Annotated in this window: 105 protein-coding genes, 1 other RNA gene and 1 pseudogene (1 of these 107 cut by a window edge); 35 read left to right on the forward strand and 72 right to left on the reverse strand. The window is 67.2% G+C overall.

Annotated features, from left to right (window positions below; genetic code table 11):
• The 4 genes from HWX76_RS14405 to HWX76_RS14420 all read right to left on the reverse strand — a co-directional run.
• The coding region (locus HWX76_RS14405) for an acetyl-CoA C-acyltransferase (protein ID WP_176015989.1) at positions 1-678 on the reverse strand (678 nt) is incomplete at its 3' end.
• 99 nt (positions 679-777) lie between these two features.
• Positions 778-2643 (reverse strand): class I poly(R)-hydroxyalkanoic acid synthase, encoded by a 1866-nt coding sequence (gene phaC, locus HWX76_RS14410; RefSeq protein WP_050013180.1) that lies wholly within the window; start codon positions 2641-2643, stop codon positions 778-780.
• Between the two features lie 361 nt (positions 2644-3004).
• On the reverse strand, positions 3005-3844 hold the full coding sequence (gene pgeF / locus HWX76_RS14415) for a peptidoglycan editing factor PgeF (protein WP_050013332.1): 840 nt from the start codon (positions 3842-3844) through the stop codon (positions 3005-3007).
• A gap of 6 nt (positions 3845-3850) precedes the next feature.
• Entirely contained in the window at positions 3851-5059 is a 1209-nt protein-coding gene (locus tag HWX76_RS14420) for an RluA family pseudouridine synthase (protein ID WP_050013181.1), read from the reverse strand.
• A gap of 41 nt (positions 5060-5100) precedes the next feature.
• Between HWX76_RS14420 and HWX76_RS14425 the strand changes: the two genes are divergently transcribed.
• The gene (locus HWX76_RS14425) at positions 5101-5925 is read left to right on the forward strand and encodes an outer membrane protein assembly factor BamD (protein WP_046545840.1); all 825 of its coding nucleotides are present in this window, start codon (positions 5101-5103) and stop codon (positions 5923-5925) included.
• 121 nt (positions 5926-6046) lie between these two features.
• Here HWX76_RS14425 and HWX76_RS14430 read toward each other — a convergent pair whose 3' ends face one another.
• From HWX76_RS14430 to HWX76_RS14440, 3 genes are all read right to left on the reverse strand, one after another.
• Entirely contained in the window at positions 6047-8302 is a 2256-nt protein-coding gene (locus HWX76_RS14430; protein ID WP_176015990.1) for an ATP-dependent DNA helicase, read from the reverse strand.
• A 55-nt stretch (positions 8303-8357) separates the two neighbouring features.
• On the reverse strand, positions 8358-8573 hold the full coding sequence (locus HWX76_RS14435) for a YdcH family protein (RefSeq protein WP_006478692.1): 216 nt from the start codon (positions 8571-8573) through the stop codon (positions 8358-8360).
• Between the two features lie 76 nt (positions 8574-8649).
• Entirely contained in the window at positions 8650-9393 is a 744-nt protein-coding gene (locus tag HWX76_RS14440) for a hypothetical protein (protein WP_176015991.1), read from the reverse strand.
• A 164-nt stretch (positions 9394-9557) separates the two neighbouring features.
• Between HWX76_RS14440 and HWX76_RS14445 the strand changes: the two genes are divergently transcribed.
• Positions 9558-11882 carry a Tex family protein gene (locus HWX76_RS14445; protein WP_050013184.1) on the forward strand — a complete coding sequence of 775 codons (2325 nt, stop codon included), beginning with the start codon at positions 9558-9560 and terminating at the stop codon, positions 11880-11882.
• A gap of 115 nt (positions 11883-11997) precedes the next feature.
• Here HWX76_RS14445 and HWX76_RS14450 read toward each other — a convergent pair whose 3' ends face one another.
• From HWX76_RS14450 to ndk, 17 genes are all read right to left on the reverse strand, one after another.
• Positions 11998-13914, reverse strand: a complete 1917-nt coding sequence (locus HWX76_RS14450; protein ID WP_050013185.1) for a potassium transporter Kup — start codon at positions 13912-13914, stop codon at positions 11998-12000.
• A gap of 275 nt (positions 13915-14189) precedes the next feature.
• Positions 14190-14786: a phosphoribosyltransferase gene (locus HWX76_RS14455; protein WP_006478688.1), complete on the reverse strand. Its 597-nt coding sequence runs from the start codon at positions 14784-14786 to the stop codon at positions 14190-14192.
• 7 nt (positions 14787-14793) lie between these two features.
• Complete coding sequence (locus HWX76_RS14460; RefSeq protein ID WP_050013186.1) at positions 14794-16140, reverse strand: adenylosuccinate synthase; 1347 nt, start codon at positions 16138-16140, stop codon at positions 14794-14796.
• A gap of 113 nt (positions 16141-16253) precedes the next feature.
• Positions 16254-17402, reverse strand: coding sequence for an ATP phosphoribosyltransferase regulatory subunit (locus HWX76_RS14465; protein ID WP_069620837.1), 1149 nt, complete (start codon positions 17400-17402; stop codon positions 16254-16256).
• 113 nt (positions 17403-17515) lie between these two features.
• On the reverse strand, positions 17516-17707 hold the full coding sequence (locus HWX76_RS14470) for a DUF2065 domain-containing protein (protein WP_012328623.1): 192 nt from the start codon (positions 17705-17707) through the stop codon (positions 17516-17518).
• A 36-nt stretch (positions 17708-17743) separates the two neighbouring features.
• Positions 17744-18643 carry a protease modulator HflC gene (hflC, locus tag HWX76_RS14475; RefSeq protein ID WP_050013188.1) on the reverse strand — a complete coding sequence of 300 codons (900 nt, stop codon included), beginning with the start codon at positions 18641-18643 and terminating at the stop codon, positions 17744-17746.
• Positions 18644-18658: 15 nt separating this feature from the next.
• The gene (hflK, locus tag HWX76_RS14480) at positions 18659-19999 is read right to left on the reverse strand and encodes an FtsH protease activity modulator HflK (protein ID WP_089488489.1); all 1341 of its coding nucleotides are present in this window, start codon (positions 19997-19999) and stop codon (positions 18659-18661) included.
• Positions 20000-20046: 47 nt separating this feature from the next.
• Positions 20047-21219 carry a GTPase HflX gene (hflX, locus tag HWX76_RS14485; RefSeq protein ID WP_175975584.1) on the reverse strand — a complete coding sequence of 391 codons (1173 nt, stop codon included), beginning with the start codon at positions 21217-21219 and terminating at the stop codon, positions 20047-20049.
• A 72-nt stretch (positions 21220-21291) separates the two neighbouring features.
• Positions 21292-21531 (reverse strand): RNA chaperone Hfq, encoded by a 240-nt coding sequence (gene hfq, locus HWX76_RS14490; RefSeq protein WP_006399927.1) that lies wholly within the window; start codon positions 21529-21531, stop codon positions 21292-21294.
• 141 nt (positions 21532-21672) lie between these two features.
• Positions 21673-23010: a ribosome biogenesis GTPase Der gene (gene der / locus HWX76_RS14495; RefSeq protein ID WP_050013191.1), complete on the reverse strand. Its 1338-nt coding sequence runs from the start codon at positions 23008-23010 to the stop codon at positions 21673-21675.
• Positions 23011-23257: 247 nt separating this feature from the next.
• The gene (gene bamB, locus HWX76_RS14500) at positions 23258-24403 is read right to left on the reverse strand and encodes an outer membrane protein assembly factor BamB (RefSeq protein ID WP_050013192.1); all 1146 of its coding nucleotides are present in this window, start codon (positions 24401-24403) and stop codon (positions 23258-23260) included.
• A 41-nt stretch (positions 24404-24444) separates the two neighbouring features.
• On the reverse strand, positions 24445-25074 hold the full coding sequence (locus tag HWX76_RS14505) for a tetratricopeptide repeat protein (RefSeq protein ID WP_006478678.1): 630 nt from the start codon (positions 25072-25074) through the stop codon (positions 24445-24447).
• A gap of 58 nt (positions 25075-25132) precedes the next feature.
• Positions 25133-26473 (reverse strand): histidine--tRNA ligase, encoded by a 1341-nt coding sequence (hisS, locus tag HWX76_RS14510; protein ID WP_089488490.1) that lies wholly within the window; start codon positions 26471-26473, stop codon positions 25133-25135.
• Between the two features lie 20 nt (positions 26474-26493).
• Positions 26494-27798, reverse strand: a complete 1305-nt coding sequence (ispG, locus tag HWX76_RS14515) for a flavodoxin-dependent (E)-4-hydroxy-3-methylbut-2-enyl-diphosphate synthase (RefSeq protein WP_027806072.1) — start codon at positions 27796-27798, stop codon at positions 26494-26496.
• Positions 27799-27910: 112 nt separating this feature from the next.
• On the reverse strand, positions 27911-28924 hold the full coding sequence (locus HWX76_RS14520) for a helix-turn-helix domain-containing protein (RefSeq protein WP_176015992.1): 1014 nt from the start codon (positions 28922-28924) through the stop codon (positions 27911-27913).
• 205 nt (positions 28925-29129) lie between these two features.
• Positions 29130-30269: a 23S rRNA (adenine(2503)-C(2))-methyltransferase RlmN gene (rlmN, locus tag HWX76_RS14525; RefSeq protein ID WP_050013195.1), complete on the reverse strand. Its 1140-nt coding sequence runs from the start codon at positions 30267-30269 to the stop codon at positions 29130-29132.
• Between the two features lie 55 nt (positions 30270-30324).
• On the reverse strand, positions 30325-30750 hold the full coding sequence (gene ndk, locus HWX76_RS14530) for a nucleoside-diphosphate kinase (protein WP_006478674.1): 426 nt from the start codon (positions 30748-30750) through the stop codon (positions 30325-30327).
• A gap of 249 nt (positions 30751-30999) precedes the next feature.
• Here ndk and HWX76_RS14535 point away from each other — a divergent pair, with 249 nt between their 5' ends.
• Positions 31000-31698: a Bax inhibitor-1/YccA family protein gene (locus HWX76_RS14535; protein WP_006484459.1), complete on the forward strand. Its 699-nt coding sequence runs from the start codon at positions 31000-31002 to the stop codon at positions 31696-31698.
• Between the two features lie 62 nt (positions 31699-31760).
• Here the strand turns inward: HWX76_RS14535 and rlmD are convergent, their stop codons facing one another.
• A complete protein-coding gene (rlmD, locus tag HWX76_RS14540; RefSeq protein WP_245170362.1) occupies positions 31761-33065 on the reverse strand; it encodes a 23S rRNA (uracil(1939)-C(5))-methyltransferase RlmD in 1305 nt (434 codons plus the stop codon).
• Positions 33066-33381: 316 nt separating this feature from the next.
• Here rlmD and HWX76_RS14545 point away from each other — a divergent pair, with 316 nt between their 5' ends.
• Entirely contained in the window at positions 33382-34236 is an 855-nt protein-coding gene (locus HWX76_RS14545; protein WP_124630761.1) for an endonuclease/exonuclease/phosphatase family protein, read from the forward strand.
• 30 nt (positions 34237-34266) lie between these two features.
• Here the strand turns inward: HWX76_RS14545 and HWX76_RS14550 are convergent, their stop codons facing one another.
• The 10 genes from HWX76_RS14550 to ffs form a co-directional block, all read right to left on the reverse strand.
• On the reverse strand, positions 34267-35043 hold the full coding sequence (locus HWX76_RS14550; protein WP_050013198.1) for a 3'-5' exonuclease: 777 nt from the start codon (positions 35041-35043) through the stop codon (positions 34267-34269).
• Between the two features lie 3 nt (positions 35044-35046).
• Positions 35047-36135: an RNA polymerase sigma factor RpoS gene (gene rpoS, locus HWX76_RS14555; RefSeq protein ID WP_050013199.1), complete on the reverse strand. Its 1089-nt coding sequence runs from the start codon at positions 36133-36135 to the stop codon at positions 35047-35049.
• 11 nt (positions 36136-36146) lie between these two features.
• Entirely contained in the window at positions 36147-37034 is an 888-nt protein-coding gene (locus HWX76_RS14560) for a peptidoglycan DD-metalloendopeptidase family protein (RefSeq protein WP_050013200.1), read from the reverse strand.
• Between the two features lie 5 nt (positions 37035-37039).
• Positions 37040-37972 carry a protein-L-isoaspartate(D-aspartate) O-methyltransferase gene (locus HWX76_RS14565; RefSeq protein ID WP_050013201.1) on the reverse strand — a complete coding sequence of 311 codons (933 nt, stop codon included), beginning with the start codon at positions 37970-37972 and terminating at the stop codon, positions 37040-37042.
• On the reverse strand, positions 37969-38730 hold the full coding sequence (surE, locus tag HWX76_RS14570) for a 5'/3'-nucleotidase SurE (protein WP_050013202.1): 762 nt from the start codon (positions 38728-38730) through the stop codon (positions 37969-37971). The genes HWX76_RS14565 and surE overlap by 4 nt, the downstream gene beginning before the upstream one ends.
• Before the next feature lie 217 nt (positions 38731-38947).
• The gene (locus HWX76_RS14575; protein ID WP_050013203.1) at positions 38948-40153 is read right to left on the reverse strand and encodes a CaiB/BaiF CoA-transferase family protein; all 1206 of its coding nucleotides are present in this window, start codon (positions 40151-40153) and stop codon (positions 38948-38950) included.
• 80 nt (positions 40154-40233) lie between these two features.
• Positions 40234-40830 (reverse strand): recombination mediator RecR, encoded by a 597-nt coding sequence (gene recR, locus HWX76_RS14580; RefSeq protein ID WP_006478665.1) that lies wholly within the window; start codon positions 40828-40830, stop codon positions 40234-40236.
• Between the two features lie 31 nt (positions 40831-40861).
• On the reverse strand, positions 40862-41188 hold the full coding sequence (locus HWX76_RS14585) for a YbaB/EbfC family nucleoid-associated protein (RefSeq protein WP_006482124.1): 327 nt from the start codon (positions 41186-41188) through the stop codon (positions 40862-40864).
• Between the two features lie 95 nt (positions 41189-41283).
• On the reverse strand, positions 41284-43650 hold the full coding sequence (locus HWX76_RS14590) for a DNA polymerase III subunit gamma/tau (RefSeq protein ID WP_176015993.1): 2367 nt from the start codon (positions 43648-43650) through the stop codon (positions 41284-41286).
• Positions 43651-43777: 127 nt separating this feature from the next.
• An RNA gene (gene ffs / locus HWX76_RS14595) (signal recognition particle sRNA small type) lies at positions 43778-43876 on the reverse strand.
• A gap of 389 nt (positions 43877-44265) precedes the next feature.
• On the opposite strand from ffs, the gene trxA reads away from it, so the two are divergent.
• The 8 genes from trxA to HWX76_RS14635 all read left to right on the forward strand — a co-directional run bounded on the left by trxA (position 44266) and on the right by HWX76_RS14635 (position 52865).
• Complete coding sequence (gene trxA, locus HWX76_RS14600; protein ID WP_006402348.1) at positions 44266-44592, forward strand: thioredoxin TrxA; 327 nt, start codon at positions 44266-44268, stop codon at positions 44590-44592.
• 195 nt (positions 44593-44787) lie between these two features.
• Positions 44788-46050, forward strand: a complete 1263-nt coding sequence (rho, locus tag HWX76_RS14605) for a transcription termination factor Rho (RefSeq protein ID WP_006478662.1) — start codon at positions 44788-44790, stop codon at positions 46048-46050.
• A 130-nt stretch (positions 46051-46180) separates the two neighbouring features.
• Complete coding sequence (locus HWX76_RS14610; protein WP_050013205.1) at positions 46181-46681, forward strand: MerR family transcriptional regulator; 501 nt, start codon at positions 46181-46183, stop codon at positions 46679-46681.
• Positions 46678-48231: an MFS transporter gene (locus HWX76_RS14615; RefSeq protein WP_124630763.1), complete on the forward strand. Its 1554-nt coding sequence runs from the start codon at positions 46678-46680 to the stop codon at positions 48229-48231. Before HWX76_RS14610 ends, HWX76_RS14615 begins: the two co-directional genes overlap by 4 nt.
• Before the next feature lie 38 nt (positions 48232-48269).
• A complete protein-coding gene (locus HWX76_RS14620) occupies positions 48270-49103 on the forward strand; it encodes a M90 family metallopeptidase (protein WP_124594394.1) in 834 nt (277 codons plus the stop codon).
• A 158-nt stretch (positions 49104-49261) separates the two neighbouring features.
• A complete protein-coding gene (locus HWX76_RS14625; protein WP_050013208.1) occupies positions 49262-49528 on the forward strand; it encodes a type B 50S ribosomal protein L31 in 267 nt (88 codons plus the stop codon).
• A 143-nt stretch (positions 49529-49671) separates the two neighbouring features.
• A complete protein-coding gene (locus tag HWX76_RS14630; RefSeq protein WP_089488498.1) occupies positions 49672-51504 on the forward strand; it encodes a UDP phosphate-alpha-4-amino-4-deoxy-L-arabinose arabinosyl transferase in 1833 nt (610 codons plus the stop codon).
• A 2-nt stretch (positions 51505-51506) separates the two neighbouring features.
• Positions 51507-52865, forward strand: coding sequence for an MATE family efflux transporter (locus tag HWX76_RS14635; RefSeq protein ID WP_124554569.1), 1359 nt, complete (start codon positions 51507-51509; stop codon positions 52863-52865).
• Positions 52866-52877: 12 nt separating this feature from the next.
• Here HWX76_RS14635 and lipA read toward each other — a convergent pair whose 3' ends face one another.
• The 6 genes from lipA to HWX76_RS14665 form a co-directional block, all read right to left on the reverse strand.
• Positions 52878-53843 (reverse strand): lipoyl synthase, encoded by a 966-nt coding sequence (gene lipA, locus HWX76_RS14640; protein ID WP_050013211.1) that lies wholly within the window; start codon positions 53841-53843, stop codon positions 52878-52880.
• A gap of 2 nt (positions 53844-53845) precedes the next feature.
• Complete coding sequence (locus HWX76_RS14645; RefSeq protein ID WP_176015994.1) at positions 53846-54961, reverse strand: acetoin dehydrogenase dihydrolipoyllysine-residue acetyltransferase subunit; 1116 nt, start codon at positions 54959-54961, stop codon at positions 53846-53848.
• Positions 54962-54965: 4 nt separating this feature from the next.
• Entirely contained in the window at positions 54966-55970 is a 1005-nt protein-coding gene (locus HWX76_RS14650; RefSeq protein WP_124554572.1) for an alpha-ketoacid dehydrogenase subunit beta, read from the reverse strand.
• 53 nt (positions 55971-56023) lie between these two features.
• Complete coding sequence (locus HWX76_RS14655; RefSeq protein WP_006478652.1) at positions 56024-57007, reverse strand: thiamine pyrophosphate-dependent dehydrogenase E1 component subunit alpha; 984 nt, start codon at positions 57005-57007, stop codon at positions 56024-56026.
• 78 nt (positions 57008-57085) lie between these two features.
• Complete coding sequence (locus HWX76_RS14660; protein WP_050013215.1) at positions 57086-57862, reverse strand: SDR family NAD(P)-dependent oxidoreductase; 777 nt, start codon at positions 57860-57862, stop codon at positions 57086-57088.
• A gap of 57 nt (positions 57863-57919) precedes the next feature.
• Positions 57920-58978: an NAD(+)/NADH kinase gene (locus HWX76_RS14665; RefSeq protein ID WP_124637700.1), complete on the reverse strand. Its 1059-nt coding sequence runs from the start codon at positions 58976-58978 to the stop codon at positions 57920-57922.
• A 533-nt stretch (positions 58979-59511) separates the two neighbouring features.
• On the opposite strand from HWX76_RS14665, the gene HWX76_RS14670 reads away from it, so the two are divergent.
• A complete protein-coding gene (locus tag HWX76_RS14670; protein WP_050013217.1) occupies positions 59512-61431 on the forward strand; it encodes a sigma-54-dependent Fis family transcriptional regulator in 1920 nt (639 codons plus the stop codon).
• Between the two features lie 19 nt (positions 61432-61450).
• On the opposite strand, the gene HWX76_RS14675 is transcribed toward HWX76_RS14670, so the two are convergent.
• Together HWX76_RS14675 and HWX76_RS14680 are read right to left on the reverse strand one after the other, a co-directional pair.
• Entirely contained in the window at positions 61451-61885 is a 435-nt protein-coding gene (locus HWX76_RS14675) for a carboxymuconolactone decarboxylase family protein (RefSeq protein WP_050013218.1), read from the reverse strand.
• Complete coding sequence (locus tag HWX76_RS14680; protein WP_124554574.1) at positions 61869-62330, reverse strand: MerR family transcriptional regulator; 462 nt, start codon at positions 62328-62330, stop codon at positions 61869-61871. Before HWX76_RS14680 ends, HWX76_RS14675 begins: the two co-directional genes overlap by 17 nt.
• Before the next feature lie 296 nt (positions 62331-62626).
• Between HWX76_RS14680 and HWX76_RS14685 the strand changes: the two genes are divergently transcribed.
• Both HWX76_RS14685 and HWX76_RS14690 read left to right on the forward strand, forming a co-directional pair.
• Positions 62627-63238 (forward strand): helix-hairpin-helix domain-containing protein, encoded by a 612-nt coding sequence (locus HWX76_RS14685; protein ID WP_124554575.1) that lies wholly within the window; start codon positions 62627-62629, stop codon positions 63236-63238.
• A gap of 90 nt (positions 63239-63328) precedes the next feature.
• Entirely contained in the window at positions 63329-63757 is a 429-nt protein-coding gene (locus tag HWX76_RS14690) for a YidB family protein (protein ID WP_050013221.1), read from the forward strand.
• Positions 63758-63891: 134 nt separating this feature from the next.
• On the opposite strand, the gene clpB is transcribed toward HWX76_RS14690, so the two are convergent.
• Complete coding sequence (gene clpB, locus HWX76_RS14695) at positions 63892-66489, reverse strand: ATP-dependent chaperone ClpB (protein WP_050013222.1); 2598 nt, start codon at positions 66487-66489, stop codon at positions 63892-63894.
• Positions 66490-66647: 158 nt separating this feature from the next.
• Positions 66648-67166 carry an Rrf2 family transcriptional regulator gene (locus HWX76_RS14700; protein ID WP_050013223.1) on the reverse strand — a complete coding sequence of 173 codons (519 nt, stop codon included), beginning with the start codon at positions 67164-67166 and terminating at the stop codon, positions 66648-66650.
• Between the two features lie 252 nt (positions 67167-67418).
• On the opposite strand from HWX76_RS14700, the gene HWX76_RS14705 reads away from it, so the two are divergent.
• A complete protein-coding gene (locus tag HWX76_RS14705; RefSeq protein ID WP_089488503.1) occupies positions 67419-67979 on the forward strand; it encodes a group III truncated hemoglobin in 561 nt (186 codons plus the stop codon).
• A gap of 62 nt (positions 67980-68041) precedes the next feature.
• Here the strand turns inward: HWX76_RS14705 and HWX76_RS14710 are convergent, their stop codons facing one another.
• The 6 genes from HWX76_RS14710 to HWX76_RS14735 form a co-directional block, all read right to left on the reverse strand.
• Positions 68042-68518, reverse strand: coding sequence for a molybdenum cofactor biosynthesis protein MoaE (locus tag HWX76_RS14710; RefSeq protein ID WP_050013333.1), 477 nt, complete (start codon positions 68516-68518; stop codon positions 68042-68044).
• Positions 68519-68537: 19 nt separating this feature from the next.
• A complete protein-coding gene (gene moaD / locus HWX76_RS14715; protein WP_050013225.1) occupies positions 68538-68795 on the reverse strand; it encodes a molybdopterin converting factor subunit 1 in 258 nt (85 codons plus the stop codon).
• Between the two features lie 18 nt (positions 68796-68813).
• Positions 68814-70061 (reverse strand): gephyrin-like molybdotransferase Glp, encoded by a 1248-nt coding sequence (glp, locus tag HWX76_RS14720; protein ID WP_124630765.1) that lies wholly within the window; start codon positions 70059-70061, stop codon positions 68814-68816.
• Between the two features lie 257 nt (positions 70062-70318).
• On the reverse strand, positions 70319-71770 hold the full coding sequence (gene thrC, locus HWX76_RS14725; protein WP_124554576.1) for a threonine synthase: 1452 nt from the start codon (positions 71768-71770) through the stop codon (positions 70319-70321).
• 10 nt (positions 71771-71780) lie between these two features.
• Positions 71781-73109, reverse strand: a complete 1329-nt coding sequence (locus tag HWX76_RS14730) for a homoserine dehydrogenase (RefSeq protein WP_089488504.1) — start codon at positions 73107-73109, stop codon at positions 71781-71783.
• 53 nt (positions 73110-73162) lie between these two features.
• Entirely contained in the window at positions 73163-74401 is a 1239-nt protein-coding gene (locus HWX76_RS14735; protein ID WP_050013229.1) for a pyridoxal phosphate-dependent aminotransferase, read from the reverse strand.
• Positions 74402-74716: 315 nt separating this feature from the next.
• Here HWX76_RS14735 and HWX76_RS14740 point away from each other — a divergent pair, with 315 nt between their 5' ends.
• The 9 genes from HWX76_RS14740 (at position 74717) to HWX76_RS14780 (ending at position 83103) form a co-directional block, all read left to right on the forward strand.
• Positions 74717-75091, forward strand: coding sequence for an Mth938-like domain-containing protein (locus tag HWX76_RS14740; RefSeq protein ID WP_012328660.1), 375 nt, complete (start codon positions 74717-74719; stop codon positions 75089-75091).
• A gap of 124 nt (positions 75092-75215) precedes the next feature.
• On the forward strand, positions 75216-76892 hold the full coding sequence (locus HWX76_RS14745; RefSeq protein WP_124630766.1) for a glycosyltransferase family 39 protein: 1677 nt from the start codon (positions 75216-75218) through the stop codon (positions 76890-76892).
• A 13-nt stretch (positions 76893-76905) separates the two neighbouring features.
• Positions 76906-77277: an EamA family transporter gene (locus HWX76_RS14750; protein ID WP_050013231.1), complete on the forward strand. Its 372-nt coding sequence runs from the start codon at positions 76906-76908 to the stop codon at positions 77275-77277.
• A gap of 140 nt (positions 77278-77417) precedes the next feature.
• Positions 77418-78569 (forward strand): DegT/DnrJ/EryC1/StrS aminotransferase family protein, encoded by a 1152-nt coding sequence (locus tag HWX76_RS14755; protein ID WP_176015995.1) that lies wholly within the window; start codon positions 77418-77420, stop codon positions 78567-78569.
• Between the two features lie 6 nt (positions 78570-78575).
• Positions 78576-79628: a glycosyltransferase gene (locus HWX76_RS14760; protein ID WP_050013233.1), complete on the forward strand. Its 1053-nt coding sequence runs from the start codon at positions 78576-78578 to the stop codon at positions 79626-79628.
• Positions 79625-80572, forward strand: coding sequence for a formyltransferase (locus HWX76_RS14765; RefSeq protein WP_124554579.1), 948 nt, complete (start codon positions 79625-79627; stop codon positions 80570-80572). The genes HWX76_RS14760 and HWX76_RS14765 overlap by 4 nt, the downstream gene beginning before the upstream one ends.
• Positions 80569-81624 (forward strand): bifunctional UDP-4-keto-pentose/UDP-xylose synthase, encoded by a 1056-nt coding sequence (locus HWX76_RS14770; RefSeq protein WP_060733329.1) that lies wholly within the window; start codon positions 80569-80571, stop codon positions 81622-81624. The genes HWX76_RS14765 and HWX76_RS14770 overlap by 4 nt, the downstream gene beginning before the upstream one ends.
• A 13-nt stretch (positions 81625-81637) precedes the next feature.
• The gene (locus tag HWX76_RS14775; RefSeq protein ID WP_050013236.1) at positions 81638-82534 is read left to right on the forward strand and encodes a polysaccharide deacetylase family protein; all 897 of its coding nucleotides are present in this window, start codon (positions 81638-81640) and stop codon (positions 82532-82534) included.
• Positions 82535-82641: 107 nt separating this feature from the next.
• Entirely contained in the window at positions 82642-83103 is a 462-nt protein-coding gene (locus HWX76_RS14780) for a peroxiredoxin (protein WP_050013237.1), read from the forward strand.
• A 213-nt stretch (positions 83104-83316) separates the two neighbouring features.
• Here the strand turns inward: HWX76_RS14780 and HWX76_RS36680 are convergent.
• Positions 83317-83543 (reverse strand): annotated as a pseudogene (locus HWX76_RS36680) (hypothetical protein); the annotation flags it as partial.
• Between HWX76_RS36680 and HWX76_RS14785 the strand changes: the two are divergent.
• The gene (locus HWX76_RS14785; RefSeq protein WP_050013238.1) at positions 83439-85241 is read left to right on the forward strand and encodes a PhoH family protein; all 1803 of its coding nucleotides are present in this window, start codon (positions 83439-83441) and stop codon (positions 85239-85241) included. The pseudogene HWX76_RS36680 and the gene HWX76_RS14785 sit on opposite strands and share 105 nt — an antisense overlap.
• A 239-nt stretch (positions 85242-85480) precedes the next feature.
• Positions 85481-86578, forward strand: a complete 1098-nt coding sequence (locus tag HWX76_RS14790; RefSeq protein ID WP_050013239.1) for a C40 family peptidase — start codon at positions 85481-85483, stop codon at positions 86576-86578.
• A gap of 149 nt (positions 86579-86727) precedes the next feature.
• On the opposite strand, the gene HWX76_RS14795 is transcribed toward HWX76_RS14790, so the two are convergent.
• The 10 genes from HWX76_RS14795 to HWX76_RS14840 form a co-directional block, all read right to left on the reverse strand.
• A complete protein-coding gene (locus HWX76_RS14795; RefSeq protein ID WP_050013240.1) occupies positions 86728-87738 on the reverse strand; it encodes an inorganic phosphate transporter in 1011 nt (336 codons plus the stop codon).
• A gap of 10 nt (positions 87739-87748) precedes the next feature.
• Entirely contained in the window at positions 87749-88375 is a 627-nt protein-coding gene (locus HWX76_RS14800) for a DUF47 domain-containing protein (RefSeq protein WP_006478627.1), read from the reverse strand.
• Positions 88376-88513: 138 nt separating this feature from the next.
• The gene (gene dnaB, locus HWX76_RS14805; RefSeq protein WP_124630768.1) at positions 88514-90937 is read right to left on the reverse strand and encodes a replicative DNA helicase; all 2424 of its coding nucleotides are present in this window, start codon (positions 90935-90937) and stop codon (positions 88514-88516) included.
• A gap of 142 nt (positions 90938-91079) precedes the next feature.
• Positions 91080-91532: a 50S ribosomal protein L9 gene (rplI, locus tag HWX76_RS14810; RefSeq protein ID WP_006486256.1), complete on the reverse strand. Its 453-nt coding sequence runs from the start codon at positions 91530-91532 to the stop codon at positions 91080-91082.
• A gap of 27 nt (positions 91533-91559) precedes the next feature.
• Positions 91560-91835 carry a 30S ribosomal protein S18 gene (rpsR, locus tag HWX76_RS14815; RefSeq protein ID WP_004193360.1) on the reverse strand — a complete coding sequence of 92 codons (276 nt, stop codon included), beginning with the start codon at positions 91833-91835 and terminating at the stop codon, positions 91560-91562.
• Positions 91836-91839: 4 nt separating this feature from the next.
• A complete protein-coding gene (gene priB, locus HWX76_RS14820) occupies positions 91840-92139 on the reverse strand; it encodes a primosomal replication protein N (RefSeq protein WP_011549649.1) in 300 nt (99 codons plus the stop codon).
• Positions 92140-92179: 40 nt separating this feature from the next.
• Complete coding sequence (gene rpsF / locus HWX76_RS14825) at positions 92180-92554, reverse strand: 30S ribosomal protein S6 (protein WP_006486255.1); 375 nt, start codon at positions 92552-92554, stop codon at positions 92180-92182.
• Between the two features lie 226 nt (positions 92555-92780).
• Positions 92781-93668 carry a zf-HC2 domain-containing protein gene (locus HWX76_RS14830; protein ID WP_176015996.1) on the reverse strand — a complete coding sequence of 296 codons (888 nt, stop codon included), beginning with the start codon at positions 93666-93668 and terminating at the stop codon, positions 92781-92783.
• The gene (locus HWX76_RS14835) at positions 93658-94299 is read right to left on the reverse strand and encodes an RNA polymerase sigma factor (protein ID WP_050013242.1); all 642 of its coding nucleotides are present in this window, start codon (positions 94297-94299) and stop codon (positions 93658-93660) included. The genes HWX76_RS14830 and HWX76_RS14835 overlap by 11 nt, the downstream gene beginning before the upstream one ends.
• A gap of 168 nt (positions 94300-94467) precedes the next feature.
• Positions 94468-95379, reverse strand: coding sequence for a LysR family transcriptional regulator (locus tag HWX76_RS14840; protein WP_050013243.1), 912 nt, complete (start codon positions 95377-95379; stop codon positions 94468-94470).
• 171 nt (positions 95380-95550) lie between these two features.
• On the opposite strand from HWX76_RS14840, the gene gcl reads away from it, so the two are divergent.
• The 4 genes from gcl (at position 95551) to lysM (ending at position 100041) form a co-directional block, all read left to right on the forward strand.
• A complete protein-coding gene (gene gcl, locus HWX76_RS14845; protein WP_176015997.1) occupies positions 95551-97326 on the forward strand; it encodes a glyoxylate carboligase in 1776 nt (591 codons plus the stop codon).
• A gap of 39 nt (positions 97327-97365) precedes the next feature.
• Positions 97366-98175: a hydroxypyruvate isomerase gene (hyi, locus tag HWX76_RS14850; protein WP_050013245.1), complete on the forward strand. Its 810-nt coding sequence runs from the start codon at positions 97366-97368 to the stop codon at positions 98173-98175.
• Positions 98176-98216: 41 nt separating this feature from the next.
• Complete coding sequence (locus HWX76_RS14855) at positions 98217-99110, forward strand: 2-hydroxy-3-oxopropionate reductase (protein WP_050013246.1); 894 nt, start codon at positions 98217-98219, stop codon at positions 99108-99110.
• 460 nt (positions 99111-99570) lie between these two features.
• Positions 99571-100041, forward strand: a complete 471-nt coding sequence (gene lysM / locus HWX76_RS14860; protein ID WP_050013247.1) for a peptidoglycan-binding protein LysM — start codon at positions 99571-99573, stop codon at positions 100039-100041.
• Positions 100042-100134: 93 nt separating this feature from the next.
• Here the strand turns inward: lysM and HWX76_RS14865 are convergent, their stop codons facing one another.
• Entirely contained in the window at positions 100135-101157 is a 1023-nt protein-coding gene (locus HWX76_RS14865) for an asparaginase (RefSeq protein WP_176015998.1), read from the reverse strand.
• A gap of 271 nt (positions 101158-101428) precedes the next feature.
• On the opposite strand from HWX76_RS14865, the gene HWX76_RS14870 reads away from it, so the two are divergent.
• From HWX76_RS14870 to HWX76_RS14880, 3 genes are all read left to right on the forward strand, one after another.
• A complete protein-coding gene (locus HWX76_RS14870; protein ID WP_176015999.1) occupies positions 101429-101719 on the forward strand; it encodes a PsiF family protein in 291 nt (96 codons plus the stop codon).
• Positions 101720-101977: 258 nt separating this feature from the next.
• Positions 101978-102427: a membrane protein gene (locus HWX76_RS14875; protein WP_012328676.1), complete on the forward strand. Its 450-nt coding sequence runs from the start codon at positions 101978-101980 to the stop codon at positions 102425-102427.
• Positions 102428-102676: 249 nt separating this feature from the next.
• Positions 102677-103264: a YSC84-related protein gene (locus HWX76_RS14880; protein ID WP_050013250.1), complete on the forward strand. Its 588-nt coding sequence runs from the start codon at positions 102677-102679 to the stop codon at positions 103262-103264.
• Positions 103265-103387: 123 nt separating this feature from the next.
• Here the strand turns inward: HWX76_RS14880 and HWX76_RS14885 are convergent, their stop codons facing one another.
• The 9 genes from HWX76_RS14885 to mltG all read right to left on the reverse strand — a co-directional run bounded on the left by HWX76_RS14885 (position 103388) and on the right by mltG (position 112048).
• Positions 103388-104452: a glycosyltransferase family 4 protein gene (locus tag HWX76_RS14885; protein WP_050013251.1), complete on the reverse strand. Its 1065-nt coding sequence runs from the start codon at positions 104450-104452 to the stop codon at positions 103388-103390.
• Positions 104453-104734: 282 nt separating this feature from the next.
• Positions 104735-105910 (reverse strand): AAA family ATPase, encoded by a 1176-nt coding sequence (locus HWX76_RS14890; protein WP_050013252.1) that lies wholly within the window; start codon positions 105908-105910, stop codon positions 104735-104737.
• A gap of 35 nt (positions 105911-105945) precedes the next feature.
• On the reverse strand, positions 105946-107118 hold the full coding sequence (locus tag HWX76_RS14895; RefSeq protein ID WP_176016000.1) for a mechanosensitive ion channel domain-containing protein: 1173 nt from the start codon (positions 107116-107118) through the stop codon (positions 105946-105948).
• An 89-nt stretch (positions 107119-107207) separates the two neighbouring features.
• Entirely contained in the window at positions 107208-107564 is a 357-nt protein-coding gene (locus HWX76_RS14900; RefSeq protein ID WP_006485939.1) for a Rap1a/Tai family immunity protein, read from the reverse strand.
• A gap of 122 nt (positions 107565-107686) precedes the next feature.
• On the reverse strand, positions 107687-108397 hold the full coding sequence (locus HWX76_RS14905) for an ankyrin repeat domain-containing protein (RefSeq protein ID WP_089488508.1): 711 nt from the start codon (positions 108395-108397) through the stop codon (positions 107687-107689).
• A gap of 43 nt (positions 108398-108440) precedes the next feature.
• Positions 108441-109220, reverse strand: coding sequence for a TatD family hydrolase (locus tag HWX76_RS14910; RefSeq protein ID WP_176016001.1), 780 nt, complete (start codon positions 109218-109220; stop codon positions 108441-108443).
• 141 nt (positions 109221-109361) lie between these two features.
• A complete protein-coding gene (locus tag HWX76_RS14915; protein WP_050013256.1) occupies positions 109362-110390 on the reverse strand; it encodes a DNA polymerase III subunit delta' in 1029 nt (342 codons plus the stop codon).
• A gap of 18 nt (positions 110391-110408) precedes the next feature.
• Complete coding sequence (gene tmk, locus HWX76_RS14920) at positions 110409-111029, reverse strand: dTMP kinase (protein WP_050013257.1); 621 nt, start codon at positions 111027-111029, stop codon at positions 110409-110411.
• On the reverse strand, positions 111029-112048 hold the full coding sequence (gene mltG, locus HWX76_RS14925; RefSeq protein WP_050013258.1) for an endolytic transglycosylase MltG: 1020 nt from the start codon (positions 112046-112048) through the stop codon (positions 111029-111031). Before mltG ends, tmk begins: the two co-directional genes overlap by 1 nt.
• A 77-nt stretch (positions 112049-112125) precedes the next feature.
• Between mltG and HWX76_RS14930 the strand changes: the two genes are divergently transcribed.
• Positions 112126-112897, forward strand: partial view of a folate-binding protein YgfZ gene (locus HWX76_RS14930; protein ID WP_176016002.1) — the 5' portion only. The gene runs 263 nt beyond the window's last position; only the first 772 of its 1035 coding nucleotides appear in the window; the start codon lies at positions 112126-112128; its stop codon lies off the right edge, out of view.

Here is a 112897-nt window from a genome sequence, read left to right on the forward strand (position 1 = left end):
CGCCGTCACGCCGTGACGCACGAACTCGTCGGTCGCGAACTGCAGCGGCTCGCCCTTGCGTTGCGGGATCGACACCGGCACGATCTCGTCGTCGAAGCGCCCGGCCTTCTGCGCAGCTTCCGCCTTGTTCTGCGACAGCGCCGCGAACGCATCCTGCTCTTCGCGCGTGATCCCGTATTCCTTCGCGACGTTCTCCGCCGTGATGCCCATGTGGTACTGGTTGTACACGTCCCACAGCCCGTCGACGATCATCGTGTCGACCAGCTTCGCGTCGCCCATCCGGAACCCGTCGCGCGAGCCCGGCAGCACGTGCGGCGCCGCGCTCATGTTCTCCTGGCCGCCCGCGATCACGATCTCCGCGTCGCCCGCGACGATCGCATTCGCCGCCAGCATCACGGCCTTCAGGCCCGAGCCGCACACCTTGTTGATCGTCATGCCCGGCACCGCGCTCGGCAGCCCCGCCTTGATCACCGACTGCCGCGCCGGGTTCTGCCCGGAGCCGGCCGTCAGCACCTGGCCCATGATCACTTCGCTGACCTGGTCGGGCTTCACGCCCGCACGCTCCAGCACCGCGCGGATCACCGTCGCGCCCAGTTCCGGCGCCGCAATCTTCGCGAGCGAGCCGCCGAATTTGCCGACCGCGGTCCGCGCGGCCGATACGATCACTACATCCGTCATTTCCCTTTCCTCCAGGCCCGCACGACACGGCGCATCGTTACCGGCCCTGTTAAAAAAACTGCGGTGCGCCGGACAGCGTGCGCCGCTGTCCGGTTTTCGTCAATCGCGCTGCAATACGTAGCGCCCGGGCGCCGGCTCGATCACCGGGAATTGCGCGGAACCCGGCTGGGCCGGCGGCGCGACCTTGCGGCCGCCGTACGCGTCGAGCCACTCGACCCACGTCGTCCACCAGCTTCCCGGCTGCTCGGTCGCCGCGGCGAACCAGTCGTCCGCGGATTCGGGCAGGTCGCCATCGTTGACCCAGTAGCTGCGCTTCTTCTTCGCCGGCGGATTGATCACGCCCGCGATGTGTCCCGACGCGCCGAGCACGAACTTCAGCGGCCCCGACAGGATCGACGTCGACGCGTAGGCCGTCTGCCACGGCACGATGTGATCCTCGCGCGAACCGTAGATGAAGGTCGGCACGTCGATCAGTGACAGGTCGACCGATTCGCCGCATACGGTCAGCGCGCCCGGTTCGCGCAGCTTGTTTTCGAGATAGGTATGGCGCAGGTACCACGCGTACATCGGGCCCGGCAGGCTCGTCGAGTCGCTGTTCCAGTACAGCAGGTCGAACGGCGCGGGCGTGCGGCCCTTCAGGTAGTTGTCGACGACGTAGTTCCACACGAGATCGTTCGGCCGCAGGAACGAGAACGTGTTCGCGAACTCGACGCCGCGCATCAGCCCCGGTTGCGCCCCGTTCTTGCCGCCGATGGTCTGCTCGCGCATCTGCACGTGCGCCTCGTCGACGAACACGTCGAGGATGCCCGTATCGGTGAAGTCGAGCATCGCGGTGAGCAGCGTCATCGATGCGGCCGGATGTTCGCCGCGCGCGGCGAGCACCGCGAGCGCGGTCGCGAGCATCGTGCCGCCGACGCAGAAGCCGAGCGTGTTGATCTGTTCGCGGCCGCTGACCTGCTGCACCGCGTCGATCGCCGCGAGCAGCCCTTCGTTCATGTAGTCGTCCCACGTCTTGTGCGCGACCGATGCGTCCGCATTGCGCCACGACACGAGGAACACCTGATGGCCGCTCGACAGCGCGTGCGCGACGAGCGAATTCTCGGGTTGCAGGTCGAGGATGTAGAACTTGTTGATGCACGGCGGGACGATCAGCAGCGGCCGCTCGAACACCTTGTCCGTCTTCGGCGTGTACTGGATCAGCTGGATCAGGTCGTTCTCGTACACGACCGCGCCTTCGGTACACCCGAGGTTCTTGCCGACCACGAACTGCGATTCGTCGGTCTGCGAAATCTTGCCGCGCTGCAAGTCGCCGAGCAGATTCATCATCCCCTGCCGCAGGCTTTCGCCGTGCGTTTCGAGGATCGATTTCTGTGCGTCGGGATTGAGTGCGAGGAAGTTGCTCGGCGCGGCGGCGGCCGTCCATTGCTGGACCGTGAAACGGATGCGCTCGCGCGTCTTCGGATCGGTCTGCAGCGCGTCGGCCAGTTCTTGCAGATAGCGCGCGTTGAGCAGATACCAGGCGGCCGCGAACGCATGCGCGGGCGACGCCTTCCACGCGTCGCCGCTGAAGCGGCGGTCTTTCAATTCCGGCGACTCGAGCTTCGCGGCGGCCGCCTGCTGCATCAGCGTCATGCAGTCGCGCGCGTAATCGGCCTGCAATGCCTGGAGCCGTTCGGGCGGAATCGCGGCCACCGGCAGCTTCAGCCCCGCGAACGGCGACGCCATCGCGCCGAAGTCGGGCATCGACGGCATCTGGAACGGAAACGACGTCGGAAACTGGAATGTCGCGAATGGATTGACCGAGGCCGATACCGTCGCGGCACGCGCCGGATCGGCAAAACCGCGCCACGCGTTCAACCACGACTCGAACATCTGCTGCATCGGCTGGGCGGCCGGATCGACACCGGCGCTGCCCGCGGAAGTGCCCGCATGCGCGGACGTCGACGAATTTTTCGATGCTGTCATTACCTGCCTTACCGGTGATTCGTGAGCGTCAATCGTGAAATCCTGCTCGCGCGCGGCGTGCCGGCTGCGAGCCGGGCCGTCATGCTCTGGAGAGGCGTCTCCAGATTCTGCCGCAGTGCGGTATTTTTATCATTATCGTTTTCCCCATGTGAAGCGCGAGATCAAACCACTGAACATTTCTGCACGGAGATAATCCACGCGCAACAGACGGGACAAGGGTTCCGGCGAAACATAAAACATTTTTTCCGGCTTGACCTCGGGATTTTTCATTCAGTCGCGCATGCAACGCCGCATTGCCGCCTCAATATCGAGATAAACCGATTTCGCGGCGCAACAAAACCACGCGCGCATGCGCATGCCGTCAATCGGCCAGCCAGATTGCCGCGGCCATGCGGCCCGTCACGCGGTCGCGCCGGTACGAATAGAAGCGCGCGCGTTCGGCGACCGTGCACGCCGTCCCGCCGCTCACGTGCGCCACGCCCGCACGCGCGAGGCGCAGGCGCGCAAGCGCGTAGAGGTCGGCCAGAAACTTGCCGGGCGCGCCGTCGATCGCGACGAACGCATGACGGGTTTCATCATGCTCCGACTGCGGAGCCGTGTCGAGAAACGCGTCGCGCACGTCGGCGCCAACCTCGAACGCCTGCGGGCCGATCGCCGGACCGAGATACGCATGCAGCGCGTCGATCGCGCCGCCCGCGAGCGCCGCGACGCGCGCGGCCGTCTGCTCGACGATGCCCGCCGCAAGCCCGCGCCAGCCTGCATGCGCGGCGCCGACCGCGCGGCCCTGCGCGTCGCACAGCAGCACGGGCAGGCAATCGGCCACCATCACCACGCAGACGGCGCCTGGTCGGTTCGTGACGCTCGCGTCGGCCCGCACCGGCGCCGTTGCAGCGGGCGCCGCGGCGATCACCTCGTCCGCCTGCACGATCTGCGCGCCGTGAACCTGCTCGAGCCACGCGGCGCCCGACTGGCCCGCGAGGGCGAGCACGCGCGCGCGATTGACGGCGACATGGTCGGGATCGTCACCGGTATGCAGGCCGAGATTCATTCCGCCCGGCAGCACGGCACCGTCCCGCCAACGCCCGTACGGGCCTTCGCTCACACCGCCGTCGCGCGTCGTGATCAGCGCGCGCACGCGCGGCGATACCCGCCAGTCGGGCCGCACGCAGTCCTGCCACGTCAACGGCGCCAGGTTCGTCATCGACACTCACTCCTCCTCATCGTCCAGGTACGGCTCGTCGTCGTGATACTCGCCACCGAAATCGTCATCGTCGTAGACACCGTCGTCGTCGTCGAATTCCTCGTCGCCCTGCCCGAAGCCGAGCGCCGCGACCAGTGCGTTCATGTCGTCCGGCAGCGGGCAGCGCCACTGCATCGCCTTGCCCGTGACCGGATGCACGAGGCCGAGCCGCCACGCATGCAGCGCCTGTCGCGCGAACCCGTCCGGCAGCGGCGCGACCGAGCGCTTGCCGCGCGCGCGCCCGTAGACGGGATCGCCGAGCAGCGGGTGCCCGGCGTGCGCGCAGTGCACGCGGATCTGGTGCGTGCGGCCGGTCTCGAGATCGCACTGAATCGCCGATACCGGCTGACGTTGCCACAGGCATGTGTCAACCGTTCGGAAATGCGTACGCGCGGGCTTGCCCGACGCGCCGGTGACGACAGCCATGCGCGTGCGCTCGCGCGGGTCGCGGCCGATCGGCGCGTCGATCGTGCCCTCCTCGGGCATCGTGCCCCACACCAGCGCGAAATAACGGCGCTTCACCGTGCGGGCCTGCAGTTGGCGCACGAGATCCGTCTGCGCGGCCAGCGTGCGGGCGACCACCATCAGGCCGGAGGTTTCCTTGTCGAGCCGGTGGACGATCCCCGCGCGCGGCAGGCCGGCCGCCGCGTCGCCGTAACGATGCAGCAGACCGTTGAGGATCGTGCCGCTCCAGTTGCCGGCGGCCGGATGGACGACGAGGCCGGCCGGCTTGTTGATGACGACGAGCGCGTCGTCCTCGTAGATCACGTCGAGCGGCACTGGCTCCGGCGTGAACGCGAGCTGCTCGGGCAGCAGATCGGGCACGAGCTGGATCTTCGCGCCCAGCGGCACCGGCTGGCGGATCTTCGCCGGCGCGCCGTCGACGAGCACGCGCTGCGCCTCGATCCAGCTCTGCAGGCGGCTGCGCGAGAATTCGGGGAACAGTTGGGCAAGCGCCTTGTCGAGGCGTTCGCCCGCGAGCGACAGCGGCACTTCGACGATACGCGGCGCGTCGTCGCGCGCCGCGGACGGCACCACGGGCGGCGGCAATGCGTCGCCGGCCAGATCGTCATCGAGGGAATCCCCCGACGCAGCGTCGGCGGGCCGATCGCTTGGGCTATAATCTTCGCGATTTGGTGTGCCCGGCTGGGCATTCTGCGAACTTGAACGGGTCATTTAGACTGGGTCACCGAGACTTGAAGCTAGGACATGCGAGCATGATGAATTCGACCAAACGCACGGCCAGAACCGTCGCCGCCCGGGCTGCGGCGGTAGCGGCCGCGGCCCTCATCGCCGGCTGCCACGGCTTGCCGCAGAAGCAGGACGAGACGGCTACCTGGTCGAACAACAAATTATACTCAGAGGCCCAGGACGCACTGTCCGGCGGCGACTGGGGCAAGTGCGCGAAGTATTTCGAATCGCTGCAAGGCCGCGATCCGTTCGGCCATTTCGCGCAACAGGCGCAGATCAACGTTGCATACTGCAACTGGAAGGACAACGAAGCGGCAGCCGCCGACCAGGCCGTCGATCGCTTCATCCAGCTCCACCCCGATCATCCGGACATCCCGTACGCGTACTACCTGAAGGGGATGATCCACTTCAACGACGATCTCGGCCTGTTCGGGCGCTTCTCCGGCCAGGACATGAGCGAGCGCGATCCGCAGGCGCTGCGCGAATCGTACGATGCGTTCAAGGTCGTCGTCGACCGCTTCCCGAAGAGCAAGTACGCGCCCGACGCGGCTGCACGGATGCGCTACATCGTCAACGCGCTCGCATCGCACGAAGTGCACGCGGCCGACTACTACTACCGGCGTGGCGCGTATGTCGCGGCCATCAACCGCGCGCAGCTCGCGATCAAGGACTACAAGGGCGCCCCGGCGATCGAGGATGCGCTGCACATCATGATCCTGTCGTACGGCAAGCTGAACCAGCCGGAACTCGCCGAGGACACCAAGCGCGTGCTCGCCGGCACGTTCCCCGACAGCCCGTACGTGACCGGCCATTCGCGCCCCGGTACGAAGAAGTCGTGGTGGCAGTTCTGACGCACGGCGCGATGTAACACCCGTTGCGCACGCAAAAAACCCGGCCATCGAGCCGGGTTTTTTATTGGCGCCGCATTCGGGCGGCGTCGGGGCGTTCACGCGGCATGCGCCGCGCGTGCGGTCACGCACCCGCACCCTTGTCGGAGCGGCGCTCGTCGAAGAAATCCTGCACGACCGCGATCTCGCGCGTGCGCTTGAACGGCGGCAGGCTTTGCCAGATCCGGCGCCCGTAAGGCTTGTCGACGAGCCGCGTGTCGCAGATCATCAGCACGCCGCGATCCGTCTCCGCACGAATCAGCCGGCCCGCGCCCTGCTTCAGCGTGATCACGGCCTGCGGCAACTGGTGCACGGCGAACGGGCTCAGCCCCTTCTTCGTCAATGCATCGAGCCGCGCGGCCAGCACCGGATCGTCCGGCGGCGCGAACGGCAGCTTGTCGATCACGACCAGCGACAACGCATCGCCGCGCACGTCGACGCCTTCCCAGAAACTCTGACTGCCGACCAGGATCGCATTGCCGTACGCGCGAAAGCGGTCGAGCAGCTCGGTGCGGCTGGCGTCGCCCTGCACGAGCAGCGGCGTGTTCCAGCCGCGCGATTCGATCACGTCGCGCAGCTTCGACGCGATCCGGTCGACCGCGCGCAGCGTCGTGCACAGCATGAACACGCCGCCGCCGGATGCCTCGATCGCCGGCAGCGCGGCATCGAAGACGGCATCGGTAAACGCCGGCGACGACGGCTGCGGCAGGTTGCGCGGCACATACAGCAGCCCCTGCGACTGGTAATCGAACGGGCTGGCGAGCGTCATCGAACGACGCGAACTGAGGCCCATCTGCGCCGCGTAGTGCGTGAAATCGCCGCGCACCGACAACGTGGCCGACGTAAACACCCATGCGCGCGGCACGCCCGCCCGCTGCTTCGCGAAAATCGGCGCGACCGACAGCGGCGTTTCGTGCAGCTGCACGGTATGCGCGAACACCTCGACCCAGCGCACCTTCTCGTTCGGATCGCCCTCGGCTGCCGCCTTGTCGCCGGCTGCCGCCGCATCGGCCTGCGCGGCTGCTTCCGTCGCGCCGGGCGCGACCCAGCCGGCCAGCAGGTCCTGCAGCTCGCGCGCGCGCCGCAGGCACGCACCGAGCGATTCCGCGCGCTCGGCCTGGCCCGCGAGCGCCGATGCGAGCGCATCGAGCGCAGCGTCGAGCGCGTCGAGCGCGCCGAACATCGGGTGATCGTCGCCGAGCTGCGCGAGCGACATGCGAACGATCTGGTCGTTCGCGAACGCGAGGCGCAAGTCGCGCGCCGCGCGCTCGAGATCGCCGCCGAGCTTCACCCATTCGACCGCGTCGCGCGCATGGCTCAGGCCTTCGGCCACCGTGTCGCGCGCGAGCTCGAGGATCTGCGTCGTCGACAGCGTCTCGCCGAAGAACAGCGTCGCCGTCTCCGGCAACTGGTGCGCTTCGTCGAAGATGATCGTGTTCGCGTTCGGCAGCAGTTCGGCCATCCCCGTGTCGCGCAGCATGATGTCCGCGAAGAACAGGTGATGGTTGACGACGACGACGTCGGCCTGCTGGGCCTCGCGCCGCGCCTGCATCACGAAGCATTCCTTGTAGTGCGGGCATTCCTGGCCAAGGCAGTTGTCGCGCGTCGACGTGACCATCGACCACACGGGCGCGTTTTCCGGCACGCTCGCGAGCTCGGCCTTGTCGCCGCTCTTCGTGATTTTCGCGAAGCGGACGATTTCCTGCAGATAAGCGGTGTCCTGCCGCGACGGCAGCCGGCCGTTGTCGGCCGTGCGCTGCAGGTAGTAGTGGCACAGGTAGTTGGCGCGGCCCTTGAGCATCGCGACCGTCACCGGCACCGCGAGCGCGTTGCGCACGGTGGGGATATCGCGCTGGAACAGCTGGTCCTGCAGGTGCTTCGTGCCGGTCGACACGATCACCTTGCCGCCCCACAGCATCGCGGGCACCAGATACGCATAGGTCTTGCCGGTACCCGTGCCGGCCTCGACGATCAGCGTGTTGTCGCCGGCGTCGCTGTCGGATTCGGTTGCCGCGGCATGCTCCGCGGCCGGCCCGCCCGGCTTGTCGGCGTCGCCCAGGCGGCGCGCCGGCCGCTTGCGGGTTTCGAAGATCTCGGGTTCGGGCATCCGGCGCGCCGACGCTTCCATCGCGGACGCGACCGCGCGCGCCATCTCGATCTGCGACGTACGCGGCCGATAGCCGTCGAGCGCGCGCGCCAGCAACCCGCCAACGCCAAAGATCGTGTCGAGTTCGTCGACGCGTTTGCGGCTCAGCTCGAAGGTGCCTTCGGGCGCACGAGCGCGCCCGGCGGACGTCGTGTCACGCCGGGCATCGGGGGTGGCTTCAAGCGGTGAATTCAAGGCAAGCGTTCCTGTGTCCAGCGCCCGGGCGGCGCCGGCGCTTGCCAGGCCGCGCTCAGGCGCGCTTATCCGGTTCGAGCTGCGATTGCAGCAAAATGATTTTGTCCTTGGCCGCCAGCTTTTCCTTCTTCAGCCGGTGCAGCGTGATGTCGTCGATGTCGGAGTGTCCTTCCTTCAGCTCGATCTCCCGAGCGAGCTGCTGGTGCTGCTCCTGCAATGCAGCCAAACGGTTGTGCAATTCCTGCTGCTGTTCCGTGTGACGGTTTTGCATACTTGCCTCCTCATCGAAGCAGCGCGACGACTGGCGTGCCGACGCGCCCGAGACTGATCCCGATCAATTCAACACGTTACTGCCCCTGCTGTTGCTGCTGCTTGGCCTTCTGGGCCGCTTCCTGCTGACGCCGCTCGACATCGGCCTTGTGCTGCGCGGCTTCCTTCTGCTTCTGCTCGTAACGCGTGGCGTTGTCCGCCCGCTCCTGCGCCTTCTGCGCGGCCTGCTGGTGCGCCTGGTCGAGCTTGCGCTGGAAATCCGCCTGCTTCTGGTCGTACGCCTGCTTGCTCGCCGCGCGTTGCGGCCCTTCCGCGCCGCGCTGCGCCTGCTTCAGTGCATTCTGCTCCTGCTTGTCGCGGAATGCAGCCGCGTTGGCCACGTCGTTCGCCGCCCGCTGCGGCGCTTCCGCCGCGTTCTGGGCCTGCTTCAGCGCCTGCTGCTGGTCGCGCTGCTGCGCCCGCACCGCGCGCTGCTCGTCGTTGAGCGCGAGCTGCTCCTGGCGGATGCTCGCGCGCTCCTCGCGCATCTGGTCACGCGCCTTGCCCAGACAGTGATTGACGAAGAATTTGTTGTAGCAATCGTGCTCCGCCACCGCATAACGATAATCGTTTTCCGCGGAGCGTTGATTGAGCACTTTTTGACGGGCGTCGAAATCCGGGGCGGCGGAGGCGGCAACGGGCGCGGACGCGGACGCGGCGGCGTCCGAGGCCTGCGCGAATGCGCCGGAAGGCCCGGCAGACAAAGCCGCGGCGAGCGCTGCGCCGAGCGCGACGAGAGAAATACGGGAAGTTGGCAACGTCGTAGGAAAGCTGCGGGACATGTGTCAAATTCTATCACCCCCGGCTGGACGCTCCGCCATTTATGGCAAAATGCCCCGCTTCATTCACCCGCGGCCTCTGGCCCGCCGGGCCCGCCGGGCAGCCCGCCGCTTCGGGCCTGCCGGCCCGCGCCGCGATTTCAGCAGGCAGACAGACCATCCACGACATGACGGAAACCGTAGCATTCAAGATCGTACAGCGCATCGCCACCGAACTGTCCGTCCAGCCGCGCCAGGTCGCGGCGGCCGTGCAACTCCTCGACGAAGGCTCGACCGTTCCGTTCATTGCCCGGTACCGCAAGGAAGTGACCGGCAACCTGGACGACACGCAGCTGCGCAACCTCGAGGAACGCCTCCTGTACCTGCGCGAACTCGAGGATCGCCGCGCCGCGATCCTGTCGAGCATCGACGAACAGGGCAAGCTGACCGACGAACTGCGTGCCGCGATCGACGCGGCCGACAGCAAACAGGTGCTCGAGGACCTTTATCTGCCGTACAAGCCGAAGCGCCGCACGCGTGCACAGATCGCCCGCGAAGCCGGCCTCGAGCCGCTCGCGCACGCGCTGCTCGCGAACCCGCTGCTCGACCCGCAGGCCGAGGCGGCCGCGTATGTCGACGCCGACAAGGGCGTCGCCGACGTGAAAGCGGCGCTCGACGGCGCGCGCGACATCCTGTCCGAGCAGTTCGGCGAGACGGCGGAGCTGCTCGGCAAGCTGCGCGACTACCTGCACAGCCAGGGCGTCGTGTCGTCGGCCGTCGTCGAGGGCAAGGAAAACGAGGAAGGCGAGAAATTCCGCGACTATTACGACTACGCGGAAACGATCAAGACCGTGCCGTCGCACCGCGCGCTCGCGCTGTTCCGCGGCCGCAACGCGGGCGTGCTGACGATCAAGCTCGGCCTCGGCGAGGAACTCGACGCGCAGGTGCCGCATCCGGGCGAGGCGATGATCGCGCGCCATTTCGGCATCGCGAACCAGAACCGTCCGGCCGACAAATGGCTGTCCGACGTCTGCCGCTGGTGCTGGCGCGTGAAGGTGCAGCCGCATATCGAAAACGAACTGCTCACGCAGCTGCGCGAGACGGCCGAAACCGAAGCGATCCGCGTGTTCGCACGCAACCTGAACGACCTGCTGCTGGCCGCGCCGGCCGGCCCGAAGGCCGTGATCGGCCTCGACCCGGGCCTGCGCACGGGCGTGAAGGTCGCGGTCGTCGACCGCACCGGGAAGGTGCTCGCGACCGATACGATCTACCCGCACGAGCCGCGCCGCGACTGGGACGGCTCGATCGCGAAACTCGCGCGCATCGCCGCGCAGACGCAGGCCGAACTGATCAGCATCGGCAACGGCACCGCATCGCGCGAAACCGACAAGCTCGCGAGCGAACTGATCGCGAAACACCCGGAGCTGCGGCTGCAGAAGATCGTCGTGTCCGAAGCCGGCGCGTCGGTCTACTCGGCGTCCGAGCTCGCCGCGAAGGAATTCCCGGACCTCGACGTGTCGCTGCGCGGCGCGGTGTCGATCGCCCGCCGCCTGCAGGACCCGCTCGCCGAGCTCGTGAAGATCGAACCGAAGGCGATCGGCGTCGGCCAGTACCAGCACGACGTGAACCAGCGCGAACTCGCCCGCTCGCTCGACGCGGTCGTCGAGGATTGCGTGAACGCGGTCGGCGTCGACGCGAACACCGCGTCGGCCCCGCTGCTCGCCCGCGTGTCGGGCCTGAACGCGACGCTCGCGCGCAACATCGTCGACTACCGCGATGCGAACGGCCCGTTCCCGTCGCGCGAGCATCTGCGCAAGGTGCCGCGCCTCGGCGACAAGACCTTCGAGCAGGCCGCCGGCTTCCTGCGCATCAACGGCGGCGAGAATCCGCTCGACCGCTCGTCGGTGCACCCGGAAGCGTATCCGGTCGTCGAACGGATGCTCGCGAAGATCAACAAGCGCATCGACGACGTGCTCGGCAACCGCGAAGCGCTGTCGGGCCTGTCCCCGACGGAATTTGTTGACGAACGTTTCGGCCTGCCGACCGTGCGCGACATCCTGGCCGAACTGGAGAAGCCGGGCCGCGATCCGCGCCCGGAATTCAAGACGGCCACGTTCCGCGAAGGCGTCGAGAAGGTATCGGATCTCGTGCCGGGCATGACGCTCGAAGGCGTCGTGACGAACGTCGCCGCGTTCGGCGCGTTCGTGGATATCGGCGTGCACCAGGACGGCCTCGTCCACGTGTCCGCGATGTCGACGAAGTTCGTCAAGGACCCGCACGAAGTCGTGAAGGCCGGCCAGGTCGTCAAGGTGAAGGTGATCGACGTCGACGTGAAGCGCCAGCGCATTGCGCTGACGATGCGCCTCGACGACGACGCGGCAGCGCCCGGCATGACGTCGCGCGGCGGCCAGGATCGCGGCAACGCGGGCCGCGGCGCCGCCCGCCCGCAGCGTTCGCGCGAGCCGGAACCGGCCGGCGCGATGGCCGCTGCATTCGCGAAGCTGAAGCGCTGAGCACGCGAAGCGTCGACGCACAAAAAACCCGCCGAAAGGCGGGTTTTTTATTGCTTCGGCGACACGCGCCGCCTGCTCGGCATGGTCCGCCGCATGGGCGGCCCCATCGCGCCCGTCAGATCTCGATCTTGGTGCCGAGCTCGACGACGCGGTTCGCCGGAATCGAGAAGAAGTCGGTCGGCTTCGCCGCGTTCTGATGCATCCACGCGAACACGCGCTCGCGCCAGATCGACATCCCCGGCAGATGCGTCGGCACCACCGTTTCGCGCGCGAGGAAGAACGACGTGTCCATCAGTTCGAACGTCATGTCGTGCGTGCGGCCGAATTCCTCGAGCACGGCCTTCACGTCCGGCGTCTCGTTGAAGCCGTACTCGGCCTTGACGATGTACAGCCCGCCGCTCGCATCGCGCGAACTCAGGCGCTTGTCGTCGCGCACGTACGGAATGTCGCGCGTGACGAACGTCAGGAAAATGGTCCGCTCGTGCAGCACCTTGTTGTGCTTCAGGTTGTGCAGCAGGCTGACGGGCACGAGCTTGTCGTTGCCGGTCAGGTAGATCGCGGTGCCCGACACGCGGTGCGGCGGATGCGCGAGCAGCCCCTGCAGGAACGGCTCGAGCGGGATACCGTCGGCCGCCGTGCGTTCCTTGACGATGTGACGCCCCTTGTACCAGGTCATCAACAGGAAGAACAGCAAGGCGCCGATGCCGAGCGGCAGCCAGCCGCCCTGCGCGACCTTCAGCAGGTTCGCGCCGAAAAAGCCGAGGTCGATCGCGAGGAACACGGTGATGATCGCACCGACCAGCAGCCGGTTCCAGTTCCACACCTTGACCATCACGACGCACGCGAGCACGGTCGTGATCACCATCGTCGCCGTCACCGCGATGCCGTACGCGGCCGCGAGGTTGTCGGAGCTCTTGAAGCCGACGACGATACAGAGGATCACGGCCAGCAGCAGCCAGTTCACGACCGGCACGTAGATCTGGCCGATCGCGAGCTCGGACGTATGCAGTACCTTCATGCGCGGCACGTAGCCGAGCTGGATCGCCTGCGACGTCAGCGAATACGCGCCCGAGATCACCGCTTGCGACGCGATCACGGTCGCGACCGTCGACAGCACGACGAGCGGCAGCAGCCCCCATTCGGGCGCCAGCAGGAAGAACGGGTTTTCGATCGCCTTCGGATTCTGGATCAGCAGCGCGCCCTGACCGAAGTAGTTCAGCACGAGCGACGGCATCACGAGCCCGTACGCGGCGTACCGGATCGGCTTTGCGCCGAAGTGCCCCATGTCCGCGTAGAGCGCTTCCGCGCCGGTCAGCACCAGCACGACCGAGCCGAGCACGACGTACGCCTGCAGCAGGTGGTCGGCCATGAACGACGCCGCGTAATACGGATTGATTGCCGCGATGATGCCCGGCACGCGCACGATGTGGTACACGCCGAGCGCCGCGATCACGACGAACCACAGCACCATGATCGGGCCGAACAGCTTGCCGACCAGCGCGGTGCCGTGCCGCTGGATCCAGAACAGCGCGATCAGGATCACGATCGTGATCGGCAGCACGAGATGGGACAGGTGCGGCGTCGCGATCTCCAGACCTTCGACGGCCGACATCACCGAGATCGCCGGCGTGATCACCGCGTCCCCGTAGAACATGCACGCGCCGAATATCCCGAGCGCCATCAGCGCGCCCGCGACCCGGGTTTTGGAATCGAGCGGCCGCAGCGACAGCGCCATCAGCGCGAGCACGCCACCTTCGCCGTTGTTGTCCGCCCGCATCACGAATAGCAGGTACTTGACGCCGACCACCAGCACGATCGCCCAGAACAGCAGCGAGATCACGCCGAGAATCGACCCTTCGGTCAGCGGGATGCCGTGCGCGGGGCTGAACGCCTCCTTGAGCGAATACAACGGGCTGGTGCCGATGTCGCCGAACACGACGCCGATGGCTGCTATCGCTAGCGCCCGCATCGAGTGTTGTTGCGTCGAATGCGGCGCGTGTGCGGCGTCGGTCGCGTGAGTCGTGTCGTTCATATGAAGCGTAATAATCGGGTCCGGGTCGGACAAAACGAGCGCTATTCTACTCGCGCCCCCGTGAAACACCGCCCTGCCGTGTTGCCGTGGAACCACGCGATCCACGCTGCGCATGCAATCCGGCGCGAGCTGTGGCAGGGCTGCCATCATAGCCGGGGCCGCGCCGCCTGCCTATCGGGTACGCAACGCGCACCGCGTGACGCACCGCGCGCGCCAACGAAAAAACGGCGCCGCAAGCGGCGCCGTACAAGGCTTTCCTTCGATCGGCCGGCCGCTTACGCGCCCGAACCGTCGCGCTGCGCGCGACCGCGCTTGATCCACGCCTCGAGGTTGTGCGGACGCACCGTGTCCCACTCCTCGAACGGCTGATGAATCCACGGATTCGTCGGCAGGAACTGCGTGTGATAGTCCGGCTTGACCTTCGAGCAACCCTTGTACCAGAGCACAGCCGAACGCACGGCCGTGACCGCCGGATAGCGCTCCTTCAGGTGCTCCTGCACGCGCGCGAGCGTGACGCCCGAATCGACGAGGTCGTCGACCAGCAGCACGTTGCCCGCGAGATGGCCGCGCGTCATCGTGATGTACTGCGCGATGTCGAGCTCGCCCTGCTCGGTGCCGGCCGCTTCCCGGTACGAGCTCGTCGCGAGGATCGCGAGCGGCACGTCATAGATACGCGACAGCTGGTCGCCGACGCGCAGGCCGCCGCGCGCGAGGCACAGGATCTGGTCGAACTTCCAGCCCGACGCATGCACCTGGAGCGCGAGCAGCTCGATCAGACGGTGATACTCGTCCCAGCCTACCCACAGATTCTTGTCGTCGTTGCGCGGATCGGTCATCAAGTCTGCCGCCGTCATCGTGATTTGCTGCGTCATCTGGCAATTACACCTTGAACGGATGGCGGAGCAGGATCGTTTCGTCGCGGTCCGGGCCCGTCGACACCATGTCGACCGGCACGCCAGCCACTTCCTGGACGCGGGCGAGGTAGGCCTGCGCATTCGCCGGGAGCGCGTCCCACGTATTGATCCCGACGGTGCTTTCCTTCCAGCCGGGGAACGTCTCGTACACCGGCTCGCAACGCGCGACGTCAACCGCGCCGCGCGGCAGGATGTCCACGTCCTTGCCGTCGACCCGGTAGCCGACGCACAGCTTCACTTCGTCGAGGCCGTCGAGCACGTCGAGCTTCGTCATGCACAGGCCCGACACGCCGTTGATCTGGATCGAGCGACGCAGTGCAGCCGCATCGAGCCAGCCGGTGCGGCGCGGACGGCCGGTGACTGACCCGAATTCCTTGCCGACGTTCGCGAGCGTGACGCCGATCTGGTCCTGACGCTGCGGGTTGTCCGCATCGTACAGCTCGCTCGGGAACGGGCCCGAGCCGACGCGCGTGCAATACGCCTTCGTGATGCCGAGGATGTAGTTGAGCTTCTGCGGACCGACGCCCGCGCCGGCCGACGCCGCACCCGCGACGCAGTTGCTCGACGTGACGAACGGATAGGTGCCGTGGTCGATGTCGAGCAGCGTGCCTTGCGCGCCTTCGAACAGCAGGTTCTGGCCCGCGTTGTTCGCGTCGTACAGACGGCGCGACACATCGGCCACCATCGGCTTCAGGCGGTCGGCATAGCCGAGCATCGTGTCGAGCGTGGCCTGAAAATCGACGGCCGCGCCGCCCAGATACTGGGTCAGCACGAAATTGTGGAAATCGAGATTTTCGCGCAGGCGATCGGCGAACGTCTTCGCGTCGAACAGGTCCTGCACGCGCAATGCGCGGCGGCCGACCTTGTCTTCGTACGCGGGGCCGATGCCGCGGCCGGTCGTGCCGATCTTGCCCGCGCCCTTGCGCGCTTCGCGCGCCTGGTCGATCGCGATGTGGTACGGCAGGATCAGCGTCGTGGCTTCGGAGATGAACAGACGGTCGCGCACGTTCACGCCGGCTTCTTCAAGCTCGCCGATTTCCTTGAACAGTGCTTCGGGGGACAGCACGACGCCGTTGCCGATGTAGCAGGCGACGCCTTCACGCATGATGCCCGACGGAATGAGGCGCAAGATCGTTTTCTTGCCGCCGATGATGAGGGTGTGGCCGGCGTTGTGACCGCCCTGGAAACGCACGACGCCCTGAGCGTGGTCCGTCAGCCAGTCGACGATCTTGCCCTTGCCTTCATCACCCCATTGCGTTCCCACGACGACGACATTGCGCCCGGGAGTCACGTTCACTGCGCTGGCAGACATGTTGATTCGTTAGCTGGTTAAAAACGTATTCTACCTATGTTCGCGGGCGTTTCCGAATTTTTCCGTTTCGCTTCAACGATATGCACGCCGAAGCACGGCCCGCGAACACCTCTTTATCGGGGTTCGACCACCCATGCGCCGTTACGCTCGACGAGCGAGCGATCGCACGCGAACTCGTCGAGTACGTGGTCATGGCCCGGCAGCGCCTGGATCACGACCTCGCCCGCATCGCGCAGCGCCGCGACGGCCGCGCCCAGCGCGTCGTCCTGCGCCCACGGCGCGAGAATCGCGGTGCCGCGCGCCTCGACCGGCGAGATCCGCGCGAGCTCGCGCAGGTCCAGCGAGAAGCCGGTCGCCGGACGGGCACGACCATAGGCCTGCCCCACGTGGTCGTAACGGCCGCCGCGCGCGATCGCGTTCGGCACGCCGTCGACGTAGGCGCTGAACATCGCGCCGCTGTGGTACGCGTAGCCGCGCAGGTCGGCGAGATCGATCGCGACTTCGACGCCCTTCGCCTGCGACGCAAGCTGCGCGAGATCGTCGAGCGCCCGCGTGATTTCGGGCAGCACCGGCAGGCGCGTGCGCGCCTCGGCGAGCACGCTCGCGTCGCCGTACAGATTCGGCAGCGCGCGCAGCGCGGCGCGCGTATCGGCGCCGAGATCGTCGGTGAGTTCGTTCAGCAGCGGCACGTCCTTGCCCGACAGCGCGTCGTACAGCGACTCGCCGCGCTCGGCAGCCTGCGCGTCGCGCGCCAGCAGCGCCGCGAGCACGCCCGCGTGACCGAGGTCGAGACGGATGCGCGACAGGCCCGCCAGATGCAGCGCATCGAGCATCAGTTGCTGGATCTCGAGATCGGCTTCGAGCCCGGCGTGCCCGTAGATTTCGGCGCCGATCTGGATCTGCTCGCGCGTCGCGTGCAGACCGCGCGGACGCGTATGCATCACGTGGCCCGCGTAGCAGAGGCGCGTCACGCCCTGACGGTTCAACAGGTGCGCGTCGATCCGCGCGACCTGCGGCGTGATGTCCGCGCGCAGGCCGAGCGTGCGGCCCGACAGCTGATCGACCAGCTTGAAGGTGCGCAGGCGCAGATCGGCGCCGCCGCTCGTCAGCAGCGACTCGAGATATTCGAGCAGCGGCGGCATCACCATTTCGTAGCCGTACGAACGGAAGCGGTCGAGCAGCCTGCGGCGCAGCTCCTCGATCTTGCGCGCTTCCGACGGCAGTACGTCGGCGATATTCTCGGGAAGTAACCAGGTCGACATCGGTACGGTCCTACGACGGGAAATGGCGCGCGTCACGCGCGCCGCGAGTTGAATCGGAACTTCGAAATCGGGCGGAACGAACGGCGGATGCGCCGTCCGGATCAGGGTGCCGGTCAGGTCGCGAGCAACAGCAGCACGAGCCCGAGCACCATCACGATCAGCCCGCCGATCCGGATATGATGCGGCGGTCGCTCCGCTATTCTACGAAACGTGTCGCGCCATGCGGACGGAAACACGAAGGGGAATGCACCCTCGATAATCAGCATCAGCGCTACTGCGAGCAACAACGAGCCAGCCAGGTCCATGCGAGCGACGGCGCCGCTCGACGCGGCGCCCCAAGGTCAATGTTTGCGGGGAGCAGGCGCCGCCGGTGCGGCACCGCCCGTCGGGCTGCGCATGAAGCGGAAGAACTCGCTGTCGGGATCGACGACGATGATGTCGTTGCGCTTGAACGTGTTCCGGTACGCCTGCAGGCTCGCGTAGAACTGATAGAACTGCGGATCGCGGCCGAACGCGTCGGCGGCGATCGTCGCGGCCTTCGCATCGCCCTCGCCCTTGATCGTCTGCGCGGACTTGTACGCGTTCGCGAGCACGGCCTGCTGCTCGCGTTCGGCGTCGGCCTTGATCTGCTCGACGTCGGCCGCGCCTTGCGCACGCACCTGGGCCGCCTGATCGCGCAACGCGCCGATCATCCGCTGATAGACGGCGTCCGTCTGCGCAGCCGGCAGGTCGACACGTGTCAGTTGCACGTCGACCACGTCGACGCCGAAACCGGACGCTTGCGCCTTCGCCGCATCGCGCGCCGCATCGGCGATCGCGCGCTGACCGCCGAGGGCGTCGTCGAGCGCGCGCTTGCCGAATGCGTCGCCGAGCGCGCCCTTCAGCGCGCCGGACAGCCGGTCGGCCGCCGCCGCCGGATCGCCGCCCGTCGCGGTGAAATATTTCATCGGATCGCTGATCCGGTACTTCACCGCATACGCGACGAGCAGGTCGTGCTTGTCCTCGGTCGCCAGCTGCAGCGGATCGGACGACTCGAGCGACTGCACGCGCGTGTCGATCAGCGTGGCCGTCTGCAACGGCGGCGGCAGCTTGAAATGGACGCCGGGGCCCGCGAGCTCCGGCTGCGCGCCGTCGCGCCCCGACAGCACGGCCGCATGGCGCGGATCGACGGTGAGGACCGTCGACGACGCCGCGAAGGCAACGATCACGATTGCGACGACGAGCGCAATGATTCGGTTCATGTTCTGCGCTCCCCGTTACTTCGTATCGTCTTCACGCGACCGGCTGCGAAACGCTTCACGCGATCGCAGCACGTCGACACCCGACGCCGTGGCGGCCGGTGCGGCGCTCGCCGGCGCGGCTGCGGCCGGCGCCGTGGCCGCCGGTGCCGACGCCGCATCGGGCGCGGACGCGCCGGTCGACGCCGCGGCGTTTTGCCGCCCCTGCTCGACGAGCTTGTCGAGCGGCAGGTACACGACGCTGTTGCCGCCCTTGTTGCCGACGAACACCTTCGTCGCGTTCGAATAGATTTCCTGCATCGTCTCGAGGTACATCCGCTCGCGGATGACCGCGGGCGCCTTCGAGTACTGCGCATAGACCTGCTTGAAGCGGTCCGCGTCGCCCTCGGCTTCCGTGACCACGCGATCGGCATACGCCTTCGCTTCGTCGACGAGCTTCGCCGCATCGCCCTGCGCCTTCGGCAGCAGGTCGCTCGCATACGCCTGCGCGGCGCGCTTCGCGGCCTCGCGCTCGTCGCGCGCCTTCGCGACTTCGGCGTACGCGGCCTGGGTCTGCTCGGGCGCCGCGACGCTCTGCATCGTGACGGCCGTCACCTCGAGCCCCGACTGGTAGCGGTCGAGATCGCGCTGGATCGCGGTGGAAAGCTGCTCGCGCAGCGCATCGCGATCCTGATTCAGCATGTCGGCCGCGCTGCGCGTGCCGACGATCGCACGCACCGCGGCCTGCGCGGCCTGCGACACGCTGCGCTCGGGATCGACGCTGCGGAACAGGTAATCGGTGGCGGAACGGATCCGGTACTGGACGATGAAGCGCACGTCGACGATATCGGCATCGCGCGTCAGCATCGCGGCCTCCTTCACGTTCGCGAGGCGCACGACGTTGTTGCGGCCGATCTCGATCGAGCGGACCTGCGACGTGTCGACGATCTCATGCGACGCGAACGGATACGGCGCGCGCCAGTGCACGCCCTGGCCGACCGTGCCCGACAGCTTGCCGAACTGCAGCACGACGCCCGTCTGGCCGTCCTGCACGACGAACAGCCCGCTGCCCGCATACACCGCGACCAGCACGCCGATCACGATGCCGACGCCGACCCGGGCGGCCCGGCCGTTGTCGGGACGGAAGCCGTTGCCGCCCTTGCCGCCGAACAGGCCGCTCAGGCGCCGGTTGAAGTTGCGCCACATCTCGTCGAGATCGGGCGGACCGTCGCCGTCGCCGCCTTGCGGACGCTTCGATTCGTTCGCGCGGGGGCGGGATCCGTCCTTGCCATTGCCTTCGCCGCGTCCCCAGCGGGGATCGTTGATCGACAGCAAGGCGCGCATCCGCCGCCAGGTACTCCGCTCGTTGTATTCGTTCACCAGAGTTTGTTCACCAGATTGGACGCCGGCGAACCGGCCGGGACCGGTTAGCGCCCGTGTTCGGAAATCGTGTGGTCTTCGTGCGGTTCAGCGGACGTGCCATCGAGCGCGTCGGACAACGTCGCGCTGGAGAGATGTTCCGCGGAGGCGATTTCGGCGATGGCGGCACGCAACGTATCGAGACCCTGACCGGTGCGCGCGCTCAAAAAGACGCGCGAAATATTACCATACTCGTCCCGCTCGACCGCGTCGCCGCGGGCCGCCAGCTCGGGCACGGCGTCGATCTTGTTGAACACCAGCACCTGGCGGATCGTGTCCGCGCCGATCTCGTGCAGCACGCCGTTGACCTGCTCGATCTGCTCGAGCCGGACCGCGCTCGACGCATCGACCACATGCAGCAGCAGATCCGCGTGGATCGTTTCCTCGAGGGTCGCGCGGAACGCCGCGACGAGCTGGTGAGGCAGCTCACGAATGAACCCGACCGTATCGGACACGACGATCTGGCCGACCTCGTCGCCGAGGTACACGCGCCGCGACGTCGTATCGAGCGTCGCGAACAGTTGGTCGGCCGCGTACGCCTGCGCTTTCGTCAGCGCATTGAACAGCGTCGACTTGCCCGCGTTCGTATAGCCGACGAGCGACACCGACATCGTGCCGCTGCGCGCGCGCTGCCGGCGCTGCGTGCTGTGCTGGCGACGCAGCCGGTCGAGCCGCGACTTCAGCATCTTGATGCGTTCGCCGATCAGCCGGCGGTCGGTTTCGAGCTGGGTTTCGCCGGGGCCGCGCAGGCCGATACCGCCCTTTTGCCGCTCGAGGTGGGTCCACGCGCGAATGAGCCGGGTCGACAGGTATTGAAGCTGCGCGAGCTCGACCTGCAGCTTGCCTTCGTGGCTGCGGGCGCGCTGCGCGAAGATGTCGAGGATGAGGCTCGTGCGATCGACCACGCGCCTGTTAAGTGCCTGCTCCAGATTACGTTGCTGGGCGGGCGCCAACGCGTGGTTGAAGATGACGATTTCGACGTTGTGCGCGTCGCAGGCCAGCCGCAGTTCTTCGGCTTTGCCGCTGCCGATGAACATCTTGGCATCGGGACTGGCGCGACGACCGGTGAGGGTGACGGCGGGACGGGCCCCCGCACTGGAGGCGAGAAGACTGAGTTCTTCGAGACTGGCTTCGAAATCGGTCTTGCCGAAATCGATGCCGACGAGCGCTGCGTTGATCAAATTATCGGGTGTCAAGATAAGGCGGCTGGCATCGGTCGCTCGCGGCGACCGGATGCCGGCCGCTGCGATAGGTTAGGACGAGGCTTCCGCGTCCGGGTGGAAATTCACCGGGCGCGCCGGCACGACCGTCGAGATGGCGTGCTTGTAAACCATCTGGGTCACCGTATTACGGAGCAACACGACGTACTGGTCGAACGATTCAATGTTCCCTTGAAGCTTGATGCCGTTGACGAGGTAGATCGAAACGGGAACGTGCTCTTTGCGCAGTGCGTTCAAAAACGGGTCTTGTAACAATTGCCCTTTGTTGCTCATGGCGTACTCCATCTTTTTTTGCAGGTTGATCTGGATTGGCGGCGAAGAAAAAGAGATCCGGCGCCAATCGCTACACTATAGCTGATTTTGCCTGCCCCGCCCGGCCACTGGCCATGCGGCCGATGCCTTGCGCGGCGTGCTTCAGCCCTTGTCCGCGTACGGGTTGTTCGACGAACGGAACTCTATGCGCAATGGAGTCCCGGTCAGCGAGAAAGTTTCGCGGAATCGGTTTTCGAGGTAACGCTTGTAGGTTTCCGTCACCGCGTCGAGCGCGTTGCCGTGGATCACGATGATCGGCGGATTCTGGCCGCCCTGGTGCGCATAGCGCAGCTTCGGACGCACCGGGCCGCGACGGCGCGGCTGCTGGAATTCGACGGCGTCGATCAGCGCGCGCGTGAGCTTCGGCGTCGGCAGCTTCGCCATCGCCGCCGCGTACGCGTCGTCGACCGAGCGCATCAGCGTGCCGATACCCGTTTTCTTCGCGGCCGAAATGAAGTGCGATTTCGCGAAGTCGAGGAATTTCAGCTTGCGGGTCAAATCCGCTTTCGCACGGTCGCGCGCGTGATCGTCGAGGCCGTCCCACTTGTTGACGCCGATCACGAGCGCGCGGCCCTGCTCGACGACGAAGCCGGCGATGTGCGCGTCCTGGTCGGAAATGTCCTGCTGCGCATCCAGCAGAAGAATGACGACGTTCGCGTCGGAGATCGACTGCAGCGTCTTCACGACCGAGAACTTCTCGATCGCCTCGAACACCTTGCCGCGGCGTCGCAGGCCGGCCGTGTCGATCAGCGTGTATTTCTTGCCGTTACGCTCGAAGTCGACGTAGATCGAGTCGCGCGTCGTGCCCGGCATGTCGAACGCGATCACGCGGTCCTCGCCGATCAGCGCGTTGACGAGCGTCGACTTGCCGACGTTCGGGCGGCCGACAATCGCGATCTTGATGCCGCGCGACGGATCGTCCTCGTCCGCTTCCTCGGGCTGGCCCGCATACGCGACTTCCAGCGCCTCGTTGATCATGTCGGTCACGCCGTCGCCGTGCGCGGCCGAGATCGCGCGCGGGTCGCCGAGCCCGAGCTCGTAGAAGTCCGTCGCGACCGCGGTGTACTTCATCCCCTCGGCCTTGTTGACGACGAGGAAGATCGGCCGGCCGGTCTTGCGCAGGTAGTCGGCGATCGACTTGTCCTGCGGCGCGAGTCCGTTACGGCCGTCGACGATGAACACGACGACGTCGGCTTCCTCGACGGCCTGCCGCGTCTGGCGCGCCATTTCGTGCAGGATGCCGTCCTTCGCGACGGGCTCGAAGCCGCCGGTATCGACGACCAGGTACGGTCGTTCGCCGACGCGCCCTTCGCCGTAATGGCGATCGCGCGTGAGGCCCGGCAAGTCGGCGACCAGCGCATCGCGCGAGCGCGTGAGCCGGTTGAACAGCGTGGATTTCCCCACATTGGGGCGCCCAACGAGGGCAATGACCGGTTTCATCTGTGTTTTCTACGGTGATGCGCAGCAGCGGGAGGCCCGCTGCTGCGGGCGGCTGCGCTGAATGAAAATATCACGAATTCGCGCCGCGCCGGATGCGCGCGCCCGGCGCGCGTTGCGCGCCGTCGTCTTTCGTCTCGAACTGCCTTTCAAATACCGAGCGGCCGGGAACGCCGGCCGCCTTCAAGTCGCGCGGCCGCGGCGCGCGGGACCTGCCCGCCGCGCCACGGCCGCACCGGTTTCCTGCGTGTCAGCGCGGGCGGAACCCGTACAGGCCGCCGTCCTTCGTCTGCACGACGAGCGTATTGCCCGCGAGGACCGGCGCCGCCGTGATCGCGCTGCCGTCGGTCTTCATCCGCGCGATGAAGCTGCCGTCTTCGCGCGACAGGAAGTGCACGAAGCCCTGGTAATCGCCCATCACGACCGCGTGCCCGAGCAGGTACGGCACGCCGACGTCACGGCTCTTCAGCTTGTCGTTGCGCCAGAGCTGGTTGCCCGTGGCCGCGTCGTACGCGGTGACGACCGACCAGTCGTCACCGCCGGCGACCACCGAATCGTCCTGCGCGAGGCCGCTGCGGCTCGAGAACGGCTTTTCCCACAGCGGCCGGCCCGAGTTCGCATCGAAGCAGCCGAGCTGACCCTGGAACGTCACCGCGCAGGCTTGCGCGCCCACGAGCGTCGGCGGACCGCTGACGTCGTTGATGCGCTCGACTTCGGTCACGCCCTTCGGGAACGACACCGGGGTCTGCCAGAACGGCTCGCCCGTCTGCAGGTTGATCGCGACCAGACCGCCGCCCGGGAAGCCCGCGAGCACGGCCGCGTCGCCCGCGAACGTCATGCCGGCCGACACGCGCAGGTTCAGCGGCACCGCACGGTTGCGGTAGTTCCACTTCTGCTCGCCCGTCTGCGCGTTGAACGCGATCACCTGGCCGTCGATCGTGCGGACGACCACGAGGCCGTTGCCGACGAGCGGCGGCGAGAAGATCTCGCCCTGCACGCTGGTCTTCCACAGCTGCTTGCCGTCCGGGCCCAGCACGAACACGCCGCCCTTCAGCGCACCGACCGCGGTCAGGTTGCCGTCGCTGCCGACACCGGCCGACAGGTCGGAACCGACCTTCGAACGCCACAGCGTCTGGCCCGTCTTCGCGTCGATCTTCTCGACCGAACCGTTTTCGCCCGCCGCATAGACGGCGTCGCCCACGGCCACCGGCGAGAACAGGTAGCGTCCGCCCTTGCCGACGCTCGCCTTCCAGACCTGTTGCACGTCCATGACGGGCTTGAACTCGGTGAGCGGCGTCGGCACGCGGCGCGCGTCCTTCGACGACGAGCAAGCCGCCAAAGCGAGGACAGCCGCCGCGCAGGCAACGGGCACAGCGTAACGTTTCAGCAAATTCATCGGTTAGCGAAGCAGAGTTAAGAGGTTGAGGGGACCGGGATTCAGCCGCCGAGCGCGTCCAGCTTGAACTGCACGAGCTGGCGCGCGGACTGGTCGTCCTTCGACAGGCCGTCGAGCGCGAGCTTGTAAGCCGCGCGCGCATCGTCGGTCTTGCCTTGCGCGGCAAGCAGATCGCCGCGACGATCGGCCACGAGGCCCTTGAATGCATCGACCGGCGTACCCGACAGCAGCGCGAGGCCCGCATCGTACGCCTTCTCGTCGAGCAGCAGCGACGCGAGACGCAGCTTCGCGATCTGCTTGTACTCGTCGTCCTTGGCGTGATCGACGGCCCATTGCAGCTGCGCCTTCGCGCCTGCCGCGTCGCCGGCCGCGTACAGCGTCTTCGCGGCCGCGAGCGCCGTCATCTGCGCATACGGCGTGCTGCCGAACTTGTCTTCCATGTCGGCGGCCGCGCGGGCCATCGTCGCCTTGTCGTTCGCGGCGGCGGCCTTCTGGACCTGCTCGTACAGCCCGGACGCCTCGGCAGCCTGACGGCGCTGCCAGTAGTTCCAGCCGTTGAAACCGGCCGCGACGACAAGCGCCGCGAGCACGATCCACGTGGTGAGGTTACCCCAGCGGGCCCACCACGCCTTGAGACTTTCAATCGATTCTTGTTCGTCGTGATAACTCATCGGCGAGCGATTCCTTCTTCCTGTTCAGGCTTTTCTTGTCGAGCGGATGCCAGCGCGATCAGTCGTCGCCGTCTTCGGCGGATGCAACCATCGCATTGATTAGGAATTCGGTCAAGCTTTCGACCGGTACGGTCTGCTGAACGTTCTTTTCCCCTTCCGCACCCACGCCGCGCAACGCTTTCACGCCCACCGTGCCGTTCGCGACCTCTTCTTCGCCGAAGATCACCGCGAACGCGGCGCCGCTCGCATCGGCCCGCTTCATCTGCGACTTGAAGCTCGCCGGCGCGCCGTCGGCGCTGCAGTGGAAGATCACGTCGAGGCCCGTGTCGCGCAGGCGCTCGGCCGCGATGAACGCCTGTTCGCGCGCGGTCTCGCCCTGGTGCACGACGTACACGTCGACGCCTTCCTGCTCGGGCGCGAGATCTTCTTCCTTCAGCAGCTCGAGGATCCGCTCGATGCCCATCGCCCAGCCGCACGCGGCGGTCGGCTTGCCGCCGAGCTGCTCGATCAGCGGATCGTAGCGGCCGCCGGCCGCGACCGTGCCCTGCGCGCCGAGCTTGTCGGTCACCCACTCGAACACGGTCAGGTTGTAGTAATCGAGGCCGCGCACGAGACGCGGATTGATCTTGAACGGAATGTTGTTCGCGAGCAGCAGGCGCTGCAGCCCTTCGAAGTGCGCGCGCGATTCGTCGCCGAGGAAGTCGATCAGCTTCGGTGCGTTCTGCGCGATGTCCTGCAGCGCGGGATTCTTCGTGTCGAGCACGCGCAGCGGGTTCGTATACAGGCGGCGCTTCGCGTCCTCGTCGAGCACGTCGGCGAACTGCTCGAGGTACTTGATCAACTCGACGCGGTGCGCGGCGCGCTCCTCGGCGAGGCCGAGCGAGTTGATCTCGAGCTTGATGCCGGTCAGGCCGAGGTCGTCCCACAGGCGCTGGCACATCATGATGATCTCGGCATCCGCATCGGGGCCCGCGAAGCCGAGCGCCTCGACGCCGACCTGGTGGAACTGGCGATAGCGGCCGCGCTGCGGACGCTCGTGACGGAACATCGGGCCGATGTACCACAGGCGCTTCGGGCCGTCGTACAGCATGTTGTGCTCGATCGACGCACGCACGACGGCCGCGGTGTTTTCCGGACGCATCGTCAGGTTCTCGCCGTTCAGCGCGTCGGTGAAGCTGTACATCTCCTTCTCGACGATGTCCGTGACTTCGCCGATGCCGCGCGTGAACAGCTGCGTGTGTTCGACGATCGGCGTGCGGATGTTCTGGTAGCCGTACGCGCGCAGCAGCGATTTCACGGTAGCTTCGAAGAATTCCCACAGGCCGGCATCCTGCGGAAGGATGTCGTTCATGCCTTTGACGCCGGTGAGCTTCTCGATCTTGCGTTTCTGTTCAGTCATCGTTCGTGTGTGTGGACGAATTAGTTCAGGGCCTCGGTGCGGCCGTAATTGCGTGCGACGTAGTCGCTGACGATCTGCTGGAATTCCTCGGCGATCCGCTCGCCGCGCAGCGTCTTGACCTTCTCGCCGTCGATGAAGACGGGCGCGGCCGGGTTCTCGCCCGAACCCGGCAGGCTGATGCCGATGTTCGCGTGCTTCGATTCGCCCGGGCCGTTGACGATGCAGCCCATCACCGCGACGTTCATCTTCTCGACGCCCGGATATTCCTTGCGCCACGCCGGCATCTGCTCGCGCAGATACGTCTGGATCTGCATCGCGAGTTCCTGGAACAGCGTGCTCGTCGTGCGGCCGCAGCCCGGGCACGCGATCACCATCGGCGCGAACGAGCGCAGGCCCATCGTCTGCAGGATTTCCTGGCCGACGATCACCTCGCCCGTGCGCGACGCGCCCGGTTCCGGCGTCAGCGAGATGCGGATCGTGTCGCCGATCCCTTCCTGCAGCAGCACGCCAAGCGCCGCCGTCGACGCGACGATGCCCTTCGAGCCCATGCCGGCCTCGGTCAGCCCGAGGTGCAGCGCGAAGCCGCAGCGGCGGCCGAGTTCGCGATACACGGCGATCAGGTCCTGCACGCCGCTGACCTTGCACGACAGCACGATGCGGTCGCGGCCGAGGCCGAGCTCGACCGCGCGTTCCGCCGAGCCGATCGCCGACTGGATCAGCGCCTCGTACATCACGCTCTGCGCGTCCCACGGCTGCGCACGCGCGCCGTTCTCGTCCATCATGCGCGCGAGCAGGTCCTGGTCGAGGCTGCCCCAGTTCACGCCGATCCGCACCGGCTTGTCGTACTTCGCCGCGGCCTCGATCATCTGCGCGAACTGCGTGTCGCGCTTCGCGCCCTGGCCGACGTTACCGGGGTTGATCCGGTACTTCGACAGCGACTCCGCGCAGCCCGGGTAGTCGCGCAGCAGCAGGTGGCCGTTGTAGTGGAAATCGCCGACGAGCGGCACGGTCACGCCCATCCGGTCGAGCTGCTCGCGAATCGCCGGCACGGCGGCCGCGGCTTCGGGCGTGTTGACCGTGATGCGCACCAGTTCGGAGCCCGCGTTCGCGAGTTCCTTGATCTGGATCGCCGTGCCGATCGCATCGGCCGTATCGGTATTCGTCATCGACTGCACGCGCACCGGCGCGTCGCCGCCGATCGTCACGAGTTGCCCGCCCCAGCGGACATCCACCGCATGCGATACGCGGCGCGGCTGATGCCCGCCGAACACCGGCTCGGTTGAACAAATCTGACTGCTGCGTGGGGATTGAGCTTCGGATTGCATCGATAGATCCATTTACGCGGAATGCGCCGCGACGCGGCGCATGAATTGAAAAAGCGCCGTGCCCTCACGGCCTGCCGGTATCGACGGCAAGCCTTCGCCACGGCGCTTGACGTCAGGGCAACGTGAACCGCGCCACGTTACCCCGCGCTGCCGAATATTTTGCCGGATCGACCGGTTTTCCGTCGAACGCAACCGCGTCGAGGCCGGCCTTGTTGCCGATCGTGACCTTGAACGGCCCGTCGCCGGCCACCTGCTTCGTTTCGCCGGCGCGCACCAGCGCCGAGAACAGCTCCTTGCCGTTCTTGTCGCGCACGCTGAACCAGCAATCCTGCTTGACCTTCAGTTCGACCATCGACTGGCCTGCCGCCACCACGACGCTCGCCGGCTGGGCCGGCGCCGCCGTGCTTGCCGCCGCCGTTGCCGCAACGGGCTGCGACGCAGCCGCCGTCGCGACCGGGGCCGCCGGCGCCAGAACGGCCGATGCGATTGTCTGCGCCGGCGCAGCCGATGCAGCGGCCGGGGCCGGAACCTCATTCGCGACCGCCGTCGACGCGCCGTTCGTCGCCGCTTCTTCGGCGGACGACGATGCCGCCGCGCTCGCCGCCGACGCATGTTCGGCGTCGCCGCCCTTGAAGCGCGCGAGCAGGCTCGACGAATCGCCGCCAGTGTGCCACATCAGTACGGCGACCACCGCGACGATGACGATCCCCGTTCCCCACAGCCACGGATGGTGGCGCGACGAACCGCCGAGCGGAATCGACACGCGGCCGCGCGGCAGATCCGTGCCCGACGACGCCGGCATCGACAGGTCGACTTCCGGCACCCCGCGCTCGCGGCGCAGCGCCTGCGCGAACGGTTCCGGATCGACGCCGAGCATCTTCGCGTAGCTGCGCACGACACCGAGCGCGAACGTCACGCCGGGCAAATGGCTGATGTCGCCGGCCTCGAGCGCCCGGAGCTTTTGCGGTGCGACCTTGAGTCGCGCCGACACGTCGTCGACCGACCAGCCCTTCGTCTCCCGAAGCTGCGCCAGGCGGCTGCCGACCGCGGCCAGCGTTTCCAGTCCCGCCGGTGCCGGCTTCGCGGCATTCGTCTCTGCGCCGTTAGACGGCTGCGGCTCACTCATCCTTGTCCTCGCGTCGATTCTTCTTCACTGGCGGCTGCCGCCGGCTCCTGCCGGCCGGCACCCGCTACGGTTCATACCATGCGCGGCGCCGAGGCGCCGCGACCGATCGCTATTCGCGTGTTGCACCGCCAAAGGGTTCGGGCACCCCGGCCAACTGCCCCCGACTTGGCGTCCCCGACTCGGCGTCCCCGACTCGGCGTCCCCGTCAAACTGCCCGAACTTCGATGATTTTTCCTGCTGCGCCCGTCCGCTCCGCGAGGCGCGTGCGATCCTTCACCGCGCCGGCCAGCTGTCCGCACGCGGCATCGATGTCGTCGCCGCGCGTCTTGCGCACGGTCGTGACGACACCCGCATCGATGAGGATCTGCGCGAAGCGCTTGATCTGCTCTGGCTTCGAGCGGATGAGGCCCGACTCCGGAAACGGATTGAACGGGATCAGGTTGAACTTGCACGGCACGTCGCGCGTGACGGCCAGCAGTTCGCGCGCATGCGCTTCGGTGTCGTTGACGCCGTCGAGCATGCAGTATTCGAATGTAATGAAGTCGCGCGGCGCCACTTTCAGATAACGCTGGCACGCGGCCATCAGCTCGCGCAGCGGATACTTCTTGTTGAGCGGCACCAGCTCGTCGCGCAGCGCATCGTTCGGCGCGTGCAGCGAAACGGCCAGCGCGACAGGCAACTCGGCGCCGAGGCGGTCCATCATCGGCACCACGCCGGACGTCGACAGCGTGACGCGACGGCGCGACAGGCCGTATGCGTTGTCGTCGAGCATCAGCCGCATCGCGGGCACGACCGCGCTGTAATTCAGCAGCGGCTCGCCCATGCCCATCATCACCACGTTGGTGACGACCCGTTCGGCCTTGCCGTTCGGTCCGGGCGCCCGGCCCAGCGACGCTCGCAATGCAAATTCAGCCATCCGGAGCTGGCCGATGATTTCGGCTGTCGACAGGTTGCGGGAGAAGCCCTGCTTGCCCGTCGAACAGAAGCGGCAGTTCACCGCACACCCGGCCTGCGACGACACGCACAGCGTGCCGCGCGTCTCTTCCGGGATGAACACGGTTTCGACCGCATTGCCGTTTCCGACGTCGATCAGCCACTTGCGCGTGCCGTCGGCGGAAACGTGATCGCTGGCGATGTCCGGCATCACGATCGATGCGCGGCCCTTGAGTTTTTCCCTCAGGGACTTCGCGAGATCGGTCATGCCGTCGAAATCGCCGGCGTTGTATTGGTGGATCCAGCGCTGCAACTGCTTGGCGCGGAACGGCTTCTCGCCCAGGCTGCCGCAGTACGCGACAAGACCCTCGGCGTCGAAGTCGAGAAGATTGACGGAAGTTTCGCTCGTCATGATGTGCTGCCTTGCCGCGTGCGCTGAATCCTGCCTACTTGCTGTCAGCCAGGGCTTAACGCGAGTAAACGTTCATTTCCGGGAAGAAGAACGCGATTTCGACCGCTGCCGTTTCCGCAGCGTCCGAGCCGTGCACGGCGTTCGCGTCGATGCTGTCGGCGAAGTCGGCGCGGATCGTGCCCTTTTCCGCCTTCTTCGGATCCGTCGCGCCCATCAGGTCGCGGTTCTTCAGGATCGCGCCTTCGCCTTCCAGAACCTGGATCATCACCGGGCCCGAGATCATGAAATCGACGAGATCCTTGAAGAACGGACGCGCTGCGTGAACTGCGTAGAACTTCTCTGCGTCAGCACGCGACAGGTGCGCCATGCGCGATGCGACGATCTTCAGGCCGGCGCCTTCGAAACGGCTGTAGATCTGGCCGATCACGTTCTTTGCCACCGCATCCGGCTTGATGATCGACAGGGTGCGCTCGATTGCCATAAAAACTCCAAAAAATTAAGAAGTTACAGGTTCAAATGAATCCGCTATTGTAGCACGATCCCGTGTATCATTGCGATTGAACCCTTACACGCATGAAAGGTTCAGAATCCGTATGTTTTGTTCCGCCGGGCCATTGAAACCTCCGGGCACGGAACGTATCTTAGCCATAGCTGCCCCGGTTTGCTGCGCCGCACATCGCGTGCGCCGAACCGGCCCCGGACGCCCACGCGTTCAATGTTAGGAGAAACCATGAACGACTATCCGTACAATTTCGGCCGCGGCGGTTCCGTCAGCACCGCCGAGGTTCGCAACCGCGTGCTGCGGAACACGTACTGGCTGCTCGCGCTGTCGATGGTGCCGACCGTGCTGGGCGCCTGGGTCGGCGTCGCGACGGGCTTCTCGCTGTTCGCGGCCACGAGCCCGATGATGAGCCTGCTCGCGTTCTTCGCGATCGCGTTCGGCTTCATGTTCGCGATCGAGCGGACCAAGAACAGCGCGGCCGGCGTGTTCGTGCTGCTCGGCTTCACGTTCTTCATGGGCCTGATGCTGTCGCGGCTGCTGAGCTTCATCCTCGGCTTCTCGAACGGCCCGTCGCTGATCATGCTCGCGTTCGGCGGCACCGGCATCATCTTCGCCACGATGGCGACGATCGCCACCGTCAGCAAGCGCGACTTTTCCGGGCTCGGCAAGTGGCTGTTCATGGGCGTGATCGTGATCCTGCTCGCGTCGGTCGCGAACATCTTCCTGCAACTGCCGGCGCTGATGCTCACCGTGTCGGTGCTCGCGATCGCGATCTTCTCGGCCTACATGCTGTTCGACGTCCAGCGCGTCGTGAACGGCGGCGAGACGAACTACATCTCGGCCACGCTCGCGATCTACCTCGACCTGTACAACGTGTTCACGAACCTGCTCGCGCTGCTCGGCATCTTCGGCGGCAACCGCAACTGACGTTCGGCACGCACCATGAAAAACCGGCCCGCGGGCCGGTTTTTTTACGTCCGCCGCCCGGCTCAGTCGCGCTCGAACAGCGCGATCGATTCGACGTGCGACGTATTCGGGAACATGTTCACGACCCCGGCGCCCTTCAGCCGATAGCCGGCTTCGTGCACGAGCAGCCCCGCATCGCGCGCGAGCGTCGACGGGTTGCACGACACGTAGACGATGCGCTTCGGCAGCGGACCTTCACCGCTCTGCGCGATCTCGGCCAGCGCCTTCGACACCGCGAGCGCGCCTTCGCGCGGCGGGTCGATCAGGAACTTGTCGAATGCGCCGAGCGCGCGCAGATCGTCGCCCGTCACCTCGAACAGGTTCCGGCACGCGAACGTCGTGTGGCCGTCGACACCGTTCTCGCGGGCGTTCGCGAGCGCACGCGTGGTCAGCGTGTCGCTGCCCTCGATGCCCATCACTTCGCGCGACAGCCGCGCGAGCGGCAGCGTGAAGTTGCCGATCCCGCAGAACAGGTCGAGCACGCGATCGTCGCGCGACGGCGCGAGCAGACGCAGCGCACGACCCACCAGCACACGGTTGATCTGGTGATTGACCTGCGTGAAGTCGGTCGGCTTGAACGGCATGCGGATGCCGAATTCCGGCAGCGTGTAATCGAGCGATACGTCGAGCGGGTAGAACGGCGTCACCGTGTCCGGCCCCTTCGGCTGCAGCCAGAACTGCACGTTGTGCTCGTCCGCGAACGCGCGCAGCAGCGCTTCGTCGTCCGCGTTGATCGGCTCCAGCACGCGCAGCACGAGCGCGGTGACGGCCGAGCCGACCGCGAGTTCGATCTGCGGCATCCGGTCGCGAATCGACAGCCCTTCGACGAGCCGGCGCAGCGGCACGAGCATCGCCGACACGTGCGGCGGCAGCACTTCGCAGCTCGTCATGTCGGCGACGTAGCTGCTCTTCTTCTCATGGAAGCCGACGAGCACGCCGCCTTTCTTCGCGACGTTGCGCACAGTCAGGCGCGCGCGGTAGCGATAGCCCCACGACGGGCCGTGGATCGGCGCGAACATCGTTTCCGCGCGCAGCTTCGCCAGGTGCCACAGATTGTCTTCCAGCACGCGTTGCTTGACCGCCACCTGCGCACGCATGTCGAGATGCTGCATCGAGCAGCCGCCGCAGGTGCCGAAGAATGCGCACTTCGGCTGCGTGCGCATCACGCTCGGGCGCAGAATGTCGACAACCGTCGCCTGCTCGTAGCTCGGCTTGCGGCGATAGCTCGAATAGGTCACGCGCTCGCCCGGCAGCGCGCCTTCGACGAAGATCACCTTGCCCGGCTGACCGTCCTCGGTCATCGTGCGGCCGACACCGCGCGCTTCCATGTCGAGCGATTCGATCTCGAGAACCGGGGCGGGCCCGGGCGCGACGGGCGCGTTTTTCGATTTGCGCGCAGAAGTGGGGACGGCTTCGGACACCAGCTTTTCCTGACAAACGTTGAAGAAGGCGAGATTGTAGACGACGAAGGCTCCCGTCGCGCGCTTTCGTCACGCAAGCGCCGATGCACGTGGCGCGATGCGTGGCGCGTGAGTGGCTGACAACCGCGCGCCCGTTGCGCGCCGACCTGCCGCGCGCAATGCGTGGCGCGGCCCCACCGCGGCACGGGTTCTGCTCGCAGCACCGAGCCAAGGAGACTCGACCATGCGATTGATCGACTGGAACATCCAATGGGGTCGGGATGCGGACGGCATCGTCGACCTCCCGCGCACGATCGCCGCCGCCCGGCAGTTGAGCGATTTCGACGTGCTGTGCGTGCAGGAAGTCACGCGCGGCTTCGACGCACTGCCCGGCCGGCCAGGGCCGGACCAGTTCGCCGAACTCGCGGCGCTACTGCCTGGCTATACGATCGTCGACGCCATCGGCGCCGATCTGCCGGCCATCCGGCCGGGCGCACCGCGCCGCCAGTTCGGCAACGCGATCGCGACGCGGCTGCCGGTCGGGCGCGTGCTGCGCCAATCGCTGCCGTGGCCAGCCGACGCCGGCGCGCCGTCGATGCCGCGCGTCGCGCTCGATATCGCGTTGCGGACGCCCCTCGGGTGGTTGCGCGTGGTCACCACGCATCTGGAGTATTACTCGGCGCGCCAGCGGCTGGCGCAGGTCGATGCGCTACGCGACCGGCATCGCGAAGCCTGCGCGCATGCTGACCATCCCGCTCCCGCCGAAACCGCCGACGGGCCGTTCAGCGCGACCGGACAACCGCGCGGTGCGATCGTCTGCGGCGATTTCAACAGTGCATTCGGCGCCGATGCGTACCGGCGCTTCCTGGAGCCGATTGCCGACGCACCGGGTTTCGTCGACGCGTGGGTCGCACGGCATCCCGGTCGTACGCCGCCGCCGACCGCTGGCGTCTACGACACTGTGCAATGGTCGGACGGCCCGCTCGCGTGCGACTTCGTGTTCGTGACCGACACGCTGTTGCCGCGCGTCATCCGCTGCGAGATCGACGGCGACGTACGCGCGTCCGATCACCAGCCGGTGCTGCTCGAACTCGGCTGATCGCGCCGGCTACGGCGCGGCCTGCCCGCACTACGCGTCGAAGCCGGCCAGGTATTCGGCCCAGTGCGGCGCCGGCTCCAGCGCGAGCGCGTTCTTCACGAGCAGGATCTCGTCCGCGTACTCGCTCGGCGTCAGGCCGCCGCGCATCAACTGGAACCGGCAATACAGCAGGTACGTATTGACGACGTCGGTTTCGCAATAGTTGCGGATTTCGTCGATCCGGCCGTCGCGGAACGCCGGCCATACCTGGCTGCCGTCCATCCCGAGCTTGCCCGGGAAACCGCACAGCTTCGCCAGCGCGTCGAGCGGCGCGTTCGCGCGCGCCTGATACATCGCGAGCACGTCCATCAGGTCGGTATGCCGCGAGTGATAGCGCGCGATGTAGTTGTTCCACTTGAATTCGCGGTCGTCCTCGCCGAGATCCCAGTAGCGGGTGGCGGGAATGCCGTGCACGAGCGCGCGGTAATGGAGGACCGGCAGATCGAAACCGCCGCCGTTCCACGACACGAGCTGCGGCGTGTATTTCTCGATCACGCGGTAGAACGACTGGATCAACGTCGCTTCGTTGTCCTGCGGCGTCCCGAGCGAGCGCACGCGAAAACCGTTGTTGTCGCGAAACACGCACGAGATCGCCGCGATTCGCTGCAGATGATGCGGCAGGAAATCGCCGCCGGTCTTCTCGCGGCGTGCGGCAAACGCATGTTCGGCCACCGCCGCATCGTCGAGCGTCGCGGGCAGGTCTTCCAGACGGCGAATGCCGTCGACATCGGGAATCGTCTCGATGTCAAAAACAAGGATTGGGGTCATCGGTTACAGAACGGCGTCCTTGCGCACGCCGTTGGAGGCGAAGAACCGCTTGAGGCGCACCAGCGCCTCCTGCTGGATCTGCCGCACGCGCTCGCGCGTGAGCCCCATCTCGTCGGCGAGCTCCTCGAGCGTCGCCGGTTCGATGTGGTTCAGGCCGAAGCGGCGCTCGATCACATGCCGGTGCTTGTCGGACAGCCGCGACAGCCACGCGCGCGTCAGCGTTTCGAGCTCGCGGTGCTGCACTTCGGCGTCGGGCGACTGGCTCTGGTCGTCGGGCAGCAGGTCGAGCAGGCTGCTCGCGGGATCAAGATCGAGCGGCGCGTCGAGCGACGCCGTGTGTTCGTTGAGCGCGAGGATATCGGTGACTTCCTCGGCGGTCTTGCCGGTGAGATAGGCGATGTCGTCGATGCTGGCTTCGCGGCGCTCGGCCGCCTCGCCCGTCGACATCGAATTCTTTTCGAGATGGCGCTTCGCGCGCAGCACCTGGTTCAGTTCGCGGATCACGTGCACGGGCAGGCGCACCGTGCGGGCCTGGTTCATGATCGCCCGCTCGATGCTCTGCCGGATCCACCACGTCGCGTAGGTCGAGAAGCGGAAACCGCGCGTCGGGTCGAATTTCTCGATCGCGTGCATCAGGCCGAGATTGCCTTCCTCGATCAGGTCGAGCAGCGGCACGCCGCGGTTCAGGTACCCCTTCGCGATACTGACGACGAGACGCAGATTGCGCTCGATCATCACCTGCCGCGCCTCGAATTCGCCGGCCTTCGCCAGACGAGAATAGCGCTGCTCTTCCTCGACGGTCAGCAGCGGCTTCACGCTGATGCGGTTCAGGTAATGCTGGATCGTGTCGGCCGTGAGCTCGGCCTGCAGCAGCGTGCGGAAATCGTCGACGTCGGGCGCGGCTTCCTGGCGGCCTTCGCGCTCGTCGTCGCCGCCGTCCGTGTCGGCGTCGCGCGCCTCGAGATCGCGTTCGTTTTCCGCGACGTCGTCCTCGTCGTCCGTCGAAGCACCTACTCGCCCCACCGATGCTTGCGTGGCACGACTGATCTTCTCAGACTCGGCTTGCGGCTCGTGGCGCTTCGATTTCGGCATGGTCGTCTCGGTTATTGAGGCGGCAAATACTTCAGCGGATCGACAGGCTTACCCTGCCGGCGAACCTCGAAATGCAGCATCACGCGGTCGGCATCGCTGTTACCCATCTCGGCGATCTTCTGCCCCTTCGTTACCGCGTCCCCCTCTTTTACCATCAAAGCGCGATTGTGTGCATACGCCGTGAGGTAAGTTGCATCGTGTTTGATGATAATGAGGTTGCCGTAGCCACGCAGACCGTTGCCGGAGTAAACGACGCGGCCGTCCGCCGCCGCCTTCACGGCCTCGCCGGCCGTCCCGCCGATATTGACACCCTTGTTCTTCGCATCGTCGAACCCGTTCAGCACGGGGCCGCGCGCGGGCCACGCGAACGTCACGGGGCCGCTCGGAGCAGCCGCCGTATCGCTCGACGCGGCTGCCGCGGCAGGCGCCGTCGCGCTCGACGACGACGTACCGGCAGCCGGCGTCGCGGGGCCGCTGCTGAGCGGCGCGGTCGCAACGGCGGCGCCTCCGATCGGCGCGGCGACCTGCGTACCCGCGACCGCGGCACCGGCCTGCGGCGACACGCGCAGCAGTTGGTCGACTTCGATCTGATTCGGGTTCGCCAGATTGTTCCACGCCGCGATGTCGCGATAGTTCTGCCCGTTTTCGAGTGCGATCCGGTACAGCGTGTCGCCCGGCTTCACCCGGTAGTAACCCGGCGGCGCCGGCGGAAGCGGCGCCGCGGGCTGCGCGGCGGCGGTCGTACCGAGCGACCCGGAGCGGTCGACGACGGGCGCGTTGTCGAGCCGCGTCGCACAGGCGGCCAGTAGCGTAGAGAACGCAGCCACACAGATCGCGCGCTGGGCGAGCGTGAGCGGTTCCCTGGATCGGTTGTTTTGCATCGCGCGCAACATACTCATCGGTTTCAAATCACTCCGGATTTTAAAGGGACAAAGAAAACGCGATCAAGCCGGGACTCTCGCCATTGCGCGTGCGCGACGCGCTCGACGAGCGTGAGCACCTGGTGCTGTCCGCTCTGCGCGCCGACCGGCGCGACGAGCCGCCCGCCGATCGCGAGCTGCTCGAGCAGCGCCTGCGGCACGTCGAGCCCGGCCGCTGCGATCACGATCGCGTCGAACGGGGCCGCGGACGGCAGGCCGACACGCCCGTCGCCGTAATGCAGACGGATGTTCGGCACGCGCAGCGGCCGCAGGTTCAGCTTCGCGCGCTCGTAGAGCGGCTTGATGCGTTCAATCGAATACACGTCGCGTGCCACGTGGCTCAGCACGGCGGCCTGATAGCCGCAACCCGTGCCGATCTCGAGCACGCGCTCGAGCGTGCGGCCGGCCATCGCGAGCTCGATCATGCGCGCGACGACCGACGGCTTTGAAATGGTCTGCTGGTGGCCGATCGGCAACGCCGAATCCTCGTAGGCCTGCGTCGCGAGCCCGGGATCCACGAACAGGTGGCGCGGCACCGCGGCCATCGCGTCCAGCACGCGCGCATCGGTCACGCCGTTCGCGCGCAGCCGTTCGACCATCCGCTCGCGCACACGTTCCGACGTGAGCGCGAACGCGCCGGCCGGCGCGATGCTCGGCGCAGCCGGCTTCGGCAGCGCTGGTTTCAGCGCGGTCGGCTTCGGTGCGGTCGCCGGCTTCGCGGCGGCGATACCCGGCAGCGGCGCCCGCGCGGCGGCCGGCTTCACCGCAACCGGTTTCAGTACGGCTGCGGGTTTGTCGGCGGCCTTCGGCACCGCACCCGCCGCTTGGCGTTCGCCGGGCCGACCTTCCGATTTGCGTGGCGCTCGTTTGAGATCTTCGAGCGCGAGCGGGAACCGCTTCGCGCGCTCGCCGCTCATGAAGCCCGCCCTCCGGCGCGCGCCCATTCGCGCGTCGCGGGCAGCATCTGCGTATGCGTGAGATCGAGCTGCAGCGGCGTGATCGATACGAAACCGTTTGCGACGGCGTGAAAATCGGTGCCTTCGCTGGCGTCCAGCGCGTCGCCCGCGGCGCCGATCCAGTAGATCGGCTCGCCGCGCGGGTCGGTCTGGCGAATCACCGGCTGCGACGGATGACGCTTGCCGAGGCGCGTGACCTGCCAGCCCTTCAGTTGGTCGTACGGCAGGTTCGGAATATTGACGTTCAGCAACGGGTTGCCCGGCAGCGGATGCGCGAGGTAGTGCTCGACGATTTCCGCGGCGACGCGCGCGGCGTCGGCCAGATGGGCCCAGCCCTTGTCGACCAGCGAGAACGCGATGGCCGGCACGCCGAACATGATGCCTTCGGTGGCGGCCGCAACTGTCCCCGAATAGAGCGTGTCTTCACCCATGTTCTGGCCATTGTTGATGCCGGACACGACGATGTCCGGCCGCGCGTCGGCCATCCCCGTCAGCGCGACGTGCACCGAATCGGTCGGCGTGCCGTTCACGTAGAAGAAACCCGTACCCGCTGCGCGCTGCACCGACAGCGGCCGCGACAACGTGAGGGAATTCGACGCGCCGCTGCAGTTCTGCTCGGGCGCGATCACCGTAAGCTCGGCCAGCGGCTGCAGCGCTTCGCTGAGCGCGGCGAGACCGGGGGCGAGATAGCCGTCGTCGTTGCTGAGTAGGATTCGCATCCGGCGATTGTAACCGAGGAAAGATGGCGCGAGAGCGACAGTCCGGCCGCCGTGGACGGGCGGGTATACGCATGGGCACGCGATGCGCCGCCGCACTGCGCGGCGGCGTTCCGCGCGTTGGGGAAAACACCGGGCCGCCGGGTTTTCCGCCCGCCGAAAATCTCGTCGGGGAACCCTTCGTCGAGCGGCCCGGCGCAAAGCGCTACGCCGGCTGCGCTCAGATCGCGCCCGCCTCGCGCAGCGCGGCAATCGCGTGCGCGTCGTAGCCGAGGCCGCGCAGCACCTCGTCGGTATGCTCGCCCAGCTCGGGACCGAGCCAGCGCGTTTCGCCCGGCGTGTCCGACAGCTTCGGCGTGATGTTCGGCAGCGGAATGTCCGTACCGTCGGCCAGCTTGAAACGCTGGATCATCTGGCGCGCGACGAACTGCGGATCGGTGAACATGTCGGCCGCGCTGTAGATGCGCCCGGCCGGCACGTCGGCCGCATTGAGCACGACGAGCGCCTCGTCGATCGTGCGCGGCGCGAGCCACGCGGCGATCGCGTCGTCGATTTCCTGCGTGCGCGGCACCCGCCCGTCGTTTTGCGCGAGCGCGGGATCGTCGGCGAGGTCGTCGCGCTCGATCGCCTTCATCAGCCGCTTGAAGATCGGATCGCTGTTGCCGCCGATCACGATGCTGCCGTCGCGGCACGCGTACGTATTCGACGGCACGATGCCCGGCAGCGACGCGCCGGTGCGCTCGCGCACCATCCCGTACACGCCGTACTCGGGCACCACGCTTTCCATCATGTTGAAGACGGCTTCATAGAGTGCAACGTCGACCACCTGCCCCGCGCCGCCGTTGACCTTGCGGTGATGGAGCGCCATCAGCGCGCCGATCACGCCGTGCAGCGCGGCGATCGAATCGCCGATCGAGATTCCGATGCGCGGCGGCGGCAGATCCGGATAGCCGGTGATGTGGCGCAGCCCGCCCATCGATTCGGCTATCGCGCCGAAGCCGGGGCGGTCGCGGTACGGGCCCGTCTGCCCGTAGCCGGACAGGCGCACCATCACGAGGCCCGGATTGTCGGCCGACAGCACGTCGTAGCCGAGCCCGAGCTTTTCGAGCAGGCCCGGACGGAAATTCTCGATCACGATGTCGGCCTCGCTCGCGAGCTGCCGCGCGATCGCCTTGCCGGCGTCGGCTTTCAGATTGAGCGTGACCGATTTCTTGTTGCGCGCCTGCACCGACCACCACAGCGACGTGCCGCCCTGCTCCGGATGGAGCTTGCGCCACTTGCGCAGCGGGTCGCCGCCGTTCGGATCCTCGATCTTGATCACTTCCGCGCCGAATTCGGCGAACAGCCGCGACGCGAACGGTCCCGCGATCAGCGTTCCGAATTCGAGCACTTTGACGCCCGCGAGCGGGCCCTGGCTGGTGCTCATGTGTCTCCTAGGGTCTGTTTACATATGGCACATGCATGCGTTGCCACGAGAAATGGCGCCGCCGGCAGGCGGCGCCCGGTTTACATCGTGCGGCGGTCGAGCATCGCGCGGGCGATGGTGCCCGCGTCGACGTACTCGAGCTCGCCGCCCACCGGCACGCCGCGCGCAAGGCGCGTGACGGCCAGCCCGCGCGCCTTGAGCGTCTGGCCGAGGTAGTGGGCGGTGGCTTCGCCTTCGTTCGTGAAGTTGGTCGCGAGCACGACTTCCTTGACGACGCCGTCGGATGCGCGCCGCACGAGGCGGTCGAAATGGATTTCCTTCGGGCCGATTCCGTCGAGCGGGCTCAGTCGCCCCATCAGCACGAAATACAGCCCGCGGTAGGTCATCGTCTGCTCGAGCATGATCTGGTCGGCAGGCGTCTCGACGACGCACAGCAGCGTCGGATCACGCTCCTCGTCGCTGCAGACCTCGCAGATCTGCGCTTCGGTGAACGTGTTGCACTTCTCGCAGTGCTGCAGGTGCTCGGTTGCGAACAGCAGTGACCGGCCGAGCCGCTCCGCGCCCTCGCGGTCGTGCTGCATCAGGTGAACCGCCATGCGCTGCGCGGATTTCGGCCCGACGCCGGGCAGCACGCGCAACGCTTCGACGAGAGCGGACAAGGCGGACGGCTGTTTCATACGGCGGCAAACGGTGGCAAGGACGCGGCGCTCAGAACGGCAGCTTGAAGCCCGGGGGCAGCGGCAGGCCCGACGTCATGCCGCTCATCTTTTCCTGCGACGTGGCTTCGGCCTTGCGCACCGCGTCGTTGAACGCAGCGGCGACGAGATCCTCGAGCATGTCCTTGTCGTCCGCGAGCAGGCTCGGGTCGATCGACACGCGGCGCACTTCGTTGCGGCACGTCATCGTCACCTTGACGAGGCCGGCGCCCGACTGCCCTTCGACCTCGATCAGCGCAAGCTGCTCCTGCATCTTCTTCATGTTTTCCTGCATTTGCTGCGCTTGCTTCATCAGTCCGGCGAGGTTGCCTTTCAACATGGGAATACTCCTTCTTGATCGTGTGAAAACCGGCACGCGGCGCGTGCCGGCCAATGTGTGCGGGGCGTGATTGTGCCTGTCGCGGGGCGGTCAGTTCAATGCAGCGTAGGCGGCGCGCCGTCCGGCGCCGAATCGGCGAGCGGGCGCACCGAGCCCTCGACGATGCGCGCACCGAAGTCGCGCACGAGCTGCTGGACGAACGGATCGCCGTGAATCTCCTGCTCGGCTTCGCGCTGGCGTGCCGCGCGCGCGGCCGCATCGAGCGCCGCCGCGGTGCGCCGGGCGGGCCCGACCTCGACGCTCACCTCGACCGGCTTGCCGAGCGCATCGGCCAGTGCGGCCTTCAGCTTCGCCACCTGCGCGGCGTCCGCATACTGCGGCACCGGCACCGACAATTTCAATGCGCTCGCATCGACGGCCGTCAGTTCGCTGTTGAACGCAAGCTGGTACGCGACGCCCTTCAGCGGCAGCCGCGCGGCGAGCGCCGGCCATTCGCCGTCGAAGCCGATCGCATCGAGCGCGATCGCCGGCGGCAACGGGCGCGTGTCGATCGGCGCGGCCGGACGGGCTTCCGCCTGCTTCGGCGTCACGCGCACATCGTCGGGACCGCTGTCGAACACCGGCACGAAGCCGTCGTCGGAACCGCCGAACATCTCGTCGGCGCTGAGCGGTACGTAGTCGTCCGGCGGGATGTCTTCCCACGGCGGCGACGGCTGGCGCGAATCGGCTGCTTGCGGCGCACGCGCAGCGGCACGCGGCGTCGGCACCTGAACGGCGGGACGCGGCGCGGCCGGTTTTTCGGCGGCCGGCTGGGCCGCCGCCGGCTTCGCTGCCGCGCCTGCGCGCCCGCGGTCCGACGACACGCGCATCCCTGCATTGCGCAGCACGTCGAGCGCGGCGGCGGCACCGCCCGCGCGCGCCGCCGGACGGGCGGCGGCCGGCTCGGGCGACGCGGCGCGCGGCGCCGGTGCGGGCTGCGGCACCGGTTCGTCGTTTCGCTGCGCGGCGGCAACGGCAGGCGGCTCGGGTTCCTTGCGGGCGGGAGGCGGCGCGTCGCCGGCGGGCGCAGCCTTCTCCTCCGGCTGCGGCGGCTCGATCGCTTGAACGTCGGCCGCGACCGGTGCCGGTGCTGCCTTTTCGGGCGCCGAAACGGGTGCTTCCGCCGGTGCCGAAACGACCGCCGGCTTGGCGACCGGCCGGGCGGCTTCATCACTGGACTGCGCCGGCGCCGAACGCGCGACCGGCGCAACAGGCGCAGCCGGCGCCGCGGCTTGCGGCCGTGCTGCGGCAGCTACCGGCTTCGCCGCAGCAGCGCGCGGAGCCGGCACCGCACGAGGCGGCACGGACGGCTGACCGGCCGGCGCACTGCCGGCGCCAGCGGCCGGCTCGAACGCGAGCATCCGCAGCAGCGTCATCGTGAAGCCGGCGTATTCGTCCGGCGCCAGGCCGAGCTCGGCGCGCCCGACCGTCGCGATCTGATAGAACAATTGCACCTGCTCGGGGCTCAGCGTCTCCGCGAAACGGCGCAGGTCGGCCGCTTCCGGCCATTCGTCGAGCACCGAGCCCGGCGCTAACTGCGCCCACGCGATCCGGTGCAGCAGGCTCGCGAGATCCTGCAGCGCGGTCGAGAACGACAGGCTGCGCAGCGACATCTCGTCGGCAATCGCGAGGATTTCCGGGCCGTTGCCGGCCGCGAGCGCGTCGAGCAGGCGCACCATGTAAGTCTGGTCGAGCGCGCCAAGCATGCCCGACACCGCCGACTCGGTCACCTCGTTCGCCGAATAGGCGATCGCCTGGTCGGTCAGCGACAGCGCGTCGCGCATGCTGCCCTGCGCGGCGCGCGCGAGCAGGCGCAGCGCCTGCAGCTCGAACGTGATCTGCTCTTCGCCGAGGATCCGCTCGAGATGCGACACGATGTGCCCGGCCGGCATCTGCTTCAGGTTGAACTGCAGGCAGCGCGACAGCACGGTGACGGGGATTTTCTGCGGATCGGTCGTCGCGAGGATGAACTTGACGTGCGGCGGCGGCTCTTCGAGCGTCTTCAGCATCGCGTTGAACGCGTGGTTCGTCAGCATGTGCACTTCGTCGATCATGTAGACCTTGAAGCGCGCATCGACGGGCGCGTACACCGCGCGCTCGAGCAGCGCGGCCATCTCGTCGACGCCGCGGTTGCTCGCCGCGTCCATCTCGACGTAATCGACGAAACGGCCCTCGTCGATCTCGCGACAGGCGCGACACACGCCGCACGGCTGCGACGTGACGCCGGTTTCACAGTTGAGCGCCTTCGCGAAGATCCGCGACAGCGTCGTCTTGCCGACACCGCGGGTTCCGGTAAACAGATAGGCGTGATGGAGACGCCCGCCGTCGAGCGCGTGCGTAAGCGCCCTGACGACGTGCTCCTGGCCGACGAGCGAAGCGAAATCCTTCGGACGCCACTTGCGTGCGAGAACTTGATAGGTCATCGGGAAATTGTATCAGTAACGCTGCGTCGCGCCGACACGCGAAACGGTGCGGAACACGGGCAAGGCGCAGGTCGAACGGAGTGTGATGCAGAAATAAAAAACGCCCTGCGAACGGGGCGAGAAGGAAGGTGACGAGCCCAACCCTCGGCACTGGCGGAAAACGATTGTGGCTGCTTCGTTCCCGACCTGACCAGGTTCACCGCCCCACCATGCGAGGAGGCCCGTCACGGCATATTCTATCACCGCTTCCGGACGAATGCGACCGTTTGTTCGCATCAATGCGAATCTCGCCGGGCAAACCGGCGCGTCGTCCATTCGGACACGCCGCATGCGGCCCGCCCCTTGTAATTGGCGGACCGGCCTCCACCTGCATGGCACAACGGTCGAACGTCGCGTCGTACCCCTACTCGCGTAGCGGCTACTATCGCCGCCCGCAGCAGATAGCAATTTAGGCTAATATGACGCCCGAACGACCCGCGAGCCGCGGATGCAGCGCTTACGCCCCTCCTTTCCGGAAAGGCGGAGTGACCTGCCGCAGCGGCCGGCAGCCTACGGCGGCCGGTACGCCGCAACGCGCAAGCAGGCAGTCCCCGAACCGTAAGAGGTATTGACCCAATGAGCGAACAGATCAAACACATCAGCGACGCATCGTTCGAACAGGACGTCGTCAAGTCCGACAAGCCCGTGCTCGTCGATTTCTGGGCCGAATGGTGCGGCCCGTGCAAGATGATCGCCCCGATCCTCGACGAAGTCGCGAAGGACTACGGCGACAAGCTGCAGATCGCGAAGATCAACGTCGACGACAACCAGGCCACGCCCGCGAAATTCGGCGTGCGCGGCATCCCGACGCTGATCCTGTTCAAGAACGGCGCGGCCGCCGCACAGAAGGTCGGCGCGCTGTCGAAGTCGCAGCTCACCGCGTTCCTGGACAGCCACCTGTAATACCGGCAGTTCCGCGGACGTGTTGTCAGTCGGCAACACGTCCGTTGTCAAGCCGCCGATCGCTCGCTCAAGCGCGAATCGGGCTATGCTAGAATTAAAAAACGTCGACAAGACGCATTTAAGTCTCTGAGCGCTTCCGCTCGCCCTCCTCCCTTATTTTCTTTCGTCGCATCTCCTCCCTGGCGGGTTCTCCGTATGCATTTATCCGAGCTCAAGTCTCTGCACGTCTCCGAACTGATCGAAATGGCCAATGGCCTGGAGATCGAAAACGCGAACCGCCTGCGCAAGCAGGAGCTGATGTTCGCCATTCTCAAAAAGCGCGCCAAGACGGGAGAGACGATCTTCGGCGACGGTACGCTCGAAGTGCTGCCGGACGGCTTCGGCTTCCTGCGCTCGCCGGAAATGTCGTACCTCGCGAGCACCGACGACATCTATATCAGCCCGTCGCAGATCCGCCGCTTCAACCTGCACACCGGCGACACCATCGAAGGTGAAGTCCGCACGCCGAAGGACGGCGAGCGCTACTTCGCGCTGGTGAAGGTCGACAAAGTCAACGGGCAGCCGCCCGAGGCCTCGAAACACAAGATCATGTTCGAGAACCTCACGCCGCTGCACCCGAACAAGCCGCTGTCGCTCGAACGCGAAATGCGCGGCGAGGAAAACGTCACGGGCCGCATCATCGACATGATCGCGCCGATCGGCAAGGGCCAGCGCGGCCTGCTCGTCGCGTCGCCGAAGTCGGGCAAGACCGTGATGCTCCAGCACATCGCGCACGCGATCAAGCAGAACCACCCGGACGTGATCCTGTTCGTGCTGCTGATCGACGAGCGTCCGGAAGAAGTGACCGAAATGCAGCGCTCGGTCGCCGGCGAAGTGATCGCGTCGACGTTCGACGAACCGGCCACGCGCCACGTCCAGGTCGCCGAAATGGTGATCGAGAAGGCGAAGCGCCTCGTCGAAATGAAGCACGACGTCGTGATTCTGCTCGACTCGATCACGCGTCTCGCGCGTGCGTACAACACCGTGATCCCGGCGTCGGGCAAGGTGCTGACGGGCGGTGTCGACGCGAACGCGCTGCAGCGTCCGAAGCGCTTCTTCGGCGCGGCGCGCAACATCGAGGAAGGCGGCTCGCTGACGATCATCGGCACCGCGCTGATCGAAACCGGCAGCCGCATGGACGACGTGATCTACGAAGAGTTCAAGGGCACCGGCAACATGGAAGTGCACCTCGAACGCCGTCTCGCGGAAAAGCGCGTGTACCCGTCGATCAACCTGAACAAATCGGGCACGCGTCGCGAGGAAATGCTGATCAAGCCCGAGATCCTTCAGAAGATCTGGGTGCTGCGCAAGTTCATCCACGACATGGACGAAGTCGAGGCGATGGAATTCCTGCTCGACAAGATCCGCCAGACGAAGAGCAATTCCGAGTTCTTCGACCTGATGCGCCGCGGCGGCTGATCGCCGTCCCGCTCCGCAACACGGCCGCCCGCGCATCCTGCCCAGCGGCCGTTTTTCGATCCCAACCTGAACGTGAACGTACAGGTTGATCTATAATCGCGTCATTGTCCCGCCGAATTCCCCACCTCCGATGCCGAACGACGCCGCCACCCCGCTATTGACCGTCGGCGACGCCGCGTCGCGGCTCGGCGTGACGCCACGCACGCTCAAATACTACGAAGAGCGCGGGCTCGTCACGCCATCGCGCAGCGAAGGCCGCTACCGCCTCTACGACGAAGCCGACCTCGAGCGCTTCGCGCGAATCCTGCGGCTGCGCGCGCTCGGCTTCTCGCTGCACGGCATCACCGAAATGCTCAAGCGCCCGCTGGAAGAAACCGGCGACGGCCGGCGCCGCTATTCGGATGCGTCGCTGCGCGACATCCGCGCCGGCCTCGCCGAGCAGATCGACACGCTCGATCGGCGGATCGCGGCCGTCCAGCGCGAGCTGAAGGAAGCCGTTTCGCTGCGCAAGGAACTGCAGCACGACATCGACTACGTCGAGCGGCGCCTCGCCGGCGAGAACGCCGATGCGCTGATCGCGCAGCGGCGGGCCGAGGCCGGCACGCGGCGCGCACGCAAGGATCGCGAATGAACACGGTGCCGGGCCGGCCGCTGTGGAGCCGCGCGAACCTGCGTGCGGACCTGTTTCCATGGGCGCTCGCGCTCGTCACCGGCATCGACTACTTCGACAACGCCGTCTTCTCGTTCTTCGCGAGCTACATCGCGGGCGGCATCAACGCGTCGCCCGACGAACTCGTGTGGTCGTCGAGCGCCTACGCGGTCACGGCCGTGCTCGGCATCCTGCAGCAGCAATGGTGGGTCGACCGGCTCGGCCATCGCCGCTACGTCGCGGGCTGCATGCTGATGTTCTCGTTCGGCGCGATCGCGGCGGCACTGGCCGACACGTCGCTGACGCTGGCGTTCGCGCGCGGCTTCCAGGGCTATTTCATCGGCCCGATGATGGGCGCGTGCCGGATCCTGATCCAGATCAGCTTCAAGCCGCAGGCACGGCCGCCCGCGACGCGCGCGTTCCTGATCATGATCCTGCTCGGCAGCGCACTCGCGCCGATCGTCGGCGGGCTGCTGGTCGCGCATTCGACGTGGCGCGCACTGTTCGCGTGCACGGCGCCGGCCGGCATCGCGTTCGCGATCCTCGCGTTGCTCACGCTGCCCGATTCGGGCCGCACGCCGGACGACGAACGCGGCTCCGGCCATTTCTGGCCGTACGTCGTGTTCGCACTCGCGCAAGGCGCGCTGCAGATCGTGCTGCAGCAGGTGCATTACCAGCTCTACAGCGGCTCGCCGATGCTGATCGTGCTGACGATCGCGGGGCTCGGCGCGCTCGCATGGTTCGCGTATCACCAATGGCATCATCCGACGCCGCTCGTGCGGCTGCATGCGTTTCGCGAGCGGACGTTCCAGGTCGGGCTGCTGCTCTACATGTTCTATTACTACGAGACGACGGGCTTCAGCTACCTGACGGCGCGGTTGCTCGAGGGCGGCCTCGGCTATCCGGTCGAGAATGCCGGGCGCCTGGTCGGCACGACGTCGCTGCTTTCGGCCACCGCGCTGTTCGCCTACCTGCGCTACGCGAAATTCGTCACGCACAAGAAGTGGTTCGTCGTACCGGGGTTCGCGATCGCCGTCACGGCCGCGCTATCGATGACGCGGATGACGCCGCAGGTCGGCGAAGCGGCGCTGGTCGTCCCGCTGCTGCTGCGCGGATTGTTGCTGCTGTTCATCGTGCTGCCGGTCGCGAACCTCACGTTCCGGATCTTCGCGATCGACGAATACTCGCATGGCTATCGGGTGAAGAACATCGTGCGGCAACTGACGATCTCGTTCGCGACGTCCTCGGTGATCATCGTCGAGCAGCACCGGCTGGCCATGCATCAGACGCGGCTCGTCGAGCGCGCGAACGTGTTCGATCCGCTGTTCCAGCAGACCGCCGACGCACTGACGCGCGGCTATGCGGCTGCGGGCCACGCGCTGAACGACGCGCATGGCCTCGCGATCGCGTCGATCGCGCGGATGGTCGCGCAACAGGCGTCGTTCCTCGCATCGCTCGACGGTTTTTACTTCCTCGCGGGCGTCGCGCTCGTCGGCGGCCTCTTCGCGGCATGGCAAAAACAGATCGATTGAGTTAAAAGACAGGCTTTGGATTTTCGTCCGAAGCCTCCATGCTCTCGAAACTGACCCGCTGGTTCGACGACCGCCGCCGCGACCGCGCGCTGCGCAGCCATCCGATTCCGGACGCGCTGTGGCAAGAAACCGTCGAGCGCCTGCCGTTCCTCGCCGCCCTGCCGCCCGACGCGCTCGGCCGGCTGCGCGAACTGACGAGCCTGTTCGTCGCGAAAAAATCGTTTTCGACCGCGCACGGGCTCGAGCTGACCGACGCGATGATCGTCGCGATCGCCGCGCAGGCCTGCCTGCCCGTGCTGAATCTCGACCTGTCGCTGTACGACGGCTGGGTCGGCGTCGTCGTGTATCCGGGCGAATTCTTGATCCGCAAGACCGTGCAGGACGAGGACGGCGTCGTCCACGAAGTCGAGCAGGACGCGAGCGGCGAGGCATGGGAAGGCGGCCCGGTGATCCTGTCGTGGGAAGACGCGCAGATGACGGACGGCCGCGACGCGTACAACGTCGTGATCCACGAGTTCGCGCACAAGATCGACATGGTCAACGGCGCGGCCGACGGCTATCCCCCCCTTTTTCGCCGCTGGCATGCGCCGCACCTGGACGCACAGGCGTGGGCCGACGTGTTCGAACCCGCCTACGACCAGTTCTGCGCGCGCGTCGACGCGGTGCCGGACCGCGCGTGGGCGCGCTTCGAGCGGGATTCGCTGATCGATCCCTATGCGGCCGACCACCCGTCGGAATTCTTCGCGGTGTGCAGCGAGGCGCTGTTCGTGCGGCCGAAGGCGTTCGAGTCCGAATTTCCGGAGCTGTACCGGCTGCTCGCGCGCTACTATCGGCAGGATCCGGCCGGCACCGGCGCGCTCGACGCACCGTGAAAATTATTCGTCAACCGTCTGATTTTCTGGCATAATCGCCGTTTTTCGACCTTAGGCAAGTGGCTCGCGCCGGGCTTGGCGTCGTCTGGTGATACGCAAATGGGCGTACCCGGCACGGCAAGCGGCGGGTTGGCTACCGCTCTCACCAAGGAAAGACCATGAAAGAAGGCATCCACCCGAATTACCGCGAAGTCGTCTTCCAAGACATGTCGAACGGCTTCAAGTTCATCACGCGCTCGACGATCCAGACGCGCGAAAACATCGAACTCGACGGCAAGACCTACCCGCTCGCCAAGATCGAAGTGTCGTCGGAATCGCACTCGTTCTACACGGGTCAGCAAAAGATCATGGACACGGCAGGCCGTGTCGAGAAGTTCAAGAACAAGTTCGGCGCACGCGCCAACGGCAAGGCTGCAGCAAAGTAAGCCTTGCACCGATCCGGCGGCGGCAACGCACCGGTACCGCACGAAAGGGCAGCCCAGGCTGCCCTTTTTTGTCTCTGCTCGCCCGGAAGACACCGGCCGGCGCCCGGGAAACGACCTGACGCACAACAGCGGGCGCGACTACAATGCCGGATGCTCGAAACCGGCTCGGCCGCGCGCGATCGCGCCGGCTGCCCGCCCATAACAAATCGCTCATCTGCATGAAGCCTGTCGTCCGTCTCACCGCCTCCGCCACGCGCGCGCTGCCGCGCTGGCTGCTGCTCACGCTCTGCTTCGTCTACGCGGCGTTCGGCCTGTTCGGCCGCGACCCGTGGAAAAACGAGGACGCGGCGGGCTTCGGCGTGATGTGGACGATGGCCAAGGGCGGCTGGCACGACTGGCTGCTGCCGAACCTGGTCGGCAAGTTCATCACGACCGACGGGCCGCTCGGCTACTGGCTCGGCGCGCTGTCGATCCGCGGCCTCGGCCCGTGGGTCGACGCGAGCAACGCGTCGCGCGTCGATACCGGCGTGCTGTTCTGCGTCGCGTGCGCGTTCGTCTGGTACGCGGCCTACCTGCTCGGCCGGCGCGCCGAGGTTCAACCGTTCAAATACGCATTCGGCGGCGAACCCGAGCCGCGCGACTACGGCCGCACGCTCGCGGACGGCGCGCTGCTGGTGCTCGTCGCCTGCTTCGGTCTCGCGGAACGCGGGCACGAAACGACGCCGCAGCTCGCGCAGTTCGCGTGGATCGCGATGCTCGTGTACGGGATCGTGCGCGGCATCGACAAGCCGCTGCAGGGCGCACTGTGGTGGGGCCTCGCGATGGGCCTCGTCGCGCTGTCCGGCAATCCGGTGCTGGTCGTCGCGCTGCTCGCCGGCACGGCCGCGCTGTGGCTCGTCACGCCCGAGATGCGCAACCTGCGCCTGCCGCTGGTCGGCCTGCCGCTCGCGGCCGCGATCTCCGCGCTGTGGCCGCTCGCCGCGTACGTCGCGGCGCCCGACGACGCCGCGTGGTTCTTCAACCAGTGGATCCACGGCAGCCTGATGCGCTTTTCGGGCCCGCCGACGGCCGTGCTCGGCTATGCGGCGAAGAACCTGCCGCTGTTTACGTGGCCCGCGTGGCCGCTCGCGATCTGGGCGTGGTGGAGCTGGGCCGGCATGCGCCGCCGTGCGCACATCGCGATTCCGCTGTCGGTCGCCGTGCCGCTCGTCGCGCTCGTGATCCTGCAAAGCCAGCAGTCGAACCGTATGTACATGCTGCTGCTGCCGCCGCTCGCGGTGCTCGCGACGTTCGCGCTGCCGACCCTCAAGCGCGGCGCGATCAACGCGATCGACTGGTTCGCGGTGCTGAGCTTCACGATCCTCGGCACCTTCGTGTGGCTGGTGTGGCTCGCGTCGCTCACCGGCTTCCCGCATCCGCTCGCGCGCAACCTCGCGCGCCTCGTGCCCGGCTACGAGCCGCATTTCAAGATCCTGTCGTTCATCTGCGCGGTGATCGTCACCGTGTGCTGGTGCTTCATCGTGCGCTGGCGCGTGTCGCGACAGCCGAAGGTGCTGTGGCGCAGCGTCGTGCTGTCGGGCGCGGGCACCACGCTGATGTGGGTGCTGCTGATGACGCTGTGGCTGCCGATCGTCAACTACGGCCGGACCTATCGCGACGTCGCGCAACAGATCGCCGTGCACCTGCCGTCCGACTACGAGTGCATCTCGCCGGTGCGGCTCGGCGACGCGCAGATCGCGACCTTCGCATACTTCGGCAACATGCACTTCGATTTCTCCGGCGACTGCGACGTGATCCTGCGTCAGGACCGCGCGGACTTCGGCGAGCCGAGTTCGATGTCGCAATACGTGTGGCGTCTCGTCTGGGAAGGCCGCCGCGTCGCCGACCGCGACGAGCGCTTCCGCCTGTACGAGCGCATCGAACGGCCGAAGACGCCCGTCAAGCGACGTCCGCCGCGCCGCCAGGCGGCCGATTGACGATGTTCGGCGACATCCGCCGGATCGTCGGTCTCGCGTGGCCGGTGCTGGTCGGCCAGCTCGCGATCATCGCGTTCGGCGTGATCGACACCGCGATGGTCGGCCGCTACTCGGCCGTCGATCTCGCCGCGCTCGGGCTCGGCTCGTCGATCTACGTATCGATCTATATCGGCCTGACCGGCATCCTGTCCGCGCTGCAGCCGATCACCGGGCAACTGTACGGCGCGCGGCGCTATGCGGAGATCGGCGAGGAAGTGCGCCAGGCGCTGTGGCTTGCGCTGCTGCTCTCGATTCCGGGCTTCCTGCTGCTGCATTTTCCGGAACCGCTGCTGCGCGTCGCGCACGCACCCGCCGCGCTGCACGAGCGCACCGTCGACTACCTGCGCATCCTGTCGTACGGGCTGCCCGCCAGCCTCGTATTCCGGATCTACAACGCGCTGACCAACGCGGCCGGCAAGCCGCGGCTCGCGATGATCCTCCAGATCGGCGCGCTGCTGCTCAAGTTTCCGCTGAACGTGTGGTTCATCTTCGGCGGCTTCGGCGTACCGGCGCTCGGCGGCCCCGGCTGCGGGCTCGCGAGCACGCTGATCAACTGGGCGCTCGCGCTGATCGGCTACACGCTGCTCGCGAAGCTCGACGTATTCGCGCCGCTCGCGATCTTCTCGCGCTTCTGCTGGCCCGTGTGGGAACGGCAGAAGGCCATCCTGAAGCTCGGCGTGCCGATGGGCCTGTCGTACCTGATCGAGGTCACGTCGTACACGTGCATGGCGCTGTTCATCGCGCAGTTCGGCACGACGACGCTCGCCGGCCACCAGATCGCCGGCAACATCGGCGCGGTGCTGTACATGACGCCGCTGTCGATCGGCGTAGCGGCGTCGACGCTGGTCGCACGCGCGCTCGGCGCCGGACGCGCGGACGAAGCCCGGCTGCTCGGCCGGCACAGCGTGATGTTCGCGTGCGGGGTTGCCGCCGCGTACGGCGTGCTCGTGTTCGCGCTGCGCCCGCTGATCATCGGCGGCTATACGCCGAACCCGGCCGTCGCCGCGGCCGCGATGCCGCTCGTCGCGATCGTCGCGTGCTACCACGTGTTCGATGCGCTGCAGGTCACGTCGGCGTTCGTGCTGCGCGCGTACAAGGTGGCGGTCGTGCCGACCGTGATCTACGCGGTCGCGCTGTGGGGCGTCGGCCTCAGCGGCGGCTACGTGCTCGGCTTCGACGTCGGCGGCATCGCGCCCGCGTGGCTGACCGGCGCGCGCGGCTTCTGGTTCGCGAACACGGTCAGCCTGATGCTGGCGGGCGCGGGGCTCGTACTGTACCTGCGCCGCATCAGTCGCGCGCACGCCGCCGTGGCCGCCGCCTGACGCGCGGGTGCGCTACGCGTCCTCCAGCACGTCGGCTGCGTGATATGACGACCGCACGAGCGGGCCGGCGACGACTTCCCTGAAACCGAGCGCGAGCGCCTCGTCGCGCCACGCGGCGAACGCGTCCGGGCTCACGTAGCGCCGCACCGGCAAATGGTGCGCCGACGGCGCGAGATACTGGCCGAGCGTCAGCACGTCGACCTCGTGCGCGCGCAGGTCGCGCAACGTGTCGCGCACCTCGTCGTCGCGTTCGCCGAGCCCAAGCATCAATCCCGATTTCGTCACGAGCGTCGGCCGCGCGGCCTTCGCCTGCGCGAGCAGTTCAAGCGAGCCGCGATAGTCGGCGCCCGGCCGCGCCGCCCGGTACAGCGACGGCACCGTCTCGATGTTGTGGTTGAACACGTCGGGCCACGCCGACGACAGCGCGTCGAGTGCACGCGCCGCGCGGCCGCGGAAGTCCGGCGTCAGCACCTCGACGCCGATGCCCGGCACGCTCGCGCGCACCGCCGCGATGCAAGCGGCGAAATGCGCGGCGCCGCCGTCGCGCAGATCGTCGCGGTCGACCGACGTGATCACGACGTAGCGCAATCCGAGCGCCGCCGCCGCGTCGGCCAGCCGCGCGGGCTCGGCGGGATCGAGCGGCTCGGGACGGCCGTGCGCGACGTCGCAGAACGGACAGCGCCGCGTACACAGCCCGCCCATGATCATGAAGGTCGCGGTGCGCTGCGCGAAGCATTCGCCGATGTTCGGACACATCGCCTCCTCGCAGACGGAATGCAGCCGATGCTCGCGCAGCACGGCGGCCATGTCGGCCACCGCCGCGCTCATCATCGGCCGCGCGCGCAGCCACGGCGGCTTCGGCAACGCCGCGGCGGCCGCGGGCTCGATGCGCACCGGAATGCGCGCAAGCTTGTCGCGACTTCTCGCGCCGGGCTGGCCGAGCGCCGTGAGGCTGGGTCGTTCGAGCGCGGCGGCCATCGTCAGTCTCCGAGGAATGCGACGATCAGGCGGTTCACGTCGGCGGCCGACTCCATCTGCACCATGTGCCCGCTGCCGGCGATCACCTCGGCGCGCACGCCGCCCGGCAAGTCCTGCGCATGCTGCGCCGGAATCACCTGGTCGCGCTCGCCCCAGATCACGAGCGTGCGCGGCGCCAGCGACGCGAGCCGGTCGCGGAACACGCGCCGCTGCGCGGCGCCGTCGAACGCGGCATGCGCGATCTTCTCCAGCGCGGCCTGCACGCCTTCGAGCCGCTTGTACTTGACGAGATCCTCGACCAGTTGCCGCGTGACCAGCGCGTCGTCCGCGAACAGCGCGCCGAGGTGCGGCTTCAGCGTGTTGCGGCTGTTGCCGGCGACGAAGCCGTCGATGTACGCGCGGTTGATGTCGGCGCCGAGCCCGGCGCTCGCGATCAGCGTGAGCGACGCCACGCGCGCCGGCGCGCTGTCGGCCAACGTCATCGCCACTGCGCCGCCCATCGAATGGCCGATCAGGTGCGCGCGCTCGATGTGCTGCGCATCGAGCAGCGCGAGCACCGCGTCGGCCAGTTCGTCGAGGCTGCCGGTCTCGACCGCCTTGCCCGATTCGCCGTGGCCGGGCAGGTCGAGCGCCCACACCGGCCGGTGCGCGGCGAGTTCCGCGTGATTGAACAGCCAGTTGTTCAGGTCGCCGCCGAAGCCGTGGATCAGCACGGCCGGCGTGCCCGAACCGTCGCCCAGCTTCAGGAAACGGATCGTGCGTCCGCCGATCTGCGCCTTCTCCGGCTGCGGGCCGGCCGCCTCGTCGGACGCCGCGCTCGGCACGAAATCGCGCTGGAACTCGGCGATCGCCGCATCGATGTCGGCATCGCTCGCGTCGGCCGCCGCGACGACGCCGAGCAGCGCGCCGACGGGCAGCGTCTCGCCCTCCTGCGCGACCTGCCGGCGCAGCGTGCCGTCGAACGCGCATTCGACGCCCGACGAGATCTTGTCGGTCTCGACGTCGAGCACCTCGTCGCCCTTCGCCACGCGTTCGCCGATCGCCTTCAGCCAGCCGTTGACCTGCCCCTGCTCCATCGACAGCCCCCACTTGGGCATCGTGATCATGTGAATCGACATCGTGTCAGCTCCTCGTCTTGAGTACCGCCTGCGCGATCGCATCGGCGGACGGGATATACAGGTCTTCCAATACGCCGGCGAACGGCGCGGGCGTATGCGGCGCGGTCACGAGCTCGATCGGCGCCTTCAGCGAATGGAACGCACGCTGCGCGACGAGCGCGGCGATGTCGGTCGCGATCGAGCAGCGCGGGTTCGCTTCGTCGACGACCACCAGGCGCCCGGTGCGTTCCGCGCTTTCGAGGATCGTTTCCTCGTCGAGCGGCGACGTCGTGCGCAGGTCGATCACGTCGCACTGGATGCCGTCCTTCGCGAGCGTCGCGGCCGCGTCCATCGCGAGATGCACCATCCGGCCGTACGTGACGATCGTCGCGTCGTCGCCGTCGCGCAGCACGCTCGCCTCGCCGAACGGAATCGCATAGGACTCCTCCGGTACGTCGCCCTCGCGCGTATAGAGCAGCTTGTGTTCGAGAAAGATCACAGGATCGTTGTCGCGAATCGCCTGGATCAGGAGCCCCTTCGCGTCGTACGGCGTCGACGGGCACACGACCTTCAGCCCCGGGATGTGCGTGAACAGCGACGTGAGCATCTGCGAGTGCTGCGCAGCCGCGCGCAGGCCCGCGCCGTACATCGCGCGAATCACGACCGGCGTCACGGCCTTGCCGCCGAACATGTAGCGGAATTTCGCGGCCTGGTTGAAGATCTGGTCGAAACACACGCCCATGAAATCGATGAACATCAGTTCCGCGACGGGCCGCATCCCGCACGCGGCCGCGCCGACCGCCGCACCGATGTAGCCGCCCTCCGACAGCGGCGTATCGAGCACGCGGCCCGGAAACTTGTGGAACAGCCCCTTCGTCACGCCGAGCACGCCGCCCCATGCGTCGTCCTCGCCCGGCGCACCCGCGCCGCCCGCGTTGTCCTCGCCCATCACGATCACGCTGTCGTCGCGCGCCATTTCCTGCGCGAGCGCCTCGTTGATCGCCTGCGAATAAGTGATCTTCCTTGCCATGTCTGTCTCCTGGAATGTTGGGTTGCCGTGCCGGCTGCCGGGTCAGCCCGCGCTCACGGATACGACACGTAGACGTCGGCCAGCAGGTCGGCGGCATCCGGCAGCGGCGCGGCCTTCGCCTGCGCGACCGCGTCGTCGATCAACGCCTTCACTTGCGCGTCGACCGCGCGCAGGTCGTCGGTCGTCAGCGCCTCGGCGCGCACGACACGCGTTTCGAAATGCTTCAGGCAGTCCTTCTCGTCGCGCAGCTTCTGCACCTCGCCCGGCGCGCGGTAGGTTTGCGCATCGCCCTCGAAGTGGCCGAAATAGCGCGTGAACTTCACCTCGACGAGCGTCGGGCCGCCGCCGTTGCGCGCGCGTTCGACGGCCTCGCCGAGCGCCTCGTGCACCGCGAAGAAGTCGAAGCCGTCGACGATCACGCCCGGCATCCCGAACCCGTTCGCGCGATCGGCGATGTTGTCGGTCGCGACCGACCAGCTCGACGACGTCGCTTCCGCATAGCCGTTGTTTTCGGCGACAAAGATCGCGGGCAGCCGCCACACCGACGCGAGGTTCATCGATTCGAAGATCACGCCCTGGTTCGACGCGCCGTCGCCGAAGAAGCACACGCCGACGCCGCCCGTCTTCTTGTGCTTGGCCGCGAGCGCCGCGCCGCACACGAGCGGGCCGCCCGCGCCGACGATCCCGTTCGCGCCGAGCATCCCCATCGACAGGTCGGCGATGTGCATCGAGCCGCCCTTGCCGCGGCAGACGCCCGTCTTCTTGCCGTAGATCTCGGCCATCATGCCGTGCACGTCGACGCCCTTCGCAATGCAGTGGCCGTGGCCGCGGTGCGTGGTGGCCACGTAGTCGTCGAGGCCGAGGTGCAGGATCGTGCCGACGGCGGACGCCTCCTCGCCCGCGTACAGGTGAACGAAGCCGGGAATCTCGCCGGTCGCGAATTCGACGTGCAGGCGTTCCTCGAATTCGCGGATCGTGCGCATCAGCCGATAGGCGTCCAGCAGCTTGTCCCTGCCGAGCTGTGTCGAAGCGGTCATGTGTGTCTCCTGGTTAGGTCTGACTGCGAATGCCGCCCCGGCCGTGCCGTGGCGGCGGATTGCACGGCCTCGCGGCCGTCAGTGGAACGTGAAGCCGCCGTCGACGTTCACGGCCTGGCCCGTCACGTTGTCCATCGTCGCGAAGAACAGCGCGAGCCGGCCCATGTCTTCCGGCGTCTGCGCGCGGCCCTGCGGAATCAGCGTCAACTGGTGCCGCTGCCACGATTGCTCGACCGATTCGCCGTCGGTCTTCCATTCGTCGGACAGCCGGTCCCACATGTAAGTGCGGACGATGCCGGGACAGATCGCGTTGACGGTTACGCCGTCGCGCGCGAGTTCCTTCGCCAGCGCATTGGTGAAGCCGACGACCGCGAATTTCGATGCGCTGTAATGCGCGAGATTCGGAAAGCCTTCCTTGCCCGCGATCGACGCGACGTTGATGATCCGGCCGCGGCCCTGCGCCTTCAGGTGGGCCAGTGCCGCCCGGCAGCCGAGGAACGTGCCCTTCGCGTTCACGTCCATCACGAAATCCCAGTCGCGCTCGGTCAGTTCGGCGACCGGATGAATGCTGATCACGCCCGCGCAATTCACGAGGATGTCGAGCCGGCCGAGTTCGGCGAGCGCCTGCGCGACCATCGCGTCGACCTGCGCGGCCTGCGTGACGTCGACCTTCGCGATCGCGGCCCGGCGGCCGAGCGCGCGGACCTCGCGCGCGGTGGCGTCGAGCGCGTCGTCGAGCAGGTCGGCCAGCAGGATGTCCGCGCCGGCGCCGGCAAGCGTCAGCGCGATGCCGCGGCCGATGCCGCGCGCGCCGCCCGTGACGATGGCGACCTGTCCTTCGAGAGGGGCTGTCATGCGATGTCTCCTTGATGATCGTTATGGATGGCGAAGCGTCTTCGTCAAACCGGTGTATCAGTCGTGCCACGCGCCGGCGTCGCGCAGCAGCTGCCGCGACGATGCGTAGCGCAGCGTGCGACCGACGTCGACCGTCAACGGCCCGCGCCAGTCGAGCGCGATCTCGTAGCGATCGCCGCGCGCGACCTCGATCTCGCGCTCGCCGTCGAACGCGAGCGTGCCGCGCTCGAACGGAATCGCGTGCCACGTGCCGGGTTCGAGCCGCTCGCAACTGCGCATCACGACACGATCGACGCGCCCCGGCGCGATCGGCGCGACGAGCGGCGTGCCGGCCGCGTTGCCGGCTTGCGCGAAGCGCATCGAGAGCCCGTGCGGCGCGCTGCGCTCGAGCGGCGCCCACGCGCCGCCGAGCGCGGACAGGCCGATGCCGTCCGGTTCCGCGAACGTCAGGTAGAGCGAGTCGATGTCGTCGGAGCCGGAAATCGCGCGCGCGCCGATGAAGCGCTGCCGCGCGGCGCACACGTCGACGAGCGCAATCTCCTCGCGCCCCGGCTGCGCGCCCGCGACGCAGCGCACGACGAGCCGCTTGTTGCGCACGAACGCGACCTCGGCCGGCACGGCGCCGGTCGCGGCGAGCCCTGCGGCGACGCCGGCGACGGTTGCCTCGCGATGTTCGGGAAACGCGTTGTTGGTGCCGGTGGACAACGCGACGAGCGGCGTCGCGCCGCAATGCGCGGCAACCGCGCGATGGGTGCCATCGCCGCCGAGCACGACGATCAGCGACACTTCCATCCGATGCAGATAGGCAGCGCCCGCCTGCGTGTCGGCGACGCTGTCGGTGATCGGCAGGTCGACGAATTCGACGTGGGGCCAGCGCTCGTGCGGCGCGACCGCGCGATGCGTGTCGATCGCGCGCAGCAGCAGCGTCGCGATGCCCGTGCGGTCGCGCAGCGTCAGCACGCGCTCGACGCCCATCGCGCCGAGGCCGGCCAGCAGGCGCACGATCATGTTCGCCTTCTCCGCGGTCGGAAACACGGATGCATGCGTCGTGAGGCGGCGGATGTCGCGCCCCGATGCGGGGTTCGCGATCACGCCGACGGTAACGGGCGTCGTCACAGGTTTGTCTCCATCCAGTCGACGGAGCCGGCGCATTGACGCGCGGCGGCTCCGCCTGTTTCGTCCGCAGCCATCGACGGGCGGCGGATCGTCGTCGCCGACGCGATCGCGGCGGCTTGCCCGTCATTACTGCAAGCGGCGTGCCATCGTGCGTGCGATCGCCGCGAAACCCGCGTGGACGCTGGCGCGGCGGGCATGCGCGGGTTCCGGATGCGCGGCCGTGACGACGCAGCGCGCGTCGAATTCGCGCAGACGTCTCACGTCGCCGATACGGCGACGCGATTGCCGCGGCGCCCGTGCATGCGCGGCGTACCGCCCGCAAACCCTGCGTTCGCGCCGCGCCGCGCACGCGACGCCCCGCCGCACGGCCGCCGCGCGCCGCGCATGCGGCCGTCTCAACTGCGCGAGACACGGCGCGATACCGGTGAGACGACCGTCTCATGCGCGCCGCGTGCTGCGATGCAATGTGATTCGCCGAACCGGATGTGCTACAAGAACAGCGACATCCCCGCCGTACGGAACCGGAGCCGACCATGCCCTACGCCGTCCCCCAGGCCCAGCACGCCGACCGTGTACTCGGCGCGCTCGCCGGACGCCTGCCCGCGCCGGCGGATTCCGCGCGCCTCGTGTCGTCGTGGCAACGGTCGCTGGAGCGCTACCGTCTCGACCCCGCTTCGTCGATCGGCCCGCGCGTGCTGACCGCGGCGGAGCTGCGCGAGGTGCGCGACAAGGAGGAAGCCTTCCTGCGCGCGTCGGGCCAGTGCCTGACGCGGCTGCACGACATGATTCGCGTCGCCGACTACTGCGTGATGCTGACCGACGCGCACGGCGTGACGATCGACTACCGGATCGACCGCGAACGCCGCAACGACTTCCGCCATGCGGGGCTGCACATCGGCTCGTGCTGGTCGGAAAGCGAGGAAGGAACGTGCGGCGTCGCGAGCGTGCTGACCGATCTCGCGCCGATCACCGTGCACAAGACCGATCACTTTCGCGCGGCGTTCACGACGCTCACGTGCAGCGCGGCGCCGATCTTCTCGCCGGGCGGCGAACTGATCGGCGTGCTCGACGCGTCGGCCGTGCATTCGCCCGACGGCCGCGACAGCCAGCGTCTCGTCTACCAGCTCGTGCGGCAGAGCGCGGCGCTGATCGAGGACGGCTACTTCGTGCACAGCACCGCGCAGCACTGGATATTGTTCGGGCATCCGAACCGTCACTACGTCGAGGCGCAGCCCGAGTGGCTGATCGCATTCGACGAATGCGGCAACATCGTCGCCGCGAACCGGCAGGCGCGCGACGCGCTGCCGGCGCTGCGCGAGCCGCGCCATATCGACGAGATCTTCGATGCGACCGAGATGCCGCTGCGCGACGCCGCGCGGCTCGACACGATCGTCGCGCTGCGCGTGCGCGCGACCGGCGCCCCGCTCTACGCGCGGCTGCGTGCGCCGCTACGACGCGCCGGCCGCGACCCCGGCGCGGCGTCGCGCCGCCCGGGCACCGCTGCGCCGCGTCACGTCGGCGCGCTGACGCCGTTCCTGCACAGCAGCGATGCGCGCATCGCGCAACAAGCGGAACTCGCGCTGCGCGTCGCGAGCAAACGGCTGCCGATCCTCGTGCTCGGCGAAACCGGCGCAGGCAAGGAAGTGTTCGCCCGCGCGATCCACGACGCCGGCGCGCGGCGCGCGCGGCCGTTCGTCGCCGTCAACTGCGGCGCGCTGCCGGAAGCGCTGATCGAGAGCGAACTGTTCGGTTATGCGGCCGGCGCGTTCACCGGCGCACGCAAGCACGGCGCGCGCGGCAAGATCGCGCTCGCCGACGGCGGCACGCTGTTTCTCGATGAAATCGGTGACATGCCGCTCGCGCTACAGACGCGCCTGTTGCGCGTGCTCGCCGACGGCGAGGTCGTGCCGCTCGGCAGCGATACGCCCGTGCGCGTCGATCTCGACGTGATCTGCGCAACGCACCGCGATCTCGCGCGGATGGTCGCCGACGGCACGTTCCGCGAGGATCTGTACTACCGGTTGAGCGGCGCGACGTTCGACCTGCCGCCGCTGCGCGAACGCGCGGACGTGCGCGACGTGATCGCCGCCGTGTTCGCCGAGGAAGCGCAGGCGACCGGCCACGTGCTCACGCTCGACGCGACGCTCGCCGAACAGCTCGCCGCGTATGCATGGCCGGGCAACGTGCGGCAACTGCGCAACGTGCTGCGCTATGCGTGCGCGGTGTGCGACGCCGCGCGCGTGACGCGCCGCGACCTGCCGGCCGACCTCGCCGCGCAACTCGGCGGCGCGCCGCCGGGCGCGCTGCCCGACGACGAACGCGGCCGCATCGTCGCCGCGCTCACCGCGCATCGCTGGCGGCCCGACGCGACCGCCCGGGCGCTCGGCATGTCGCGCGCGACGCTGTACCGGCGCATCACGAAGTACCGGATCGTCGCGCCGCACCGCGCGTGACGCACGGGCGCACGCCCCGTCATGCGGGCTGTCCGGCCGCTTCGTTCGCGTCGTCCGTCACGCCGGCCGCCTCGTCGCGCCGCGCGAACACCTCGCGCGCGGCGAACAGCGCGTTCAGCGCGGCCGGCATCCCCGCATACACGGCCATCTGCATGAACACCTCGACGATCTCGTCGCGCGTGCAGCCGACGTTCAGCGCGGCCTCGATATGCACCTTCAGTTGCGGCTGCGCGTTGCCGAGCGCGGCCAGCGCCGCGATCGTCGCGATTTCGCGCGCCTTCAGGTCGAGCTGCGGCCGGCTGTAGATGTCGCCGAAGCTGAATTCGACCAGGAGCCGCGCGAAGTCCGGCGCGATCGGCGCAAGCGCCGCGATCACGCGTTCGCCCGCTTCGCCGTCGATTTCCTTCAGTTTGTTCCAGCCGCGCGTGTAGCGATCCTCAACGAGTCGTTCCATCGTGTCCGTCCTGTTCCGATAAAGAGTGTGAAGGTTTCGCCCGTCGTTCCGTTTCCCGTTCCTGCGCCTCGTAGTACGCGATCTTGTCGCCAATCGCGTCGAGGCTCGCCTGCAACTCCGCGATATGCGCGCGCACCGCGTCGCGATGCGCGACCAGCAAGTCGCGCCGCGCGCCGAACGTCGACGCGCCCTGCTCGCGCAGCACCGCGAACGCCTGCATCTGCGCGATCGGCATGCCGGTCGCCTTCAGGCGCATCACAAAGGCCAGCCAGTCAAGGTCGGCCGGCGCATAGAGCCGGTGCCCGGCCGCCGTGCGCGAAATCGCGCGCAGCAGGCCGGCCTGCTCGTAATACCGCAGCGTGTGCGTCGACACGCCCGTCAGTTCGGCGACTTGCCCGATCGTCAGCGGACCGGCGGCGGAGGGTTGGGATACGGTTTTCGACATGGCAGGAACAAGGTTAGGAGTTAGAGTTCACTCTAAGTCAAGCATTGTCTGACGGCCAGTGGGGCGTTCACCCGCGATACGCTCGCGATACCCGGCGACACCGTAAAGAATGGTCAAAATCGGCGCCCCGCAGCGGTTTCGGCCTTTACAGCGCCGCAAGCCTTCAGCAAGATTCGGTCAGCCTGTCTCAAAAAGGGCACGCATTTGTCCTATGCTTAACGGCGACGCCCGGCGAGCTCGCGCGTCGTCGTCCGTTGCAACAGCCATTCATCCGTCAGAACCAGGGAGCCCTTGCCATGCTGAAAAAGCTGCTGATGCTGTTTGTCGCGCTGTCGCTGTCGCTCGCCGCCGGCCTTGCCGCGGCCGTCGAAGTCAACACGGCCGACCAAGCCGCGCTCGAATCCGTGAAGGGGCTCGGGCCCGTGAAGTCGAAGGCGATCATCGACGAACGCACCAAGAACGGCCCGTTCAAGGACGCCGACGATCTCGCGAACCGCGTGAAGGGCCTCGGCACGAAGTCGGTCGGGCATCTCGAGGAAAACGGCCTGACGATCGGCGGCGCGTCGACGCCGCCGAAGGGCGTGAAGCTGTCGAAGCCGGCCGCGACGACGTCGGCGGGCACGTCGACCACGACGTCGGCGGGCACCGCCTCGACGTCCACGACCGCGACGGCCGGCACGACGACCGCGGTGCCCGCGCCGTCGGCGAGCGCACCGGAAGCGGCGAGCAAGCCGGCCAAGACCAAGCGCGCGTCGAAGAAGGAAAAAGCGGCAGCCGCTGCCGCGGCATCCGCCGACGCCGGCGCGAGCGCACCGGCCGCCGCGTCGTCCGCGAAGGCGACGAAGGGTTCGAAGAAGAAGAGCAAGAAGGACAAGGCCGCCTCCGCCGCCGCGGCGTCGGGCGCCTGATGTGCGCCGCGCGCGCGCGACGGCGTGCGCGCGGCATTCGTTCAACGGGCGCCGTCGTCACGGCGCCCTTTTCAGTGAAGGTGAAGAACCATGGGTCTCCTCGACATCGTTGGCGGTCTGATCGGCGGCCAGGCCGGCGGCAACTCGCAAAGCGCGCTCATCGCGACCGCGCTCGAATTCATCAACAACCAGCCGGGCGGCCTGAACGGGCTGATCGAGAAGTTCAAGGCCGGCGGCGCCGGCGAGATCATCGGTTCGTGGGTCGGCACCGGCGAAAACCAGCCGATCTCGCCGGATACGCTGCAAAACGTGCTCGGCTCGGACGTCGTCGGCTCGCTCGCGAGCAAGGTCGGCATCGATCCGTCGCAAGCGTCGTCGATCCTCGCGCAGGTGCTGCCGCACGTCGTCAACGGCGCGACGCCGAACGGCGAAGTGCCGGCCAGCGGCCAGCTCGACACGTCGAACGTGCTCGGCACGCTCACGCAGCTCGCCGGCATGTTCGGCGGCAACAAGGCCTGAGCCCGCACGCCTGACAGCCCGGGCGGCCGCTTCGAACGTTTCGGCCGCTCCATAAGCAAACACCCCGCCTGAGCGGGGTGTTTGTTTTTGCGCGCCCGGCGGTGCGAACCGGGCGCACCGCCGATTACCGGCGATCAGTGCACGACGCGGTCGAACACGAACTGGCCGTCGTTGACGTCGACCGGGATCACGTCCTTTGGACCGAAGCGGCCGGCGAGGATCAGCTTCGCGACCGGGTTCTCGATCTCCTGCTGGATCGCGCGCTTCAGCGGCCGCGCGCCGAACACCGGATCGTAGCCGACCTTCGCGATCTGCTCGAGCGCCGACGGCGACACGTCGAGCGCCATGTCGAGTTTCGCGAGCCGGTCGTGCAGGCGGGCGAGCTGGATCTTCGCGATCGACTCGATGTTGCTGCGGTCGAGCGCATGGAACACGACGACGTCGTCGATCCGGTTCAGGAACTCCGGGCGGAAATGCTGCTTCACCTCGAGCCACACCGCGTCCTTGATCTCGTCCTGCGGCGCGCCCGTCATCGCCTGGATCACCTGCGAGCCGAGGTTCGACGTCATCACGATCACCGTGTTCTTGAAGTCGACCGTGCGCCCCTGCCCGTCGGTCATGCGGCCGTCGTCGAGCACCTGCAGCAGCACGTTGAATACGTCCGGATGCGCCTTCTCGATCTCGTCGAGCAGGATCACGCTGTACGGCTTGCGGCGCACGGCTTCCGTCAGATAACCGCCTTCCTCGTAGCCGACATAGCCCGGCGGCGCGCCGATCAGCCGCGCGACGCTGTGCTTCTCCATGAACTCGCTCATGTCGATGCGGATCAGATGCTCTTCCGAATCGAACAGGAACGACGCCAGCGCCTTGCACAGCTCGGTCTTGCCGACCCCCGTCGGGCCGAGGAACAGGAACGAGCCGTACGGACGGTTCGGATCGGCGAGACCCGCGCGCGAACGACGGATCGCGTCGGCCACCGCACTGATCGCCTCATCCTGGCCGACCACGCGCTCGTGCAGCTTTTCCTCGATGTGCAGCAGCTTCTCGCGTTCGCCCTGCATCATCCGCGACACCGGAATCCCGGTCGAACGCGACACGACTTCCGCGATTTCCTCGGCGCCGACCTGCGTGCGCAGCAGGCGCGGGCGCGTCGGGTTGTGCTGCTCCTGCTCTTCGGCCTGCGTGACCTGCTTGAGCTGTGACTCGAGCTGCGGCAGCTTGCCGTACTGCAGCTCGGCGACCTTCTCGAGCTTGCCTTCACGCTGCAGGCGCGCGATATCCGCCCGCACCTTCTCGATCTCTTCCTTCAGTTGCGCGCTGCCCTGCACCGCGGCCTTCTCGGCGGTCCAGATCTCTTCCAGGTCCGCATATTCGCGGCCGAGGCGGTCGATCTCTTCCTCGATCAGCTGCAGGCGCTTCTGCGACGCTTCGTCCTGCTCCTTCTTCACGGCTTCGCGCTCGATCTTCAGCTGGATCAGACGACGGTCGAGCTTGTCCATCTCTTCGGGCTTCGAATCGATTTCCATCTTGATCTTCGAAGCGGCTTCGTCGATCAGGTCGATCGCCTTGTCGGGCAGGAAGCGGTCGGTGATGTAGCGATGCGACAGCTCGGCCGCGGCGACGATCGCCGGGTCGGTGATGTCGACACCGTGGTGCAGTTCGTACTTCTCCTGCAGCCCGCGCAGGATCGCGATCGTCGCCTCGACGCTCGGCTCGTCGACGAGCACCTTCTGGAAGCGGCGTTCGAGCGCGGCATCCTTCTCGATGTACTTGCGGTATTCGTCGAGCGTGGTCGCGCCGATGCAGTGCAGCTCGCCGCGCGACAGCGCCGGCTTCAGCATGTTGCCCGCATCCATCGCGCCTTCGGCCTTGCCCGCGCCGACCATCGTGTGGATCTCGTCGATGAAGACGATCGTCCGGCCTTCGTCCTTCGCGATGTCGTTAAGCACCGCCTTCAGGCGTTCCTCGAACTCGCCGCGATACTTCGCGCCGGCGAGCAGCGCGGCCATGTCGAGCGACAGCACGCGCTTGCCCTTCAGCGTCTCGGGCACCTCGCCGTTGACGATCCGCTGCGCGAGCCCTTCGACGATCGCGGTCTTGCCGACGCCCGGCTCGCCGATCAGCACCGGGTTGTTCTTGGTGCGGCGCTGCAGGATCTGGATCGAACGGCGGATTTCGTCGTCGCGGCCGATCACCGGATCGAGCTTGCCCGCACGGGCGCGCTCGGTCAGGTCGACCGTGTATTTCTTCAGTGCCTCGCGCTGGCTTTCCGCGTCCTGGCTGTGCACCTGCGAGCCGCCGCGCACCGCGGCGATCGCGGCTTCGAGCGCCTTGCGCGTGAGGCCGTGCTGACGCGCGAGCTTGCCGGCGTCGCCCTTGTCGTCGGACACGGCGAGCAGGAACATCTCGCTCGCGATGAACGTGTCGTTGAGCTTCTGCGCTTCCTTGTCGGCCTGGTTCAGCAGCCCGGCCAACTCACGGCCGATCTGGATGTCGCCGCCCGTGCCCGTCACTTGCGGCAGGCGCGAAATGGCTTCGTTCAGCGCGCCTTGCAGCGCCTGCACGTGCACGCCCGCACGCGACATCAGCGAGCGGGCCGATCCGTCCTGCTGCGCGACCAGTGCCGCGAGCACGTGAACGGGTTCGATGTATTGATTGTCGCGGCCGGCCGCGAGGCTTTGCGCGTCCGCGAGTGCTTCCTGGAACTTGGTGGTGAGCTTGTCGATTCTCATTTGGTTGAGACCTCCAATTTTCGATTAACACCAAGATGAGGATGGTTATGCGGCTTTCAAGCGAAATTCGGGTTGATTCAGCGCAAAAAATGCCGGACACCCTTAAAACGGCCCGGCGGTGTGATCGGATGGACGCAGGGGCCCGCGGCGCCCGCGTGTCAGTGGGCGTTGGACGACGGCTCGGCGGCCGTCGGCGCTTCGTCCGGCGTCGGCGCGGCGCGCACGAGCGCGACCGGACGGATGCCGAGCAGCGCCGCGAGCGGCGACGCGGGCTCGGCCAGTTCGCCGAGCGTGTGACGATCGAGTTCCGCGAAGAACGCATCGCGTGCGGCCGCCAGCACGCCCTTCAGCCGGCACTGCGGCTCGATCGCGCAGCCGCGCGACTCGCCGCCATCCGACGAAAAGCAGCCGACCAGCGCGAAGTCGTTTTCGGTCGCCCGCACGACCTGGCCGACCGTCAGTTGCAGCGAATCGGCGAACAGCCGCAGCCCGCCGTTGCGGCCGCGAACGGTGTCGACCCAGCCCAGCTCGCCGAGCTGCTGGACGACTTTCATCAGATGGTTCTTCGAGATGCCGTAGGCGTCCGAGATCTCCTGGATCGTCGCGAGTCCCTCGCCGCGCACGGCGAGGTACAGCATCACGCGCAGCGAATAGTCGGTGTAGTCGGTGAGTCTCATGAGCGAATACGGAAAAGATCGATCGTGCCCCAACGACGTGAGCCGGGCCGATCGCGACGCGTGCAAGGCCGATCGAGGATCCCGCGGCGCGGCCCCGGGTTGCCGGGATCGCGTGCGCGCAATAAGATGCGTGATATCTGCACGTTTTCCAGGGGTTACAGGACGCTATTTTGCGTCAAAATCCGGCCGGCGTCCTGCTCGTTGCCTGCGCCGGCGCCCTGTCGCTGCCCTGCTCCACCGGCCCTTTTTGTCATGACTGCCCTGCCTGCCTCGCCCGAACCCGTACCGGCCCGCCCCCGCGACGCCGAGCCGACCGAAGACAACATCCGCGCTCTCGTCTACGCGTTTTACGACCGCGTGCGCGCCGATCCGCTGCTCGGGCCCGTGTTCGACGCGAAGCTCGCCGGCCGCTGGGACGATCATCTGCCGAAGATGGTGATGTTCTGGTCGAGCCTCGTGCTCGGCACCAAGGGCTATCGCGGCAACGTGCAGCAGGCGCACCAGCCGCTCGACGGCATCGAGCCGGCCCATTTCAGCCGCTGGCTGTCGCTGTTCCTGAACACCGTCGAAGCGCGTTACGCGCCGGCCGCGGCGATCCGTTTCATGGAGCCCGCGCTGCGGATCGCGCAGAGCCTGCAGTTGAGCCGGTTCGGCTGGGACTACCGGATTCCGCCCGAACAGCAGGCGCTGCTCGACGCGGTCGCGCCGCGCCGTCGCGACACGGGCGACGATCCGCACGCGTTGCCGTCGCGCGCTCGCGGCGAGCCGTTTCCGACGAAGATCATCGGGCGCGGCGTCGACCCGGACGCGTAACACCCGTCACGCGCGACGACGCCGCACCTGCGGTACATCGCCGCATCGTCCGCGCGCCGCACTCAGCGCCGCGTATTGCCCGACTCGACGCCCCAGCGCGCGAGCGCCGCGTCGTCGGTACTGCGCGCATCGACCCAACGCTCGCCGTCCGGCGTCGTTTCCTTCTTCCAGAACGGCGCTTCGGTCTTCAGATAGTCCATCACGAACTCGCATGACGCGAACGCATCGCCGCGGTGCGACGCGACCGTCGCGACCATCACGATCTGGTCGAGCGGAAGCAGCCTGCCGACGCGATGCACAATCGCGACGTCGATGCCCGGCCAGCGCCGGCCGGCCTCCGCCGCGATCTTCTCGAGCGCCTTCTCGGTCATGCCCGGATAGTGCTCGAGCTCCAGCGCGGCGACCGCATCGCCTTCGTTCAGGTCGCGCACCGTGCCGACGAAGCACGCGAGCGCGCCGATCTTCGGGTTGCGCGCGCGCAATGCCGCCACTTCGGCGTTCAGGTCGAAATCGTCGGTCTGGATTCGTATCGTTGCCATCACCGGTCCCATGCAAAGCTCAGCCGCCCGTCACCGGCGGGAAGAACGCGACCTCGCAGCCTTCGGTGAGCCGCGTGTCGGGATCGGTCATCTCGTGGTTGCAGGCCATGCGCAACGCGCGCCCTTCGGCGAGCGTGTCGGCCCACGCGCCGCCGCGCACGCGCAGCCACGCACGCACGTCGCCGACGGTCGTCACGCTGTCCGGCACGTCGGCTTCTTCGTCGGCCACGCCCAATGCTTCACGCACGCTTGCAAAAAATTTAAGCTGAATCTTCATGGTTCGGAAGCCGCCGCGTTACGACAGCAATTCGGAAAACGGAATGAAACGCACGGTCTCGCCCGCGCTGATCGCGTGCTGCGGCGGATTGTCGATCAGGCCGTCGCCCCAGACCGTCGACGTGAGCACGGCCGAGCTCTGGTTCGGGAACAGGTCGAGGCCGCCGGCCGCATTGACGCGCGCGCGCAGGAATTCGTTGCGCCGGTCGCCCTTGCTCTGCGAAAAATCGGCACGCAGCGACAACGCGCGCGGCGCGACGTCGCGCACGCCGGACAGGCGCAGCAGGAATGGCCGCACGAACAGCAGGAACGTGACGAAGCTCGAGACGGGGTTGCCGGGCAGCCCGATGAAGTGCGCGTCGGCGCGCGCGTCGCCACGGCGCACCGCGCCGTACGCGAGCGGCTTGCCGGGCTTCATCGCGATCTGCCACAGCGCGAGCCGCCCTTCGGCCTCGACGGCCGGCTTCACGTGGTCCTCGTCGCCGACCGACACGCCGCCGCTCGTCAGGATCACGTCGTGATCGCGGGCGGCCTCGCGCAGCGTGTCGCGCGTCGCGGCCAGCGAGTCGGGCACGATTCCGTAGTCGGTCACGTGGCAGCCGAGCCGCTCGAGCAGCCCGCGCAGCGTGAAGCGATTCGAGTTGTAGATCGCGCCGGGCTTCAGCGGCTCGCCGGGCATCGTCAGTTCGTCGCCGGTGAAGAACACCGCCACGCGAATCCGCCGCGCGACCGACAATTGCGCGCAGCCGACCGATGCGGCGAGGCCGAGCGCCTGCGGCGTGAGCCGCGTGCCGGCCGACAGGATCACCGAACCCTGATGAATGTCCGCGCCCTGCGCGGTGATCCATTCGCCGGCCTTCGGCGTGTGCAGGATCTCGACCGCGTCGCCGTCGGCCGACGTCTGCTCCTGCATCACGACGGCGTCGGCGCCGGGCGGCACCGTCGCACCGGTGAAGATCCGCGCGGCCGTGCCGGCCGCGAGCGGCGCGGCCGGATACCCGGCCGGAATGCGCTGCGACACCGGCAAGCGCCGATCGCCGTGCAGCAGGTCGGCGACGCGCACCGCATAGCCGTCCATCGCGCTCGTATGCATCGGCGGCACGTCGAGCGGCGAGCTGACGTCGGCCGCCAGCACGCGGCCGAGCGCGTCGAGCGTGGCGACGGTTTCGGCGCCGGGCAGCGGCTTCGCGGCATCGAGCAGCGCGGCGAGCGCCTCGGCGGTCGACAGCATCGGCGCGCGCGGCGCCGCGGGATTCGGGTTCGACATCGATGGAATCGGGGATCGTTGGAATCAATACGTCATTGTAGCGACGCCGCCGTACGCACGCGCGATATGGCGAACATGCGAAGATTGTGATCGGCGCGAACCCGCAGGTCTGACACTTGTTTCGCGCATTTCGCGCCACATGCGATGTCCGCGTACCCAACCTGCGGGCCAAACGAAACGGCCGGAACCCCGATCCATTCGACGAATCGGCATTCCGGCCGTCCTGCCTGCACGCCGGGCTCGCGCCCGGCGGCACATCATGCGCCCGTATGGGCGGCGATGAAGTCCTTCACCTGCTGCGCGTCGGCCTTCACGACCTCGAAGCGCTGCGGCAGCGCCTCGAGCCCGTCGAATGCGGCCGGCCGCTCGGCTTCGCGATCGAGCGCTTCGCGGATCGTCTCGCCGAACTTGATCGGCTGCGCCGTCTCGAGCACGACCATCGGCACGCCGGCCTCCAGATGCTCGCGCGCGACCTTCACGCCGTCGGCCGTATGCGTATCGATCATCGTGTCGTAGCGCGAGAACACGTCGCGGATCGTCGCGATGCGGTCGGCGTGGCTGCTGCGGCCCGACACGAAACCGAATTCGGCGACGCGCGCGAAATCGCCGCTGGCCGCGAGATCGAAGCCGCCCTTCTCCTCGACGTCGCGGAACAGTTGCATCACGCGGGCCGGATCGCGGCCGAGCAGGTCGAACACGAAGCGCTCGAAGTTCGAGGCCTTCGAGATGTCCATGCTCGGGCTGCTCGTGTGATAGGTGTGCTCGGCGCTGCGCACGCGGTATGCGCCGGTGCGGAAGAACTCGTCGAGCACGTCGTTCTCGTTGGTCGCGACCACCAGCTTCGCGATCGGCAGCCCCATCATCCGCGCGATGTGGCCCGCGCAGACGTTGCCGAAGTTGCCCGACGGCACCGTGAACGACACGCGCTCGTCGTTCGACTGCGTCGCCGCGAAATAGCCCTTGAAGTAGTACACGACCTGCGCGACGACGCGCGCCCAGTTGATCGAGTTGACGGTGCCGATCTTCTGCTGCGCCTTGAATGCGTGATCGTTCGATACGGCCTTCACGATGTCCTGGCAGTCGTCGAACACGCCTTCGACCGCGAGGTTGAAGATGTTCGGATCCTGCAGGCTGAACATCTGCGCGGTCTGGAACGCGCTCATCTTCTTGTGCGGCGACAGCATGAACACGCGCACGCCGGCCTTGCCGCGCATCGCGTATTCGGCCGCGCTGCCGGTATCGCCCGACGTCGCGCCGAGGATGTTCAGCGCTTCGCCGTGCTTCGCGAGCGTGTACTCGAACAGGTTGCCGAGCAGCTGCATCGCCATGTCCTTGAACGCGAGCGTCGGGCCGTTCGACAGTTCGAGCAGCGACAGCGCCGTGCCGTGCTCGGTGCCGAGCGTCTTCAGCGGCGTGATGTCGGATGCGTTCTCGCCGTGGCGCGTGTTGCTGTACACGGCAGCCGTGTACGTGCGGCGCGTGATCGCGCGCAGGTCGTCGGCCGGCACGTCGTCGCAGAACTTCGACAGGATCTCGAACGCGAGATCCGCGTACGGCAGCGTGCGCCAGCGCGCGAGCTCGTCGGCGGACACCTTCGGATACTCGGCCGGCAGGTAGAGCCCGCCGTCCTTCGCGAGACCGCCGAGCAGGATGTCGGAGAACGTATGGCGCTCGCCGATGCCGGCGCCGCGCGTGGAGATGTAGTTCATGTCGTCAGCCTCAGTTCAGCGCTTCCATGCGCAGCTTCGTCACCTTCGACACGACGGTCGCGAGGCTCTCGATTTGCGCGATCGCCGCGTTGACGTTCTTCTCGACCGTCTCGTGCGTGATCAGGATGATGTCGGTTTCGCCGTTCGCGCCGTCGATCTGCTCCGATTCCTTCTGCAGCAGCGCGTCGATCGAGATGCCCGATTCGGCGAGGATGCGCGTGATCGCGGCGAGCACGCCGGTCTGATCGGCGACGCGCAGGCGCAGGTAGTAGCCGCTCGTCACTTCCTCGATCGGCAGAATCGGCGTGTTCGACAGGCTGTCCGGCTGGAACGCGAGGTGCGGCACACGATGCTCGGGATCGGCCGTATGCAGGCGCGTGACGTCGACGAGATCCGCGACGACGGCCGAAGCGGTCGGCTCCGCGCCCGCGCCCTTGCCGTAGTACAGCGTCGTGCCGACTGCGTCGCCGTGCACGACGACCGCGTTCATCGCACCCTCGACGTTCGCGAGCAAGCGCTTTTCCGGGATCAGCGTCGGGTGCACACGCAGCTCGATGCCGTTTGCGGCGCGGCGCGCGATGCCGAGCAGCTTGATCCGGTAACCGAGCTCTTCCGCGTAGCGGATGTCGGTCGCGTCGAGCTTGCTGATGCCTTCGACATACGCGCGGTCGAACTGCACCGGCACGCCGAACGCGATCGCGCTCATGATCGTCGCCTTGTGCGCGGCGTCGACGCCCTCGATGTCGAAGGTCGGATCGGCTTCCGCGTAGCCGAGCGCCTGCGCGGCCTTCAGCGCGGTCGCGAAGTCGAGCCCGCGGTCGCGCATTTCGGACAGGATGTAGTTCGTCGTGCCGTTGATGATGCCGGCGATGTACTGGATGCGGTTCGCGGTCAGGCCTTCGCGCAGCGCCTTGATGATCGGGATGCCGCCGGCGACGGCCGCCTCGAACGCGACCATCACGCCCTTCTCGCGCGCGGCTTCGAAGATCTCGGTGCCGTGCACCGCGAGCAGCGCCTTGTTTGCCGTCACGACGTGCTTGCCGTTCGCGATCGCGCGCAGCACGAGCTCGCGCGCGATGCCCGTGCCGCCGATCATCTCGGCGATGATCGAAATCGACGGATCGTCGACGACCGCGTTGAAGTCGTCGGTGATCTGCGCGGTGCCGGCGTGGGCGCCGAGCGCCGCCTGAGCCTTGGCCGGGTTGCGCACGGCAATGCGCGCGACCTCGATGCCGCGCCCCGCGCGTCGTTTGATTTCTTCCTGGTTGCGGTGCAACACCGTGAAGGTGCCGCTGCCGACGGTGCCGAAGCCCAACAGGCCAACTTTGATCGGTTCCATGCTGCGTGTGATCGATGAGTAAGAAGTAGTGAGTTCCGTGAGACGCTGCCCGCTCAGACCGAATGGCGCTTGCGGTAGCCGTCGAGGAAGCGTGCGATCCGGTTGATCGAATCGGTCAGGTCGTCGAGGTTCGGCAGGAAGACCACGCGGAAATGGTCCGGCGTCGCCCAGTTGAAACCCGTGCCCTGCACCAGCAGCACGCGCTCCTCGAGCAACAGGTCGAGGATGAACTGCTGGTCGTTCTGGATCGGGTAGAGCTTCGGGTCGAGGCGCGGAAACATGTACAGCGCGGCCTGCGGCTTCACGCAGGTCACGCCCGGGATCGACGTCAGCATGTCATACGCGAGTTCGCGCTGCTTGTACAGGCGCCCGCTCGGCACGATCAGCTCGTTGATGCTCTGGTAGCCGCCGAGCGCCGTCTGGATCGCGAACTGGCCGGGCACGTTCGCGCACAGGCGCATCGACGACAGGATGCCGAGCCCTTCGAGGTAATCCTTCGCGCGCCGGCGGTTGTCGCCGCCGAGGCCCGACACGGCCATCCAGCCCGCGCGATAGCCGCACGACCGATAGCTCTTCGACAAACTGTTGAACGTGACGGTGATCACGTCCTCCGACAGCGCGCCGAGCGCCGTGTGCTCGAGGCCGTCGTAGACGATCTTGTCGTAGACCTCGTCCGCGAACACGATCAGCCCGTGCTGGCGCGCGATCGCGAGCAGCTCGAGCAGCAATTCGTCGGAATAAAGCGCGCCGGTCGGGTTGTTCGGGTTGATCACGACGATCGCCTTCGTGTTCGGCGTGATCTTGCTGCGGATGTCGTCGAGATCGGGCATCCACGCGTTCTGCTCGTCGCACACGTAGTGCACGGGCGTGCCGCCCGACAGGCTCACGGCCGCCGTCCACAGCGGGTAGTCGGGCGCGGGCAGCAGCACTTCGTCGCCGTCGTTCAGGAGCGCCTGGGTCGCCATCACGATCAGCTCGGACGCGCCGTTGCCGATGTAGATGTCGTCGAGACCGACGCCGACGACGCCCTTTTCCTGCGTGTAGTGCATCACGGCCTTGCGCGCCGAGAACACGCCCTTCGAATCCGAATAGCCGGACGACGCCGGCAGGTTGCGGATCATGTCCTGGATGATTTCGTCCGGCGCGTCGAAACCGAACGGCGCGAGGTTGCCGATGTTCAGCTTGATGATGCGGTGGCCTTCTTCCTCGAGGCGCTTCGCGTGCTCGAGCACCGGGCCACGGATGTCGTAGCAGACGTTGAGCAGCTTGTTCGACTTCTGAATCGGTTTCACGACGACACGGTTCCTGGGTTGGCCTTGCGGCCGGGGGACGGGATCAAAACTGGAAAGCGGCCGGTCTGTGCGCGCTGTCTAGACTGGGAAAAAGCGGCGGCCGGACGCGGCTTGTGGCGACGCACGACGCAAGTGGCGCCCGCAGGCGACCAAAAAGTTATAATTTAGCGGATTTTGGCCGACTTTCGCAATGCACCATAGCCGCGCCGGGCCCGCGCCGTCGGGCGTCCGCGCGTGGCCGGGCGCGCGAAACCGGCCTGCCGGGCCCTTGCGGCCCGGCCAACCCATTCCCCTACGGAACCGCGGAATACCGATTTGAAACTGCACCAGGACACGAGCGGCGCGCTCAACACCGTCACCGGCTACGGCCCCGATTATGTCGACGTCAATCTCGAACGCCATGAAACGAGCGTCATCGTGCTGCCCGGCGCGCCGGTCCAGGCCTGGCCCGTGTCGTCGTTCGACGCGCTCGCGCCCGAGCATTTCGCGATGCTGCTCGATCCGACGCCCGAACTCGTGATCTTCGGCAGCGGCGCGCGGCTGCGCTTCCCGCACCCGCGGCTCGTCGCGGCGCTCACCGCGAAGCGGATCGGCGTCGAGACGATGGATTTCCAGGCCGCCTGCCGCACCTACAACATCCTGATGGCCGAAGGCCGCAAAGTCGCCGCCGCGCTCTTAATTGAACGTTAATCCCGGTTGCGGTAAAACTCGGGCCGGCGCAGCGGGTCGATCCCCCGGATCGGCCCGGCCAGGCCGCCCGCCCCCGGCGCAACCCGCCGGCGGCCCGTCACAATAACCAACAGGCTGAAAACCCATGAACGATACGCCGTCGAGGCTACCGCTCAATCGCATCACGCTCGTCCTCCTGCTCGTCGCGTTCGCGATCGTCTGGTTCGCGCCGCTCGGGCTGCGCCACCTGATCCCGAGCGACGAAGGCCGCTATGCGGAAATGGCGCGCGAGATGTTCGTCACCGGCGACTGGATCACGCCGCGCTACAACGGCTACAAGTACTTCGAGAAGCCGCCGCTGCAAACCTGGCTGAACGCGCTGACGTTCGCATGGTTCGGCATCGGCGAATGGCAGGCGCGCCTGTATACCGCCGTCGCGAGCTTCGCCGGCGTACTGCTCGTCGGCTACACCGGCGCGCGCCTGTTCAATCCGCTGTCGGGCTTCCTCGCGGCCGTCGTGCTGGCCAGCGCGCCTTACTGGAACCTGATGGGTCACTTCAACGCGCTCGACATGGGGCTCGCGTTCTGGATGGCGCTGTCGCTGTGCTCGCTGCTGCTCGCGCAGCGGCCCGGGCTGCGCCCGGCCGCGGTGCGCGGCTGGATGTGGGCGTGCTGGGCCGCGATGGCGTTCGCGGTGCTGTCCAAGGGCCTCGTCGGGCTGATCCTGCCGGGCGCCGTGCTCGTGCTGTATACGGTGATCGCGCGCGACTGGGCGCTGTGGAAGCGCCTGTATCTGGTCAGCGGCCTCGTGATCTTCTTCGCGATCGTCACGCCGTGGTTCGTGCTCGTCCAGCAGCGCAACCCCGAATTCTTCAACTTCTTCTTCGTCGTCCAGCAGTTCCGCCGGTACCTGACCCCGGAACAGAACCGCCCGGGCCCGCTGTACTACTTCGTGCCGGTGCTGCTGGTCGGCTTCCTGCCGTGGCTGTCCGTCGCGTGGCAGAGCATCCGCCATGCGTTGCGCATGCCGCGCCAGCCGAACGGCTTCTCGCCGATGCTCGTGCTACTGATCTGGAGCGCGTTCATCTTCCTGTTCTTCAGCGCGTCGCATTCGAAGCTGATCTCGTACGTGCTGCCGGTCGCGCCGGCGCTCGCGCTGATCATCGGCGCGTACCTGCCGCTAATGACGGCCGAGCGCTTCCGCCGCCACCTGCTCGGCTATCTCGTGTTCTTCGTCGCCGCGGCGTTCGGGATCATCTTCCTCGCGTACCAGGGCGACGCCCGCACGCCGAACGCGCTGTACCGCGCGTTCCAGATGTGGCTGTACGCCGGTCTCGCGGTCTCGGCCGCGCTGACGCTCGCGGCCGCGTGGCTGAACCGCCGCGCGGGCGTAGCCGCCGCGCTCGCCGCGTTCGGCGCCGCATGGCTCGCGTTCGGCACGATCGGCGGCACCGGGCACGACGAGTTCGGCCGCTACAGCTCGGGCGCGCTGCTCGCGCCGGCCGTGCGCGCCGAACTGGCGAAGCTGCCGCCCGACACGCCGTTCTACTCGATCGAAATGCTCGATCACACGTTCCCGTTCTACATGGGCCACACGACGATCATGGTCCAGCGCCAGGACGAGCTCGCGTTCGGGATCTCGGTCGAGCCGAACAAGTGGATCCCGACCGTCGGCGAATGGGTCACGCGCTGGAAGCAGGACACCCATGCGCTCGCGATCATGCCGCCCGGCCAGTACGACGCGCTGGCCAAGGAAGGCGTGCCGATGCGCGTGGTCGCGCGCGACAACCGCCGCGTGATCGTCGAGAAACCGAAATCGTAAGGACGTCCTTCGCATGAATCCCGTTTCGTTCGTCTGCATCATCACCGGCGTGATGCTCAACGCCTGTGCGCAACTTCTGCTGAAAGCCGGCGTCAACGCCGTTGGACACTTCGAATTCAGCCGTGCGAACATCATCCCGGTCGGGTTCAAGATCGCTACCCAGTTGCCGATCATTGGCGGGCTCGGCTGCTACGTGCTGAGCGTCGTCGTGTGGATCGTCGGGCTGTCGCGGGTCGACGTGTCGATCGCGTACCCGATGCTGTCGCTCGGCTACGTCGTCAACGCGTTCGCGGCGTGGTACCTGTTCGGCGAGGTGCTGTCGATCCAGAAGTTCGTCGGCATCGGCATCATCCTGATCGGCGTGCTCGTGCTCGCGCGCAGTTGAGCGCGGCCCGCGGCCCCGGCGTTCGTTAAGCGTCCGCCTACAAAAAATCACGGTGCGAATCGGCCAACCGGTGTTTAATGCCGGTTTCGGACGGATCGCCCGACCCTTTTATTACACGCCATTACAGGCCCAACGCGTTCATGAGCCAGACTACCGCTCCGTTTCTGCCGTTCACCCGCCCCGAGATCGATGAGGAAACCATCCAGGGCGTCGTCGACGTGCTCCGCTCGGGCTGGATCACGACCGGCCCGCAGTGCCAGAAATTCGAAGCCGCGCTGTCCGAGTACTGCGGCGGCCGTCCGGTCCGCGCATTCAATTCGGGCACCTGCACGCTCGAGATCGGCCTGCGCATCGCGGGCGTCGGCCCCGGTGACGAGGTGATCACGACGCCGGCGTCGTGGGTCTCGACCAGCAACGTGATCATCGAAACCGGCGCGACGCCCGTGTTCGCGGACATCGATCCCGTCACGCGCAACATCGACCTCGACAAGCTCGAGCAGGCGATCACGCCGCGCACGAAGGCGATCATCCCCGTGTTCCTGTCCGGCCTGCCGGTCGACCTGGACCGCCTGTACGCGATCGCCCGCGCGCACAAACTGCGCGTGATCGAGGATGCCGCGCAGGCGTTCGGCTCGACGTGGCACGGCAAGCGCATCGGCGCGATCGGCGACATCGTGTCGTTCAGCTTCCACGCGAACAAGAACCTGACGACGATCGAAGGCGGCGCGCTCGTGCTGAACGACGAGGACGAAGCCGTGCTCGCGCAGAAGTACCGGCTGCAGGGCATCACGCGCACCGGCTTCGACGGGATGGACTGCGACGTGCTCGGCGGCAAGTACAACCTGACCGACGTCGCCGCGCGCGTCGGCCTCGGCCAGCTGCCGCACATCGAGCGCTTCACCGCGCAGCGCCGCGCGCTCGCCCGCGCGTATTTCGCCGCGTTCGACGGCGGCGCGGCCGTGAAGCTGGGCCTCGGCCTGCCGGTCGCCGAATTCGAGAACGGCAACTGGCACATGTTCCTGGTCACGCTGCCGCTCGAGCGGCTGACGATCACGCGCGCCGAATTCATGGCGCGGATGAAGGAACGCGGGATCGGCACCGGCATCCACTACCCGGCGATCCATCTTTTCACGCTGTACCGTGCGCGCGGTTTCAAGGAGGGCATGTTCCCCCACGCCGAACGGTACGGCGCGTCGACCGTCACGCTGCCGCTGTTTACGCAGATGACGGAAGGCGACGTGCGTCGCGTGGCCGACGCCGTCAATCAGATTTGCGAACAATACGGAAAATAAGCGTACATGAGTCACCTTGAAGCACGCGCCGGGCATTCGGGCGCCGGGCACCCGGGCGCCGCGCATCTGGACACCGACCGGCCCGAAGTATCGGTCATCATCCCCGTATACAACGAGGAAGACGGCCTCGCCGCGCTGTTCGCGCGCCTGTATCCGGCGCTCGACGCACTCGACGCGTCGTACGAAGTGATCCTGATCAACGACGGCAGCCGCGACCGCTCGGCCGCGATGCTCGCCGATCAGTTCCACGTCCGGCCCGACACGACGCGCGTCGTGCTGCTCAACGGCAACTACGGCCAGCACATGGCGATCCTCGCGGGCTTCGCGCAGTCGCGCGGCGAGATCGTCATCACGCTCGACGCCGACCTGCAGAACCCGCCCGAGGAAATCGGCAAGCTGATCGCGAAGATGCGCGAGGGCTACGACTACGTCGGCTCGATCCGCAAGCAGCGCCAGGACAGCCTGTGGCGGCGCAAGGCGTCGCAGATGATGAACCGGCTGCGCGAGCGCATCACGCGCATCAAGATGACCGACCAGGGCTGCATGCTGCGCGCGTACAGCCGCCGCATCATCGACACGATCAACGTGTGCGGCGAAGTCAACACGTTCATCCCCGCGCTCGCGTACACGTTCGCGCAGAACCCGACCGAGATCGAAGTCGCGCACGAGGAACGCTTCGCGGGCGAATCGAAGTATTCGCTGTACAGCCTGATCCGGCTGAACTTCGACCTCGTGACGGGCTTCTCGGTCGTGCCGCTGCAGTGGCTGTCGTTCATCGGCGTGATCCTGTCGCTCGGCTCCGCCGCGCTGTTCGTGCTGCTGCTCGTGCGCCGCTTCATCGTCGGCGCGGAAGTGCAAGGCGTGTTCACGCTGTTCGCGATCACGTTCTTCCTGCTCGGCGTGATCATCTTCGCGCTCGGCCTGCTCGGCGAATACGTCGGCCGCATCTACCAGCAGGTGCGCGCGCGTCCCCGCTACCTGATCCAGGCCGTGCTCGAGCAGCACGACGGCATGCCGCCGGTGCCGGCCGCCGCGAACCGCCCGGGAGCCGCGCAATGAAGCCGCGCGCGGTCGTCTTCGCGTATCACAACGTCGGCGTGCGGTGCCTGCAGGTGCTGCTCGCGCGCGGCGTCGACGTCGCGCTGGTCGTCACGCACGAGGACAATCCGAACGAGAACATCTGGTTCGGCAGCGTCGCGTCCGTCGCGGCCGAGCACGGCATTCCGGTGCTCACGCCGGCCGACCCCGCCGATCCGGCGCTGCGCCGCGCGGTGTCCGACGCGCGGCCCGATTTCATCTTCTCGTTCTACTACCGGCACATGCTGCCGGTGGACCTGCTTGCGATCGCACCGCGCGGCGCGTACAACATGCATGGTTCGCTGCTGCCGAAATACCGGGGTCGGGTACCGACCAACTGGGCCGTGCTGAACGGCGAGACCGAGACCGGCGCGACGCTGCACGAGATGGCCGCGAAGCCCGACGCGGGCGCGATCATCGGCCAGACGGCGGTGCCGATCCTGCCGGACGACACGGCCGCGCAGGTGTTCGACAAGGTCACGGTGGCCGCCGAGCAGACGCTGTGGCGCGTGCTGCCCGCGCTGCTCGCGGGCGAGGCGCCGCACCTGCCGAACGATCTCGCGACCGGCAGCTACTACGGCGGGCGCAAGCCCGAGGACGGCCGCGTCGACTGGTCGAAGCCGGCCGCGCAGGTCTACAACCTGGTGCGCGCGGTCGCGCCCCCGTATCCGGGCGCGTTCACGGACGTCGACGGCGCGCGCTTCGTGATCGCGCGTGCGCGCCTTGCAGCGCCCGGCAGCGCGGCAGCGGCCGCCGCGGCGGATTTGCCGCCCGGCCTGCACGTAAGCGATAATGCGCTATTCGGCGTCTGCGGCGACAGCCGCGCCCTATCCATTCTCGAGCTCTGGCAGCAGCGCGACGGCAGCGAAACCGTCGTGACGCCCGCGGAATTCGCGCAGTTCATTCATTCTTCCCGTCATTCATGAAAGCAAAAAAAGTCCTGATCCTGGGTGTGAACGGCTTCATCGGCCATCACCTGTCGAAGCGCATTCTTGAAACCACCGATTGGGAAGTGTTCGGCATGGACATGCAGACCGACCGGCTGGGCGACCTCGTCAACCACGAGCGGATGCATTTCTTCGAAGGCGACATCACGATCAACAAGGAGTGGGTCGAGTATCACGTGAAGAAGTGCGACGTGATCCTGCCGCTCGTCGCGATCGCGACGCCGGCGACCTACGTCCAGCAGCCACTGCGCGTGTTCGAGCTCGACTTCGAGGCGAACCTGCCGATCGTGCGCTCGGCCGTCAAGTACGGCAAGCACCTCGTGTTCCCGTCGACCTCCGAGGTCTACGGCATGTGCTCGGACGAGCAGTTCGACCCGGACGCGTCGGCGCTCACCTACGGCCCGATCAACAAGCCGCGCTGGATCTACGCGTGTTCGAAGCAGCTGATGGACCGCGTGATCTGGGGCTACGGGATGGAGGGCCTGAACTTCACGCTGTTCCGTCCGTTCAACTGGATCGGCCCGGGCCTCGACTCGATCTACACGCCGAAGGAAGGCAGCTCGCGCGTGGTCACGCAGTTCCTCGGCCACATCGTGCGCGGCGAGAACATCAGCCTCGTCGACGGCGGCTCGCAGAAGCGCGCGTTCACCGACATCGGCGACGGCATCAGCGCGCTGATGAAGATCATCGACAACAAGGGCGGCGTCGCGTCGGGCAAGATCTACAACATCGGGAATCCGAAGAACAACTTCTCGGTTCGCGAACTCGCGCACAAGATGCTCGAACTGGCCGCGGAATTCCCCGAGTACGCGGATTCGGCCAAGCAGGTGAAGCTCGTCGAAACGACGTCCGGCGCCTACTACGGCAACGGCTACCAGGACGTGCAGAACCGCGTACCGAAGATCGACAACACGATGCAGGAACTCGGCTGGGCGCCGCAGGCGACGTTCGACGACGCGCTGCGCAACATCTTCGAAGCGTATCGCGGCCACGTCGCCGACGCGCGCGCGCTCGTCGAACAGCAAGGCTGACCGGGACGTTCGCTTGGCTCGCATTGTCCTCAAGATCGACGTCGACACGCTGCGCGGCACGCGCGAAGGCGTGCCGAACCTCGCGCGCATCTTCGACCGCTTCAACGCGCGCGCGACCTTCCTCTTCAGCCTCGGGCCGGATCACACCGGCTGGGCGCTGCGGCGCGTGTTTCGCCCGGGCTTCCTGAAGAAGGTGTCGCGCACGTCGGTGGTCGAACACTACGGCGTGAAGCAGCTGATGTACGGCGTGCTGCTGCCCGGCCCCGACATCGGCCGTCGCGCGATCGCCGACATGCGCGCGATTCACGAGGCCGGCTTCGAATGCGGGATCCACACGTGGGATCACGTGGTCTGGCAGGACAACGTGCGTGCACGCGATCGCGACTGGACCGCCCGTGAAATGCAGAAGAGTCACGCGCGCTTCGTCGAGATCTTCGGCGCGCCGCCCGTCACGCACGGCGCGGCCGGCTGGCAGATGAACGACGCCGCGTTCGAGCAGATCGACGCATGGGGAATGCGCTACGCATCCGACGGTCGCGGCCATTCGCCGTACCTGCCCGTCGTCGGCGGCCGCACGCTGTCGCACGTGCAGATGCCGACCACGCTGCCGACGCTCGACGAAGTGCTCGGCGTCGACGGCATCGACACGCACAACGTCGCCGCGCACATCCTCAAGTTCACCGAAACCAATCCGCACGACCAGGTATTCACGCTGCATGCGGAGCTGGAAGGCCAGAAGCTCGCGCCGGTGTTCGAGCAACTGCTCGCCGGCTGGCGCGCGCAAGGCCATACGTTCGCGACGATGGGCGACTACCACGCGACGCTGGACCGCGACTCGCTACCATCGTACCCTGTCGCGTGGGGCGAAATCCCCGGCCGCTCCGGCGAACTGGTCGTCCAGCCCGACTGAATTCGCGCGAGCCGGCGTCGCCGCCCCGCCCTTGCGGCGCGCTGCCGCGACGCCCCGCCGAACCGCGCCGCCGCAGCGGCGCCATTCCATAACAACAGGAGAAGCACGTGTCCGTCGAAGTTGACCGTCAAGTTCCCGATTTCACCGCACCAGCCACGGGCGGCGACATTTCGCTGTCCGGCCTGAAGGGCAAGAAGCTCGTGCTGTACTTCTATCCGAAGGACAACACGCCGGGCTGCACGACCGAAGGGCTGCAATTCCGCGATCTCTATCCGAAGTTCAAGAAAGCCGGTGCGGAAGTCATCGGCGTGTCGCGCGACAGCCTCCGCTCGCACGACAATTTCAAGGCCAAGCTCGAACTGCCGTTCCCGCTGATCTCCGATGCCGACGAAGCGCTGTGCGCGTTGTTCGATGTCATCAAGATGAAGAAAATGTATGGCAAGGAAGTGCGCGGAATCGAGCGCTCGACGTTCCTGATCGACGCCGACGGCGTGCTCCGACAGGCATGGCGCGGCATCAAGGTACCGGGTCACGTGGACGACGTGCTAAAGGCTGTACAAGCGCTTTGAGGCGCGTTATATTGGGCCGCAATGAATGCCAGTTCGCCCCATATTTCTCGTAGCTGCGCCGGTGCCTGTTGCAATGCTTCACGGCACCTGACGCGCATCACGACGGCATCAGCCGAGCCGCATGTCCCTGTCGACGGGGCAGCGGCTTTTTTTATGGAACGCGCGCCGGCCCGCCCCGGTCCGGCCTTTACCGCATCGAGGAGCTGATCGACACTTAGGCGAACCGGCTAGACGAAATTCCTGTGCGCCACCGCGCGCAAACTGCATGCGTCTACGTCACGCAGGATGCGATCAGCGGCGCACGCCATGCGACACGATTCCTCCCGAGGGACACCATGCCTTTGCCTACTCCCCCCAGCAAGCTCGGCAGCCTGCTGCCGCCCGACGAATACAAGGCGAAAGCGCGGCCCGCGAAAGCCGCGAAGAAATCCGCCGAAGGGGACGCATCCACAGCCGGTGACTATGGTCCGGCCAGCGTGGCCCAACCGATGATTGAAGCCGCGAACACGGCCGCGCCGCTGCGCGCCGTCGCGTCTTCGGCGCCCGAGGCCGCAAGCGCCCCCGCGCGCGGCCGCAAGACGAGGCAGACGGCCGCGCTGCTGCAGCCGCTGCAGACGCCCGCCGAACCGGCGGCACCGGTCGTCGCACGCAACGACAAGCCGGCCGCCGACAAACCGGCCGCCGCGCCCGCGCGCGATGCCGGCGCCGCGACGAAGTCGCGCAGCCGCAAGCCCGCCGAAGCCGAACTGCAGAAGCTGTTCGTGCTCGACACCAACGTGCTGATGCACGACCCGAGCAGCCTCTTCCGCTTCGAGGAACACGACGTCTATCTGCCGATGATGACGCTCGAGGAACTCGACAACCACAAGAAGGGGATGTCCGAAGTCGCGCGCAACGCCCGCCAGGTCAGCCGTACGCTCGACGCGCTCGTCGCCGACGGCGGCCCGATCTCGGCCGGCATTCCGCTGTCGCGCCTCGGCAGCCGCGACGCGCTCGGCCGCCTGTACTTCCAGACGAAGCTCGCCGACATCGCGCCCATCGAAGGCCTGCCCGAAGGCAAGGCCGACAACCAGATCCTCGGCGTCGTGCGCGCGCTGCAGCGCGACCGGCCCGATCGCCAGGTCGTGCTGGTGTCGAAAGACATCAACATGCGGATCAAGGCGCACGCACTCGGCCTGCCCGCGGAAGACTACTTCAACGACCAGGTGCTCGAGGATTCGGATCTCCTGTACAACGGCGTGCGCGAGCTGCCGCAGGATTTCTGGACCAAGCATGCGAAGGGCATGGAGAGCTGGCAGGACACGAAGACGGGCACCACGTACTACCGCGTGACGGGCCCGCTCGTCGCGTCGATGCTCGTCAACGAGTTCGTCTATCTCGAGCCGCAGAACGGCGAGCCGACGTTTCATGCGATCGTCCGCGAGCTGAACGGCAAGACGGCGCTGCTGCAGACGCTGCGCGACTACAGCCACCACAAGAACAACGTGTGGGGCATCACCGCGCGCAATCGCGAGCAGAATTTCGCGCTGAACCTGCTGATGAACCCCGAGATCGATTTCGTCACGCTGCTCGGCCAGGCCGGCACCGGCAAGACGCTCGTCGCGCTCGCGGCCGGCCTCGCGCAGGTGCTCGACGACAAGCGCTACAACGAAATCATCGTGACGCGCGCGACCGTGCCCGTCGGCGAGGACATCGGTTTCCTGCCCGGCACCGAGGAAGAGAAGATGCAGCCGTGGATGGGCGCATTCGACGACAACCTCGAGGTGCTGCAGAAGACCGACGACGCGGCCGGCGAATGGGGCCGTGCGGCGACGCAGGAGCTGATCCGCTCGCGCCTGAAGGTGAAGAGCATGAACTTCATGCGCGGCCGCACGTTCGTCGACAAGTACCTGATCATCGACGAGGCGCAGAACCTGACGCCGAAGCAGATGAAGACGCTCGTCACGCGCGCGGGCCCCGGCACGAAGATCGTGTGCCTCGGCAACATCGCGCAGATCGACACGCCCTACCTGACCGAAGGCAGCTCGGGCCTGACCTACGTCGTCGACCGCTTCAAGGGCTGGGGCCACAGCGGCCACGTGACCCTCGCGCGCGGCGAACGCTCGCGGCTCGCCGACTACGCGTCGGACATTCTGTAACGCGCAGGCCGGCCTCTCGGCCGGGCTTTCGACGCCCACGCGGCGCTCCGTTTTTTGGGGCGCCGTTTTTATTTGGGGTCGAAGAGAAAAGTAACGCTTTGTCACGCAACAACGCAGTTTACGCGCGAAACTTCAAGTAAATTCTCAAGAATGGTTGCTTAAGCCCCGTCGGAGCGTCTACCATCGGGTCTGTCTGTTGTCATACGATTCGCGAGCGCGTCGCGCTCGCCCGCCTTGCCATGCTTCGAATCTGGGTTCCCGTCGCCGTCGTCTCCCTGCTTGCGGCCTGCTCCAGCGTGCCGCCGCAGTCGGCATCGCGTTCCGCGTCGGGCATGAAGATCACGACGCCGCGTGCGTTCCCGGCGCCCGCCAATTTCCCGAAATTCGTCGACCACAGCGTCGGTCAGGAAGAAATCTCGATCCAGGCGATGAGCCTCGTCGGCGTCCCGTATCGCTGGGGCGGCAACACGCCGACGAGCGGCTTCGACTGCAGCGGGCTCGTGCGCTACGTGATCGGCCGCGCGGCCGACGTGAACCTGCCGCGCACGACCGCCGACATGAGCGGTCGCGGCGTGTCGATCGAGCCCGACGAGATCGCGCCGGGCGACCTGATTTTCTTCAACACGACCGGACGGCCGCATTCGCACGTCGGCATCTATGTCGGCAAGCTGCGCTTCGTCAATGCGCCGTCGACGGGCGGCACCGTGCGGCTCGACTATCTGACGAACCCGTACTGGGCCAAGCGATTCGACGGCATTCGCCGCGTCGCGCCGCCGCGCTCGGCCCCGACGCCGTTCGATGCGCCGACCTACGAGGCCAAGCGCGACGAGCCGCGCAATCCGCCGGCTGTCGCGGTCGCGCCGGTGGTCGTGACGGCTGCCGCCGCGTCGCGGCAGCCCGCGACTGCGTCGTCGCAAGCGAGAGCGACGCAGGTGCCGGCTCCCGCTCCGACCGTTCCGAGCACGCCGGTCGTGACGGCTGCCGCAGTTGCACCGGCAGCCCAGGCCGCCGACCCGTACGAGCCGCCGCCACCGCGGATGCAGGTGGCCCGGCAGCAGGCCACGTCGGTAAATGACGATGCGGCCGCGACGACGGCCAACGCCGCACCGGCCGCGCCGGCGGAAGTCGGCACGCAGATTCCGACGACCGCGCTGACGGCCGCCCAGGCCGCCGCGTTCGATGCCGAACCGCCGCCCGCCGCCGCGTCGGCGCCCCCACGCAATATCGAGCCCGCGCCCGTGCAGGTATGGCGTGCGTCGACGCAATCCGCGCCCGTCAGTCCGCGCACGAGTACGGCTGACGATCCGATCGCGCGATTCGCGAACGGCAGTTACTGACCGCTCGTTCTTGCCGAGCGGCGGTGACGTCGAAGGTATTGTCGGCCGCCCCACCCGCGCCGCAGCACGCTTTGGCCACCCCAAAAGAAATGCGCCGCAGCCTTTCGGCTTGCGGCGCATTTTTCATGTCGATCCGGGCGTGTCGGCGATCAGAAGATCTGATGCCCGAGCCACCACCCGCCGGCCGCAAACAGCGCGGCTGCCGGCAGCGTCAGCACCCACGCCCACACGATATTGCCGGCGACGCCCCAGCGCACGGCCGACAACTTCTGCGTGGCGCCGACACCGACGATCGCGCCGGTAATCGTGTGCGTGGTCGACACCGGAATGCCGAGGAACGACGCGACGAACAGCGTGATCGCGCCACCGCTTTCCGCGCAGAAGCCGCCGACCGGCTTGAGTTTCGTGATCTTCTGGCCCATCGTGCGCACGATGCGCCAGCCGCCGAACAGCGTGCCGAGACCCATCGACAGGTAGCACGCGCCGATCACCCACGCCGGCGGCGCATCGGCGGTCGCCGACGCGTAGCCGCTCGCGATCAGCAGCATCCAGATGATACCGATCGTCTTCTGCGCGTCGTTGCCGCCGTGGCCCAGGCTGTACAGGCCGGCCGACAGCAGCTGCAGCCGGCGGAAGCGCCGGTCGACCTTGCTGGGCGCGGTACGGAAATACAACCACGACACGCCGAGCATGAACAGCGAACCGAGGATGAACCCGAGCAGCGGCGAAATGAAGATGAACGCGATCGTCTTCAGCAGACCGTCGACGTTCAGCGCACCCCAGCCGGACTTCGCGAGCGCCGCGCCGACGAGGCCGCCGATCAGCGCGTGCGACGAACTCGACGGAATCCCGTAATACCAGGTAATCACGTTCCAGCCGATCGCACCGACCAGCGCGCCGAACACGACGTAATGGTCGACGATCTCGGGATCGATCGTGCCTTTACCGACGGTCTGCGCGACTTTCAGGTGGAAGATGAAATACGCGATCACGTTGAACGCGGCCGCGAACACCACGGCCTGCTGGGGCTTCAGCACGCCGGTCGACACGACGGTGGCGATCGAGTTCGCCGCGTCGTGAAAGCCGTTCATGAAGTCGAATACGAGCGCGACGAGCACCAGCGTCGCGACCATCCATAGGGCGAGTTGTATCGAATGCATCGTGGTCCGCTCAGGCGTTTTCCAGCACGATGCCTTCGATGATGTTCGCGACGTCCTCGCACTTGTCGGTGATCTCTTCGAGCAGCTCGTAGATCGCCTTCAGCTTGATGAGCGTCTTCACGTCGTCTTCCTCGCGGAACAGCTTCGACATCGCCGCGCGCAGCACGCGGTCGGCCTCCGACTCCCAGCGGTCGATTTCCTCGCATTGCTTGAGGATCTGTGCAGACTGCTTCATGTCGGACAGCAAGCCGACGGCCTGCTGCACGTGTTGCGCCGACTGCGTGACGATGTGCGCGAGCTGGCTCGCCTCGGACGTGACGGACTGCACGTCGTACAGCGACACGGCCGTCGCGACGTCCTCCATCAGGTCGAGGATGTCGTCCATCGTCGTGATCAGCTTGTGGATCTCGTCGCGATCGAGCGGCGTGATGAAGGTCTTGTGCAGCAGATCGATCGCCTCGTGCGTGAGCTTGTCGGCGGCCTTCTCGGCGATTTGCACGTTTTGCTTGTGAATCTCGGCGTCGGCGAGATTGTCGATCAGCAGTTCGAGTTCGCGGCCACCGGAAACGATGTGCTTCGCGTGCGCGTTGAAGAGTTCAAAGAACTTGCCCTCGGTGGGCATGAATCGACCGAACATGGGATTCCTGAGAGATTGTCAAACTACTGTCACGAAAACGGGCGACATTGTACCGGTTTCGGTCCCGACGCGACGTGCGCATATGCGCACGCCGGGATTGGATACAACAATTGGCGAAATAGGTGTTTACAACCGGCTTTACTCGCCGTAGAAGGTCTGCGCCCCGGCAAAATTGTCGAACTTCGTGTATTGCCCCAGGAACGTGAGCCGAACAGGCCCGATCGGGCCGTTACGCTGCTTGCCAATGATGATTTCGGCCGTCCCCTTGTCGGGGCTGTCCGGATTGTAGACCTCATCGCGATAAATGAACAGGATCACGTCCGCGTCCTGTTCGATTGCGCCCGATTCGCGCAAATCCGACATCACCGGACGCTTGTTCGGGCGCTGTTCGAGGCCGCGGTTCAGCTGCGACAGCGCGATCACCGGCACGTCGAGCTCCTTCGCGAGACTCTTCAGCGAACGCGAGATTTCCGAAATTTCGGTCGCGCGGTTCTCGCCCTGCGACGAACCCGACATCAGCTGCAGGTAGTCGACGATGATCAGGCCGAGCTTGCCGCACTGACGTGCGAGGCGCCGCGCGCGCGAGCGCAGCTCCATCGGGTTCAAGCCGCCCGTCTCGTCGATGAAGAGCTGCGCCTCGCTCATCTTCTGCACCGCGTGCGTCAGCTTCGGCCAGTCCTCGTCCGTCAGGCGGCCGGTACGCATCCGGTGCTGGTCGAGCCGGCCGATCGAGCCGAGCATACGCATCACGAGCTGGGTGCCCGGCATTTCCATCGAGAACACCGCGACCGGCAACCCGTACTCGACCGCGACGTATTCGCCGATGTTCATCGAGAAGGCCGTGTTGTGCGTGACGACGTAATCGTCGGTCACGTACAGCCGAGACGGATGCGAAACCGAGATGCACTGCGTGGCGGTCCGGCGCGACGGCTCGATACCCATAATTACCGGCAGCTTGCGGCGCGTCCGCCCGGCCATTAGCCGCTCGCGCTTGCCCTCGAACAGGAACAGGCTCTGCGGATCCGGGTGACTGATCGTGCAAATATAAGCCGTCGCACCGGCCTTGCGTTCACCGTCGACCGTGAAGCTCGTCGCCTTTTCGGCAACCTGGCACCACGCGCCGAGCGAACGCGCCAGTTCGCGCACGTCGCTCGCCAACTGCGCACTGGCGGTCGAATAACGCACCGTACCCCACGATTCGACCCAGCCGTCCGTGTCGAGCAACCCGCGCAACACATCCAGCCGCGCGTCCTTGTCCGCATCGAGGTAGAGACGCGGGATGAACTTGTCGTAACTCGTCCTCCCCCACACACCGAGTTGCTCGAGCGCAGCCTTGAGCGGGTTGGCGGACGGCCGGGCCACGGTGGCCGTCGACGGCCGGCGTTTGATGCGCCAGTCGTACTGGCCCGCGTATTCAAGTTCGAGCGACGCATCGACACGCTCGCGCATCCGGTTCAACGTTTCCTCGGCCTTCACGCTGAAACGCACGGCGGTCCCGCCGAGCGCACCGTCGCCCAGCAGCGCGCCGAGTACCCATGGGTCAACCGGCAGCGCCTCGCGATGACCAAACTCGCCGCTCGGCATGTCGATCCACAACCGGTTCCGGTAGCGTTCGCGCGTCAGCAACGTGCGAATCTCCGCGGTCGACAGCACACGGGGCTTTTCCCACTCGCGGAAATGGACGCACCACAGGTGCTCGTCGCAGCATTCCGCCGAACGCCCATCCGAAAAGCGGACCCGATACACCTGGCGTTCGCCCTGCGGGTAGATGCCGGTCACGATCGATGGAGCCCCGTCGACCGAAGCAAGTGCATCACCGACCGCCAGCTCGCCCATCGGCTTCCAGCCCGTCAACGTCCTGACGCGCGCATCGAGCGGCTGCGCCTTACCCATCGACGGGCGCCCCGCCACGATGATCAGCTCGCCGCCATGCATCCCCGACGTCATCCGGTCGAGGTCGACGAAGCCGGTCGGCGTGCCGGTGACGTCGCTCGGGTTCGCGGTGTGGTACAGCGTGTCGATGCGCTCGACCACCTGCGTGAGCAGCGGGCCGATCTCGAGGAAGCCCTGGTTGCCGCGCGCGCCCTCTTCGGCGATCGAGAACACCTTCGATTCGGCCTCGTCGAGCAGCTGGCGGACTTCCTTGCCCTGCGGATTGAATGCGTCGGCCGAGATCTCGTCGGCGACCGACACGAGCCGGCGCAGCACCGCGCGGTCGCGCACGATTTCCGCATAGCGGCGGATGTTCGCCGCGCTCGGCGTGTTCTGCGCGAGGGCGTTCAGGTATGCGAGCCCGCCGACGTCGTCGGCCTTGCCGGACGTGGTCAGCGCTTCGTACACGGTCACGACGTCGGCCGGGCGCGTCGACGCGATCAGGCGGCCGATGTGCTCGTAGATGATCCGGTGGTCGTAGCGGTAGAAGTCGCCCTGCGACAGGAAGTCGGCAATCCGGTCCCATGCCGCGTTGTCGAGCAACAGGCCGCCGAGCACCGACTGCTCGGCTTCCACCGAATGCGGCGGGACTTTCAGCGATTCGATTTGGGGATCTTGCGGCGCGTTCATGGGTTGGGATTATCGCGAATAGATGGCGGCAGCGCTACCACCGCTTGCCGGCGAGCAGGCAATAAAAAAGGCAGGCCCCGGTTACCCGGGCGCCTGCCCTTGTCCGGACGGCGGAAGCCGCCCGGCAAGCTTGCGTCTACGCTTACGCGTGGTCGCCGATCACGTTGATCGTGACGTCGACGACGACGTCCGTATGCAGCGCGACTTGCACGTTGTGCTCGCCGATCATCTTCAGCGGGCCTTCCGGCATGCGAACTTGCAGCTTCTCGACTTCGTAGCCGGCCTTCTTCAGCAGTTCCGCGACGTCGCCGTTCGTGACCGAGCCGAACAGACGGCCGTCGACGCCCGACTTCTGCGTGATTTCGAACGACTGGCCGTTCAGCTTCTCGCCGACTGCCTGCGATGCCGCCAGCTTTTCAGCGGCGATCTTTTCGAGTTCAGCGCGGCGCACTTCGAATTCGGCGATCGCTTCCTTCGTTGCACGGCGAGCCTTGCGGTTCGGGATCAGGAAGTTGCGAGCGTAACCGTCCTTGACCTTGACGATGTCGCCGAGGTTGCCCAGATTGGCGACTTTTTCCAACAGAATGATTTGCATTCGAATTCTCCTTATTGCGTCGCCTGATTACGCCTTGTGCTGATCGGTGTACGGCAGCAGCGCGAGGAAACGCGCACGCTTGATTGCCGTATCCAGCTGACGCTGATAGTGGGCCTTCGTACCCGTCAGGCGAGCCGGCGTGATCTTGCCGTTTTCGCCGATGAAGTCCTTCAGCGTTTCCGTGTCCTTGTAGTCGATCTGCTCGACGCCGGCAGCCGTGAAACGGCAGAACTTCTTGCGCTTGAAGAGCGGGTTTTGTTGCTGACGACGCTTGTCGAATTTCTTACCAGTCGGGCGGGCCATGATTTCAGTCCTTTCCTGTGTCCTGCAATGCAGTGATGTGAAACACCAAGGTTCTCGCGTTGCGGCTTTTCTTGGCCAGGAAGCCCGTGAACAGCGTTTCGACGCCCATTTCACGACTTTCCAGCTTGCCGCTCGCCTCACCGGCCGCCACCGCCTCGATCGTCATTTCGACCTGACGGGGAATGCCTGCTTCGACGACTTCCGTGCGGTGATGCAACGTGGCGCTTGCGATCGGAACACCGGCCGGCGTATATCGCACCGGTGCGCGTTCGACGACGCTCGCCGTCAATTGCAACCTGTTCACGTGAGTGGCACGCTCCTTGATGGCTTAATAAGTGACGAACTTAAGCCTGCGCTTCGGCCGGCTGAGCGGCAGCCGCCTTCTTGGCTTCTTCGCGCTGAACTTCCTTCATCATCGGCGACGGGCCGGTTTCGGCCTTCTTCATCTTGACGATGAGGTGACGCAGCACGGCGTCGTTGAACTTGAACGCGTGTTCGAGTTCGTCGAGCGTCGTCTGGTCGCACTCGATGTTCATGCAGACGTAGTGAGCCTTCGCGAGTTTCTCGATCATGTAGGCCAGCTGGCGACGGCCCCAGTCTTCGACACGGTGGATCTGGCCGCCGTGCGACGTGATCGTGGACTTGTAGCGCTCGATCATCGCGGGCACTTGCTCGCTTTGATCCGGGTGCACGATGAATACGATTTCGTAATGACGCATACACACTCCTTGTGGATTAAAGCCACCCGGGCGTCTGAACCGGTGTGGCAAGTGAGAAGCCGAAGATTCTAACCCGGTTACGGGGCGCATGCAAGGCCAATCGACGATTCGCCGACTGATTCGGCCGTGTTTTCAAAGACTTGAACGGGTATGCGGGCCCGCGAGCGCCCTTCGCCCTTTCGCGGCCGGGGTCGGAACAAGAGTGCACCTCCCCATAACGGCATGGTCATTCGCCGGGCGCGCCGGCCAGCCGCGCGTCGAGCGCCGTCCGGAACGCCGCGAGCGCCGACGGCTCGGCGTCGGTCACCGCCCACCACGTCATGCCGGCCGCGTTCCAGCGGTCCAGCGCATAGCCCTGCGACACGGTCGCGTACGGGGCCGCCGGCCGTTCGCCGGCCGGCTGCACGTAGACGTCGACCACGTGCTGCCGGTGGCGGTAGACGAGCACTGCGACGCGACGCCGCCCGACGTAGTCGAGCCGGCCGCCGACCAGCGCGAAACCGTCCGTGGCGAGATTCTCGACCGGCGGCGCATAGTCGAGCCGGCCGTTGAACCACGGCTTGACCGTGTGCTGGTCGGTCGAGATCACGTCGATGTCGCGCGCCGACAGGTCGGCCCGCACGTGGCTCGCGACCAGTTCGTCGACCGTGCGGTCGGTGTCCGCGTGGCGGGCGGACCACGCCACGCCGCCCGCCGCCGCGACCGCCATCAGCAGCGCGACGCCCCAGCCGAGGCCCGGCCACGCGGCCACGCGCGACCCGGCGCCCGTGCCGGCCGACCCGGCCCGCCCGGTCAGCCAGGCGAACCAGTCGCGTCCGCGCGGCCGCCGGGGCGGCGCTGACTGCCGTTCAGGCCGGGGCGCGGCCCGCGACGGCTCACGGGCCGGCGCGTCGGCCGCGGCCGGCAGGCTCGCGAGGATACTCGCCCGCAGCGCGTCCGGCGCACGGTGATAATCGGCCTGCCGCACCGCCTGCACCAGCGTGACGATCCGTGCGCGTTCGCGGCGGCATGCGTCGCACCCTTCGACATGCTGCTGGACCCGCAACGCATCGGGCGCCGACAGCTCGCGGTCGACGTCCGCGTCCAGCAACGCTCGCGCTTCGTTACAGTCCATCGATCGCCTCCGATGCGGTTCCGCCAGCCGGCGCACGGCCCGGCCGGCCTTCGGTCGCCGGCGCCTGTGCCTCGCCCAGCAGCGCGGCAAGCTTGCGCCGGCCGCGCGCGAGCCGCGACATCACCGTGCCGACCGGCACGTCCGCGATCGCCGCGATCTCGCGATAGCTCAGGTCCTCCATCTCGCGCAGCACGAGCACCTCGCGGTATTCCGGCGGCAGCTTCGCGAGCGCCGCGTTCACGAGCCGCACGTTCTCGCCGCGCAGCAGCTGCGCGAGCGGGTCCTCCGTCGCCGGCTGCCAGTCGTCGGGCACGTCGGCATCGTCCAGCGTGTCGGGCAGCGCGACCTCGTGCGCCTGCGTGCGCCGCCGCCACTCGGTGTACCAGGTGTGGCGCACGATCGTCAGCAGCCACGGCCGCGCGTTGTCGCCGCGACACGAGTCGACGAAGCGCAGCGCGCGCATGCACGCGTCCTGCACGACGTCGTCCGCATCGCCGGCGCTGCCGCTCAGCCAGCGCGCGAGGTTGTACGCGGCGTCGAGATGCGGCAGCACGAGCGCGCGAAACCGCTCGCCGCGCGCGAGCGCATCGTCCACCGCCCGCTCATCGACCGCCTGTCCGGCTTGCCCCACATGGCCTCCCTGGTCCCGGCGGCCGACGCCGCGCCCGTTCCGCGCACGGCGCCCGGACAGACCGGCAACGTGCGCGCTCGATGACCTTACCGCTGCTGCGTCGAGTTTATTCCCGCGCCGCGCGCATGAAGCGTAAAAAATCGCCGGACGGCCGGGCAGCCCGCCCCGTTACGGCGTGGTGCTCCAGTAACCGGGGCGCGCATACGCTTCGCGCAGGTAGTCGATGAAATAGCGCACGCGCGCCGGCACGTAGCGCTGCTGCGGGTAGACCGCGAGGATGTCGTAGTCGGGCAGCGCGTACTCGTCGAGCACGGTCTCGAGTTCGCCCGTTTCGAGCTGCGCGGCGATTTCCCACGTCGAGCGCCAGCCGAGCCCGAGCCCTTCGGCCACCCAGCGATGCAGCAGCTCGCCGTCGTTGCAGTCGAGATTGCCGGTCACGCGCATCGTCGCGATCTTGCCGTGGCGCTGGAAATACCAGCCGCGGTTCTGCCCGCCCTGCAGGTTGAAGGCCAGGCAGTTGTGCTTCAGCAGGTCATCGAGCGATTTCGGCCGGCCGTGCTGGCGGAAATACCCGGGCGTGCCGCACACCACGCGCCGGTTCGACGCGAGCTTCACCGCGACGAAGTTCGGATCGACCGCGCCGCCGATCCGGATCGACAGGTCATAGCCCTCGCGCACGAGATCGACGACGCGGTCGGTCAGGTTGAACGACAGCTGCATTTCCGGCTTGTCGGCGAGAAAACCCGGCGCGTGCGGCGCGACGTGCTTGCGGCCGAACGCGGCCGGCGCCGACACGATCAGGTGCCCGCTGACCGCGCGCCGCCCGGCGGCCAGCTCGTTCTCGGCCTGATCCCATTCGGACAGCAGCCCGCGGCAGCGCTCGAGGAACGCGGCGCCCTCCTCGCTGACCACCAGCCGCCGCGTCGAGCGGTACATCAGCTTCACCCCGAGGCGCTTCTCCAGCGCGTCGATCCGCCGCCCGAGCACCACCGGCGACACGCCCTCCTCGAGCGCGGCCGCCGCGAGGCTGCCGGCATCGGCCACCCGCACGAACGTCTCGATCTGCTTGAAACGATCCATCTGCTGTCTCCGTCCCGGCTCCGACACCGGCGGGAAGCCCCGTCCGGCCGTCATTCCATACTTTTAGTTTCGAAATAAGCGACTTCGGCTGATCTTATCAAACCTTTCCTGCATCCCTAAAGTGTCCTCAACAGACCGATTCGCAAGATCCCACTATCCAAGGAGACATTCATGGCCAAGATGAGAGCCGTCGACGCAGCCGTACTCGTGCTCGAGAAGGAAGGCATCCAGACCGCGTTCGGCGTGCCGGGCGCCGCGATCAACCCGTTCTACTCGGCCATGCGCAAGTCGGGCGGCATCAGCCACGTGCTGGCGCGCCACGTCGAAGGCGCATCGCACATGGCCGAAGGCTTCACGCGGGCGGCGCCGGGCAACATCGGCGTGTGCATCGGCACGTCGGGCCCCGCCGGCACCGACATGATCACCGGCCTCTACTCCGCATCGGCCGACTCGATTCCGATCCTCGCGATCACCGGCCAGGCGCCGCGCGCGCGTCTCTACAAGGAAGATTTCCAGGCCGTTGACATCGAATCGATCGCGAAGCCGGTCACGAAGTGGGCGGTCACCGTGCGCGAACCGGCGCTCGTGCCGCGCGTGTTCCAGCAGGCATTCCACCTGATGCGCTCGGGCCGTCCGGGCCCGGTGCTGGTCGACCTGCCGATCGACGTGCAGCTCGCCGAAATCGAATTCGACATCGACACGTACGAACCGCTGCCGGTCTACAAGCCCGCGGCCACCCGCGCGCAGATCGAGAAGGCGCTCGCGATGCTCAACGACGCGGACAAGCCGCTGATCGTGTCGGGTGGCGGCGTGCTGAACGCGGCGGCCGAAGACCTGCTCGTGCAGTTCGCGGAAACAATCGGCGTGCCGGTGATCCCGACGCTGATGTCGTGGGGCGCGATTGCCGACGACCACCCGCTGATGGCCGGCATGGTCGGCCTGCAGACGTCGCACCGCTACGGCAACGCGACGCTGCTCGCGTCCGACTTCGTGCTCGGCATCGGCAACCGCTGGGCGAACCGCCACACGGGCAGCGTCGAGGTCTACACGAAGGGCCGCAAGTTCGTGCACGTCGACATCGAGCCGACGCAGATCGGCCGCGTGTTCGGCCCGGATCTCGGCATCGTGTCCGACGCGAAGGCCGCCCTCGAGCTGTTCGTCGCGGTCGCGCAGGAATGGAAGGCCGCCGGCAAGCTGAAGGATCGCAGCGCGTGGGTCGCCGACTGCCAGGCACGCAAGCGCACGCTGCAGCGCAAGACGCACTTCGACAACGTGCCGGTCAAGCCGCAGCGCGTGTACGAAGAGATGAACAAGGTGTTCGGTCGCGATACCTGCTACGTCAGCACGATCGGCCTGTCGCAGATCGCCGCCGCGCAGTTCCTGCACGTGTTCAAGGCGCGCAACTGGATCAACTGCGGCCAGGCCGGCCCGCTCGGCTGGACGATCCCCGCCGCGCTCGGCGTGCGTGCGGCCGACCCGAGCCGCCCGATCGTCGCGCTCTCCGGCGACTACGACTTCCAGTTCATGATCGAGGAGCTCGCCGCCGGTGCGCAATTCAAGCTGCCGTACGTGCACGTCGTCGTGAACAACTCGTACCTCGGGCTGATCCGCCAGGCGCAGCGCGCGTTCGACATGGACTACTGCGTGCAGCTCGCGTTCGACAACGTGAACGCGCCGGAACTGAACGGGTATGGCGTCGACCACGTGGCCGTCGCGGAAGGCCTCGGCTGCAAGGCGCTGCGCGTGTTCAAGCCGGAAGAGATCGAGCCGGCGCTGCGCCAGGCGCAAACGCTCGCGGAAAAGTTCAGCGTGCCGGTGGTCGTCGAGGTGATCCTCGAACGCGTGACGAACATCTCGATGGGCACCGAAATCGACGCGATCAACGAATTCGAGGATCTCGCCGATAAGGCCGAGCACGCGCCGACCGCGATCTCGATGCTCGACTGAACCGCACGACATTTTTGACCGACCGAAGAGGCTTAGCTCATGCCGAAGTTTGCTGCAAACCTGACCATGCTGTTCAACGAAGTGCCGTTCCTCGACCGTTTCAAGGCGGCCGCGGACGCGGGTTTCGACGCCGTCGAGTTCCTGTTCCCGTACCCGTACGCGAAAGAAGAACTCGCCGAGCAGCTCGAGTCGCACCGCCTGCGCCTCGTGCTGCACAACCTGCCCGCCGGCAACTGGGATCAGGGCGAGCGCGGCATCGCGTGCCTGCCCGATCGCGTCGGCGAGTTCCAGGAAGGGGTCGGCCGTGCGATCGGCTACGCGAAGGCGCTGAAGGTGCCGCAGCTGAACTGCCTGGTCGGCATTCCGTCGGCGAGCACCGCGCGCGACAAGACTTTCGTGACGATCGTCGACAACCTGCGCTTCGCGGCCGATGCGCTCAAGCGCGAAGGCATCCGCCTGCTCGTCGAGCCGTGCAACCGCTTCGACATCCCGGGCTTCGCGCTGAACCGCTCGTCGGAAGGGCTCGACGTGATCCGCGCGGTCGGCTCGGACAACCTGTTCCTGCAGTACGACATCTATCACATGCAACGCATGGAAGGCGAACTGGCCGCGACGATCGAACGCAACCTCGCATCGATCGGCCACGTCCAGCTCGCGGACAACCCGGGCCGCAACGAGCCGGGCACCGGCGAGATCAACTATGCGTTCCTGTTCGCGCTGCTCGACCGGCTCGGCTATGCCGGCTACGTCGGCTGCGAATACAAGCCCCGCACCACCACGACGGAAGGCCTCGGCTGGCTGCAAAGCGTGGCCGGCTGCGCACCGGCCTCGGCGCGTCGCGCCGCCTGAGTCGCCCCCTTCCCGTTTTCAGCCCCAGAGGAGACTTTCACATGGCAATCATCGGTTTCATCGGCCTCGGCATCATGGGCGCGCACATGGCGCGCAACCTGCTCAAGGGCGATCACCAGCTCGTCGTGAACGGCGCGTTCCCGATTCCGGACGATCTGCGCGGCAGCGCGAAGGTCGTCGCGAACTCGACCGAAGTCGCGCAGCACGCGGACATCATCATCGCGATGGTGCCGGACACGCCCGACGTGCGTAACGTGCTGTTCGCCGACGACGGCGTCGCGAAGGGCCTGACGGCCGGCAAGCTCGTGATCGACATGAGCTCGATCTCGCCGCTCGACACGCAGGCATTCGCGAAGCAGATCAATGCGCTCGGCTGCGACTACCTCGACGCGCCGGTGTCCGGCGGCGAAGTCGGCGCACGCGAAGCGACGCTGACGATCATGGTCGGCGGGCCGGAAAAGGCGTTCGAGCGCGCGAAGCCGCTGTTCGAGAAGATGGGCAAGAACATCACGCTCGTCGGCGACAACGGCGCGGGTCAGACCTGCAAGGTCGCGAACCAGATCATCGTCGCGCTGAACATCGAAGCGGTCGGCGAAGCGCTGCTGTTCGCCGCCCGCTCGGGCGCCGATCCGGAGCGCGTGCGCCAGGCGTTGATGGGCGGCTTCGCCGCGTCGCGCATCCTCGAAGTGCACGGCGCGCGGATGACCAAGCGCACGTTCGATCCGGGCTTCCGCATCGAGCTGCACCAGAAGGACCTGAACCTCGCGCTCGATGGCGCACGCAAGCTCGGCCTCGCGCTGCCGCACACCGCGAGCGCGCAGCAGCTGTTCAGCGTATGCGCGTCGCACGGCGGCAAGGCGTGGGATCACTCGGCACTCGTGCGCGCGCTGGAGATCATGTCGAACTTCGAGATCGGCCAGACGCCGGCCGCGTAACGCGGAGGCAGCAACGCGCGTTTCGCTGCAATGGTGAAACGCGTGTCACGAACAGACGCGATCCGGTTACGGCCGGTCGCATCGATGCGCGACGCACGCGCGCATCACGGTGGGGCGCCCCGCCCTGCATCGCCAACGGCATGCGGGACGGGGCGAAAAACGCCGCTCTGGGCTGAGAGCGGCGTGGTGGGGTCCGCAGCGGCACCCGGCGGCGCCGGGGAAGCCTTGGTCGGTCAGACGTCGTCGTCGGGTGTCCGCCTGTCGGATTTCGCGTATTACATTTCTTTACGTTCGAGCGTGCGATTTTTCATGCATTCGTCGCGATGAACGCCTACACTTTCGCCACGCCTTTCGAGAAAACCGCCGCGCCTGCGCGCCCCTTCCGGGCCCGCACCCAGCGCGGTGTTTTTTTCGCCACTTCACGGCGCGTTTTCTTTTCAACCACCTAAGGAGTGCAACGATGGGTCTTCTTTCGTTTATCAAGGAGGCGGGTGAAAAACTGCTGGGTCACGCCGATGCACAGGCAGCGGAAGATCCGAATGCCGCGAACCAGACCGCGGCCGATGCGATCAAGAATTACATCAACTCGCAAGGTCTCGACACGTCGAACCTGACCGTCGCGTTCGACGGCGCCTCGCGCACCGTCACGCTGTCGGGCAGCGTCGCCGATCTCGATACGAAGGCGAAGGTCAAGGTCGCGGCCGGCAACGTGCAGGGTGTCGCGGGCGTCAACGACGACGATCTGCAGCCGGACGATCCGGAAGTGCGGTACCACGACGTGAAGCCGGGCGACACGCTGTCGGCGATCGCCAAGGAAGTGTACGGCGACGCGAACAAATATCCGGCGATCTTCGAGGCGAACAAGCCGATGCTGTCAAGCCCGGACCGGATCTACCCGGGCCAGAAGCTCGTGATTCCGCCGCAGTCCTGAGCATTCGCGCAGCACTGACGTAAAAATGGCAGGCTATTCATTGGCCTGCCATTTTTTATGCTTTCTACGCGCCGCCCGAGCGGCGGCCATCGGTCACAGCGTGTCGAATACGCGTTGCAATGCGTCGCGATCGCGAATGCCGTTCGCGAGTGCGAGCATCAGCAGCACACGCGCCTTGAACGGGTGCAGCGAGCCCGCGCTCACGAAACCGAGCGCATCGTCGCTCGCGGCGCCGTTGCGCATCACGTGCCCCGAACCGACGCGCGACGCACGGACCACGGCCACGCCCGCGTTCACCGCATCGGCGAGCGCCGTCTGCAGCGTCGCATGGATCGACCCGTTGCCGGTGCCCGCGACGACGAGGCCGCGCACGCCGGCCGCGACGAGCGCGTCGACGGCCGTGCGCGTCACGCCCGCATAGCTCGCGACGACTTCGACCGGCGGCCAGGTCGCGGCGATCGCCAGTTGCGCGTCGCGCGTGCGCGTGACCCGGCGGGCGAATTCGACGCGGCCGTCCTGCACCCAGCCGAGCGCACCGAGCTCCGGTGACTGGAACGCGTCGACCGCGTACGTGCTCGTCTTCACGACGTCGCGCGCGCCATGGATCCGGTTGTTGAACGCGACCAGCACGCCCTGCCCGCGCGCGGCCGGATGGGCGGCCACGGTCACCGCGTTCAACAGGTTCAGCGGGCCGTCGGACGACAGCGCGGTGGCCGGCCGCATCGCGGCCGTCAGCACGACCGGCTTGTCGCCCCGGACGACCAGATGCAGCGCGTACGCGGTTTCCTCGAGCGTATCGGTGCCGTGGGTGATCGCGATGCCGTCGATGGCCGGATCGGCCATCAGCGCGTCGATCCGCGCGGCGAGCGTATTCCATAGCGGCAGCGCGAGATCCTTGCTGTCGATGCTGGCGACCTGCTCCGCGTCGATGCGTGCGACCGACGCGAGCGCCGGCACGGCGTCGACGAGGAAATTGACGCCGAGCGCGCCGGCCTGATAGCCAGCCGTGCTGGCCGCGTCGGGCGCGGCGCCGGCGATGGTGCCGCCGGTGGCGAGTACGGCGACGCGCGGCAGCGCCGCCGCGGACGAAGAGGATGCGGTGTTCGGTGTATTCATGGCCGCGATTGTAATGGCTCGCGCCCGGCATCCGGTAGGTCCGGCGCGAACGCGCGCTGCGCGCGCCCCGTGTCATGGTTTGTCCCGATCGCCGGCGCGTGCGCGCCGTCAACGGCCATGCCGCCCCCCGCGTTATAGAAAGGCCGTTTTGGTGTTTTCACATTGATTTGCCATAATCGGAGCGCGCGGCGCGATGCGACCCTGTTCACGTCGCGCCGGGCTTCGTGACGGCGTCGATATAAAACGCAATTCACCCCATGGGAGTGTCGAAATGAAAATCCAATCGCTCGTAGCCGCAGTGCTTCTCGGCGGCATGCTGGCTTCCCCCGCATTCGCGGCGAACAGCCAGCAGGACAAGATGAAGGCCTGTAACACGCAGGCAGCCGGCAAGACGGGCGATGAACGCAAGGCGTTCATGAAGGACTGCCTGTCGACGAAGCCCGCGAAGGCGATGACGCAGCAGGAAAAGATGAAGGCGTGCAACACGCAGGCCACCGGCAAGAAGGGCGACGATCGCAAGGCGTTCATGAAGAGTTGCCTGAGCAACCAGCCGGCCGCCTGAGTTCCGGCGCTCCCGTCTCGAATGCCGCGCCCCGCTTCGGCGGGCGCGGCATTTTTATATTCGTTGCACGCGCATCGACGCACGCATTCCCGTTCTTTCCGCCCTGTTTTTCCGGCCTGCCGCCGCGGTGCCGTCACATGGTGCGGCAATTCGCCGCGTTTTCTTCTATGATGGCTGCAACGCGGCCCACCCAAGACCAAGAAGCGCCATCGGGCCGCCCTCGAGACGGACGCGCACGCGCGTCAAACGGAGGCTTGGATGGCATGGAGACAACACCGCTGGTTCCGCCGCTGGCTGATCGTGATCGTGTTCTGGGCGGTGCCCGTCGCGATCATCGCCGTGCGCGAGATCCGCGAGGAAATGGCGTACAACAAGGCGGACCTGCAGCTCGCGCTGACCACCTGGCAGCTCACCGACGCGCAGCAGGCCGCCGGCGCCGCCGCGAAGTGCCACGGGGATCCTGACGAAGCGCGCGCGGCCGGCTGCCCGGCCGACGTGCTCGCCGCCAACGCGCCTCGCCAGCAGGCGGCCCGCGACGAATACGTGGTGCGCCGCAATACGCTCGCCGGTTACCTGTGGCATGCGTTCGTCGGCTACTGGGTCGTCCCGGCCGCGTTCCTGTTCGCATGCGGCGTCGTGATCGCGCTGATCCGCCGCGCGCTGCGCCGCCCGCCGATCAAGCCGCCCGTTCCGCCCGTCACGCACTGACACCGACGCACACCGCAAGCGCCGCCGCTCTCCGCTCGCCCCTCGCGTTCGCCGCACGCCGGCCACGCGCGGGCCACGCGTCGCGCGTCGGCGTCGTTTCGTCCGTTGGCGCGCCGCGACATCCCCGCGCGATTTGACGCTTTTTCACACGGCAACGAAAAAAGGCCGTAATCCGCTGTGATATAACTGCCGACGTGATCCGCTCCTTGAGCGAGACTCACTCCGAACGTCATCCGATGGAGAACAACGATGCAAAAACGGACTCTTGTGCTCAAAGCCGCCGCCGCGCTCATCGTCGGTAGCCTCGCGCTCACCGGTTGCACCACCACCCCGGACAAGCCGGACAACGCCGCGACCAACGCGTCGAAGCGTCAGTCGATCGACGCGAGCGTCGACGCCACGCTGTCGCGCATGTACTCCACCGTCAAGGGTTCGCGCGAGCTCGTCGCGAAATCGCGCGGCGTGCTGGTCTTCCCCGAAGTGCTGCAGGCCGGCTTCATCGTCGGCGCCCAGTCCGGCAACGGCGCGCTGCGCGTGGGCGGCAGCACCGTCGGCTACTACAACACGTCGTCGCTGTCGGTCGGCCTGCAGGCGGGCGCGCAGTCGAAGGCGGTCGTGTTCCTGTTCATGACGCAGCAGGCACTCGACGAATTCCGCAACTCGGACGGCTGGGCAGCCGGCGCCGGCGCATCGGTCGCACTCGTGAAGATGGGCGCGAACGGTGCGGTCGACTCCAACACGGCCACGGCGCCGATCCAGGTCGTCGTGCTGACCAACGCGGGCCTGATGGGCGACGTGTCGATCAACGGCACGAAGGTCACGAAGCTCAAGATCTGACGTCGACGCACTGCCCGCGCGCATGGCGCGCGGGGTATGCGCAAACGGCGATGTCCTTGCGGGCATCGCCGTTTTTTTATCCGCCCGCGACGCGCGCCAGGTCGGACAGGTTGCTCAGGCCGATCAGGTCGTCGAATCGATCACCTTGAAGCGCGAGCGCTTCTGCGCGCGGATCACCGACTGGTACACGTCGACGTACTGCTGCGCCATCCGGCGCGACGTGAAGCGCTCCTCGAAGCGCTGCCGCACGCGCGCACGCGGCAGCAGATGCAGCCGGTTCACGGCGGCCACCGCGCTGATTTCATCCTCGACGATGAAACCCGATACGCCCTCGTCCACCACTTCGGGCACCGCGCCGCGGTTGAACGCGATCACCGGCGTGCCGCACGACATCGCCTCGATCATCACCAGGCCGAACGGCTCAGGCCAGTCGATCGGAAACAGCAGCGCATGCGCGCCCGACAGGAATTCGGCCTTCTCGTGATCGGCGATCTCGCCGATGTATTCGACGTGCGGCAACGCGAAGAGCGGCTTGATCTCGCGGTCGAAGTATTCCTGGTCGGCCGCGTCGATCTTCGCGGCGATCCGGATCGGCAGCCCGCACTGACGGGCAATGCGGATCGCGGTGTCGACGCGTTTTTCCGGCGAGATGCGGCCGAGGAACGCGAGATAGCGCGGCTCGACCGGCTGCGGCATGTACAGCGTATCGGGCAACCCGTGATAGACGGTCGTCAGCCATTTCGCCTGCGGCAACGGCTGGCGCTGCGAATTGGAAATCGAGATCACCGGCGCCGTGTTGAACGTGTCGAACACCGGTTGCTGCTCGGGCAGGTCGAGCCGGCCGTGCAGCGTCGTCACGTAAGGCGTTTCCTGCCGGTTGAAGACCGAGAACGAGTAGTAGTCCATGTGGAAATGGAGCACGTCGAAATCCTTCGCGCGGCGCGCGACCGTCTCCATCAGCAGCATGTGCGGCGCGACGCGGTCGCGGATCGACGAATCGAGCCGCAGCGCGCGCGGCCACACGGGCTCGAGTTTCGCCCGCGTCGTCGAATCGCCGCTCGCGAACAGCGTCACGTCGTGGCCGAGCTCGACGAGCGCCTCGGTGATGTAGGACACGACGCGCTCCGTGCCGCCGTACAGCTTCGGCGGCACGGATTCGGTCAGCGGGGCGATCTGGGCAATTCTCATGGTCCACGTCTCCTGTGTCGTGTCCGTTGCGGCACGGCCGGCCGGGCCGCGCTCGCGCGCGCCATCCGTCTCCCTGCCGCGCCGGCCGGCGTGGGGCCAGCCGGATATCTCATTATTATTCGCGATCCCGACGAGCGGAACCGCAGGTCTTGCATTTTTTGGGGGTTGTTACAGACCGGATACATTCGACCGAGCGGGCGCGGCCGCCCCGCGTCGGGCCCCGGTCGGGCCGATCCCGCGCCACCGGGCGCCGATCGCCACCCCGAGCACGCGATCGGGCTGTCAACGCGACGGCCACTTCCACGCCGGCAGGTCGCGCGAATCGGCATCGACAAGCGCGGTCGCGCCGAGCTGCTTGTCGAGCACCAGCGATTCGCAGCCGGCCTCGCGCTCGAGTGTCGCGATGAGCCGCGCCGCGTGCGACACGACCAGCACCTGCGAGTGCCGGGCCGCCTGCGCGATCAGGCGGCCGAGCGCGGGCAGCAGATCGGGATGCAGGCTCGTCTCCGGCTCGTTCAGCACCATCAACGCAGGCGGCCGCGGCGTCAGCAGCGCGGCCGCGAGCAGCAGGTAGCGCAGCGTGCCGTCGGACAGCTCGGCCGCCGCCAGCGGCCGCAGCAGCCCCGGCTGGCGCATCAGCACGTCGAAGCGGCCGCGGCCGCCCGGATTGTCGATCTCGACCGACGCGCCGGGAAACGCGTCGTCGATCGCCGCGTCGAGCGCCGCCGCGTCGCCGATTTCGCGAATCGTCTGCAGCGCGGCGGCCAGGTCGGCCCCGTCGTCCGCGAGCACCGGCGTATGGGTGCCGACGTGCGACTGGCGCGCTGGCGCCTGCGCATCGGTCCGGAAATGGTCGTAGAAGCGCCACGAGCGGATCCGTTCGCGCATCGCGATCATCTCGGGCGCGCCGGTCGGATCGGCGAACTCGGTCATCATGCTGTCGAAGCTCGCGACCGGCTGCGGAATCGTCCGCCAGTCGCCCGATGCGGTGCGCGCACGGATCTGCGCGCCCTGCCGGTCGACCAGCAGCGTGGACGGGCGCGGCACCGCGCCGCCCCAGATGCATTCGCGCTTGACCACCGGATCGAGCGCGAACTGCGAGCGGCTCGGCAGCGGCAGGCCGAGATCGATCGAATAGCCGAAATCGTCGCACGCGAAGCCGAGCTTCAGGCTCACCGGGCCATTGCGCACGGTGCCCGTCACCGGCACGTCGCCCGCCAGCATCGCGCGCGAAAAGCGCTCGGGGCCGGCCCACAGCGTCGACGGCAAGCCGCCTTCGCGCGCGAGCGACGGGATCACGCGACCCTGTGCGGTATCGGCGAGCAGCCGCAGCGCGCGGTACACGCTCGACTTGCCGCTGCCGTTCGGTCCCGTGACGACGTTGAGCGCCGCGAGCGGCACGATCAGCTCGCGCAGCGAGCGGTAATTGGCGATGGCGAACGTCTTCAGCGCAGTCATGGGAATGGGGGCGGAAATGGCAGGCCGGGCCGCGTTCAGCGGCCGTCGACAGCCTGCGGATCGGCTGCGGTGTTGGCCGCGGTACTGGCGGCAGGCGAGCGCGCATGCGGCCGCTCGGGATTCGGCGCGGCCGGCGCCGATTCGTGCGGATACAGCTCCATCCGGCTGCGCGGCAGGCATTGCGGATAGCGGTTCTGCAGATAGGCGATCAGCCCTTCGCGCACGCGGCAGCGCAGATCCCAGCACGACGACGAATCGGCCGCGCTGACGAGCGCGCGCAACTGCATCGTGCGCTCCGTCGCGTCGGTCACCTGCAGCACCTGCACGCGGCCGTCCCACTCGGGCGCGGCATGGACGAGCCGCGCGAGTTCCTCGCGCAGCGGCGCGAGCGGCGTGCGGTAGTCGACCGACAGATACACGGTGCCGATGATTTCCGCGCTGCTGCGCGTCCAGTTCGTGAACGGGTTCTCGATGATCCACTGCAGCGGCACGACGAGGCGCCGCTGGTCCCACAGCCGCACCGACACGAACGAGCCGGTGATTTCCTCGATGCGCCCCCACTCGCCCTGGATCACGACCACGTCGTCGAGCCGGATCGGCTGCGTGAGCGCGATCTGCAACCCGGCGATCAGGTTGCCGAGCACCGGCCGCGCGGCGATACCGGCGACCAGCCCGGCCACGCCGGCCGATGCCAGCAGGCTCGCGCCGACCTGCCGTACGTTGGGGAACGTCATCAGCGCGGCGCCGGTGCCGATGATCACGATCAGCACCATCACGGTCCGCACGAGCACCTTGGCCTGCGTATGGACGCGCCGTGCCTGGAGGTTGTCGGCCGTGTCGATCGGATGGGCCTGGATGATCGCGTCGCCGACGCCGGCCGCGAGCCGCACGAGCAGCCACGTGAGCGACACGATCGAGCCGACCGCGGCCGCGGTGCGCATGCCGCGCACGAACGATATGCCGTCGTCCGCCTGGACCCACAGGAATTCGAGCGCCAGCAGCGCCAGCACGACGAGCGACGGCTTGTCGATGTAGCGCAGGATCGCGCTCATCAGCGGATACGGCTGCGCGATGCGCTTGACGATGCGTGCGCCGAGGCGGTGCACGACCGTGACGACCAGTATGACGATGACCGACACGCCCAGCGTGCCGAGCCACGAATGCAACGGCGCATCGGCGATGCGCTGCAGTTCCTCGATTGAAATCATCGGCGCCCTCGAGTGATGAAGCGCACAGGCTTCGTCCTGGATGCGTCGGCGACGTCCGGGCCACGCACGCGCCCGGACACGGCGTCAGATCAGTTGCCGCTCCTGCAGGGAAACGCCTTGCCGAGACCGAGCGACACCGCGGTGCTCGCGTTGTAGTCGGCCAGCTTCGGATTTTCCGCGATGTACTTGCGTACCGCGTCCGTCATCTGTTGCGCCCGGATGTCGGGCGGCAGGCAGAAGTACTGGCCGACGCGCGGCCCCGTGGTGCCGCCGATCGCATCGATCGTGTTGTAGACGCCGTCGGCGGCGCCTTCGATATAGGCCGCGCACGACGCCCGCGACTTGACGTCCGTCTTCGCGCACAGCCGGTCGAGATCCGCGCCCGTGAAAGCCGCCGCCGACAACGGCACGGCAAACGCCGCGGCACAAAACATTGCGCGCAACATGGTGTTCCTTCTTATGTCAATGCGGCCGGAGACCGCCTGCTGCCTTGGCCGGTGCGGCGCCGGACGCCCTGCTCCGGCCGGAAAGCCGGCCGGGCGGACACGCGCCGCCGCACCAAAAAACGTTATTTTGCACTCTTTTGAGCATCTGCCGGCGTCGCCGCACCGATACGCGTCGTTCGCTTGCTCAGGATCTCGATCGCGTCCGGCGCGTTGTAGTGCTTCGCGAACTCGAGCGCGGTGATACCGAGCTGGTTCTTCACCTGCGGATCGGCGCCCTGGTCGAGCAGCAGCGTGACCGTCGACGCATGGTTGCCGCGCGCGGCCATCATCAGCGGCGTCGTGCCGTTCGGCGATGCGGTGTCGATGTACGCGTCGTGGTCGAGCAGCACCTTGACGACCGCGTCCTGGCCGTTGGTCGCCGCGTAGTGCAGCGGCGCCCAGCCCTTCTTGCTCACTTCCGCGCCCTTGTCGATCAGCAGCTTGACGAGGTTGAGGTCGCCGTTCAGCGACGCGAGCATCAGCGCGTTTTCGCCGGCCTTGTCTTCCTTCTCGAGATCGACGTTCGGCGTCGTGGCGATCGCCGCCGCGACCTTGTCGGACTTCTCGCGTGCGGCGATCACGAGGAGCGGGTCGCCGTTCGGCGCGAGCGTGTTCGGGTCGAGCTTGCCGCTCTTGAGCTGCTTGCCGATATCGGCGATGTCGTCGAACTTGACGGCCTTGACGATCGCGTCGAGCGACTCGGCATGCGCGCCGGCGGCGGCGAACAGGCCGCTCGCGACGAATGCGGCGGCAACGAGTGCGCGTTTGGGCAGATGGTTGGTCGGCTTCGTCATTGTTGTGGGCTCCTTCCCTGGGTTGTCGGCTGCGCGCCCGTCGTTAGCGGGCGATCTTGAACAGCCGGAAAAAGTTCCGCGTCGTCGCATCGGCGAGCGCCTCGACGGCGATCCCGCGCTCGGATGCGATAAAGCGTCCGACATGGCTGACGTACGCAGGTTCATTCGGCTTGCCGCGATACGGCACCGGCGCGAGGTACGGCGAGTCGGTCTCGATCAGCAGCCGGTCGAGCGGCACGCGCCGCGCGACGTCCTGCACGTCGGTCGCGTTCTTGAATGTGACGATGCCCGACAGCGAGATGTGGAAGTTCTGCGCGAGCGCCTGCTCGGCGACCGGCCACGGCTCGGTGAAGCAGTGCATCACGCCGCCCGGCACGTCCGCGCGCTCCTCGGCCATGATCCGCAGCGTGTCTTCCGACGACGAACGCGTGTGGATGATCAGCGGCTTCATCGTCGCGGTCGCCGCGCGGATGTGCGTGCGAAAGCGCTCGCGCTGCCATTCCATGTCGGCGATCGAGCGGCCTTCGAGACGATAGTAGTCGAGGCCGGTTTCGCCGATCGCGACGACCTTCGGATGCGCGGCCAGCTCGATGAGCTCCGCGAGCGTCGGCTCGCGCATGTCCTCGTGATCGGGATGCACGCCGACCGACGCGTACACGTTGTCGTGCGCTTCGGCGATCGCGAGCACGTCGGGCAGCGTCTCGAGATCGACCGACACGCACAGCGCGTGCGTGACGTCGTGCTCGCGCATGTTCTCGAGAACGGCCGGCAGGCGGTCGGCCAGGCCCTTGAAATTGATGTGGCAGTGAGAGTCGACGAACATCGTGTTTCCTGAATACGTGAGACGGGCGCTCATGCGCCCGCCGGCATGCGGCACCGGGCGACGTAGGCGGGCCGGCCGGCCACGGTCGCGCCGCCACGTGATCCGTTCATCGTTTCGCAACGCATCGGAAACAATGCCGGATCAACCAAACATTTCCCGATATCCGAGAAACAATTCCTCGAATACGAGCCGCGCGTTGAGCGGATGGTTCTCGGCCGTGCGCTGCCGCGTCACGGCCTTCATGAAGCGCGCGAATGCGTTCGCATCGACCGCTTCCGCGCAGCGCGCCAGGGCGGCCGCGTGCGTCGGGAAGTAGCGCGGCGCGCCGGCCATCCGCTGCGCGAGCAGATCGTACAGCCAGCGCTGCAGCCAGCCGAGCACCAGCGGCACCGGCAGCTTCTGCAGCGCCTCGCCGCACGCGAACGGATCGCAGCCCGCACCGGCGGCCAATTGCCCGAGCGTGTAATCGCGCAGCGGGCGATTCTCGTCGCTCGCGAGCGCCAGCGCGGCGAGCGGCGCGCCGCCGGCCTCGGCGAGCAGCGCGCTGGCGTGGTCGACGCCCTGCGCCGCGAGCCACGCGGCGGCGGCCTCCGGCGCCGGCACGGTCATCGGCCACTGCCGGCAGCGGCTGATGATGGTCGGCAGCAGGCGGTCGATGCGCGCCGACACGAGCAGGAACACGACGCCCGGCGGCGGCTCCTCCAGCGTTTTCAGCAGCGCGTTCGACGCGGCGACATTGAGCGCCTCGGCCGGATACAGCACGACGACACGCGCGCCGCCGCGGTGCGAACCGACCCCGCAGAAGTCGAGCAGCGCGCGCACCTGCTCGATCTTGATTTCCTTGCTCGGCGCCCGCGTCTTCTTGCCGCCTTCGTCCGCGTCGGCCGGCTTCGCGTCGTCGGCCGCACCCGGCGCCTCGCCCGCCAGCGCCTCGGGCAGCACGATCCGGTAGTCCGGATGGTTGCCCTGCGAGAACCAGTTGCAGGCCGCGCAGGCGCCGCACGGCTCGCCGTTCGGCTGCGGCGATTCGCACAGGAAGCCCTGCGCGAGATGCTGCGCGAACTGCAGCTTGCCGATCCCGGCCTGACCGTGCAGCAGCAGCGCATGCGGCCATTGCGCGCGCAGTTGCTGCAGGCGGTCCCAGTCGTCGGTTTGCCACGGATAGATCATGGGTGCGTTCCTTGCGGGTTACAGCGCGGCGAGCACGCGTTCGAGCTGCTGGCGAATCTCGGGAATCGATCGCGTCGCGTCGACGATCGCGAAGCGGTGCGGCGCCTCTTCCGCGCGCCGCAGGTATTCGGCGCGCGTGCGGGCAAAGAACGCGTCGGACTCGCTTTCGAACTTGTCGGGCATGCGCGCGGCGCCGCGACGCTCGCTCGCGACCTGCGGCGCGACGTCGAACAGCACCGTCAGGTCGGGCTGGAAGCCGCCCTGCACCCAGCGCTCGAGCGTCTCGAGCTTGTCGCGCGGCAGCCCGCGGCCGCCGCCCTGGTACGCGAACGTCGCGTCGGTGAAGCGATCCGACACGACCCAGTCGCCGCGCGCGAGCGCCGGCTCGATCACGAGCGCGAGGTGCTCGCGACGCGCGGCGAACATCAGCAGCGCTTCCGTCTCGAGATCCATCGGCTGGTTCAGCAGGATCTCGCGCAGTTTCTCGCCGAGCTGCGTGCCGCCCGGCTCGCGGGTCACGACGACCTGCCGGCCGGCCGCGGCCAGCCGGCCCTGGAGGCGTTCGCAGAACCATTGCAGGTGGGTGGTCTTCCCCGCGCCGTCGATGCCTTCGAACGTGATGAATTTACCGCTCGCCATTATTGACCTCGTATGTATTTATCCACGGCCTTGTTGTGGTCGCCGAGCGTGTCCGAGAACACGCTCGTGCCGTCGCCCTTCGCGACGAAATAGAGCGCGCTCGTCGGGGCCGGATTGATCGCCGCCTGCAGCGCGGCGACACCCGGCAACGCGATCGGCGTGGGCGGCAGCCCGCGTCGGGTGTAGGTATTGTAGGGAGTGTCGGCCTGCAGGTCGCGCTTGCGCAGACGGCCGTCGTACGCGTCGCCGAGCCCGTAGATCACCGACGGATCGGTCTGCAGCGGCATGCCGATGCGCAGCCGGTTCGCGAACACGGCCGCGACGAACGCGCGATCGGCCGCGTGGCCGGTCTCCTTCTCGACGATCGACGCGATCGTCAGCATTTCGTAAGGCGTCTTGTACGGCAGCCCCGGCGTGCGCGCGGCCCAGGCCTCGTCGATGCGCGTCTGCATCAGGTGGTACGCGCGCCGGTAGATGTTCAGGTCGCTCGTGCCCTTGTCGAACAGGTAGGTATCGGGGAAGAACAGCCCCTCGCCGCTGCCGCGCTGCACCGCGCCGTCCGATGCGCCGATCGCGCGCAACAGCTCGGCGTCGCTCATGCCGGCCGTCGCGTGCGACAGATCCGGGTTCGCGTCGAGCTCCGCGCGCATCCGCTTGAAGGTCCAGCCCTCGATGACCGTCGCGACGTACTCGTTCACGTCGCCGCGCGCGATCTTCTGCAGCACGTCGTAAGGCGTGATGCCGGTCTTGAATTCGTAGTTGCCCGATTTGAGCCGGCTCGACAGCCCGAGCACGCGCGTCATCGCGACGAACGCGAACGGCTCGACCGGCACGCCGCCGTGCTTGAGCTGCAGCGCGACGCTCTTCACGCTGCTGCGCGGCTTGATCGTGACGTCGAGCGATGCCGAGCCCAGCAACAGCGGCCGGGTCGCCCAGTAATACCCGCCGCCCGCGCCGGCAGCGGCCACAACGACGGCCAGCGCCACGATCGTCGCGGCGCATTTCTTCAGTAGGGACATGGAAACGTGACTCAGGTAAGACCCATATAATACTTGCTCGCCTCCGTCAAAGTCAGGGTTGACTGTTCCCTCATTCCATGAGCACACCGTTCGCTTCACCGGCTGCCCAGGCCGCATCTGCCTCGCTCCCCGTTTTCCCCCGCCCGCCTGCCGCCGATTTCGATGCGCCGGGCGCCTGCATGCCGCTGCCGCAGTTCGGCGTGATCGACGTGGCCGGCGACGACGCCGCGACGTTCCTGCACAGCCAGCTCACCAACGACATCGAGCATCTCGATGCCTGCAGCGCGCGGCTGTCCGGGTACTGCTCGCCGAAGGGCCGCCTGCTCGCGTCGTTCCTCACGTGGCGCGCCGGCCACGACGTGCGCCTGCTCGTGTCGAAGGACGTGCAGCCGGCCGTGCAGAAACGGCTGTCGATGTTCGTGCTGCGCGCGAAGGCGAAGCTGACCGACGCGAGCGACACGCTCGCGGTGGCCGGCTTCGCGGGCGACGTGCGCGACGCGCTGTCGGGCATCTTCGATGCGCTGCCCGACGGCGTGCACGTGAAGGTCGACGGCCCGGCCGGCGCGCTGATCCGCGTGCCCGATGCGGCCGGCCGCAAGCGCTATCTGTGGATCGGCCCGCGCGCCGAGGTCGACGCGCGCCTCGCGGCGCTCGCCGGCACGCTGCCCGTCGTGTCGCCCGCCGTGTGGGACTGGCTCGACGTTCGCGCGGGCGAGCCGCGCATCACGCAGCCGGCCGTCGAACAGTTCGTGCCGCAAATGGTCAACTTCGACGTGATCGGTGCCGTTAACTTCAGGAAAGGGTGCTACCCGGGCCAGGAAGTGGTGGCGCGCAGCCAGTACCGCGGCA

The organism is Burkholderia sp. BCC0398, assembly GCF_902833245.1.
GTDB classification, from domain to species: Bacteria; Pseudomonadota; Gammaproteobacteria; order Burkholderiales; family Burkholderiaceae; genus Burkholderia; species Burkholderia sola.

Bases quoted from the DNA above. Each gene is read 5' to 3' on its own strand.
- phaC (WP_050013180.1), bottom strand. From the start codon at position 2,643: ATGACAGCATCGAAAAATTCGTCGACGTCCGCGCATGCGGGCACTTCC.
- pgeF (WP_050013332.1), bottom strand. From the start codon at position 3,844: ATGACGAACCTGGCGCCGTTGACGTGGCAGGACTGCGTGCGGCCCGAC.
- HWX76_RS14420 (WP_050013181.1), bottom strand. From the start codon at position 5,059: ATGACCCGTTCAAGTTCGCAGAATGCCCAGCCGGGCACACCAAATCGC.
- HWX76_RS14425 (WP_046545840.1), top strand. From the start codon at position 5,101: ATGATGAATTCGACCAAACGCACGGCCAGAACCGTCGCCGCCCGGGCT.
- HWX76_RS14435 (WP_006478692.1), bottom strand. From the start codon at position 8,573: ATGCAAAACCGTCACACGGAACAGCAGCAGGAATTGCACAACCGTTTG.
- HWX76_RS14440 (WP_176015991.1), bottom strand. From the start codon at position 9,393: ATGTCCCGCAGCTTTCCTACGACGTTGCCAACTTCCCGTATTTCTCTC.
- HWX76_RS14445 (WP_050013184.1), top strand. From the start codon at position 9,558: ATGACGGAAACCGTAGCATTCAAGATCGTACAGCGCATCGCCACCGAA.
- HWX76_RS14450 (WP_050013185.1), bottom strand. From the start codon at position 13,914: ATGAACGACACGACTCACGCGACCGACGCCGCACACGCGCCGCATTCG.
- HWX76_RS14455 (WP_006478688.1), bottom strand. From the start codon at position 14,786: ATGACGCAGCAAATCACGATGACGGCGGCAGACTTGATGACCGATCCG.
- HWX76_RS14460 (WP_050013186.1), bottom strand. From the start codon at position 16,140: ATGTCTGCCAGCGCAGTGAACGTGACTCCCGGGCGCAATGTCGTCGTC.
- HWX76_RS14465 (WP_069620837.1), bottom strand. From the start codon at position 17,402: ATGTCGACCTGGTTACTTCCCGAGAATATCGCCGACGTACTGCCGTCG.
- HWX76_RS14470 (WP_012328623.1), bottom strand. From the start codon at position 17,707: ATGGACCTGGCTGGCTCGTTGTTGCTCGCAGTAGCGCTGATGCTGATT.
- hflC (WP_050013188.1), bottom strand. From the start codon at position 18,643: ATGAACCGAATCATTGCGCTCGTCGTCGCAATCGTGATCGTTGCCTTC.
- hfq (WP_006399927.1), bottom strand. From the start codon at position 21,531: ATGAGCAACAAAGGGCAATTGTTACAAGACCCGTTTTTGAACGCACTG.
- der (WP_050013191.1), bottom strand. From the start codon at position 23,010: ATGAAACCGGTCATTGCCCTCGTTGGGCGCCCCAATGTGGGGAAATCC.
- bamB (WP_050013192.1), bottom strand. From the start codon at position 24,403: ATGAATTTGCTGAAACGTTACGCTGTGCCCGTTGCCTGCGCGGCGGCT.
- HWX76_RS14505 (WP_006478678.1), bottom strand. From the start codon at position 25,074: ATGAGTTATCACGACGAACAAGAATCGATTGAAAGTCTCAAGGCGTGG.
- hisS (WP_089488490.1), bottom strand. From the start codon at position 26,473: ATGACTGAACAGAAACGCAAGATCGAGAAGCTCACCGGCGTCAAAGGC.
- ispG (WP_027806072.1), bottom strand. From the start codon at position 27,798: ATGCAATCCGAAGCTCAATCCCCACGCAGCAGTCAGATTTGTTCAACC.
- HWX76_RS14520 (WP_176015992.1), bottom strand. From the start codon at position 28,924: ATGAGTGAGCCGCAGCCGTCTAACGGCGCAGAGACGAATGCCGCGAAG.
- rlmN (WP_050013195.1), bottom strand. From the start codon at position 30,269: ATGACGAGCGAAACTTCCGTCAATCTTCTCGACTTCGACGCCGAGGGT.
- ndk (WP_006478674.1), bottom strand. From the start codon at position 30,750: ATGGCAATCGAGCGCACCCTGTCGATCATCAAGCCGGATGCGGTGGCA.
- HWX76_RS14535 (WP_006484459.1), top strand. From the start codon at position 31,000: ATGAACGACTATCCGTACAATTTCGGCCGCGGCGGTTCCGTCAGCACC.
- rlmD (WP_245170362.1), bottom strand. From the start codon at position 33,065: ATGGAAGCGCGCGGTGTCGGCCGCACGATGACCGAGGACGGTCAGCCG.
- HWX76_RS14545 (WP_124630761.1), top strand. From the start codon at position 33,382: ATGCGATTGATCGACTGGAACATCCAATGGGGTCGGGATGCGGACGGC.
- HWX76_RS14550 (WP_050013198.1), bottom strand. From the start codon at position 35,043: ATGACCCCAATCCTTGTTTTTGACATCGAGACGATTCCCGATGTCGAC.
- rpoS (WP_050013199.1), bottom strand. From the start codon at position 36,135: ATGCCGAAATCGAAGCGCCACGAGCCGCAAGCCGAGTCTGAGAAGATC.
- HWX76_RS14560 (WP_050013200.1), bottom strand. From the start codon at position 37,034: ATGAGTATGTTGCGCGCGATGCAAAACAACCGATCCAGGGAACCGCTC.
- HWX76_RS14565 (WP_050013201.1), bottom strand. From the start codon at position 37,972: ATGAGCGGCGAGCGCGCGAAGCGGTTCCCGCTCGCGCTCGAAGATCTC.
- surE (WP_050013202.1), bottom strand. From the start codon at position 38,730: ATGCGAATCCTACTCAGCAACGACGACGGCTATCTCGCCCCCGGTCTC.
- HWX76_RS14575 (WP_050013203.1), bottom strand. From the start codon at position 40,153: ATGAGCACCAGCCAGGGCCCGCTCGCGGGCGTCAAAGTGCTCGAATTC.
- recR (WP_006478665.1), bottom strand. From the start codon at position 40,830: ATGAAACAGCCGTCCGCCTTGTCCGCTCTCGTCGAAGCGTTGCGCGTG.
- HWX76_RS14585 (WP_006482124.1), bottom strand. From the start codon at position 41,188: ATGTTGAAAGGCAACCTCGCCGGACTGATGAAGCAAGCGCAGCAAATG.
- HWX76_RS14590 (WP_176015993.1), bottom strand. From the start codon at position 43,650: ATGACCTATCAAGTTCTCGCACGCAAGTGGCGTCCGAAGGATTTCGCT.
- trxA (WP_006402348.1), top strand. From the start codon at position 44,266: ATGAGCGAACAGATCAAACACATCAGCGACGCATCGTTCGAACAGGAC.
- rho (WP_006478662.1), top strand. From the start codon at position 44,788: ATGCATTTATCCGAGCTCAAGTCTCTGCACGTCTCCGAACTGATCGAA.
- HWX76_RS14610 (WP_050013205.1), top strand. From the start codon at position 46,181: ATGCCGAACGACGCCGCCACCCCGCTATTGACCGTCGGCGACGCCGCG.
- HWX76_RS14615 (WP_124630763.1), top strand. From the start codon at position 46,678: ATGAACACGGTGCCGGGCCGGCCGCTGTGGAGCCGCGCGAACCTGCGT.
- HWX76_RS14620 (WP_124594394.1), top strand. From the start codon at position 48,270: ATGCTCTCGAAACTGACCCGCTGGTTCGACGACCGCCGCCGCGACCGC.
- HWX76_RS14625 (WP_050013208.1), top strand. From the start codon at position 49,262: ATGAAAGAAGGCATCCACCCGAATTACCGCGAAGTCGTCTTCCAAGAC.
- HWX76_RS14630 (WP_089488498.1), top strand. From the start codon at position 49,672: ATGCCGGATGCTCGAAACCGGCTCGGCCGCGCGCGATCGCGCCGGCTG.
- HWX76_RS14635 (WP_124554569.1), top strand. From the start codon at position 51,507: ATGTTCGGCGACATCCGCCGGATCGTCGGTCTCGCGTGGCCGGTGCTG.
- lipA (WP_050013211.1), bottom strand. From the start codon at position 53,843: ATGGCCGCCGCGCTCGAACGACCCAGCCTCACGGCGCTCGGCCAGCCC.
- HWX76_RS14645 (WP_176015994.1), bottom strand. From the start codon at position 54,961: ATGTCGATTCACATGATCACGATGCCCAAGTGGGGGCTGTCGATGGAG.
- HWX76_RS14650 (WP_124554572.1), bottom strand. From the start codon at position 55,970: ATGGCAAGGAAGATCACTTATTCGCAGGCGATCAACGAGGCGCTCGCG.
- HWX76_RS14655 (WP_006478652.1), bottom strand. From the start codon at position 57,007: ATGACCGCTTCGACACAGCTCGGCAGGGACAAGCTGCTGGACGCCTAT.
- HWX76_RS14660 (WP_050013215.1), bottom strand. From the start codon at position 57,862: ATGACAGCCCCTCTCGAAGGACAGGTCGCCATCGTCACGGGCGGCGCG.
- HWX76_RS14670 (WP_050013217.1), top strand. From the start codon at position 59,512: ATGCCCTACGCCGTCCCCCAGGCCCAGCACGCCGACCGTGTACTCGGC.
- HWX76_RS14675 (WP_050013218.1), bottom strand. From the start codon at position 61,885: ATGGAACGACTCGTTGAGGATCGCTACACGCGCGGCTGGAACAAACTG.
- HWX76_RS14680 (WP_124554574.1), bottom strand. From the start codon at position 62,330: ATGTCGAAAACCGTATCCCAACCCTCCGCCGCCGGTCCGCTGACGATC.
- HWX76_RS14685 (WP_124554575.1), top strand. From the start codon at position 62,627: ATGCTGAAAAAGCTGCTGATGCTGTTTGTCGCGCTGTCGCTGTCGCTC.
- HWX76_RS14690 (WP_050013221.1), top strand. From the start codon at position 63,329: ATGGGTCTCCTCGACATCGTTGGCGGTCTGATCGGCGGCCAGGCCGGC.
- clpB (WP_050013222.1), bottom strand. From the start codon at position 66,489: ATGAGAATCGACAAGCTCACCACCAAGTTCCAGGAAGCACTCGCGGAC.
- HWX76_RS14700 (WP_050013223.1), bottom strand. From the start codon at position 67,166: ATGAGACTCACCGACTACACCGACTATTCGCTGCGCGTGATGCTGTAC.
- HWX76_RS14705 (WP_089488503.1), top strand. From the start codon at position 67,419: ATGACTGCCCTGCCTGCCTCGCCCGAACCCGTACCGGCCCGCCCCCGC.
- HWX76_RS14710 (WP_050013333.1), bottom strand. From the start codon at position 68,518: ATGGCAACGATACGAATCCAGACCGACGATTTCGACCTGAACGCCGAA.
- moaD (WP_050013225.1), bottom strand. From the start codon at position 68,795: ATGAAGATTCAGCTTAAATTTTTTGCAAGCGTGCGTGAAGCATTGGGC.
- glp (WP_124630765.1), bottom strand. From the start codon at position 70,061: ATGTCGAACCCGAATCCCGCGGCGCCGCGCGCGCCGATGCTGTCGACC.
- thrC (WP_124554576.1), bottom strand. From the start codon at position 71,770: ATGAACTACATCTCCACGCGCGGCGCCGGCATCGGCGAGCGCCATACG.
- HWX76_RS14730 (WP_089488504.1), bottom strand. From the start codon at position 73,109: ATGGAACCGATCAAAGTTGGCCTGTTGGGCTTCGGCACCGTCGGCAGC.
- HWX76_RS14745 (WP_124630766.1), top strand. From the start codon at position 75,216: ATGAACGATACGCCGTCGAGGCTACCGCTCAATCGCATCACGCTCGTC.
- HWX76_RS14750 (WP_050013231.1), top strand. From the start codon at position 76,906: ATGAATCCCGTTTCGTTCGTCTGCATCATCACCGGCGTGATGCTCAAC.
- HWX76_RS14755 (WP_176015995.1), top strand. From the start codon at position 77,418: ATGAGCCAGACTACCGCTCCGTTTCTGCCGTTCACCCGCCCCGAGATC.
- HWX76_RS14760 (WP_050013233.1), top strand. From the start codon at position 78,576: ATGAGTCACCTTGAAGCACGCGCCGGGCATTCGGGCGCCGGGCACCCG.
- HWX76_RS14765 (WP_124554579.1), top strand. From the start codon at position 79,625: ATGAAGCCGCGCGCGGTCGTCTTCGCGTATCACAACGTCGGCGTGCGG.
- HWX76_RS14770 (WP_060733329.1), top strand. From the start codon at position 80,569: ATGAAAGCAAAAAAAGTCCTGATCCTGGGTGTGAACGGCTTCATCGGC.
- HWX76_RS14785 (WP_050013238.1), top strand. From the start codon at position 83,439: ATGCCTTTGCCTACTCCCCCCAGCAAGCTCGGCAGCCTGCTGCCGCCC.
- HWX76_RS14790 (WP_050013239.1), top strand. From the start codon at position 85,481: ATGCTTCGAATCTGGGTTCCCGTCGCCGTCGTCTCCCTGCTTGCGGCC.
- HWX76_RS14795 (WP_050013240.1), bottom strand. From the start codon at position 87,738: ATGCATTCGATACAACTCGCCCTATGGATGGTCGCGACGCTGGTGCTC.
- HWX76_RS14800 (WP_006478627.1), bottom strand. From the start codon at position 88,375: ATGTTCGGTCGATTCATGCCCACCGAGGGCAAGTTCTTTGAACTCTTC.
- dnaB (WP_124630768.1), bottom strand. From the start codon at position 90,937: ATGAACGCGCCGCAAGATCCCCAAATCGAATCGCTGAAAGTCCCGCCG.
- rplI (WP_006486256.1), bottom strand. From the start codon at position 91,532: ATGCAAATCATTCTGTTGGAAAAAGTCGCCAATCTGGGCAACCTCGGC.
- rpsR (WP_004193360.1), bottom strand. From the start codon at position 91,835: ATGGCCCGCCCGACTGGTAAGAAATTCGACAAGCGTCGTCAGCAACAA.
- rpsF (WP_006486255.1), bottom strand. From the start codon at position 92,554: ATGCGTCATTACGAAATCGTATTCATCGTGCACCCGGATCAAAGCGAG.
- HWX76_RS14830 (WP_176015996.1), bottom strand. From the start codon at position 93,668: ATGGACTGTAACGAAGCGCGAGCGTTGCTGGACGCGGACGTCGACCGC.
- HWX76_RS14840 (WP_050013243.1), bottom strand. From the start codon at position 95,379: ATGGATCGTTTCAAGCAGATCGAGACGTTCGTGCGGGTGGCCGATGCC.
- gcl (WP_176015997.1), top strand. From the start codon at position 95,551: ATGGCCAAGATGAGAGCCGTCGACGCAGCCGTACTCGTGCTCGAGAAG.
- hyi (WP_050013245.1), top strand. From the start codon at position 97,366: ATGCCGAAGTTTGCTGCAAACCTGACCATGCTGTTCAACGAAGTGCCG.
- HWX76_RS14855 (WP_050013246.1), top strand. From the start codon at position 98,217: ATGGCAATCATCGGTTTCATCGGCCTCGGCATCATGGGCGCGCACATG.
- lysM (WP_050013247.1), top strand. From the start codon at position 99,571: ATGGGTCTTCTTTCGTTTATCAAGGAGGCGGGTGAAAAACTGCTGGGT.
- HWX76_RS14865 (WP_176015998.1), bottom strand. From the start codon at position 101,157: ATGAATACACCGAACACCGCATCCTCTTCGTCCGCGGCGGCGCTGCCG.
- HWX76_RS14870 (WP_176015999.1), top strand. From the start codon at position 101,429: ATGAAAATCCAATCGCTCGTAGCCGCAGTGCTTCTCGGCGGCATGCTG.
- HWX76_RS14875 (WP_012328676.1), top strand. From the start codon at position 101,978: ATGGCATGGAGACAACACCGCTGGTTCCGCCGCTGGCTGATCGTGATC.
- HWX76_RS14880 (WP_050013250.1), top strand. From the start codon at position 102,677: ATGCAAAAACGGACTCTTGTGCTCAAAGCCGCCGCCGCGCTCATCGTC.
- HWX76_RS14885 (WP_050013251.1), bottom strand. From the start codon at position 104,452: ATGAGAATTGCCCAGATCGCCCCGCTGACCGAATCCGTGCCGCCGAAG.
- HWX76_RS14890 (WP_050013252.1), bottom strand. From the start codon at position 105,910: ATGACTGCGCTGAAGACGTTCGCCATCGCCAATTACCGCTCGCTGCGC.
- HWX76_RS14895 (WP_176016000.1), bottom strand. From the start codon at position 107,118: ATGATTTCAATCGAGGAACTGCAGCGCATCGCCGATGCGCCGTTGCAT.
- HWX76_RS14900 (WP_006485939.1), bottom strand. From the start codon at position 107,564: ATGTTGCGCGCAATGTTTTGTGCCGCGGCGTTTGCCGTGCCGTTGTCG.
- HWX76_RS14905 (WP_089488508.1), bottom strand. From the start codon at position 108,397: ATGACGAAGCCGACCAACCATCTGCCCAAACGCGCACTCGTTGCCGCC.
- HWX76_RS14910 (WP_176016001.1), bottom strand. From the start codon at position 109,220: ATGTTCGTCGACTCTCACTGCCACATCAATTTCAAGGGCCTGGCCGAC.
- HWX76_RS14915 (WP_050013256.1), bottom strand. From the start codon at position 110,390: ATGATCTATCCGTGGCAAACCGACGACTGGGACCGCCTGCAGCAACTG.
- tmk (WP_050013257.1), bottom strand. From the start codon at position 111,029: ATGGCGAGCGGTAAATTCATCACGTTCGAAGGCATCGACGGCGCGGGG.
- mltG (WP_050013258.1), bottom strand. From the start codon at position 112,048: ATGTCCCTACTGAAGAAATGCGCCGCGACGATCGTGGCGCTGGCCGTC.